The sequence below is a fragment of the Rhizobium sp. ERR 942 genome (assembly GCF_007828395.1).
In the GTDB taxonomy this organism is placed as follows: Bacteria; Pseudomonadota; Alphaproteobacteria; order Rhizobiales; family Rhizobiaceae; genus Rhizobium; species Rhizobium dioscoreae.
Genome location: NZ_VIUA01000010.1, coordinates 111,227 through 212,464 on the forward strand (window position 1 = coordinate 111,227; position 101,238 = coordinate 212,464).

Annotated in this window: 98 protein-coding genes, 1 tRNA gene and 1 pseudogene (1 of these 100 running past the window's edge); 51 read left to right on the forward strand and 49 right to left on the reverse strand. The window is 60.7% G+C overall.

What is annotated here, in order from left to right; translation table 11 throughout:
* From FBZ97_RS30655 to FBZ97_RS30685, 7 genes are all read left to right on the forward strand, one after another.
* Positions 1-44 carry the 3' end of a type II and III secretion system protein family protein gene (locus FBZ97_RS30655; protein WP_113391041.1) on the forward strand. 1,483 nt of this gene lie to the left of the window's left edge, so the window shows 44 of its 1,527 coding nt (coding positions 1,484-1,527); its start codon lies beyond the left edge, outside the window; the stop codon is at positions 42-44.
* Positions 45-97: 53 nt separating this feature from the next.
* Complete coding sequence (locus FBZ97_RS30660) at positions 98-829, forward strand: CpaD family pilus assembly protein (protein WP_145323355.1); 732 nt, start codon at positions 98-100, stop codon at positions 827-829.
* A 31-nt stretch (positions 830-860) separates the two neighbouring features.
* On the forward strand, positions 861-2,132 hold the full coding sequence (locus tag FBZ97_RS30665; protein WP_145323358.1) for a CpaE family protein: 1,272 nt from the start codon (positions 861-863) through the stop codon (positions 2,130-2,132).
* Positions 2,133-2,209: 77 nt separating this feature from the next.
* Positions 2,210-3,694, forward strand: coding sequence for a CpaF family protein (locus FBZ97_RS30670; protein ID WP_112722895.1), 1,485 nt, complete (start codon positions 2,210-2,212; stop codon positions 3,692-3,694).
* Positions 3,695-3,702: 8 nt separating this feature from the next.
* On the forward strand, positions 3,703-4,710 hold the full coding sequence (locus FBZ97_RS30675) for a type II secretion system F family protein (protein WP_145323360.1): 1,008 nt from the start codon (positions 3,703-3,705) through the stop codon (positions 4,708-4,710).
* A gap of 21 nt (positions 4,711-4,731) precedes the next feature.
* The gene (locus FBZ97_RS30680) at positions 4,732-5,709 is read left to right on the forward strand and encodes a type II secretion system F family protein (RefSeq protein WP_113395862.1); all 978 of its coding nucleotides are present in this window, start codon (positions 4,732-4,734) and stop codon (positions 5,707-5,709) included.
* Between the two features lie 72 nt (positions 5,710-5,781).
* On the forward strand, positions 5,782-6,426 hold the full coding sequence (locus FBZ97_RS30685) for a LysE family transporter (RefSeq protein WP_145323362.1): 645 nt from the start codon (positions 5,782-5,784) through the stop codon (positions 6,424-6,426).
* 92 nt (positions 6,427-6,518) lie between these two features.
* On the opposite strand, the gene FBZ97_RS30690 is transcribed toward FBZ97_RS30685, so the two are convergent.
* On the reverse strand, positions 6,519-7,349 hold the full coding sequence (locus FBZ97_RS30690) for a tetratricopeptide repeat protein (protein ID WP_113330643.1): 831 nt from the start codon (positions 7,347-7,349) through the stop codon (positions 6,519-6,521).
* Between the two features lie 148 nt (positions 7,350-7,497).
* Between FBZ97_RS30690 and FBZ97_RS30695 the strand changes: the two genes are divergently transcribed.
* The 4 genes from FBZ97_RS30695 to FBZ97_RS30710 all read left to right on the forward strand — a co-directional run bounded on the left by FBZ97_RS30695 (position 7,498) and on the right by FBZ97_RS30710 (position 10,881).
* Positions 7,498-8,889: a M17 family metallopeptidase gene (locus FBZ97_RS30695; protein WP_145323364.1), complete on the forward strand. Its 1,392-nt coding sequence runs from the start codon at positions 7,498-7,500 to the stop codon at positions 8,887-8,889.
* Between the two features lie 463 nt (positions 8,890-9,352).
* A complete protein-coding gene (locus FBZ97_RS30700; RefSeq protein ID WP_041677769.1) occupies positions 9,353-9,697 on the forward strand; it encodes a MarR family winged helix-turn-helix transcriptional regulator in 345 nt (114 codons plus the stop codon).
* 15 nt (positions 9,698-9,712) lie between these two features.
* On the forward strand, positions 9,713-10,567 hold the full coding sequence (locus tag FBZ97_RS30705; protein ID WP_113391029.1) for an NlpC/P60 family protein: 855 nt from the start codon (positions 9,713-9,715) through the stop codon (positions 10,565-10,567).
* Between the two features lie 74 nt (positions 10,568-10,641).
* Complete coding sequence (locus FBZ97_RS30710; RefSeq protein WP_092714676.1) at positions 10,642-10,881, forward strand: hypothetical protein; 240 nt, start codon at positions 10,642-10,644, stop codon at positions 10,879-10,881.
* A 32-nt stretch (positions 10,882-10,913) separates the two neighbouring features.
* Here the strand turns inward: FBZ97_RS30710 and FBZ97_RS30715 are convergent, their stop codons facing one another.
* Positions 10,914-11,840, reverse strand: coding sequence for a DMT family transporter (locus tag FBZ97_RS30715; protein ID WP_145323366.1), 927 nt, complete (start codon positions 11,838-11,840; stop codon positions 10,914-10,916).
* 124 nt (positions 11,841-11,964) lie between these two features.
* On the opposite strand from FBZ97_RS30715, the gene FBZ97_RS30720 reads away from it, so the two are divergent.
* Positions 11,965-12,444: an Lrp/AsnC family transcriptional regulator gene (locus tag FBZ97_RS30720; protein WP_113330459.1), complete on the forward strand. Its 480-nt coding sequence runs from the start codon at positions 11,965-11,967 to the stop codon at positions 12,442-12,444.
* A 21-nt stretch (positions 12,445-12,465) separates the two neighbouring features.
* Here FBZ97_RS30720 and FBZ97_RS30725 read toward each other — a convergent pair whose 3' ends face one another.
* The 12 genes from FBZ97_RS30725 to FBZ97_RS30780 form a co-directional block, all read right to left on the reverse strand.
* Complete coding sequence (locus FBZ97_RS30725; RefSeq protein ID WP_145323368.1) at positions 12,466-13,857, reverse strand: amidase; 1,392 nt, start codon at positions 13,855-13,857, stop codon at positions 12,466-12,468.
* A gap of 23 nt (positions 13,858-13,880) precedes the next feature.
* On the reverse strand, positions 13,881-14,747 hold the full coding sequence (locus FBZ97_RS30730; protein WP_113391034.1) for an ABC transporter permease: 867 nt from the start codon (positions 14,745-14,747) through the stop codon (positions 13,881-13,883).
* Complete coding sequence (locus FBZ97_RS30735; RefSeq protein ID WP_113330456.1) at positions 14,744-15,697, reverse strand: ABC transporter permease; 954 nt, start codon at positions 15,695-15,697, stop codon at positions 14,744-14,746. The genes FBZ97_RS30730 and FBZ97_RS30735 overlap by 4 nt, the downstream gene beginning before the upstream one ends.
* Positions 15,698-15,974: 277 nt before the next feature.
* Positions 15,975-17,504, reverse strand: coding sequence for an ABC transporter substrate-binding protein (locus FBZ97_RS30740; RefSeq protein ID WP_145323370.1), 1,530 nt, complete (start codon positions 17,502-17,504; stop codon positions 15,975-15,977).
* Between the two features lie 156 nt (positions 17,505-17,660).
* Positions 17,661-18,578 carry a LysR substrate-binding domain-containing protein gene (locus FBZ97_RS30745; RefSeq protein WP_145323372.1) on the reverse strand — a complete coding sequence of 306 codons (918 nt, stop codon included), beginning with the start codon at positions 18,576-18,578 and terminating at the stop codon, positions 17,661-17,663.
* 16 nt (positions 18,579-18,594) lie between these two features.
* Complete coding sequence (locus FBZ97_RS30750) at positions 18,595-19,593, reverse strand: P1 family peptidase (protein WP_145323374.1); 999 nt, start codon at positions 19,591-19,593, stop codon at positions 18,595-18,597.
* A gap of 262 nt (positions 19,594-19,855) precedes the next feature.
* Entirely contained in the window at positions 19,856-20,050 is a 195-nt protein-coding gene (locus FBZ97_RS30755; RefSeq protein ID WP_015338438.1) for a hypothetical protein, read from the reverse strand.
* A 510-nt stretch (positions 20,051-20,560) separates the two neighbouring features.
* Complete coding sequence (locus FBZ97_RS30760; protein ID WP_145323376.1) at positions 20,561-23,488, reverse strand: aminotransferase; 2,928 nt, start codon at positions 23,486-23,488, stop codon at positions 20,561-20,563.
* 245 nt (positions 23,489-23,733) lie between these two features.
* Positions 23,734-24,174, reverse strand: a complete 441-nt coding sequence (locus tag FBZ97_RS30765) for a hypothetical protein (protein ID WP_246661907.1) — start codon at positions 24,172-24,174, stop codon at positions 23,734-23,736.
* Positions 24,175-24,273: 99 nt separating this feature from the next.
* Complete coding sequence (gene purU, locus FBZ97_RS30770) at positions 24,274-25,158, reverse strand: formyltetrahydrofolate deformylase (RefSeq protein WP_145323378.1); 885 nt, start codon at positions 25,156-25,158, stop codon at positions 24,274-24,276.
* Between the two features lie 154 nt (positions 25,159-25,312).
* Entirely contained in the window at positions 25,313-26,548 is a 1,236-nt protein-coding gene (locus tag FBZ97_RS30775; protein WP_145323380.1) for a hypothetical protein, read from the reverse strand.
* 88 nt (positions 26,549-26,636) lie between these two features.
* The gene (locus FBZ97_RS30780; RefSeq protein ID WP_145323477.1) at positions 26,637-27,716 is read right to left on the reverse strand and encodes a glycoside hydrolase family 5 protein; all 1,080 of its coding nucleotides are present in this window, start codon (positions 27,714-27,716) and stop codon (positions 26,637-26,639) included.
* 194 nt (positions 27,717-27,910) lie between these two features.
* On the opposite strand from FBZ97_RS30780, the gene FBZ97_RS30785 reads away from it, so the two are divergent.
* A complete protein-coding gene (locus tag FBZ97_RS30785) occupies positions 27,911-29,587 on the forward strand; it encodes a GumC family protein (protein WP_145323381.1) in 1,677 nt (558 codons plus the stop codon).
* A 215-nt stretch (positions 29,588-29,802) separates the two neighbouring features.
* On the forward strand, positions 29,803-31,788 hold the full coding sequence (locus tag FBZ97_RS30790) for a nucleoside-diphosphate sugar epimerase/dehydratase (protein ID WP_113329832.1): 1,986 nt from the start codon (positions 29,803-29,805) through the stop codon (positions 31,786-31,788).
* A gap of 68 nt (positions 31,789-31,856) precedes the next feature.
* On the opposite strand, the gene FBZ97_RS30795 is transcribed toward FBZ97_RS30790, so the two are convergent.
* Positions 31,857-32,702, reverse strand: a complete 846-nt coding sequence (locus FBZ97_RS30795; RefSeq protein WP_246661908.1) for a glycosyltransferase family 25 protein — start codon at positions 32,700-32,702, stop codon at positions 31,857-31,859.
* 263 nt (positions 32,703-32,965) lie between these two features.
* Here FBZ97_RS30795 and FBZ97_RS30800 point away from each other — a divergent pair, with 263 nt between their 5' ends.
* From FBZ97_RS30800 to ugpC, 6 genes are all read left to right on the forward strand, one after another.
* Positions 32,966-33,298: a hypothetical protein gene (locus tag FBZ97_RS30800; protein ID WP_113329833.1), complete on the forward strand. Its 333-nt coding sequence runs from the start codon at positions 32,966-32,968 to the stop codon at positions 33,296-33,298.
* A gap of 192 nt (positions 33,299-33,490) precedes the next feature.
* The gene (locus FBZ97_RS30805) at positions 33,491-34,648 is read left to right on the forward strand and encodes a Gfo/Idh/MocA family oxidoreductase (RefSeq protein ID WP_113329834.1); all 1,158 of its coding nucleotides are present in this window, start codon (positions 33,491-33,493) and stop codon (positions 34,646-34,648) included.
* Positions 34,649-34,661: 13 nt separating this feature from the next.
* Positions 34,662-35,549 carry a sugar ABC transporter permease gene (locus FBZ97_RS30810; RefSeq protein ID WP_113329835.1) on the forward strand — a complete coding sequence of 296 codons (888 nt, stop codon included), beginning with the start codon at positions 34,662-34,664 and terminating at the stop codon, positions 35,547-35,549.
* Positions 35,546-36,403 carry a carbohydrate ABC transporter permease gene (locus FBZ97_RS30815; protein WP_145323383.1) on the forward strand — a complete coding sequence of 286 codons (858 nt, stop codon included), beginning with the start codon at positions 35,546-35,548 and terminating at the stop codon, positions 36,401-36,403. Before FBZ97_RS30810 ends, FBZ97_RS30815 begins: the two co-directional genes overlap by 4 nt.
* A gap of 36 nt (positions 36,404-36,439) precedes the next feature.
* Positions 36,440-37,669 carry an extracellular solute-binding protein gene (locus FBZ97_RS30820; protein ID WP_113329836.1) on the forward strand — a complete coding sequence of 410 codons (1,230 nt, stop codon included), beginning with the start codon at positions 36,440-36,442 and terminating at the stop codon, positions 37,667-37,669.
* A gap of 84 nt (positions 37,670-37,753) precedes the next feature.
* The gene (gene ugpC, locus FBZ97_RS30825) at positions 37,754-38,887 is read left to right on the forward strand and encodes a sn-glycerol-3-phosphate ABC transporter ATP-binding protein UgpC (RefSeq protein ID WP_145323385.1); all 1,134 of its coding nucleotides are present in this window, start codon (positions 37,754-37,756) and stop codon (positions 38,885-38,887) included.
* 173 nt (positions 38,888-39,060) lie between these two features.
* Here the strand turns inward: ugpC and FBZ97_RS30830 are convergent, their stop codons facing one another.
* From FBZ97_RS30830 to FBZ97_RS30840, 3 genes are read right to left on the reverse strand one after another with little or no spacing between them, the layout of a single operon-like run.
* Positions 39,061-40,176, reverse strand: coding sequence for a D-TA family PLP-dependent enzyme (locus FBZ97_RS30830; RefSeq protein ID WP_246661909.1), 1,116 nt, complete (start codon positions 40,174-40,176; stop codon positions 39,061-39,063).
* A 1-nt stretch (position 40,177) separates the two neighbouring features.
* Positions 40,178-41,653 carry a M81 family metallopeptidase gene (locus FBZ97_RS30835; RefSeq protein ID WP_145323387.1) on the reverse strand — a complete coding sequence of 492 codons (1,476 nt, stop codon included), beginning with the start codon at positions 41,651-41,653 and terminating at the stop codon, positions 40,178-40,180.
* 11 nt (positions 41,654-41,664) lie between these two features.
* Positions 41,665-42,150, reverse strand: coding sequence for a hypothetical protein (locus FBZ97_RS30840; protein WP_113330036.1), 486 nt, complete (start codon positions 42,148-42,150; stop codon positions 41,665-41,667).
* A gap of 274 nt (positions 42,151-42,424) precedes the next feature.
* On the opposite strand from FBZ97_RS30840, the gene FBZ97_RS30845 reads away from it, so the two are divergent.
* Both FBZ97_RS30845 and FBZ97_RS30850 read left to right on the forward strand, forming a co-directional pair.
* Positions 42,425-43,288, forward strand: coding sequence for a MurR/RpiR family transcriptional regulator (locus tag FBZ97_RS30845; protein WP_145323389.1), 864 nt, complete (start codon positions 42,425-42,427; stop codon positions 43,286-43,288).
* A 105-nt stretch (positions 43,289-43,393) separates the two neighbouring features.
* Positions 43,394-44,170 carry an SDR family oxidoreductase gene (locus FBZ97_RS30850; RefSeq protein WP_113390825.1) on the forward strand — a complete coding sequence of 259 codons (777 nt, stop codon included), beginning with the start codon at positions 43,394-43,396 and terminating at the stop codon, positions 44,168-44,170.
* A 225-nt stretch (positions 44,171-44,395) separates the two neighbouring features.
* Here FBZ97_RS30850 and FBZ97_RS30855 read toward each other — a convergent pair whose 3' ends face one another.
* The gene (locus FBZ97_RS30855) at positions 44,396-44,578 is read right to left on the reverse strand and encodes a hypothetical protein (protein WP_069611006.1); all 183 of its coding nucleotides are present in this window, start codon (positions 44,576-44,578) and stop codon (positions 44,396-44,398) included.
* Between the two features lie 259 nt (positions 44,579-44,837).
* Between FBZ97_RS30855 and FBZ97_RS34560 the strand changes: the two genes are divergently transcribed.
* Both FBZ97_RS34560 and FBZ97_RS30860 read left to right on the forward strand, forming a co-directional pair.
* Positions 44,838-44,975, forward strand: a complete 138-nt coding sequence (locus tag FBZ97_RS34560; RefSeq protein WP_156090775.1) for a hypothetical protein — start codon at positions 44,838-44,840, stop codon at positions 44,973-44,975.
* Positions 44,968-45,102: a DUF982 domain-containing protein gene (locus FBZ97_RS30860; RefSeq protein WP_145323391.1), complete on the forward strand. Its 135-nt coding sequence runs from the start codon at positions 44,968-44,970 to the stop codon at positions 45,100-45,102. The genes FBZ97_RS34560 and FBZ97_RS30860 overlap by 8 nt, the downstream gene beginning before the upstream one ends.
* 43 nt (positions 45,103-45,145) lie before the next feature.
* Here the strand turns inward: FBZ97_RS30860 and FBZ97_RS35090 are convergent, their stop codons facing one another.
* The 3 genes from FBZ97_RS35090 to FBZ97_RS30870 all read right to left on the reverse strand — a co-directional run bounded on the left by FBZ97_RS35090 (position 45,146) and on the right by FBZ97_RS30870 (position 47,154).
* Positions 45,146-45,274, reverse strand: coding sequence for a hypothetical protein (locus tag FBZ97_RS35090; protein ID WP_257714003.1), 129 nt, complete (start codon positions 45,272-45,274; stop codon positions 45,146-45,148).
* A gap of 281 nt (positions 45,275-45,555) precedes the next feature.
* Positions 45,556-45,640: transfer RNA gene (locus tag FBZ97_RS30865), tRNA-Leu, on the reverse strand.
* A 92-nt stretch (positions 45,641-45,732) separates the two neighbouring features.
* On the reverse strand, positions 45,733-47,154 hold the full coding sequence (locus FBZ97_RS30870) for a phosphomannomutase (protein WP_186449573.1): 1,422 nt from the start codon (positions 47,152-47,154) through the stop codon (positions 45,733-45,735).
* A gap of 189 nt (positions 47,155-47,343) precedes the next feature.
* Here FBZ97_RS30870 and FBZ97_RS30875 point away from each other — a divergent pair, with 189 nt between their 5' ends.
* Complete coding sequence (locus tag FBZ97_RS30875; RefSeq protein WP_113329855.1) at positions 47,344-47,772, forward strand: BA14K family protein; 429 nt, start codon at positions 47,344-47,346, stop codon at positions 47,770-47,772.
* A gap of 18 nt (positions 47,773-47,790) precedes the next feature.
* Here the strand turns inward: FBZ97_RS30875 and FBZ97_RS30880 are convergent, their stop codons facing one another.
* Entirely contained in the window at positions 47,791-48,084 is a 294-nt protein-coding gene (locus FBZ97_RS30880; protein ID WP_034514177.1) for a SelT/SelW/SelH family protein, read from the reverse strand.
* A 221-nt stretch (positions 48,085-48,305) separates the two neighbouring features.
* Between FBZ97_RS30880 and FBZ97_RS30885 the strand changes: the two genes are divergently transcribed.
* Positions 48,306-49,040: a type 1 glutamine amidotransferase gene (locus tag FBZ97_RS30885; protein WP_145323395.1), complete on the forward strand. Its 735-nt coding sequence runs from the start codon at positions 48,306-48,308 to the stop codon at positions 49,038-49,040.
* A gap of 85 nt (positions 49,041-49,125) precedes the next feature.
* Positions 49,126-49,581 carry a GFA family protein gene (locus FBZ97_RS30890; protein ID WP_145323397.1) on the forward strand — a complete coding sequence of 152 codons (456 nt, stop codon included), beginning with the start codon at positions 49,126-49,128 and terminating at the stop codon, positions 49,579-49,581.
* Between the two features lie 23 nt (positions 49,582-49,604).
* Here the strand turns inward: FBZ97_RS30890 and FBZ97_RS35095 are convergent.
* Both FBZ97_RS35095 and lepA read right to left on the reverse strand, forming a co-directional pair.
* Positions 49,605-49,739, reverse strand: a pseudogene (locus FBZ97_RS35095) (type II toxin-antitoxin system CcdA family antitoxin); the annotation flags it as partial.
* 32 nt (positions 49,740-49,771) lie between these two features.
* Positions 49,772-51,604 (reverse strand): translation elongation factor 4, encoded by a 1,833-nt coding sequence (gene lepA, locus FBZ97_RS30900; protein ID WP_069611013.1) that lies wholly within the window; start codon positions 51,602-51,604, stop codon positions 49,772-49,774.
* A 171-nt stretch (positions 51,605-51,775) separates the two neighbouring features.
* Between lepA and FBZ97_RS30905 the strand changes: the two genes are divergently transcribed.
* Together FBZ97_RS30905 and FBZ97_RS30910 are read left to right on the forward strand one after the other, a co-directional pair.
* Positions 51,776-52,348: an XRE family transcriptional regulator gene (locus FBZ97_RS30905; RefSeq protein ID WP_145323399.1), complete on the forward strand. Its 573-nt coding sequence runs from the start codon at positions 51,776-51,778 to the stop codon at positions 52,346-52,348.
* Positions 52,349-52,365: 17 nt separating this feature from the next.
* Positions 52,366-52,887: a GNAT family N-acetyltransferase gene (locus FBZ97_RS30910; protein WP_145323401.1), complete on the forward strand. Its 522-nt coding sequence runs from the start codon at positions 52,366-52,368 to the stop codon at positions 52,885-52,887.
* Between the two features lie 9 nt (positions 52,888-52,896).
* On the opposite strand, the gene FBZ97_RS30915 is transcribed toward FBZ97_RS30910, so the two are convergent.
* On the reverse strand, positions 52,897-53,502 hold the full coding sequence (locus FBZ97_RS30915) for an HAD-IA family hydrolase (protein ID WP_145323404.1): 606 nt from the start codon (positions 53,500-53,502) through the stop codon (positions 52,897-52,899).
* A gap of 148 nt (positions 53,503-53,650) precedes the next feature.
* Here FBZ97_RS30915 and FBZ97_RS30920 point away from each other — a divergent pair, with 148 nt between their 5' ends.
* Together FBZ97_RS30920 and FBZ97_RS30925 are read left to right on the forward strand one after the other, a co-directional pair.
* The gene (locus FBZ97_RS30920; protein ID WP_145323406.1) at positions 53,651-54,676 is read left to right on the forward strand and encodes a histone deacetylase family protein; all 1,026 of its coding nucleotides are present in this window, start codon (positions 53,651-53,653) and stop codon (positions 54,674-54,676) included.
* A 96-nt stretch (positions 54,677-54,772) separates the two neighbouring features.
* Positions 54,773-55,687, forward strand: a complete 915-nt coding sequence (locus FBZ97_RS30925) for an EamA family transporter (protein WP_186449571.1) — start codon at positions 54,773-54,775, stop codon at positions 55,685-55,687.
* Between the two features lie 53 nt (positions 55,688-55,740).
* On the opposite strand, the gene FBZ97_RS30930 is transcribed toward FBZ97_RS30925, so the two are convergent.
* Positions 55,741-56,325 carry a TetR/AcrR family transcriptional regulator gene (locus FBZ97_RS30930; RefSeq protein WP_145323408.1) on the reverse strand — a complete coding sequence of 195 codons (585 nt, stop codon included), beginning with the start codon at positions 56,323-56,325 and terminating at the stop codon, positions 55,741-55,743.
* A 139-nt stretch (positions 56,326-56,464) separates the two neighbouring features.
* On the opposite strand from FBZ97_RS30930, the gene FBZ97_RS30935 reads away from it, so the two are divergent.
* The gene (locus tag FBZ97_RS30935) at positions 56,465-57,022 is read left to right on the forward strand and encodes a DUF308 domain-containing protein (protein ID WP_145323409.1); all 558 of its coding nucleotides are present in this window, start codon (positions 56,465-56,467) and stop codon (positions 57,020-57,022) included.
* Positions 57,023-57,087: 65 nt separating this feature from the next.
* Here FBZ97_RS30935 and FBZ97_RS30940 read toward each other — a convergent pair whose 3' ends face one another.
* Positions 57,088-57,555 (reverse strand): truncated hemoglobin, encoded by a 468-nt coding sequence (locus FBZ97_RS30940; protein WP_145323411.1) that lies wholly within the window; start codon positions 57,553-57,555, stop codon positions 57,088-57,090.
* Positions 57,556-57,818: 263 nt separating this feature from the next.
* Here FBZ97_RS30940 and mbfA point away from each other — a divergent pair, with 263 nt between their 5' ends.
* Positions 57,819-58,802 carry an iron exporter MbfA gene (gene mbfA / locus FBZ97_RS30945; RefSeq protein ID WP_113329866.1) on the forward strand — a complete coding sequence of 328 codons (984 nt, stop codon included), beginning with the start codon at positions 57,819-57,821 and terminating at the stop codon, positions 58,800-58,802.
* Between the two features lie 244 nt (positions 58,803-59,046).
* Entirely contained in the window at positions 59,047-59,235 is a 189-nt protein-coding gene (locus FBZ97_RS30950) for a hypothetical protein (RefSeq protein WP_069611022.1), read from the forward strand.
* Positions 59,236-59,358: 123 nt separating this feature from the next.
* On the opposite strand, the gene FBZ97_RS30955 is transcribed toward FBZ97_RS30950, so the two are convergent.
* Both FBZ97_RS30955 and FBZ97_RS30960 read right to left on the reverse strand, forming a co-directional pair.
* Positions 59,359-59,958, reverse strand: coding sequence for a transglutaminase-like cysteine peptidase (locus FBZ97_RS30955; RefSeq protein ID WP_113329868.1), 600 nt, complete (start codon positions 59,956-59,958; stop codon positions 59,359-59,361).
* 235 nt (positions 59,959-60,193) lie between these two features.
* Positions 60,194-61,006 (reverse strand): alpha/beta hydrolase, encoded by an 813-nt coding sequence (locus FBZ97_RS30960; protein ID WP_113329869.1) that lies wholly within the window; start codon positions 61,004-61,006, stop codon positions 60,194-60,196.
* A 278-nt stretch (positions 61,007-61,284) separates the two neighbouring features.
* On the opposite strand from FBZ97_RS30960, the gene infC reads away from it, so the two are divergent.
* The 6 genes from infC to pheT all read left to right on the forward strand — a co-directional run bounded on the left by infC (position 61,285) and on the right by pheT (position 67,322).
* Positions 61,285-61,821 (forward strand): translation initiation factor IF-3, encoded by a 537-nt coding sequence (gene infC / locus FBZ97_RS30965; RefSeq protein ID WP_173002511.1) that lies wholly within the window; start codon positions 61,285-61,287, stop codon positions 61,819-61,821.
* A gap of 321 nt (positions 61,822-62,142) precedes the next feature.
* Positions 62,143-62,346: a 50S ribosomal protein L35 gene (gene rpmI, locus FBZ97_RS30970; protein ID WP_069611026.1), complete on the forward strand. Its 204-nt coding sequence runs from the start codon at positions 62,143-62,145 to the stop codon at positions 62,344-62,346.
* Between the two features lie 37 nt (positions 62,347-62,383).
* A complete protein-coding gene (rplT, locus tag FBZ97_RS30975; RefSeq protein ID WP_069611027.1) occupies positions 62,384-62,788 on the forward strand; it encodes a 50S ribosomal protein L20 in 405 nt (134 codons plus the stop codon).
* A gap of 138 nt (positions 62,789-62,926) precedes the next feature.
* Positions 62,927-63,763 (forward strand): serine/threonine protein phosphatase, encoded by an 837-nt coding sequence (locus FBZ97_RS30980; protein ID WP_246661910.1) that lies wholly within the window; start codon positions 62,927-62,929, stop codon positions 63,761-63,763.
* Between the two features lie 36 nt (positions 63,764-63,799).
* Entirely contained in the window at positions 63,800-64,882 is a 1,083-nt protein-coding gene (gene pheS / locus FBZ97_RS30985) for a phenylalanine--tRNA ligase subunit alpha (RefSeq protein WP_145323416.1), read from the forward strand.
* A gap of 16 nt (positions 64,883-64,898) precedes the next feature.
* The gene (gene pheT, locus FBZ97_RS30990; protein ID WP_145323419.1) at positions 64,899-67,322 is read left to right on the forward strand and encodes a phenylalanine--tRNA ligase subunit beta; all 2,424 of its coding nucleotides are present in this window, start codon (positions 64,899-64,901) and stop codon (positions 67,320-67,322) included.
* A gap of 263 nt (positions 67,323-67,585) precedes the next feature.
* Here the strand turns inward: pheT and FBZ97_RS30995 are convergent, their stop codons facing one another.
* The 4 genes from FBZ97_RS30995 to FBZ97_RS31010 form a co-directional block, all read right to left on the reverse strand.
* The gene (locus FBZ97_RS30995) at positions 67,586-67,945 is read right to left on the reverse strand and encodes a nuclear transport factor 2 family protein (RefSeq protein ID WP_113329872.1); all 360 of its coding nucleotides are present in this window, start codon (positions 67,943-67,945) and stop codon (positions 67,586-67,588) included.
* A gap of 93 nt (positions 67,946-68,038) precedes the next feature.
* Positions 68,039-70,126 (reverse strand): penicillin-binding protein 1C, encoded by a 2,088-nt coding sequence (gene pbpC, locus FBZ97_RS31000; protein WP_145323422.1) that lies wholly within the window; start codon positions 70,124-70,126, stop codon positions 68,039-68,041.
* Positions 70,127-70,128: 2 nt separating this feature from the next.
* On the reverse strand, positions 70,129-75,663 hold the full coding sequence (locus FBZ97_RS31005; RefSeq protein ID WP_145323424.1) for an alpha-2-macroglobulin family protein: 5,535 nt from the start codon (positions 75,661-75,663) through the stop codon (positions 70,129-70,131).
* Between the two features lie 255 nt (positions 75,664-75,918).
* A complete protein-coding gene (locus FBZ97_RS31010; protein ID WP_113351409.1) occupies positions 75,919-76,914 on the reverse strand; it encodes an aldo/keto reductase in 996 nt (331 codons plus the stop codon).
* 131 nt (positions 76,915-77,045) lie between these two features.
* On the opposite strand from FBZ97_RS31010, the gene FBZ97_RS31015 reads away from it, so the two are divergent.
* Together FBZ97_RS31015 and FBZ97_RS31020 are read left to right on the forward strand one after the other, a co-directional pair.
* The gene (locus tag FBZ97_RS31015; protein WP_145323426.1) at positions 77,046-77,939 is read left to right on the forward strand and encodes a LysR family transcriptional regulator; all 894 of its coding nucleotides are present in this window, start codon (positions 77,046-77,048) and stop codon (positions 77,937-77,939) included.
* Between the two features lie 83 nt (positions 77,940-78,022).
* Positions 78,023-78,640, forward strand: a complete 618-nt coding sequence (locus FBZ97_RS31020; protein ID WP_145323428.1) for a hypothetical protein — start codon at positions 78,023-78,025, stop codon at positions 78,638-78,640.
* Here the strand turns inward: FBZ97_RS31020 and FBZ97_RS31025 are convergent.
* The 4 genes from FBZ97_RS31025 to FBZ97_RS31040 all read right to left on the reverse strand — a co-directional run bounded on the left by FBZ97_RS31025 (position 78,630) and on the right by FBZ97_RS31040 (position 81,706).
* The gene (locus tag FBZ97_RS31025; protein WP_145323430.1) at positions 78,630-79,073 is read right to left on the reverse strand and encodes a GNAT family N-acetyltransferase; all 444 of its coding nucleotides are present in this window, start codon (positions 79,071-79,073) and stop codon (positions 78,630-78,632) included. The two genes, FBZ97_RS31020 and FBZ97_RS31025, sit on opposite strands and share 11 nt — an antisense overlap.
* Before the next feature lie 13 nt (positions 79,074-79,086).
* Positions 79,087-80,037, reverse strand: a complete 951-nt coding sequence (locus FBZ97_RS31030) for an aldo/keto reductase (RefSeq protein WP_145323432.1) — start codon at positions 80,035-80,037, stop codon at positions 79,087-79,089.
* A gap of 104 nt (positions 80,038-80,141) precedes the next feature.
* Entirely contained in the window at positions 80,142-81,140 is a 999-nt protein-coding gene (locus FBZ97_RS31035) for a helix-turn-helix domain-containing protein (RefSeq protein WP_145323434.1), read from the reverse strand.
* On the reverse strand, positions 81,137-81,706 hold the full coding sequence (locus FBZ97_RS31040; RefSeq protein ID WP_145323436.1) for an isochorismatase family protein: 570 nt from the start codon (positions 81,704-81,706) through the stop codon (positions 81,137-81,139). The genes FBZ97_RS31035 and FBZ97_RS31040 overlap by 4 nt, the downstream gene beginning before the upstream one ends.
* 316 nt (positions 81,707-82,022) lie before the next feature.
* Here FBZ97_RS31040 and FBZ97_RS31045 point away from each other — a divergent pair, with 316 nt between their 5' ends.
* Positions 82,023-83,009: a Gfo/Idh/MocA family oxidoreductase gene (locus FBZ97_RS31045; RefSeq protein WP_113351403.1), complete on the forward strand. Its 987-nt coding sequence runs from the start codon at positions 82,023-82,025 to the stop codon at positions 83,007-83,009.
* A gap of 63 nt (positions 83,010-83,072) precedes the next feature.
* Here the strand turns inward: FBZ97_RS31045 and FBZ97_RS31050 are convergent, their stop codons facing one another.
* Together FBZ97_RS31050 and FBZ97_RS31055 are read right to left on the reverse strand one after the other, a co-directional pair.
* On the reverse strand, positions 83,073-83,459 hold the full coding sequence (locus FBZ97_RS31050; RefSeq protein ID WP_113329884.1) for a GtrA family protein: 387 nt from the start codon (positions 83,457-83,459) through the stop codon (positions 83,073-83,075).
* Positions 83,456-84,469, reverse strand: a complete 1,014-nt coding sequence (locus tag FBZ97_RS31055; protein ID WP_145323438.1) for a glycosyltransferase — start codon at positions 84,467-84,469, stop codon at positions 83,456-83,458. The genes FBZ97_RS31050 and FBZ97_RS31055 overlap by 4 nt, the downstream gene beginning before the upstream one ends.
* A 239-nt stretch (positions 84,470-84,708) precedes the next feature.
* On the opposite strand from FBZ97_RS31055, the gene FBZ97_RS31060 reads away from it, so the two are divergent.
* On the forward strand, positions 84,709-86,547 hold the full coding sequence (locus tag FBZ97_RS31060; RefSeq protein ID WP_145323440.1) for a hypothetical protein: 1,839 nt from the start codon (positions 84,709-84,711) through the stop codon (positions 86,545-86,547).
* Positions 86,548-86,636: 89 nt separating this feature from the next.
* Here FBZ97_RS31060 and FBZ97_RS31065 read toward each other — a convergent pair whose 3' ends face one another.
* Positions 86,637-86,864 carry a homogentisate export protein gene (locus tag FBZ97_RS31065; RefSeq protein WP_069611044.1) on the reverse strand — a complete coding sequence of 76 codons (228 nt, stop codon included), beginning with the start codon at positions 86,862-86,864 and terminating at the stop codon, positions 86,637-86,639.
* Positions 86,865-87,101: 237 nt separating this feature from the next.
* On the opposite strand from FBZ97_RS31065, the gene xseA reads away from it, so the two are divergent.
* Together xseA and FBZ97_RS31075 are read left to right on the forward strand one after the other, a co-directional pair.
* The gene (gene xseA / locus FBZ97_RS31070) at positions 87,102-88,718 is read left to right on the forward strand and encodes an exodeoxyribonuclease VII large subunit (RefSeq protein ID WP_145323442.1); all 1,617 of its coding nucleotides are present in this window, start codon (positions 87,102-87,104) and stop codon (positions 88,716-88,718) included.
* Positions 88,718-89,308 carry an NAD(P)H-dependent oxidoreductase gene (locus tag FBZ97_RS31075; RefSeq protein ID WP_113329888.1) on the forward strand — a complete coding sequence of 197 codons (591 nt, stop codon included), beginning with the start codon at positions 88,718-88,720 and terminating at the stop codon, positions 89,306-89,308. Before xseA ends, FBZ97_RS31075 begins: the two co-directional genes overlap by 1 nt.
* A gap of 73 nt (positions 89,309-89,381) precedes the next feature.
* On the opposite strand, the gene FBZ97_RS31080 is transcribed toward FBZ97_RS31075, so the two are convergent.
* The 3 genes from FBZ97_RS31080 to FBZ97_RS31090 all read right to left on the reverse strand — a co-directional run bounded on the left by FBZ97_RS31080 (position 89,382) and on the right by FBZ97_RS31090 (position 91,569).
* Positions 89,382-90,635 carry an aminopeptidase gene (locus FBZ97_RS31080; RefSeq protein WP_113329889.1) on the reverse strand — a complete coding sequence of 418 codons (1,254 nt, stop codon included), beginning with the start codon at positions 90,633-90,635 and terminating at the stop codon, positions 89,382-89,384.
* A 94-nt stretch (positions 90,636-90,729) separates the two neighbouring features.
* Complete coding sequence (gene ybaK / locus FBZ97_RS31085) at positions 90,730-91,203, reverse strand: Cys-tRNA(Pro) deacylase (protein WP_145323444.1); 474 nt, start codon at positions 91,201-91,203, stop codon at positions 90,730-90,732.
* Positions 91,204-91,212: 9 nt separating this feature from the next.
* On the reverse strand, positions 91,213-91,569 hold the full coding sequence (locus FBZ97_RS31090) for an ArsC family reductase (RefSeq protein ID WP_145323446.1): 357 nt from the start codon (positions 91,567-91,569) through the stop codon (positions 91,213-91,215).
* 155 nt (positions 91,570-91,724) lie between these two features.
* Here FBZ97_RS31090 and FBZ97_RS31095 point away from each other — a divergent pair, with 155 nt between their 5' ends.
* Together FBZ97_RS31095 and FBZ97_RS34565 are read left to right on the forward strand one after the other, a co-directional pair.
* Positions 91,725-92,246: a MarR family transcriptional regulator gene (locus FBZ97_RS31095; RefSeq protein WP_145323448.1), complete on the forward strand. Its 522-nt coding sequence runs from the start codon at positions 91,725-91,727 to the stop codon at positions 92,244-92,246.
* Between the two features lie 130 nt (positions 92,247-92,376).
* Positions 92,377-92,529 (forward strand): hypothetical protein, encoded by a 153-nt coding sequence (locus FBZ97_RS34565; RefSeq protein ID WP_156090776.1) that lies wholly within the window; start codon positions 92,377-92,379, stop codon positions 92,527-92,529.
* Between the two features lie 6 nt (positions 92,530-92,535).
* On the opposite strand, the gene FBZ97_RS31100 is transcribed toward FBZ97_RS34565, so the two are convergent.
* The 3 genes from FBZ97_RS31100 to FBZ97_RS31110 all read right to left on the reverse strand — a co-directional run bounded on the left by FBZ97_RS31100 (position 92,536) and on the right by FBZ97_RS31110 (position 96,146).
* A complete protein-coding gene (locus FBZ97_RS31100; RefSeq protein ID WP_145323450.1) occupies positions 92,536-93,600 on the reverse strand; it encodes a succinylglutamate desuccinylase/aspartoacylase family protein in 1,065 nt (354 codons plus the stop codon).
* Between the two features lie 118 nt (positions 93,601-93,718).
* Complete coding sequence (locus tag FBZ97_RS31105; RefSeq protein WP_145323452.1) at positions 93,719-94,900, reverse strand: MFS transporter; 1,182 nt, start codon at positions 94,898-94,900, stop codon at positions 93,719-93,721.
* Positions 94,901-95,171: 271 nt separating this feature from the next.
* On the reverse strand, positions 95,172-96,146 hold the full coding sequence (locus tag FBZ97_RS31110) for a quinone oxidoreductase (RefSeq protein ID WP_145323455.1): 975 nt from the start codon (positions 96,144-96,146) through the stop codon (positions 95,172-95,174).
* A 91-nt stretch (positions 96,147-96,237) separates the two neighbouring features.
* Between FBZ97_RS31110 and FBZ97_RS31115 the strand changes: the two genes are divergently transcribed.
* Together FBZ97_RS31115 and FBZ97_RS31120 are read left to right on the forward strand one after the other, a co-directional pair.
* On the forward strand, positions 96,238-97,119 hold the full coding sequence (locus FBZ97_RS31115; RefSeq protein ID WP_145323457.1) for a LysR family transcriptional regulator: 882 nt from the start codon (positions 96,238-96,240) through the stop codon (positions 97,117-97,119).
* A 90-nt stretch (positions 97,120-97,209) separates the two neighbouring features.
* Positions 97,210-98,853 carry a SulP family inorganic anion transporter gene (locus tag FBZ97_RS31120; protein ID WP_145323459.1) on the forward strand — a complete coding sequence of 548 codons (1,644 nt, stop codon included), beginning with the start codon at positions 97,210-97,212 and terminating at the stop codon, positions 98,851-98,853.
* Positions 98,854-98,862: 9 nt separating this feature from the next.
* Here FBZ97_RS31120 and FBZ97_RS31125 read toward each other — a convergent pair whose 3' ends face one another.
* Positions 98,863-99,474 carry a 2'-5' RNA ligase family protein gene (locus tag FBZ97_RS31125; RefSeq protein ID WP_145323461.1) on the reverse strand — a complete coding sequence of 204 codons (612 nt, stop codon included), beginning with the start codon at positions 99,472-99,474 and terminating at the stop codon, positions 98,863-98,865.
* A gap of 501 nt (positions 99,475-99,975) precedes the next feature.
* Here FBZ97_RS31125 and FBZ97_RS31130 point away from each other — a divergent pair.
* Positions 99,976-100,539: a methylated-DNA--[protein]-cysteine S-methyltransferase gene (locus FBZ97_RS31130; protein ID WP_113329898.1), complete on the forward strand. Its 564-nt coding sequence runs from the start codon at positions 99,976-99,978 to the stop codon at positions 100,537-100,539.
* Between the two features lie 39 nt (positions 100,540-100,578).
* Here the strand turns inward: FBZ97_RS31130 and FBZ97_RS31135 are convergent, their stop codons facing one another.
* The gene (locus FBZ97_RS31135; protein WP_145323463.1) at positions 100,579-101,127 is read right to left on the reverse strand and encodes a GNAT family N-acetyltransferase; all 549 of its coding nucleotides are present in this window, start codon (positions 101,125-101,127) and stop codon (positions 100,579-100,581) included.
* Positions 101,128-101,238: the final 111 nt, after the last annotated feature.

Sequence of the window (101,238 nt, forward strand, 5' to 3'; positions counted from 1 at the left end):
CCGATGCCGATTTCCACGGCACAGTCGGTTTCATCTACAAGTGAGGAGCGGGACCATGACGCCAGCCTTTTCAACGAGGTCAACGAAAGAGCAAGAGATGGCCAGCCTCGAACGCAATACACTCGGCGGTGCCCGGCCTCGTTTTTCAAGATCGATGCTGATCCTCCCGACATTGGCGCTGATATCGGCCGTCAGCAGTTGCGCGGGCTCCCCAGATGGCATGACGACGAGCGCCATCAGGGATGACTATCGCCAACGGCATCCCATCGTGCTCACCGAAAAGGAGCATAGCGTTGATATACCGGTCGCGGCCAGTGACCGGCACCTGACAACAGGCATGCGCGATACGGTTCGCGGTTTCGTTCAGGATTATCGCGCCCATGCAAGCGGCACGGTGGAAATCCTGTCGCCGCGGCAATCGCCAAATGCCTTCGCCGCATCGGCGCTCAACTCACAAATCCGTCGGGAGCTGGTCACGAACGGTATTCCGTCGGCGCGAATCGTCAACAGCTATTACCCGACGGGCGGCCCGGGCGATGCTGCGCCGATCCGCCTGCGCTTTACCGCAACGACGGCGGCCACCAATGCGTGCGGCCAGTGGCCGGACGATCTTTCCGACAACGCATTCGACAATCAGAACTATTATAATTTCGGCTGTGCGACCCAGCACAATCTGGCAGCGCAGGTCGCCAATCCGACCGATCTGATTTCGCCGCGCGCGATGACGCCGATCGATGCCGATCAGCGCAGCAAGGTCATCAGCGATTATCGCAGCGGCTCAACCCCGACCAGCACGGCGACGGTCGGCGGCTTCGGTAGCGGAAATTGAACGCAAGAGGCTGGCGCAACGGGATAAAATCATGAACGCCATCGAATACGATATCGGCTCGACTGCCCCGGAAGCGGAGGAAGCTTCGCGCTCGGGCAATCTCGACAATTTACGGCCGCTGCCGCGTATTTCCATACATGCCTTCTGCGAAAGCGAGCAGCTGCAGCAGGTGATGGATCAGTGCGCCAACGATCGGCGCATGTCCAAGGTCAGCCTGCGGATCACCAGCGGCGGTGTGGCGGCTGCGGCGAACATGTTCGCCTCAGCGCCGACCCCAAACCTGATCATTCTGGAGACGCGCGCCAACCCACGCGGCCTCCTGGCGGAACTCGAACCGCTCGCTGCCGTCTGCGATCCGAGCACCAAGGTCATCATCGTCGGCTATCACAACGATATCGGTCTTTACCGCGAACTCATCCGCAACGGTATCTCAGAATATATCGTACAGCCGACCGATATGATCGATCTGATGACGGCGGTGGCATCGATCTTCATCGACCCCGATGCCGAACCGCTCGGCCGCAGCATTGCCTTCATCGGTGCCAAGGGTGGGGTGGGCGCATCCACCATCGCCCATAATTGCGCCTTCGGCATCTCCAGCCTCTTCTCGACCGAAACCATTCTCGCCGATCTCGATCTGCCCTACGGCACCGCCAATATCGATTTTGACCAGGACCCGGCTCAGGGGATAGCCGAGGCCGTCTATGCCCCGGAACGCCTCGACGAGGTCTTTCTCGACCGGCTCCTGACCAAATGCTCGCAGCATCTGTCGCTGCTCGCCGCGCCCTCGATGCTGGACCGCGCCTATGATTTCGAAGGGCAGGCATTCCTGCCGGTGCTCGACGTTCTCCAGCGCAGCGCGCCGGTGGCGGTTCTCGATGTGCCGCATGTCTGGACGGAATGGACGCGTTCGGTGCTTGGTGCGGTAGACGAGGTCGTCATCTGTGCCGCGCCTGATCTTGCCAATCTGCGCAACGCCAAGAACCTGATCGACGCTCTGCGCAAGCTGCGGCCGAACGATAAGGCACCGCACCTCATTCTCAATCAGGTCGGCATGCCGAAGCGCCCGGAGATCAATCCTTCGGAATTCTGCGCGCCGCTGGAGACCGACCCGATCGCCATCATACCCTTTGACATCAACCTGTTCGGTAATGCCGCCAACAGCGGGCAGATGATCTCCGAGACTGATCCCAAGTCGCCGATTGCGGAAACTTTCTCGCAGATATCGCACATCGTTACCGGGCGTGTTGCTTTGAAGAAGGCAAGAAAGGGCGGTTTGCTTGGCCTTTTAAAGCGGAAGTAACCCTATGATTTCGCATGGATTCCGAAAACCAATCTTTCGTGAAAGCCATGCAGCAGCAGTAGAATTGGATCGAAGACATGTTTGGCAAGCGCGGAAGTGAAGGTCCTGCAAAGAGCGGCGGCGCAATGCCTCCGCCGGCACCGGCGCGTGCACCCGCTCCCGCTGGCGGGCCAACGGCGCCGGCTGTGCTGATAGAGCCGTCCCGTGATGCCGCGCAGCCACGTCAGCAGGTCGCTCCGCCGCCGATGCAGACGCCTAGCCGGCGTCGCGTGGCGCGCACCGAAGAATATTACGATACGAAATCGCAGGTCTTCTCCGCGCTGATCGATACGATCGATCTCTCGCAGCTCTCCAAGCTCGGCAACGAGGCGGCGCGTGAGGAAATCCGCGATATCGTCAACGATATCATCACGATCAAGAATTTCGCGATGTCGATCTCCGAGCAGGAGGAATTGCTCGAGGACATCTGCAACGATGTACTCGGCTATGGCCCGCTGGAGCCGCTGCTCGCCCGCGACGACATCGCCGACATCATGGTCAACGGTGCCGGCCAGACTTTCATCGAAGTTGGCGGCAAGACCGTCGAATCCGAAATCCGCTTCCGCGACAATTCCCAGCTTCTATCCATTTGCCAGCGCATCGTCAGCCAGGTCGGCCGCCGCGTCGATGAATCGAGCCCCATCTGCGATGCGCGCCTGCCCGATGGTTCGCGCGTCAACGTCATCGCCCCACCGCTGGCGATCGACGGTCCTGCACTCACCATTCGTAAGTTCAAGAAGGACAAGCTGACGCTCGAGCAGCTCGTCCGCTTCGGCGCCATCACGCCGGAGGGCGCGACGCTTTTGCAGATCATCGGCCGCGTGCGCTGCAACGTCGTCATTTCAGGCGGTACGGGCTCGGGCAAGACGACGCTTCTGAATTGCCTGACCAACTATATCGATCGAGACGAACGCGTCATCACCTGCGAAGACACCGCCGAACTGCAATTGCAGCAGCCGCACGTGGTGCGCCTCGAAACCCGTCCGCCCAACATCGAGGGCGAGGGTGAGATCACCATGCGCGATCTCGTCAAGAACTGCCTGCGTATGCGCCCCGAACGCATCATCGTCGGCGAAGTGCGCGGACCCGAGGTCTTCGACCTGCTGCAGGCGATGAACACGGGTCACGACGGCTCCATGGGCACGATCCACGCCAATACGCCGCGCGAATGCCTGAGCCGCATGGAATCGATGATCGCCATGGGTGGTTTCAGCCTGCCGGCCAAGACCGTCCGTGAGATCATATCCAGCTCCGTCGACGTCGTCATCCAGGCTGCCCGCCTGCGTGACGGTTCGCGCCGCATCACCCAGATCACCGAGGTGATCGGCATGGAAGGCGATGTGATCATTACCCAGGATCTGATGCGCTACGAGATCGAGGGCGAAGATGCGAACGGCCGGATCATCGGGCGGCACGTCTCCACCGGCATCGGCAAACCGCATTTCTGGGATCGTGCTCGTTACTATAACGAGGAGCGGCGCCTGGCAGCCGCCCTCGATGAGATGGAACAAAAGGCGCAATAGGGCTCGCGATGTTTGGTATCGATCCGATAGTGCTGCTGATTGTCCTGCTGACGGCGGTCTCCGCCGCGGCGGTCTGCTACGGCGTTCTCTATTCACGGATCGAGACACAGAAAAAGGCCGATAGCCGGGTCAACCGGGTCAAGCAGGCCGAGACCGATCGCGCCAAGGTCAAGGCCGCGCGCGATCGCGTCCAGGAAATGTCCAAGCGGCGCAAGTCGGTGCAGGACACGCTTAAGGACCTTGAGCGGCGACAAAGCGAAAACACGAAGAAGAAGCAGTCGCTCAAGGCACGTCTGGCGCAGGCCGGCCTGTCGCTGACGCCGCCGCGCTTCTACATCTTCAGCGTGCTCTTCGGTCTTTTCATCATGCTGGTCTTTTTCATCGCCGGCGCGCCGCCCCTCGTCATTTTGGGAATGTTCTTTGCGTCTGCATTCGGCCTGCCGCGCTGGGTCATCGGCTTCCTCATCAAGCGCCGGCAAAGCAAGTTCCTGGAAGAATTTCCGAACTCGCTTGACCTCATCACGCGCTCGCTTCGCTCGGGCCTGCCGCTCAACGATGCAGTGCGGCTGGTGGCTGGCGAGGCGCGAGAGCCTGTCAAGACGGAGTTTCGGCGGGTGGTCGAGGCGCAGCAGGTCGGTCTTAGCATGTCGGACGCCTGCGCGCGCATCACAAACCATATGCCGCTGCAGGAAGTAAATTTCTTCTCGATCGTCATCGCCATTCAGGCCCAGGCGGGCGGCAACCTGTCGGAAGCCCTGGGCAACCTCTCGAAGGTGCTGCGCGAACGCAAGAAAATGAAGGCGAAGGTCAAGGCATTGTCGATGGAGGCCAAGGCATCCGCCGTCATCATCGGCGCTCTGCCCTTCATCGTGATGCTGCTCGTCTATCTGACGTCGCCGCAATACATGATGATCCTGTTCGCCGACCCGCGCGGCCATCTGATCTTGCTTGGAGCCGGCATCTGGATGTCGCTCGGCATCTTCATCATGCGCAACATGGTCAATTTCGAGATCTGAGCGGAAGGAGCCGCGTCGCCCATGTCCGATCTGGCAGCCAATTTGACCGATCCTGGCACCCTTCTTGCCGTTGTGGTTGCCATCGCCGTCTTCGCGACCTTCTACACGATCGCCATACCGCTGCTGGAGCGTGGCGATCTCAGCAAGCGCATGAAGGCCGTGTCAACAGAGCGCGAACAGATTCGCGCCCGTGAACGTGCACGGCTGAGCGCAGAGGGCGGCAAGGCGTCGCTGCGCAGCCACAATAATCGAAATGTCAGACAGATCGTCGAGCGGTTCAACCTGCGCAATGCGCTTGTCGATGCCAATACCGTCAATCGCTTGCGGTCTGCCGGCCTGCGTTCTGAAAATGCGCTCAACATGTTCCTGGTGGCGCGATTCCTGCTGCCCTTCCTTTTTCTGGCAATTGCGATCGTCATCGTCTTCGTTCTCGGCTGGTTTGCCGCAAAGCCCCTGCCGATCCGGCTGCTTGGCGTCATTGGCTTCGCCTATCTGGGCTTCTACGCGCCGAACATCTATATCTCCAATCTGGTGACCAAGCGCCAGAAATCGATCAAGCGCGCTTGGCCGGATGCGCTCGACCTGATGCTGATCTGTGTAGAGTCGGGCATTTCAATCGAAGCCGGCATGCATCGCGTGTCCGAAGAAATGGCCGAGCAGTCCCCGGCGCTCGCCGAGGAAATGGTGCTGACCACAGCCGAGCTTTCCTTCCTCCAGGATCGCCGCACCGCCTTCGACAATCTCGCCGCCCGCACCCAGATCGAACTCGTCAAATCGGTCACGCAGGCGCTCATCCAGGCGGAACGCTATGGTACGCCGCTCTCGCAGGCCTTGCGTGTCATGGCGCAGGAAGGCCGCGACGAGCGCATGAACGAGGCGGAAAAGAAAGCGGCCGCACTGCCGCCGAAGCTCACTGTACCGATGATCGTCTTCTTCCTGCCGGTCTTGATGGCGGTCATTCTCGGCCCGGCGATCATTCAGGCAATGGACAAATTCTGAGCCGCCGACTTGCTCGCGGCATGCGGGCATGGTTATCTTCCATGCAATGTCGCCCATATTGGGAGGTCTCGCATGTCATCCTTGGCAATATTTTTCAGCGTCGTCGCGGCAGTCTTCATCGGAGCGGTGAGCCCCGGCCCAAGCTTCGTGCTCGTTTCGCGCATCGCTGTTTCCCGCTCACGCAAGGCAGGTCTTGCCGCGGCCTTCGGCATGGGAACGGGCAGCGTCATTTTCGCGACCTTGGCCCTCTTCGGCTTGAGCGCATTGCTGATGAAAGTCGAATGGCTATATCTGGCGCTAAAAGTCGCCGGTGGCCTCTATCTGATTTATGTCGGCATCCGCATCTGGCGCAGCGCCGCGGACGATCTTCCCATCGATGCACCAACGACGCCGGCGGCAGGCGGTGTGATGCGCAATTTCCTCTTTGCGCTCGGCACGCAGCTCAGCAATCCGAAGACAGCCATTTTCTACGGCAGTATCTTTGCCGCACTTCTGCCGGCGGCTCCGGCTCCCTGGCTGCTGTTTACGGTTCCGCCCGCAGTCTTCCTGGTCGAAGTAGGCTGGTACACGGTGGTAACGCTGGCCTTTTCTTCGAACCGGCCGCGCGCCATCTATCTCGGGGCGAAGTTATGGATAGATCGGGTGGCCGGCGTTGTGATGGGCGCCCTCGGCGCGCGGCTTGTCGCCGAGGGGTTGCCGCGCCACATCTGGCGTTAAGGCCTACGGCTGCCGGGCGTGCGCCTCAACTGCTCCGCTAACGAGTGCCGTTTTCGAAAGTTGGGTAGGGAAGCTGTTGCGGCTCTCCCGCTCTATTGCTGGGCTACTTTCCTGTTATCGCCACTGGCAGCAAGCTTCTGCCAGGAGTTCTGCTGTGCCAGCATGCCGCGCAGATAGGCGACATTGGCGTTTGCCTGTTGCGGCGTCAGTTCCTGGCGAGCGATTTGCTCGGCTTCCGCAAAGCGGCCCTGCAGGCCGACGACGAGCGCCAGGTTCTGCCGCACGCGACTATCGGCGCCTGGCTGCGCGACGGCCGTGCGGAGATAGTTTTCCGCATTCTTGAGATCGCCGGTCAGCACGTAGGACATACCAAGATTGGAAAGGACCGTCGGCTCGTTGGGGGCGAGCACCAGCGCGTCCCGATATTTGGCCCGTGCATCGCTGGAACGTCCGAGCTGATCGAGAATGGCGCCCTGCGCTGAAACCAGCCGCCAGTCCGGCCGGTCCGGCAGCTGTGCGCGGTCAATGGTCGAGAGCGCTTCGTCGAGCTGCCCTGCCGCCGCCTGTGCCTTGCCGTAGGCGGCCAGCACGCCGCGGTCGGTCGGATTGGCGATTGCCACCTGCTGCATGACCGCAAGCGCCTGGTCGTTGCGGCCGCTCATGCGCAAGGCGTTGGCGTAGTTGACGCCTGCATCGCGATCTTTGGGATTGGCGTCGTAGGCCTTGCCGAACGTCGCGGTCGCCTGCGCGAGATCGGTGCTGTTCATCGTATCGAGGGGCTGCGACGTCTTCGGAATCGAGCCCGTCGTCATCCGGTCTTTTCCGGTCGTCGAGCAGCTTGCGAGCGCGAGCGCCAGAAGCGCTGCCGAAGCTCCGCGGAAAAGAAAGGTTCTGAATGAAGACGTAGCTGAGACGGCGGGCATGTCGCGTATCCCTGAATTCCTTATACTTGCGCCCGGCCTAGAATCGGAACAGGGAAAGGTTCGGCGCAATGTTCGCTCCAGCAATAATCTGTTAACCCTAACAGACAGTTAACTCTTGATTCTTCTCAGTCACCGCCAAAGGATAGTCATGGCCCCCTTTCAATTCATCGAGCGCGCGACGCCTTTCAATTCGAAGGGTGGCGCGACCCTGCCGATCTTTGCCGTTACCCCGGCGCATATCGAGACCGGCACCATCGATCCCATCGCGCTCGATTGGGCACGCAAGGCTGGTTACAAGGCAGAGAGCGGTTCGTTGCTGCTGATCCCGACCGCTGAAGGGCATCTGGGCGGCGCTCTCTTCGGCCTCGGCTCCAACCCGTCCGAACAACCCTTCCTCACGGGCAAGCTGGCGCGCAGCCTGCCGGCCGGCGACTGGCATATCGAGACGGCGCCGCTGACGGCGAACCGGCTCTCGCTTGGTTTCGGCCTCGGCAGCTATCGCTTCGACCGCTACAAGTCGGAAAAAGCCGCGATGCCGACGCTGATGATCCCGCGCGATGCCGATGCCGCCGATATCAAGCGCCAGCTCGCCGGTGTCTTCCTTGCCCGCGATCTCATCAACACGCCGACCAACGACATGGGTCCGGAACAGCTCGAAGCCGCCTTCCGGGCGCTTGCCGAGCACTACAAGGCAGACATGTCCGTCATCATCGGCGATGATCTCCTGAAGGAGAATTTCCCTCTCGTGCACACGGTCGGTCGCGCCAGCGCCGATGCACCACGCCTTCTGGAACTGCGCTGGGGCAAGAAGGGTCATCGCCGTATCACCCTGGTCGGCAAGGGCGTGTGCTTCGACACCGGTGGCCTCGATATCAAGCCGGCATCCTCCATGCTACTGATGAAGAAGGACATGGGCGGTGCCGCCAACGTCATGGGCCTGGCGCTGATGATCATGGACGCCAAGCTCAAGGTCGATCTTCGCGTCATCATTCCGGTCGTCGAGAACTCGATTTCATCCAACGCCTTCCGTCCTGGCGATATTTACAGGAGCCGCAAGGGCCTGACCGTGCAGATCGACAATACGGATGCCGAGGGCCGGCTGATCCTCGCCGATGCGCTGGCTTATGCCGACGAAGACGCGCCCGACCTGATGATCGATATGGCGACGCTGACAGGTGCAGCCCGCGTTGCGCTCGGCCCCGACCTGCCGCCTTTCTTTACCGACGATAGCGAACTTGCCAGCGATCTGACCGAGGCGAGCCTGGAGACGGATGACCCGCTGTGGCGGATGCCGCTCTATATGGGCTACGACAAGGATATCCGGACCAAATTCGCCGATATCACCAATGCTCCATCAGGCGGCATGGCCGGCTCCATTACGGCTGCCCTGTTCCTCAAGCGCTTCGTGACAAAGACGCCGAGCTGGGTGCATTTCGATATTTTCGGCTGGGCGCCGAGCGAACGCCCGCATTCCCCCGGCGGCGGCGAGGCCCAGGCAATCCGGGCTCTGTATCATCATATCAGGCAGAGCGTACGGTAGGTCATTGTTATTCCCTCTCCCCGCATTGCGGGGAGAGGGTTAGGGTGAGGGGCCAGGCACGTAAGCGCAACAAAGTCGGGCTCACCTGGCCAGCAGCTTAGGAAGGCAAGCGGGCTTTTAAGCCTGCCGCACGTTTGATACCCCCCTCTGTCACTTCGTGACATCTCCCCCACAAGGGGGGAGATCGTTGGGAGTCTGCTGCTTGTCGTTCGTAAAACAACGAACTGCAATTTCAACAGGCGCGATGTCAACTTGTGGCAGGTGTATGCAGCGAGTTACCAATCTCCCCCCTTGTGGGGGAGATGTCACGAAGTGACAGAGGGGGGTGCGCACCCTCCTTGAATTCTACGACTACTATTGGCGATGGTTCATCTTCGAAGGAGCTGGAACCAAAACACCCCTTGAAACCGCCATGATCTTGGCCGAGACTGGAACGGCAGCGTAACGAATTCCGGGGTTGCCCTTGCCGCTTGAACTCACCGCCTCACAGGCTCTCGGCCTCTGGCATGGCGTGACGCTCGCTCAGGTGCGCCGCGAGGATCATGACTTGACGCTGCGGCAGACGGCGATTCTGCTGCAGATCTATCTTGTGCCGCCTCCTCATACCGTGCGCGGTCTGGCCGCGACCCTCGGTGTTACCAAGCCGGTCATCACCCGGGCGCTTGATACCATGGGCGTGATGGGATTGGTCGACCGCGTGCGCGACGATCGCGATCGCCGCAACGTCATCATTAAGCGAACGGTCACCGGTGCACTCTATCTTGAAAAACTCGGCGATCTCATCATCGAGCATGGCCGAAAATTGTAACCGCAGGAATTCACCATGATGCTCGACCGCCGTCTCAATGCTTTCAGACCCGATCTCGCCGAGGCGTCTCTCAAGGGCAAGGTCGAGGCCGAGCGCTTCGTCGATGGTACTAGCGCGCGTATCGCCGTCCCGGTCGTTGCGCTTCGGCCGAAGCCGGATCTCGCCTCGGGCATCGATACCGAGCTACTGATGGGCGAAGAGGTGACTATATTCGAGCGCCGCGACGGCTGGTGCTGGATCAAGGCTCTGTCCGATGGTTACGTCGGCTATCTCCCGGAAACGGCGATCAAGGAGGGTGCGGCACCCCCGACCCACATCGTCGTCCCGCAGCGCACCTTCCTCTATCCGGAGCCGGAGCTGCGCAAGCCGCACGTGGCAATTCTCTCCATGGCTAGCCTCGTGCATGTGGCCGGCACGGCGGAGGCGCGCGGCAATCATTATGTCGTCCTGGAGGATGGCACTGCCATTTTCGCAAAGCATGTCGAGCCGATCGGCTACAATAAGGGCGGCGACTTCGTCGATGTCGCCGTACGCTTTCTGGAGACGCCCTATCTGTGGGGTGGCCGCTCAGGTCTCGGCATTGATTGCTCTGGCCTCGTCCAGCTGGCACTGTCGATGACGGGCCGCGCCGCGCCGCGCGATACCGACATGCAGGCTGCCAGCCTCGGCCAGCCGATCGAGCGCGAGGAGTTGAAGCGCGGCGATTTCGTCTTCTGGAAAGGTCATGTCGCGATCATGGAAGATCCGGACACCATCGTCCATGCCAACGGCCATACCATGACCGTCGCCCGCGAGAATTTTGCCGCAGCTATTGAGCGCATCGGCTGGCTTTATGAGCGGCCGACAGGTTACCGCCGTTTCATCGATTGATTGCGCTCCGGAACCGTCCTTTTTCTCACCCGTTATCTTCTTGATCGAGATATCCTATCGAGAGGAGAAAACTCATGCCCATTACGGCCATGGAAAAGACGGTGCGGGATATTCTGTTCGACAATCATCTGCGCAAGAGTGGCAAGATCGACAGGCTTCGCGAGCTGCGCAGTGAGGCTCGGGCTATCCAGCGCGCCGGCAGCGAAAGCTCGATGAGCGCCGACGACGGCCTCCAGGATGATTTGCGCGTAATTGAAAAGGCGCTGCACGATCTGGATGCCGATGTCTCGCACAAGGGTGCAGCGACCTTGTAGTGGCGACTTTCTGCACTCCCGATAGCGATAGTCTACGGAGTGCGAGGGCGCGCGATCCAGATGCCGGCGACGATGACTATGCCGCCGAGCGCCTGCAGCAGGGTGACGTTTTCGCCAAACAGGAACCAGGCGAAAAGGGCAGCCGCGATCGATTCCAGGAAAATGACGAGCGAGGAGAAAACGGTTGGCAATCGTCCGAGCGCCACCGAAAGCAGTCCCTGTCCGCCGGCGTGGCTGATGAGGCCGAGCGCGAGAAGCACGCACCATCCCGAGATCGACTGCGGCAGGATGCGCGGCTCGAAGAAGAAGGCGATCACGAACAGGATCGCCGAGGTTATGATACTTAATTCGAAGGTGACGCGCGCGGCATTGGTCCCCGGGCGTGCCGCGCCGACGGCCAGGAAATAAAGGCCGAAGAAGGCGCCAGTGATGATGGCGAGGGCATCGCCGACGGCCCGGTCCGGATTGAATGCCAGGCTTTGGACGACGAGCGCCGTGCCGCCGGCAAGGCAGACGAGAAGGCCGAGAAGCGTGGCGCGGCTGACGCGCTGTCTCAAAAGAAGCCAACCGAAGATGACGACCCACAGCGGCGCCATCGTCGCGAAGAAGGTGGCGTTGGCGATCGTCGTCCGCATGATGGAGAGATGCCAGAAGAACAGGTCGCCCGTGAAGGCAATGCCGGCAAGGATTGTCGGTATGGTAAAGCTGGCGCGAGGCGCATTGGGCTCCGCGACCTCCGCGTACCGCATCCATATCCAAAGGATCGGCAGCGCCAGAAAGACACGCCAGAAGGCGCTGGCGAAAGGCCCGACATCGGCAAGGCGTACGAGGCTTGGCGAGATACTCATGGCCAGCGCCGCAAGGATCATCGCGACAACGCCAAGAAGAAAGCCTTTCGTATCTTCGCTTTCCCCGAGGCTCGCGCTGCGCATATCGTATTCGGTGTCCGGCTGTGACATTCTCGTGCCTTTGCAAGTCAGGTGATTTGTGGCGCAAAGCTAGTACATAGGGGAAGAGGATTTGGCTCCATTTTGACGGCTTTCATGCAATTTTGTTTCCTCTCTGCGGTAAGGATGTATTGAAATGCGCAAACCCGCCGATCTCGATGAGTTCGATCTGGCAATTCTCGAGATTCTCCAAAAGGACAGTACGGTTCCGCAACGCGAGATCGGTGAACGGATCAACCTGTCGGCGCCGGCTGTGCAGAGGCGCATCAAGCGCATGCAGGAAAGCGGCGTCATCCAGGCCAATATCGCGGTCGTCGATCCGGCGGCAATAGGCCTGCCGATCACTATCGTCGTCGAGGTCCATATCGCCAACGAGCGGTACGACCTCATCAACGCGATCAAGCGCAGCTTCCTCGAAGCGCCGGAGGTGCAGCAATGCTACGGTGTCACCGGCGAGGCCGATTTCGTGCTCATCATCGTGGTCCCCAGCATGTCCGCCTATGAGGAGGTGGCCCGGCGTCTGTTCTACGACAATCCGAATGTCACGAAGTTCAAGTCGCTCGTGACCATGGACCGGGTCAAGGTCGGTCTTTCCCTGCCATTGTCGCTGGACTAGCTGGCTGTCTGAAAGTTCTGTTCACGCCGGTCGCTTCGGCCACTCTGTCACGCCGCCGGTCCAGTCCTCGAAGGCCTTCGAGAGACGAAGTACCAGCATGTCGTCGAAGCGCGGGCCGATGATCTGCATGCCGATCGGCATGCCGGAGCGGGAGAAGCCGCAATTGATCGATGCCGCCGGCTGCTCCGACATGTTCCACGGAACGGTGAAGGCGATGTGCTCGAACGGCCGCACAGGGTCGTTGGTGGGCGAAGCCCATTCGGCGGGATAGGAGACGATCGGATTGGTTGGCGAAAGCACGGCATCCACCTCCGCGAAGAGCTTGGCGCAGCTCCTGCGCATCTCGTAGGTCTGGTTGAAGCCGCGAACGGCATCTACGCCGCTGATACCGGCGCCGCCCTTCGCCCAGCTATAGATATAGGGCAGGATGCTGTTGCGGCGTTCCTCGCTCAAAGCCGTCATATCGCCCCAGAAGCGTGCACGCCAGAAAGCATCGAGTCCGTCAAGCATCTGCCTGGTCAGCACCGGCGAGACGTCGATGATGATGGCGCCTGCTTCCTCGAAGCGCTTGGCGGCAGCAGCGACCGCATCGCGTATCTCGTCCTCGACCGGCAGGCCGCAGCCAGCATCGAGCATCAGGCCGATCTTCATGCCTCGGATGTCGATGTCGAGATTCATCCAGTCGATCTCATTCGGCGGCAGGCTCGTGCTGTCGCGCCAGTCGGGTCGTGAGAGCGTAGCCATGGAAAAGGCCGCATCCTCGACCGTGCGGGTCATCGGTCCGGCGCATCGCCCGAGATAATAGGGATCGATCGGAATACGGCCATTGCTCGGCTTGAAGCCGAAAATGCCGGTCCATCCTGCCGGCAGGCGTATCGAGCCGCCGATATCGGTACCGATATGCAGCCGTCCATAACCGGCAGCGGCAGCGGCAGACGCACCGGCGCTGGAGCCGCCCGGATTTTGGCTGGGGTCCCAGGGATTGCGGCTGAGCTTGTGAAAGCTCGATAGGCCTGATGAGAGCATGCCGTAATCGGGGCAGGTGGTTTTCGCGAAAATCACCGCGCCATCCTCGCGCATCCGGGCGGCGATGGGCGCGTCTTCGGCAGCGGGAACGAGCTCGACCGCCGCCGTGCCGAGCGGCACCGGCTGACCTTTGGTGGCGATTAGCTCCTTCAACGTTACCGGAATGCCGTCCAGGGTTCCAAGCGGCGTACCCTTCGCCCAGCGCTCCGTGGAGGCCGCGGCTTGCCGGCGAGCATCCTCCGGATCATAGGCGTAAAGAGCGGCGATTGTCGGCTCCCATGCCTCGATATGCGTCTCGAGTGCCAGCCAGTATTCGCTGGGAGATAGGCTCTTGTTGGCAAATTGGCGCCGGAGGTCTCGGATGGAAAGATCGGTAGGTTCGGTCATGATCTATACTCTTCATGTCTCAATCAGCGCGTCGCCTCGCGGGGGTCGAGGAGATCACGCAGCCCGTCGCCGAGCAGGTTGAAGCCGAGCACGGAGAGCGCAATGGCAAGCCCCGGCAGCAGGGCGAGCCACGGCGCTACGTGGAAATAGGTCTGCGCATCGGCCAGCATCCGACCCCAGGTCGGCGCGGGCGGCGGTACGCTCAAACCCAGGAAAGCGAGCCCAGCCTCAGTCAGGATCGCAAGGCCGAGCTGGATGGTCGCCTGGACGATGATACTGCCCATGATGTTGGGCAGGACATGGCGCAGCGTGATGGAAAGCTGCGTATTGCCGATGGCGTGCGCCGCCAGCACATAGTCGCGGCTCCACGCCTGCAAGGCAGAGCCGAGCGCGACGCGGGCGAAGACCGGCACCATGAAAACCGCAATGGCGATGATTGCCGTGGAGCGCCCGGTCCCAAGAAATGCACCAAGGATCATGGCCGAAAGGATCGGTGGCAGGGCGAAGATCACGTCGCAGGCGCGCATAACCAGCGCCTCGAACAGGCCGCGTTGGGCGGCGGCGGAAACGCCGATGATCGTTCCGAGCGTCCCGCCGATCGCAACCGCCGATACGGAGATTGACAGCGAATTCCAGCAGCCCGCCATCAGCATCGACAGGACATCACGGCCGATCTGATCGGTGCCGAGAAGTCCGAAGCCGAAGGGTGGCTGCAGCTTGTGGAGGATCTGCATCTTCGCCGGCGGCACCGGTGTCCAGAACAAGGAGACGATGGCGACGCCGATAAGAGCGAGGATAATGAGGGCGCCGACGATCAGATTCATCCGCCGCAGCGCCCGAAAACGACGGCGGGAAGACGTCGCGGCGATTTTGGCCTCGACAGCAGTCATCGCGCACCTCCCGCTCGCAATCGCGGATCGATGACGAGATAGGAGAGATCGACCAGAAAATTCACGACGATGACGAGGCCGGCAAAGAACAGCACGACATCCTGCAGAACGATGACGTCGCGCTGGCTGAGTGCCTGATAGGCGAGGCGGCCAAGGCCGGGCAGGGTGAAGACATTTTCGATCAACACGGCGCCGGCGACGAGAAAGGTGAATTGCAGCCCGAGAATGGTCAGCACCGGTACCAGGGCGTTCGGCACCACATGTCCCCACAGCACGCGGCTGCGTGACAGGCCCTTGGCGATCGCCGTGCGGGCAAAATCCTCATGCAGCGTGTCGAGCACGGCCGAGCGCGTCACGCGGGTCAGCACTGCCGCCTGCGGCAGCGCAAGTGCGATCGCGGGTAACACCAAAGATTTCAGGGAGGGCCAGAATCCGCTTTCCCAACCGGGAAAACCGCCGGCCGGCATCCAGCCGAGCGAGGTGGCGAACAGAAGAACCAGCAACAGGCCGACCCAGAAGCCCGGCACGGCGATGCCCATCTGCGAAAACAGCGTGGCGATGATATCGAAGACGCCGCCGCGTCTTGCCGCTGCCGCAACGCCGAGCGGTACGGCGACAAGAACCGACAACAGGATGGCAAGCAGCGCAAGCGGCAGAGTAACGGCAAGCCGCTCGGCAATCAGGCCTGCGACCGGAACGCCATAGGTATAGGACGTGCCGAGATCCCCCGCCAGCGCGCCGGCGAGCCATTGGCCGTAGCGGACAATCAGCGGCTGATCGAGACCCATCTCATGCCGGAGCGCGGCGAGCGTTTCCGGCGCCGCCGATGTGCCGAGCGTGATCGCGGCCGGGTCGCCCGGCAGCAGTGCCATGACGGCAAAGACCAGCAGCGAGACGGCAATCAGCGTCAGCACAAGTCCGAAAATCCGGCGGGTGAGCAGTACGATCATAACAAGTCCATGGCCAGGCTAATTCGGCTAAGAATACGGAGTTGGTGTGGCCTCTGACTCCTCCTTCTCCCCATCGGGGAGAAGGTGCCCGATAGGGCGGTTGAGGTGGACGAGGGATGAAATCCCGAGTGCCTTGAGCGCAAGCAAAAGGCAGTTTTCGGCGTCGCAGCCCCCTCATCCGACCCTTTGGGCCACCTTCTCCCCGCTGGGGAGACGGAGTTGGTCGTCGTGCGCGAAAGAAATACCAAGATCATGCCCAATCAAACTGTTGGAGCGGTCAATCTTCCCAGGAGACGTTGGTCAGCACGTTGGACGGGATCGGTTCGTTCTCCCAAAGCCCCTTCAGCTTCTTGTCCCAGACGCCGAGCTTCGGCATGACGAAAAGAAAGAGCGCCGGCACGTCCTCGGCAAGAATGCTCTGCGCCTCGCCATAGAGCTTATTCTGCTCGGATACATCGGACGTGAGCTGGATCTTCTTCATCAGCTCGTTGAAGGCGGAATTCTTGTAGTTGAAGTAATAGGGGTCGCGCGAGTAGATATCGATATCCAGCGGCTCGGCATGGGCGACGATGGTCATGTCGTAGTTGCGGCCGGTGAAGACGTCCTGCACCCATTTCGCCGGGAATTCCGTCGGCTCGATGTTCATCGTCACGCCGATATCGGCAAACATCGCCTGCATCACCTGGGCGCTGCGCGGCGCATAAGCCATCTGCGGCGTCTTGATGGTAAAGGTGAAACCGTTCGGATAGCCGGCCTCTGCAAGCAGCGCCTTGGCCTTGGCGGTGTCGTAGGGCAGCGTGCCGGTCAGGTCCTTATAGCCGGGATCGTTCGGCGTGTAGTGACTGCCGATCGCGGTGCCTAAACCGGACCACGCGCCTTCGATGATCGTCTTCCGGTCGAGCGCCATCATCAGCGCCTGGCGCACGCGCTTGTCGTCGAAGGGCTTGCGGGTGTTGTTCATGCCGGCCACGACCTTGAGTTCGGTATTGCCGACCTTGGTCGTCAGCCTGGCGTCGCCCTCGAAGGAACTCATGAGCTCCGGCGCGGCAAATTCCGGAAAGGCATCGAGATCGCCGGCCTTCAACGCCGCCGCCTCCGCCTGCGGATCGGAAATGAAGCGGAAGGTTACCTTCTCGAGCTTCACGTCGACCGACTTGTTCCAGTAGTCCGGGTTCTTGACGAGGTCGACATGATCGCCCTTCGCCCAGGAGGAGAACTTGAACGGGCCGGTGCCGATGGGCGTCGTCTTGTCGTTGGCCGAGGATTTCGGCCCAACCATGACGGAGCTCGGCCAGCCTAGCCAATAGAGAAGGCTGCCGGTTGGCGAGGACAGATGCAGGACGAGCGTTTCCGCATCCGGCGTATCGATCGAGGCGATGGTCGAAAAGAAGCGCTTCTGCGGGTTGACGGAGTCGGCGCCACGAGCGCGATCGAGCGTGAACTTGGCGGCAGCCGAATCGAAGGCTTCGCCGTCATGGAATTTCACGTCGGTCTGCAGCTTGAATGTATAGGTGAGGCCGTCAGGCGAAATCTCCCAGCTCTTGGCGAGCTGCGGTACGATCTTGCCGTTCTGGTCGATCGCAACCAGGCCTTCGAAAATGTTTTGCCAGGTGACCTGGCCGATCGCGACAGGCGCGGCGATCGTCGGATCTAGACCTGTTGGCTCGACGCTCATGCCGAGATTGAGTGTCGTCTTCGCGGCTTCAGCCTGTGTCAGGCCCATCATCAGCAGGCCGGCAGAAACTGCGGCGCCATAGGCAAGCCGGCGCGCGACGTCGCCCAGGCTCGGGCGTGAAAACTTGGTCATGTCGGTTCCCTTGCTTTTGCCCGCATGTCCGGCTTCCCTTCCGGACTGCGGTCTTTTTCAGGATAGTGTCATCTCATCGGCGCACACACAATTCCGAAAATGTGTGCTCGGTGTAGCCGAAACCGCTACACTCTTTTCGTGGTTACAGCGTTTCGTTCAATCATGCCTCCTCCTGGTGGAAAGTTGGTGGCGCATGAAGCGCTCGATGAAATCGAGCAGCTTGCCGGCGGCGAAGGAGAGCTGGCGATCGGGCGCGACGCAGAGATCGACCGGCGTCCGCACCCCCATGCCGCCCGCAACGGGCCGTGCGACGAGCTGCCCCGCCTCGATCTCCCTTTGAACGGTGAGTGCCGGCAGCATGGTAATCGCCGCGCCGCGCAGCACCAGCTCCTTCTGCATTTCCAGTGAGCCGGTCTCAAAGACTGGATCGAGCCTCAGCCCCTCCTGCTCAAACAGTGCGTCGAAGGCCTGTCTTGCGCCGAAGGAGCGATCGGGGACGGCAAGCGCGTGGGCCGAGATTTCCGCAAGTGTGATCTCGCTGGCGGCAGCAAGCGGATGAGAGGCGGCAGCGATCACGTCATAGACGAGCTCGGAGCGCAGGCGCACCTTTGTGCCGGAAAGCGGCGGGGCAAACAGCGTCACCGCAATATCGGCCTCGGCATTGTTGACGGCTTCGATGGCGCCGCGAGCGCTGGTAATGGTCACTTCGAAGCGTAGGCCGGGATAGCGCAGACTGAATTCGGCCAGCGCCGGAGCAAGGATATTGGCGACGGACGCGCCATTGGCAAAGATACTGACGGTCCCGCGCTGCAGGCCTTTCAGGTCTTCGATCAACTGGTGAACATGGTCGAGCTCGCGCAGCGTCCGGCCGGCGCGTTCCGCCAGCAATTCGCCGGCAGCCGTCAATTTGATGCCGCGGGCACTGCGTTCGACCAGTTGCGTGCCGAAATGATATTCGAGATTCTCGATTTGGCGGCTGATGGCCGTCGGCGCCACGTTCAGGTTTTCAGCCGCCTGGCGCATCGAATTGGTGCGCACCAGCTCGTCGAAATAGATCAGCGCGCGGATCTGCATGCGGGGACCTCCGGCTTCAAGCGGTAGGCTTGGCGAAGCGATCGCGCCACGCCACTTGCCCGCCTTCGACCGGCAGCGCCGTCGCTTCGTAGACGCCGCGGGCGATGGCGCGCGCCATGATAATGGTGGCGAGGTGGCAGAGCTCCATGAAACCAGGCATATCGTCGCGCGCATGCCTGCCGGTGGAAGCGGCAAATACGGTATCACCGTCGAGCGGCAGATGCGTCGGTAAAAGCGCACGCGCAAAGCCGTCGTGAGCGCAGATGGAGAGGCGATGCGCCTCAGTCTTAGTCAGCTGAGCGTCGGTGACGACGACGCCGATGGTCGTGGCGGTGATGTTGGTGCCCTTCAGCCGCAGGCGTGAATCGACCACCTGCGGCATGCCGAGACCGCCAAATTCGCCATTCTGCTCGAAGGGAGCCGCCCAGAAATGCGGGCCGTCGCCGATGGTGGCGGAACCGAGCGCATTGACGGCGACGATGGCGGCGATTCTGTATCCCCTGCTGCTGACGACGCTTGCCGAGCCGAGGCCGCCCTTGACCGTTGCCGTCGTGGCACCGGTGCCGGCGCCGACGCTTCCAAGCGCAAACGGCCCTTTATTTGCAGCCTTGAAGGCGGCATATCCCATGTCGCGATAGGGCGAGTGCAGCCCCCAATCCTTGTTGCCGCCGTTGATGAGATCAAACAGGATCGCCTGCGGCACGATTGGCACCAGTGCACTTCCGACTGTCAGGCCCCGGCCGATCTCCCGCAAGCCTGCTTGCACCCCACCTGCCGCATCGAGCCCGAAGGCCGAGCCGCCTGAGAGCACGAGACCATCCACAGCACCGACCGTCATTGCAGGATCCAGCAATGCGGTATCCCGCCCACCCGGCGCGCCGCCGAGAATGGTGCAGGAGGCGATAGCCGGCTCATCGAAGACGATGGCAGTGACGCCGGAGCCGAGCGTAAGGTCGGTGGAGTGACCGACAGCGACGCCTTCGACATCGGTCAGGAGATTGAGGAGGTCAGCCAATGAAAAATCCTTCGCCGTTTACAACGCGAGGTCGCCATGGCGATAGGATCGTAAAGACGGGGAAAAGACAAGATGGGTTTGTTCAACCCGAGCGGTCCGGGACCGGAGGCTTTGGAGCTTCGGCGTTTCACGGGAGAGCCGGCGCAAGCTTCCTTCGCAGGAAGCGACACGATGGCCTCAAATAAAAAAGCCCCCACCCTGATTCTATCAAAGGGTGAGGGCTGGGGATGGGAATGAGTAAAAGCGCAGGTGATCCGACCCATCAAACATGGATCGGTTTTGCCTGCTGGCGGGAAAGAAGGTCGCGGATCGCAAGCTTCACTTCGTCCGCATTTCTGAAATGCTGCTCGTCCAGATCATGGACATGATATTTTACAGCGATGAACTTGAGCCGATCCTGATCGGGAACGACGATGCCGACGGGGACGCCGGCGTATTCGATGACTTGCTTCTTCATAAATAGACTCCCTCTGCGCACGCACGGCGCAGACATGGCGAATTGACTGTTTGATTCCGGGAAGGAGGACGAACGTCACATTCGACAGCACGGGCGGGAGAGCGCGCCCGAACGGTCATTGCCAAGCACGGGCCGCCCAAGGAACGAAGCAATGACTTTTCTATTCAGCATGTCACTTCCTCAATTGGCGTTGTACTTGTTAGGGGCCCCGTTAGGGGGCACCGCGATCGATGTACTATTATCTACTACATTAGTAGATAATAGCGATTGCATCCTCAGAAACATATTCCGAAAGATGTCAAAATGTCGACGATCGGGAAAATAAAATTCCGAGTCCTGCGGGTTGCAGGGAAGGTTGTCTTAAAACCTTCGGATTGCTACCCGTGTCGGTACGGCTCGCCGATCACCGAGCAACAGATAGGAACTGGCGCGAGATTCGACAATGCCCCGGCAGCATTAAAATTCACGCGCCGCTAAAACACCTCAATGGTTAATGGCGTGACGAGAACGTCAAAATCTATCCTCAAGCACCTTTTCCAGGGCCTTCACGAAGAAATCGGCGCTCTCGGCTGCGAGGCATAGCGGCGGCTTGATCTTCAACACATTCAAGTGATCGCCGGTCGGCTGCATGATGACCCCGAGATCGAGCAGGTGTTCGCAGATCGCAGCCGTTTCTTCGGTCGCCGGCGTCAGGCTTTCGCGGTCGCGCACGAATTCCACGCCAAGATAAAGCCCAGTGCCATGCACGGCGCCAATCAACGGGAATCGATCCATGAGAGCGATCAGCCCCGCCTTCAGCCTGTCACCGATGACGCGGGCATTTTCCTGCAGATTTTCATCCTTGAGGATATCGAGAACGGTGAGACCGGCGACGCAGCTGACAGGGCTGCCGCCGGCGGAGGAGAAGAAATAGCCTTCCTTTTCCAGCGATTCGGCGATCTCGCGGCGGGTGATGACGGCGCCGAGCGGATGGCCGTTCCCCATGCCCTTGGCGATGGTGATGATGTCGGGCGTAACGCCCTGCGTTTCGAAGCCCCAGAAATGCTCGCCGAGACGGCCGTAGCCCACCTGCACTTCATCGGCGATGCAAAGGCCGCCGCGTTGGCGCACTGCGTCGTAAACGCCTGCGAGATAGCCATGCGGCAGCGCGATGCCGCCGGCATTGCCATAGACCGGTTCGGCGATGAAGCCGGCAAGGCCGTCGCCCTTTTCGTCGATCGCCCGCAGTTTCGCCATGACGTCGCCGAGATAATGCGGAGCAGAATCCGGGCCGCGGAACGGCCCGCGATAGGTATTCGGTGAGAGGACGGGGTGCACCCAATCCGGCCGTGTCGTCAGCGCCTGCGGATTGTCGGCAATCGAGGTGGAGACGGCGTCACTCGCAACCGTCCAGCCGTGATAGGCCTCCAGCAGGCAGAGCATGTTTCTCTTGGCCGTGTGCGTCCAGGCAAGGCGGATCGCCAGATCGTTGGCTTCCGAGCCGCTATTGACGAGGAAGACGCTGTCCAGTCCCTCAGGTGCCAGCGTCGCCAGCCGCTCGGAGAATTCGGCAACGGCGGCATAATGGAAGCGGGAGTTGGTATTGAGGCGAGACCATTGCTGGGCGATCGCTGCCGTCAGGCGCGGATGGGCGTGGCCGAGCGTCGTGACGTTGTTGACCATATCGAGGTAGCAGCGCCCTTGCGTGTCGAACAGGAATTCGCGCCAGCCGCGCTCGATCTGTGGCGGGAATTCGTAATAGTGCTTCTGCGGCTTGGCGAAACGGGCATTGCGCAGTGACAGCAGCGCGGAAGCGTCCGGCCGCGGCGCCTCACAGGCCGGGTTCAAAAGAGCGGCGGGCGAGGGGGAGACGGCCGACCACCCCTCTGCCTGATCCGCCGTCGCAAAAAGCGGCGGCACAAGGCCGGGCACGCGGCAAAGCTGAATGCGCAATCCTCCAATTGCCGAACCCTCGCTGCCGATCGTTCCAATTGTCGCGCCTTGCTCGATAGCCGCTCCGTCCTCGAGAGCACTTTCGATACCGTCGAGATGCAGGCTGATTTCTTCACCGACCAGCACGAAATGCTGGCCCTGCCGTTGCAGAAGGCCAGGGAAGGGAGCCGCAACCGTCGCGCCAGCCGGCAGGCAGATATCGCAATGCAGGGCGAAATTCTGTGGCTGCCTCATGTTAAGCGGCGCAGCAAGGGAGAGGCGGAATTCGCCGTAGCGGGTCGCCGCAGCCCCGGAAGCGATTGCCGTCTGGGCAAGCAGCCGCCAGTCCATATCAGGCTTCTGCCAGTTGCCGTCCGTGAAGTCAGGCCCGGTGGCGGAAAGATCGATGGCGGCAATCTGCGAGGAGTCGATGTCGGGCAGCAGCGGCGACCAGCCGTCAGTCACGACCGGGGCGACATCAAAACCGATCGTCCGCAGGATCGCCGCTTCCATCACATCCGGCTGCGCCTCGGTTGCGACATCGAAGATTTCGCGCTCGAAATCGAGATTGCCGCGCACATAGTCGTTGTCGGGGTCGATAGCGAGCTGCTGTTCGGTGCTGGCGGTGAGGATGACGGCCCGCGCGACGATCAGCGGCCACAGGGCTTTGGCTTCGACTTCCTCCAGTGGATAGATCGCATGATAGGCACTGATTGCCGGAAGGATGTGGAAGGGGTTGCCGCCTGCATGATGTAGCAGCGACGCGCAGGTGACAGCAAGATCGCCGACCAGCCAGCCCTGGATGATATCGCCGAAGTCGATGACGCCATCGGGCACGAGCTGTCCGCGCGCATCGGGATGGCTGACGACATTGTCGTCGGTGACATCATGATGCACCGGCTGAACACGCAATTGGCTCGCGAGCGGCTGGATGCGCTTGACGGCGGCGACCATTGCCTTGGCGATGCGGTCGCGCGCCTCGTGATCGGTTATGGCCGACAGCAGCTGCACGGCAACGGGTCCTGCCCGTCGCAGGTCCCATTGCAGGCTGCGGTGCAGGCCGGGATGATCGAAATCGGCAAGATCGCGTGCAAGCCTAGCCGAAAGCGCGCCGAGCCCGGCCACGGAGGTCTGCGGCAGGTAGTTGCGCCGCGTCAGTGTCTGGCCGGGGAGAAAGCGGAGCAGCCGGACGAGGTAATCCTGCTCGCGGAGAGTGATGGCGAGGATATCGCGGCCATTCAGTGAGGGTATGACCTCGGGTACGCGCGGCGCATCCGGCTTGGCGTGCAGATGGCGGATCGCGGCATTCTGCGCCTCGAGCTCGACCAGCTCGTATTCGGCCCGGCAGATCTTCAGCACATAGGCGTTCTCGCCGGCATCGATGCGATAGTTGCGGTCCTGCTGGCTGCCAAGCTCGGTCAGTGTTCCACTCAGACCGTAATGCGTCTGCAGGATCTCGGCCGCCTCCTCCGGTGTAACGTCCGGTCTCGGCAGTTGCATACGGTTCACGAGCGTGGCGTCGGCCATGGCATCCCCCGGATGGTTCATTCGCATCGACACTAAACCATTCCATCCTAAAGAAAATTACCCAAAACAGATAGGGTAGTCGAGCAGCGAGGAGGAAGATAGGCCGAAGAATGCAGCCGGCTAGGCATAACAGCCTATTCGACCTCGATGGAATAGCTGCAACCGGCTAGCGTCTTGCCCGGATGGGTGTCGACAGTGGAGACGTTCAGCGAGATGCGCGTTTCCAGTACGGTGTCCGAATTTTCCTACTGGTCCTTGCGCGACAGGACGACCTTCTCGCCGAGAAACTTGTTCGGCTGGTCGACGGAAGCTGTGACGCCAAGCTGCTTGGCGAGCGGATGCGGATCCGCCTCGTCAAGCACGGCAAGCGGCCCGGTGGAGGCAAAGGCGATCCTGTTTGTCTGCCGCCCGAAAACGGTCATAGGCATCGAAAGCTGGAATTCGCGCAACAACGGATTATCCGACGGCAGCTCGCTGATGCCGAACTGTTTCATGGCCGTGGCGCGTTCCGGCCCGGTCAGCCATAGAGCGAAATTGTTGTAGCTCGGCACGTCATAGGTCGTGCATTCAATCAGCTTGGCAAGATCGATCTTGGAAGGGTCCTGTTCTGCCGTTTGGGCATGGGATGCCGGCGCAGACAGCAGGAGCGCCGCCAGCAGCAGCGCGCCGTTGCGGTAGAATGACATGTCCTCTCCTCGATCTCCGGGCGATTCGATACCGGTGATATCAAATCGCGTGTCGGAGCGAAAAGGGAAAGAAGCCAGCCGAAATCCCGCGCTTGCGCCTCACCCCATGCGCTCGGAGGCGTAGGAGCCCGGGCTTGCCGGGAAGACGACGGTGCGGTTGCCGTTCAAGAAGGTGCGATAGTGGATATGGGCATGGATGGCGCGCGCCAGCACCTGGCTTTCCACATCGCGGCCGATCGAGACATAATCCTCGGCCGACTGCGCATGCGTGATGCGCGCCGTGTCCTGCTCGATGATCGGACCTTCGTCGAGATCGGCCGTCACATAATGCGCCGTCGCTCCGATCAGCTTCACGCCGCGCTCATAGGCCTGCTTGTAGGGGTTCGCCCCCTTGAAGGACGGCAGGAAGGAATGGTGGATGTTGATGATGCGGCCCGACATCTTCCGGCAGAGCGCATCCGAGAGAACCTGCATGTAGCGGGCCAGCACCACCAGCTCGGTGCCGGTCTGCTCGACGATCTCGAGGAGCTGGGCTTCGGCCTGCGGCTTGTTGTCCTTCGTCACCTTGATGTGGTGGAAGGGGATGTCATGATTGACGACCACCTTCTGGTAATCGAAATGGTTGGAGACGACGCCGACGATGTCGATGGGCAATGCGCCGATCTTCCAGCGATAGAGCAGGTCGTTCAGGCAATGGCCGAAGCGCGAGACCATCAACAGCACCTTCATGCGCTTCTTCTCGTCATGGATCTCGGCATCCATGGCGAACTTTTCGGCGATCGGCTTGAAGCCTTCGACGAGCGCTGCCTGGCCCACCCCTTCTTCCGAGATGAAGGAGACGCGCATGAAGAACTTGCCGGTATCGAGATCGTCGAACTGGCTGGAATCGACGATGTTGCAGCCCTGCCCGGCCAGATAGTTCGAGATCGCCGCAACGATCCCACGCGTCGATTGGCACGTCACTGTCAATACATAGCTCGTCATGTCTTTATCTCTTCTATCCCGAGGATGTCCGCCTGCTTAGATGAAATCGGAGGTCTGGGAAATACCTCCCCCCAGCCATGTTTCGACGGATATTTAGGCAGGATGGCGGGCAAAAAGCCGTTCCCGTTGCGTCTTCGAACGGCGTATCCCCGCCTCAGCTGCTGGTTGCCAGCGAAAGCTCTTGCGGTGGTTTCGCCAGACTTCCCTCGTTGAATTTCAGGAATCCCACAAGAAGCCAGACCAGTCCGGCCGTCTTCATGGAGAAGATGGCTGTGGAGCCGATCATCAGATTGAGGAACAGGAAGAGGGAAAGCGCATGGCCGAGGCGTCGCTGATTGACCGTTTCGCCGCCCGGATAGAGCGAGGCGTAGAGCCAGAACAGGATCAGGCCGAAGATAGTGGCGCCGTAGATGATGTAGACATATCCGCTGTCGAAAAAGATGCCGACCTGATCGAGCTGCAGCCCGATCGTGCTCTGCAGGTCCATGCCGAGGAAGGCTTTGACCGTGCCATTGATGCGCCCGACGAAATTATCGCCCGTCACGCTCGGCTCGAGCGCGTGAATGACGAAGCCGACTACGATGATCCCGGGCATCGTCAGCAGGTCGAGCGTCTTCGGGAGCCAGGGATAGATGAAATAGCCCGCAACGCAGATGAGGCTGAAGATCAGCATCGTGCGTGTGTCGTTCGTCAGCAGGATCAGCACGACCGTCGAGAAAAACAGCAGCCGGTCCAGCAAACCGAGACGATTGGAGAAGCTGATCAGATACAGCACCATCACGCCGCAGAAATTGGCAAGCGAGACCTGCTCCAGGAAGATGGAGGACGATCGGTGGTCGATCAGGCCGAAAGAGAACCGGCCCTCGAATCCAAGCGCGCCGCGAAACAGGCCGATATCGCTATAGGTCGCCGGCGGCACGCCGCGCGTATTCTGAAAATATTCGGCCGGATGAAACAGCGCGACATATTCCTTGACCGACACGATTTCCAGGACAAGCACGGCAAGCACGATGAAGCATGAAATCTTGAAGGCAAGCTTGACGGTGCGCTCGTTGGCAAGCCGCCCCATGATCGAAAAAGCGAAGATGATCATCACGTTGCGGAGATGATCGATATAGGCCTGCTTGTTGATGGCGATGACGAAAACCGTCAGCACGATGGTCAGCAGCAGATAAAGGAGCGGCGCTATGTCCTCCTCATATATGCCTTTCGTCAGCAGGTAGGTGAAGGCGGCGACCTGCAACAGCACTTCGGACAGCACGACGGAGCTCGGCGTCAGCGGTGTGATATTGTGATTGATGAAGGCAAGGATGCAGTTATAGCAGACCGCCAGCAGCGAAATCGTGAGAATGACGAAATTGATCGGCTGCTTTTCGCCTGAACGTTGCATCAGATATCCGGAGTGGTGACGTCTTCACTGGCGGCGGCAGCATATCAGGCCGATGATTCGCGACAAAGAGCCGGCTGCCCGTCACTGATCATTTCGCCGGCTTGACCAACGCGCATGAGGCTGCCAGCGACACTTTTCGATTGAGCCCCTCGGTAAGAACCTTCATCTGCGGCTTGTCGCGGCCGTTGTGTGGCTGGACGTTGAGCGGCTCCTCCGGCGGCCACCAGTCGCCGGCGGCCCAATAGGTCCAGCCGAGCCACACGTCGCTGTTGGCGTTCATGATGTCGAGAACCTGTTTGAGACCGTCGAGGCAACCATCATTGGCGGCGACGCCGAATTCACCGAGGAATCCGCGCTTCCCGTTCTTGCGCAGCCAGTCGGTAACGTCGTTCATGCCCTTCACGGCTTTGTCGGTGCCGTCGCAGACCGGGTGCGTGCCCGAACTGTCCGAATCCAGATATTGGTGGAATTCGAAGGCGTAGAAATCGATCGGGTCCTTGACGCCGAGCATGACCGTGCCATTGGCGCCGCCGCCCAGAACGTCGGCCGACCAGCTATGCGCCCCCGTCCAGTTCGTTCCGGGTACGAGAATGAGATTGCGCGCGCCGATGGTTCGGATGCTGCGGATGGCGGTGTTGGCAAGTTCGAGCCAATCGGGAGCCTTGATATCGTGGGGCTCGTTCATCAGGCCGAAGGCGACGCCCTTTCGATTGGAGAACTCCACCGCAAGCCGCGCCCAGAAATCGCCGAAAGCAAGATCGGTCGCGGGAGCCTGCTTGAGCTGCGTCTTGTCGTAATAGGCGTAATTGTGGGGATCGAGAACGACTGTCATTCCATGCTTCTGGATGAGATCGACGGCATCCTTCAGCCGCTGCAGTTCGTCATCATCGAGAGGTGCTCCGAGCACGGGCTGCAGCCGTTCCCATCGGAAGGGAAGGCGGATTGTATTCATGCCTTTTTCCGCGAAATAGCGCACGGTCTGTTCGGACGGATATGTGTAATTTACATTCACGACCCCGCCGCGCTCGCCATATTCCGCACCGGACAGATTGACGCCGCGATAGCATAGTTGCTGCGCCGCAAGGGGGCTCTCCGCCTGCGCCGTGAAAGCGAGCATGATCGTGGCGGCCAGCAGGCGTCGCAGAGTTTTCGTCATCGATGCGGTCATTGCATGGCCCTGCCTTCCGTGCGCGTGTGGCTTTTCATAGGGATAATGGTGTTGAGCAATGATGAAGGGATGGATCATGCGCGCGCGTGCCACGCGATTTCCTGAGAGCGTCCTTAATGTTCCGTTAGCCAAACGTTTCTAAACTTCCGGCACCTGCTGCGTGGAATGCGTCTGCGGAGCATTGAAAGTCTGCCATGAGCTCAATGGAACGAAGCAAGAGATCGGACCGACTTGCGGGTTGGCGCGATACCGAGCCGTCTGACATACGGCGCGACGGTATGCGCTTGCGCAGTCCTGTCTTGCGCCCTCGGGATTTCGTCGCCGCTGCTGAGCCCATGGCACATTCCGAAGAGCTTGAGGCGCCCATTCCGGATGCCGCCGTTCCGCAAAGTCCGCCGAAGCGATCCGATGTTGAGGAGCCGGTGGCCCCCCGCTCCGTTTCCGAGCCGGTTGTCACCGCTGCGGTGCCTACTGTCGAGCAGGTTGCTGTTGTACCGGCATCTGTCGCTGCTCCGACGGCATCGATACCGGCGGCAAAATTGCCTTTGTTTGATCTTCGATCGGCCATCGCTTCGATCTGGGCGAAGAAGTTCGTTGTTCTTGCCCTGGCAGGCGCCGGCGCCGTTCTGGGCGGAGCGGTCATTCCCCTTATTCCGCAGAAATTCACCGCCGAGACCAGCCTCTATTTCGACCCTCGGCCGGTCGGAGGCTCCGATTCCGCCCAGCAGGCGCCGACGCCACCGGAATTGATCACGACGATGATCGACAGCCAGACGCAGATCCTGTCTTCCGGCAAGGTGCTAGGGCGCGTCGTCGATGCGCTGAAACTCGATCAGGATCCGAAATTCAATGGTGGCGCCACTGGCGAGGCGGCAAAATATGTGGCCACCGCCGCCTTGGCGAAAGCCGTGCAGATCGCCCGCGAATCCAGCACCTACGTCGTCAATGCCAAGGTGACGACGAGCGATCCTCAAAAATCGGCCGAGATCGCCAACCAGCTTGTGACCTCCTTCATGGAGGAAGAGAGCAAGGCGGCTGCGAGCACCTACAAGAACAGCAATACGGCGCTCGATTCCCGCCTGGAGGATCTGCGCCAGCAGGTACTGTCAGCCGAAAAGGCCGTCGAAACCTATCGCGCCGACAACGACATGGTGGCCGTCGAGGGCAATCTGATCTCCGACAAACGTCTGACCGCTCTGAACGACCTATTGGTAACGGCCCAGCAGAAAACGATCGAGGCAAGAGCCCGCGCGGACGCTGCCGGCAAGCTCAGCTTTGAAGATGTGGTCTCCAACAATCCGTCCGCAGGGGTGACATCGACGGCTTTGAGCAGCCTGCGGCAGCAATATGCGACGATGGCCGCCAATGTCGGCAGCCTTCAAAGCCAGCTCGGCGCCCGCCATCCGCGCCTGCTCGCCGCGAAATCGTCACTGGATAGCCTCGCCGCCGAAATCCGCGCGGAGCTGCAGCGGCAGATGACCTCGGCTCGCGCCGATTATGAGCAGGCACAGAAGGCCGAGCAGGATATCGCCAAGGAACTGGCAGTACAGAAGGCCTCGCAGGTCAACACCTCAGGCAAGCTTGTCGGTCTGAACGAGCTGCAGCGCAAGGCGACCGCGGCTCGCAATCTCTATGAATCACTGCTGAAACGGTCCGGTCAGGCGAGCGATGCCCAGGACCTCTCGCAAAGCAATATCCGCGTGATCTCGGAGGCGGAACCGCCACTGAAGGCGGATGGGCCGAGCCGCAAGGTGATGATGGTGGCCGGGCTGATCGCCGGCGCAATCTTTGGTGCCGGTCTTGGCATGGCGTTTGCCGTTCTCCTCGGCCTGTTTCGGCATCCCGTCATCCGCAGCTATTTCGGCAAGTGACCATCGTCTTACCCTTTCGCATCGACTGCCTTTTTCAGCATTGAGGATGCAATTGCGCGTCGACTGTTCTAAATGTAAATCGGCGCTGGGGATGATTGGGTCTTGCTAATGGAAGCGCGATACGGTCATTAAGCGTTGTGCGATACTTTGTGAGACAATCTATGCGAGAAAAGCGGTGCGTTGCTCCGATGACTGGCGCCAGGGAAAGCTGATCGATGGTGCCCGCGGATAAACTCGTTCTGCCGTTTCTGGCGTTGCCGCGCTCCACCAAGCGCGCGCTTGCGCTGCTGGTCGATGCCAGCTTGTGCGTGCTGACGGTCTGGTTTGCCTATTGTCTTCGCCTTGACGATTGGGTCATCCTCGAAGGCGTCGAGTGGCTGCCGGCGATCGTCTCCCTTCTGCTCGCCATTCCGATCTTCATCGTCCTCGGCCTTTACCGCGCCATCTTCCGCTATGCCGGCCTTTCGGCGTTCGTGACGGTCGTCAAGGCGGTGGCGATCTATGCGCTCGCCTTCATGACGATCTTTACCGCCATCAGCGTGCCGGGCGTGCCGCGCACCGTCGGCATATTGCAGCCCCTGCTGCTGCTGATCGCGATCGGCCTGTCGCGCATGTGGACACGCTACTGGCTTGGCAACGCCTATCAGCGTCTTCTCAATCGCAATCAGCTTGCCAAGGTGCTGGTCTACGGCGCCGGTGCTTCAGGGCGTCAGCTTGCGGGCGCGCTTGCCAACAGCGCGGAGCTGAACGTCGTCGGCTATCTCGACGACGATCGCAACCTGCATGGCAGCATTATGGGCGGGCTGCCGATCTACGATCCGGCCGATCTGCCGGCGCTCGTAGTCTCAGGCGAGATCAAGGGCGTCTTGCTCGCCCTGCCGAATGCCACGCGACAGCGGCGCAACGAAATCCTCGAAGACATGCGCAAAGCTCGCGTCACCGTACGGACCATGCCAGATCTGACGGCGCTCGCGCAGGGCCGCGTCGCGGTTTCGGATCTGCGCGAGCTTGATATCGAGGATCTGCTCGGCCGCAACGTGATCGCTCCCGATCGCGGTCTGATCGAGAAGAACATTCGCGGCAAGGTCGTCATGGTCACCGGTGCCGGCGGCTCGATCGGCAGCGAACTCTGCCGCCAGATCCTGAAGAACGGTCCGTCCTCTCTGTTGCTGATCGAACAGAGCGAGTTCGCCCTTTATGCCATTCATGGCGAACTGGAGAAGGCGGCCGCCTCCGCCGGCCACGCCGCCGATGTGCGCATCATTCCCTTCCTGGCTTCCGTCCGCGATGGTCAGCGGATCAGACAGATCATGCAGGCCTGGCGGCCGAAGACCGTCTATCATGCCGCTGCGTACAAGCATGTGCCGCTCGTCGAATACAATCCCGTCGAAGGCATTCGCAACAATGTGCAGGGAACGCGGATAGCGGCTGAAGCCGCGCGCGATCATGGTGTCGAAAATTTCGTCCTCATCAGCACCGACAAGGCTGTGCGTCCGACCAACATCATGGGCGCCAGCAAGCGGTTGGCGGAAATGGTGCTGCAGGCGATGGATGCAGATCGCAAGCCCGGCACCGACAGTACCAATTTCGCGATGGTGCGTTTCGGCAACGTGCTCGGCTCATCCGGTTCAGTCGTGCCGCTTTTTCGCCAGCAGATCCGCGACGGCGGCCCGATCACGCTGACGCATCCCGATATCACCCGCTATTTCATGACCATTCCCGAGGCGTCGCAGCTTGTGATCCAGGCGGGCGCGATGTCGGGCGGCGGCGATGTCTTCCTGCTCGACATGGGCGAACCGGTACGCATTGCCGATCTCGCGCGGCGAATGGTGGAATTGTCCGGTCTGACCGTGCGGGACCAGGACGAGCCGGATGGCGATATCGAGCTTGAAATCACCGGCCTTCGACCGGGCGAGAAGCTTTTTGAGGAACTGTTGATCGGCGACAACCCGCAGCCGACCAGCCATCCGCGCATCATGCAGGCCAAGGAGGATTTCCTGCCCTGGCCGGAGCTGTCGAGGCGGCTCGCCGCACTCGAGGCGGCACTGGATGAAAACGACATTCCCTTGGCGAAAGCCCTGCTGCAAAAGCTCGTTTCCGGCTATGCGCCGAGCAGCGAAGTGGTTGATCTGGTCTATCGCGAGCGCGAGACGGATCTGACGGTCGATCAGCCGAACCTTGATAACGTTGCACAGCTATAGGCGCGTGTCCTGTCACGACACCGGCGTCTTTTAATGCTTTCGGGCTTGGCCTCGCAGCTTTGCCGCAGCTACTGCTTCATCGCGACGGCGTAGTACCAGCGGCGCACTTGATCGCAGGTGCGGAACCAATGTGCCGTGAGCCGCAACAGCGGATGCCGCTTTACCGCGCGGTAATGCACGCGTTTGCCGATCGTGGTGTGGGCGCGGTGCGGGCTGAAATCGACCAGGTTTTCAAAGGTCGTGAATGTCTCGACGCCGGTTGACCAGCCGCGTTCCAAGGCGACGTCGTAGGGAAGAAGCATGGGCTTCAGCGTCGTCAGCAGCTTCTTGGCCGCCTTGCGGTTGACGATATAACAGGCAGCCGATCCCTGCGGACCATGCATGCAGCGGCCGACGACATCGTTTTCGCTGGTTTCGCAGATCGGCTTGAAGCCGACAAGGCGATGGTTGACGAGCTTGACGAGACGCGCCCCCTGGACGCTTTCCATCGCTGCGATTGCACGCGGGATAAGCTTCTCGTTGAGCTCGACGTCGTCTTCCATGATGATCGCCATCTTGTCGCCGCTTGCGACGAATTGCTCCAGCGCGATCAGATGGCTGCGGTAGCATCCGTACTCTCCCGGCAGGAGCTTGCGGCCGTTGTGATAGATGAACGAATGCGGATGAAAATCGACGCGGTCTGCCTCCGCGACGACACGTCCGTCGACGGCAGGAACGCGCGTGATATGCAGATCATATTCGACGGCCTGGTGGCACAGTCGTTCCCAGCGATCACGCGAGCGATCAAGATTGATGACATAAATGGAAACCTGCTGAGCAGCATCGTCAGCAATCTCCGGGTCAGCAAGGGGCGGGATACGATTAATCTGTTCGAGAATGACTGTTACTCCTTCAAACAGAAATCGCGCCGACAACAACCAGGATAACAATTTTCATACTATATAACATGCTTATGACTTGTCGCAAATCGCTTGCACACGCCTGCATTGTATTTGCGGATAAAAGCATTTTTTTTGGTGTAACGTAGCGTGAATGACCCGCGTCGGCGATGCGGAAACCATCCCTTGCGCATGATTTTGATCGGGGAACCCGTTGGCGCATGACCTCAGCCCCATTATATCTGTGATATGCGGTGTGTGGTCGTTGCGCTCGCATTTGTAAAGGAGCGTAGCAGTATATGTGGATCAAGTCGAAAATCGCCATTGCTGCTCTGTCCCTTGCGGTCTTGATGCCGGCGGCCGCACTTGCCGACAATCCGCTCCTCCCCAAGCCATATGTAGCTCCCGTCTATCCTTACAAGGACCTTCCGGGAGTTACTGCGCCGAAAATGGCTGATGACGAGAAGTTTCAATGTCGCACCGCCACCGTGTACGCCGATTATTTTCACGAAGGTCCGTTCTACCGCGGCTTGCCGCGCCTCGGTTACGTTTGCGATCAGAATGGCGTCATTTCCAGCAGCACCAGAAAGCCGAACTACCAATATTGGCAATATAACGGGCCGGATAGATAAGTCGTAGGCATTCTGCCGAATTAAGCAGCAGCGCAATCAAAGCGAGCGTGGCTTCATGTTCGCGTCGGTAGGTTTTGTTGGTGGTCTGAAAATAAATTTCATGTTTTTGGTTAAATGCGCGAACGTCGTTGACGAATGCGAAAATTTGCCCCAAGGTTACGAAAATAAATTACGTAATGGGAACATAAAAGCATGCGCGTTGGAATCATTGGGCTGGGATTCCGCCTAGGCTATCTGGGCTATGTCTTCAAGGCGATCGACGAGAGCTTCGAGATTGCAGGATATGTCGATCCGGAACCCGCGGGCCTGCCCGGTTTGCTCGAACGGGGCATCTCAGCCGGAAAGGCCTACGCGACACCCCAGGATCTGATCGCCAACGAAAAGATCGACCTCTTGATGATCGGTTCGCCGAACCACATGCATCTCGATCATATCCGCATCGGCCTCGAGGCCGGCCTCAAGATCTTCTGCGAAAAGCCGATCGTCACAACCATCAAGGACAGTATCGAACTTGCCCGCCTGATGGCGAAATTCGGTCATGAGCGCCTGAATGTCGGCCTCGTGCTGCGCTATTCGCCGATGTATCGCGATCTCCTGGCCGCCCAGGCCGAGGGGAAGCTCGGCCATGTCGTTTCCATCGAGGCTGCCGAGCATATCGAACCCTATCACGGCGCCTTCTTCATGCGCGACTGGCGCCGTTACGAACATTATTCCGGCAGCTTCATGCTGGAAAAATGCTGCCACGACCTCGATCTCTATAATGGCGTGGTTGGCGCGCGGCCGGAGCGGGTCGCAAGCTTTGGCGGCCGCAAGAGCTTCATTCCGGAAAACGATCCCGCGCGGGAAGGCATCAACGATCTCGAGCTCTTCCATCGCAAGCCGAGCGGTTGGATGGGGTCGGACAAGGTCTTCGACAGTGACGGCGACATCATAGACTATCAGGTCGCGATCATTGAGTATGCCAATGGTGTCGGCATGAACTTCCACACCAATCTCAACGTGCCTGACCAGTTCCGCCGTTTCGCCATCATGGGCTCGCGCGGCATGGCCGAGGGCGACTTCATCCGCGGTTATTTCAATGTCCATGAGATGCTGACCGGCAGGAAGGTGATCGAGAAGACCTACGCGGCCACCACGCTTTCGCAGCACTATGGCGCCGACGAACAGATGGCCGCCGATATTATCGCGCACGTCAAGACGGGCCTGCATCTGCCGGTGTCGACCCAGAATGCGCTGGAAGCCGGCATTCTCGCGCTCTCGATGGACGAGGCCCGCATGAAGAAGACCGTCGTCGATCTCCGGCCGATCTGGGACGAGTTCGACGAAGCGCTTCATTCAAGAGCCGCCTAGGGAGGGGCGCAGGATGGGTGTTCAACGCGGCACGGTCATCTTCGCCTGGCTCCTTCTTTTTCCGGCTCTCCTTTACGTCACCGTCATCGTCGCCTATCCACTGGTCGACACCATAATCCTGTCCTTCACCGATGCATCGTTGAAGAAGGTGACGAATTGGGTGGGTTTCGAGAACTACGCGAAGATCTTCAACGACACTTTCGCAGGCGTCATCGTCCGGACTTTCATCTGGACGTTCTTCTCCGTGTCGATCAAGATGATCATCGGCACGCTGGGCGCGGCGCTGTTGAATTCCGCCGTTCCGGGCCGCGCGCTTTTCCGCGTCTTGACCATGCCGCCCTGGGTTGTGCCGATGGCGATCGGCATCTTCATGTGGGGCTGGATGTACAATGGCCAGTTCGGCATGATTTCGGGCATGCTGCAGCGTTTCGGCATCGTCGACAGCCCGGTGGCGTTCCTCGCCTATGGCAGCACGGCCTTCTGGGCGACGATCATTACCGACGTCTGGATCGGCGTCCCGATGGTCACTCTTTATATGCTGGCGGCCATGCAGGCGATCCCGCATGATCTCTACGAAGCTGCCTGGACGGATGGCGCCGGCCGCTTCTATCGCTTCCGCCGCATCACTCTGCCGCTGCTGGTGCCGTCGCTGGTCACCATGTCGATGTTGTCGCTGATCGCCACTTTCAATTCCTTCGATATCATCTGGATCCTGACGCGCGGCGGCCCGAACGGCGAGACGACAACGATGATCATCGACACCTATCGCACTGCGATCGGATCTTACAAATATGGTGAAGGCGCCGCACGCGCGGTGCTGATCTGCATCTTCCTGTCGATCTTCTGCCTTGCCTATTTCCGCCTGACCAGCCGCTTTTCCACGGGAGCAAAGCAGCGATGAGCCAGCCCGCCATGATCAATCGCTACAAGTGGTACGAACTCATCAGCATCTATGCCGGGATCCTCCTGTTCCTGACCTTCGTGCTGGCGCCCTTCGTCGAGGGGTTCCTGGTCTCGCTGAAGCCGCTCAGCCAGCTTTTCTCGTCGCCCTATCGGTTCATTCCCGAAAATGGTTCCTTTGCAGCCTATCGCACGATGTGGACCAGCGTGCCCGGTTTCGGCTGGTATATCTTCAATTCCTTCCTGATTTCCGGTGTGAGCACTGTCATCGTGCTGATTCTCGTCGTGCCGGCCGCCTATGCCTTCGCTCGTTTCGAGTTCCGAGGTTCTGGCCTGCTGCTCGGCGCCTTCCTGGCAGTCAACATGTTTTCCGGTGCCGTACTGCTGATCCCGCTATTCCGGCTCATGCGCTCTTTCGGCTTTTTGAACACCTATCTTGCCATGATCGTACCGGGTGTCGCTTTCCTCATTCCCTCTGGGATTTGGTTGCTGCGCACCTATATGATGCGCATTCCGAAGGAACTCGACGAAGCGGCCTTTGTCGATGGAGCAAGCCATTTCTATACGCTGCGCCGCGTCATCCTGCCGATCGCCATGCCGGGCATCACCGTCGTCGCCATTACCACTTTCATCGGTTCCTACGCGCAGCAGTTCATCTATGCGCTCACCTTCAATTCGAAGACGGAATACATGCCGCTGCCAGTTGGGCTTTTTGCCTATTTTGGCCGGCAGGAGGTCGTCTGGAACGAACTCATGGCCGCAAGTTTCGTCGGCATCGCGCCGGCTCTGGTCGTGATCTTCTTCCTGCAACGGTATCTCGTCAGCGGTTTGACCGCTGGCGCGGTGAAGCAATAAAATCAATCAACCACCAGAGAGAACGGGAGCTTAAACGTGACATTCCATTTCAAGACGGGGCTTCTCGCCCTTGCTTTGCTCGGCTCCACCGTGCTTGGCGCCGTAAACGCCCAGGCCGCCGACAAGGAAATCAGCTGGATCTATTGCGGCGACAGCATCGATCCGATCCATGTGAAGTACATCAAGCAGTGGGAAGACAAGAATCCGGGCTGGGCCGTCAAGCCTGAGGTCGTCGGTTGGGAGCAGTGCCAGGACAAGGCAACCACGCTCGCCGCAGCCGGCACGCCGGTTGCCATGGCTTATGTCGGCTCGCGCACGCTGAAGCAGTTCGCTGACAACGACCTGATCGTTCCGATCCCGATGACGGACGAAGAGAAGAAGGCTTATTATCCGGGCATCGTTGGGACGGTTACCTTCGATGGGCAGCAGTGGGGCACACCGATCGCCTTCTCGACAAAGGCGCTCTACTGGAACAAGGATCTCTTCAAGAAGGCAGGTCTTGATCCGGAAAAGCCGCCGACCACCTGGGCTGAAGAAATCGCCGACGCCAAGGCGATCAAGGAAAAGACCGGCATTCCGGGCTATGGCCTCTCGGCCAAGACCTTCGATAACACCATGCACCAGTTCCTGCATTGGGTTTACACCAACAACGGCAAGGTCATCGACGGCGATAAGATCGTTCTCGATAGCCCCGAGGTTCTGGCAGCTCTCCAGGCCTACAAGGACATCACGCCCTACTCGGTCGAAGGGCCGACCGCTTACGAACAGAACGAAATGCGCGCCATCTTCCTCGATGGCAAGGTCGGCATGATCCAGGCCGGCTCCGGTGCCGCCGCTCGTCTGAAGGAAACAAAGATCAATTGGGGCGTGGCACCGCTGCCGCTCGGTCCTTCGGCCAAGGGTCAGGGCACGCTGCTCATCACCGACAGCCTTGCCGTCTTCAAGGGCAGCGGCGTTGAGGACAAGGCGATCGAATTCGCCAAGTTCATCACGTCTCCCGGCCCGCAGGGAGAATACGAACTCCAGGGCGGCGCAGGCCTCACACCACTGCGCCCGTCTCCGATGGTTGACGAGTTCGTCAAGAAGGATGCTTCCTGGAAGCCGTTCATCGACGGCATCGCCTATGGTGGTCCCGAGCCGCTCTTCAAGGACTACAAGGGCTTCCAGAACGTGATGATCTCCATGGTCCAGTCGGTCGTCACCGGTCAGGCTCAGCCGGCAGATGCGCTGAAGAAGGCCGCTGCCGATCTCGAGCAGTACAAGTAAGCCTGCAAGTCACCGGGCCGCGCGCAATGCGCGCGGCCTTTGGAGCCCTGCCCGCCCCATGGCGGCGCCGCGCGGAGACAGAGTTTGGGAAAGCTGCACCTTCATCAGGTCAAAAAATCTTACGGTCATTTTGAGGTCATCAAGGGCGTCGAGCTCGACGTTAATGACGGTGAATTCATCGTCTTTGTCGGTCCGTCCGGCTGTGGCAAATCGACCTTGCTGCGCATGATCGCCGGCCTCGACGATGTGACCGGCGGCGACATCAAGATCGATGGCGCCCGCGTCAATGATCTGCCGCCCGTCAAGCGCGGCATCGCCATGGTCTTCCAGTCCTATGCTCTCTATCCGCATATGTCGGTGTTCGAAAACATCGCCTTCCCGTTGCGGGTGGAGAAGATGGCGGAGGACAAGCTCAAGGCCAAGGTCGAGAATGCTGCGCGTATCCTGCACCTCGATAAACGCCTTCAGGAAAAGCCGGGTCAGCTGTCCGGCGGTCAGCGCCAGCGTGTCGCTATCGGCCGTGCGATCGTACGCGAACCGAAGATCTTCCTCTTTGACGAGCCGCTGTCCAACCTCGATGCTGCGTTGCGTGCCGATATGCGCATTGAGCTCGCCAAGCTGCATCGCCAGCTGCAGGCGACCATGATCTATGTGACGCATGATCAGGTTGAGGCTATGACCATGGCCGACCGCATCGTTGTGCTGAACGCCGGCGAGATATCGCAGGTCGGTGCGCCGCTGGAGCTTTATCACAAGCCGGCAAATACCTTCGTTGCCCGCTTCATCGGCAATCCGAAGATGAATTTTCTGCCCGTCATTTGCACAGGCGTCAGCGATGCGGGTGTGGAGGTGGAGTATAAGGGGCAGAAAGTGCTGCTGCCCGTAACGCCGCGTCCCGGCTTTGCCGGCAAGCCGCTGACGCTCGGCATCCGCCCGGAGCATGTCCAACTCGGAGACGGCGATCTGACGTTAACAATCGTGCCGACGGTCGTGGAGCGGCTCGGCGCCCAAACGGTCGCCTATGCCACGGCTGATGGCATCGACGAGAATTTCTGTGCGACACTGCCCGGCAGCGCCGCCATCCGCATGGACGCACCCCTGAAGACTGGTATCCGCCTCGGCGATTGCCATCTCTTCGATGAAAACGGCCAGGCTTTCGAGCGGCGGGTGGAACTGACTGAAATCGACATGGACTTGCTGAACCAGGCCGCTTCCTGACGGAGAGGTGGTTGCTGGCTATCCTCGCCCTTCGACCAGTTCAGGGTGAGGATGGGGTAAACCTGGTCCTCGATACGGTTTACCGTTCTTGGGCTACAGCGCGGAGAGTCTGCCCTCTTGGTGAGGAGGCCCAAAGGGCCGTCTCGAACTACGAAGGCGGGTGAGGGATCGCCCTACCAGACCAGACCGCGAGCTGCTACCTCTTCGACGCGGGTCACAATGCCATCGCGATGGAACACCATCTGGTCGAAGAGATTGGAAACGACGCAGGTGTGGTTCGGTATGATGCGGATCTTGTCGCCGATCTCAGGACGAGGGCCGGTGCAGTTCGACAGGTCGATGACGCCGTGTTCCTCCGAAAGACCCTTGATGACGGCGTCCGGGTAGCCGACCAACTGGCCGTAGTCGGCAAAGCCAAGAAGGTCTGAGGTCAGTGCCTTCGAGCCGGCATCGATGACGGCGCGATCCTCGGTCGGGCGAGAAACGACGGTGGCGAGGATGTGCATGGCGCAATCCTCTTCCCGGCAATGGCCCGCACGCACCATCGAGCGGTCATTATAGATATAGGTTCCGGCGCGATGCTCGGTGGCGGCCGTCACGAGGTGGGCCTCGAAAAGGCTTGGGGTACCGCCATTGCTGACGATCGGGCATTCGATGCCATCATTCTTCAGCAGCGCTATGGCTTCGACGAGGAAAGCCTGCGTCGCGGCGGCGTTGTTCGGCTTCGGATAGCTCATCAAGCCACCGAAGACGAGACCGGGCTTGTTGGCGATATGCTTGCCGAGAGCGGCCGCCTGCTCTGGCGATTGCACGCCGCAGCGCGCGCCGCCGGTATCGCATTCGACCAGCACGGTCAGCGGCTTGCGGGCGGCGAACCAGCCGGAAAGTCCATCAACCGTCACGGTGCTGTCCGCCACGACCTTGAGGCCGGATATACGGTCGTTCAAAGCCGAAAGCCGTGCGAGCTTCTCAGCCCCGATAATATTGAAGGTGATCAGGATATCCTCGAAGCCCGCATCCGCGAAGACTTCAGCCTCGGTGATCTTCTGACAGTTGATGCCCTTGGCACCGGCGGCGACCTGTGCGCGTGCGAGGGCCGGAATCTTGTGCGTCTTGATGTGCGGGCGAAAATTCAGACCATGCTCGCCCATGTAGGACTGCACGCGGGCAATGTTCGCAGCCAGCCGGTCTTCGTCGATGATCGGGCGCGGCGTGGAGAGGCTGTCGATCGTGTCGCCCGGCTTGGGGCTGATTTCCACAGCGATGTCGTGAGCGATACTCGGAGCCATGTCAGGCGTCTTTCCGTTCTTCTGCAAAGGGGTCTGCCACCATCGGCCAGATATCCTTTCGCGCGCGGCGGTAGGGCGTGCGCGCCGGATTGTTGGGATAAGGCGTTCCTGCGGAGCAGTAAAGGATCTGCGATGCGATCTTCGAGAAAGACGCATAGAAATGATTGGTCGATTTGATGACCAGGATTTTCTTCGTTGTCGGGTCGATGCCCATGACGGAAAACAGGCTCGGATCGAAGCTCTGGGCACGCGTCGAATTCAGGATGATGTCGATGCCATCGAGCTGAATATGCGCAGCATCGCCGAAGGGCGCGAAGCTCTCGCCGAAGCGCATCTCGGCATTGGGGACAAGGCGGATGATCTTGACGAGGCCGTCGATCGGATTGCCCGTGCCCGGTGCCGATTTGGCGCCAAAACGCAGGGGGATTTTCGCGCCTTCGCCGGCCGCCATGCAGATTTGTACGGCCATCGGGTCCCAGATCGTGCCGATCGCCGTGTCGGTAGCACCGCGATCGAGCAATTCCTGTAGGATGACCGTTGCGTCGCCTGCCGTGCCGCCGCCGGGATTGTCCCAGAGATCGGCTATGACGACCGGACCTGAAGCTGCGGCCATGGCCTCGCTTACCGCCTGCTTCTCGTCGATCTGCGGCATGATGAAGGTGCCGCGCCTGGAGAAGAGTTCCAGGCCGAGATCGCAGGCGATTGCGGAACCTTTATCCGGCTTATTATCTGTGACGACGAGCAGCTTCGTACCCATCTCCGGCACGTCGCCGGCCATGAAACCATGAATGACCGAAATCGAAAGAATATCGGCGTCAGTTTTTTCCATCGCCATGATCTTGTCGACGAAAGAGCGCATGGGGTCGCGCGAGGTCGGAAAAACATCGATCATGCGGCAGTCGAAGACCGACATGACCGGCTTCACGCGGCCTTCTAGCGTATCGATGGCGATGCGCCACAGGTCCTCGGCGCGATCGACGAAATCCGTATGCGGGAATTCCTTGAAATAGACGAAGAAATCGGCGGCCGCGAGGCGCTTTGTCGTCAGATGGCTGTGCGGATCGAGTTCGGCGCAGACCAGGATATCCGGCCCGACGATCCCGCGCACGCGCGATAGGAAATCACCTTCCGTATCCTCGTAACCATCCGCAACCATGGCGCCGTGCAGTCCGAGAACGACGGCATCGACAGGCATTGCCGCGCGCAATTGCTCAAGAATTTCGTCGCGCAGTTCCTCATAGGTACGGCGATTGACCAGACCGGCCGGATCGGCCCAGGTGGCGGTGCCCTCGATCACCTCCCAGCCCTTTTCCACCGCGATACGGCGTCCCACAGTGATCGGTGCGGAACATAGCGTCGGCGTTTCCGGATGTGTGCCCGGCGGCGCATAGAGAGAGGCTTCGAAGGCGCGCCGGTCGACGCAGATAGGGGAGAAGGTATTCGTCTCGGTCGCAAGGGCCGCCGTGAAAATGCGCAATGCTGTCGCCTCTATTCCATGGGGTTCGGCAGATAGCCGGTGAAGCCGCAGATCTTCCAGCGTCCTTCATGCAGGCGGCAGTAATAAAGTGTCTGCCACTTCATCACGTCGATGCCGCCATCCGACTTCTTCAGGCTGCCGTCGAACTTCTTGCGCACCAGTGCCATATCGCCTTCGATCTCGATGTCTTCGAGGGTCGTTGTCGTGAAGATGGCCGTGCGCGGATCTTCGGCGAAGGATTGCGTGGCGAAGTCGCGTGCCTGGCGCAGCCACTCGTCGCGATAGGCGGACAGCGTCGGGAAGGCGAGGCGCCATTTGTCCGGGCTGACCGCGCGCTTGCCATCGATGCCGATAAAGCCCTCTTCGACGAAATCGCCCGCGACCATCGACCAGTCGGCGGCAAGAAAAGCATCGATATCGCGCGGGACGAGCATCTCCCAGATCGAATGCCTGGCGGTATCGCTGGCAGGGAAGGGATTCTTGAAAGGATCACGCATAGCATCCGCCGTCATTTAAATTCTTTTCATAATTTGCGATTTTCACTGGCCAAATTCCGCTTTCTATGGTCATTTGTCAACGTATCAAGAAAATAATTTGCAGGAACCGCATGGTGGCCATCGCATGTCACGGTTCCGGCGAAACGGGAACGAATGACGAGCCGCTTCTGCGCACACGCCTGTCCACAGGCGCCGGCGGGATCGGGAAGATTGAGATGGATCGTGTCGCTGACTACGTGTCAAACGTGGGTGAAGCAGCGACGAAGGGGGGCTGATGGATATCTTCACGACCATGCAGGAAGAGAGAGGCCGGCTTTCGCAATCGGAAATCCGTATCGCCGACATCGTCCTCAATGATTTCGAATTCGCCGTCAATGCTTCCATTATCGAGCTTGCGGGCAAGGCGGATGTCTCGCCGCCGACGGTGACGCGTTTCTGCCGACGTCTGGGCTGCGAAAGCTTTTCCGATTTCAAGGTGCAGCTTGCGCGGACAGCCTATGTCGGCATGCGCTATCTGAAGCCCGAGCCGAAGAGCATCGCACCGGCCGACGTTGCCCAGGATATTATTACCAAGGCGCAGAACGCACTCTTCCTGCTGCATCGCGGGCTGGATGTTGCCGCCATCGAGCGGGCGGCGAACCGCCTCGCCAGTGCGGAGATGATCTATGCCTTCGGCTCCGGTGGCAATTCCTCTATGATCGCGACCGAGCTGCAGAACCGCCTGTTCCGGCTCGGCCTTCGCATTACCGCGAGCTCCGACCACAGCATGCAGCTGATGATGGCTGCCGCCGCCAAGCCGACGGACGTGCTGATCGGCTCTTCCTTCTCCGGCCGCAACGCCGAGCTGGTGCGCGCTTTTGCGCTGGTACGCGAAGCCAAGGTGCCGACCATCGCCCTGACGCAGAGTGAAAGCCCGGTGGCCCGCGCCGCCGAGATTACGGTGCCCGTCGACCTGCCGGAAGGAGACAATATCTATCGGCCGACATCGACCCGCATCGCCTATCTGGCCGTGGTGGACATTCTCGCTAGCCTGGTCGCCTATCGCATTCAGCCGCAGGCAACGGTGACGCTGCGCCGTATCAAGCAGCAGCTCGTCACCCATCGCGATGGCGACGACCGTCAGCTTCTTGGAGATTAGAGCAGTTTCGCGAAGTCGGCGACGCTCATCACATTGGGCTCCGCCGAAACAACAACATAGGGTGGCGGATCAAGCCGCTCGGGGAATCGATCGAAGGAATATGATATGAGCAAATCCGTCGCCATCGTCACGGGGGCTGCCGGCGATATCGGCCGTGCCATTGCAAAACGCCTGGCGGATGACCACGACATCATCCTGCTCGTCGATATCGACGAGGCGGCCATGCAGAAGGCTGTTGGAGAACTCGGCCCGGCGGAGCGTTTCGTCACGTTCAAGGCGGATATCACCAGCGATGCCGATGTTGCCGCCATGGCAAAGGCCGCATCGGATCTCGGCGGGGTGAAGACGCTCGTCAACAATGCCGGTGCCGCTCGCGCCGTCAGTCTTCATGATACCACGCCGGCCATCTGGCGTGCCGACAATGCCCTCAATCTCGAAGCGGCTTTTCTCTGCTTCCGCGCCGTCGAGGACATGCTGAAGGCGTCGAAGGGGTCGGTGATCAATATCGCCTCCGTCAACGGTATGGCCGTCTTCGGCCATCCGGCCTACAGCGCGGCCAAGGCCGGGCTTCTGCATTTCACCCGGCTGGTCGCGGTAGAATATGGCAAGTTCGGCATCCGCTCGAATGCAGTCGCGCCCGGCACGGTGCGCACGCAAGCCTGGGAAGTCCGCGCCGCTGCCAATCCCAACGTCTTTGAGGAGGCGAAGCGCTGGTATGCGCTACAACGCGTCGTCGATCCCGTCGACGTCGCCAATGCGGTCTCCTTCCTCGCAAGCCCGCTTGCTTCCGCGATAACAGGCGTTTGCCTGCCTGTCGATTGCGGCCTGACGGCGGGGCAGGCGGAGCTCGCCCATACTTTCTCCCAGTCCGAGCATTACTGACGGGCTACGCCGAAGGGGAATGGAACACAGCCGTCCCCTCTCATCCCCAAAACACCTGGTCTCGCGAGCACGGGAGTATGGTCGGCTGACATGGGTGCTTTGGAGCGCCGGCTGGACATTTATTCATGCTTCAGGCTGTCGAAATAGGTTTTCGGCGCCTTTTTCGTGCCTGACTGTTATCGAGCAAAGGTAGGCAGGATTGCATGGTTGTGGCGCCGGAGCGCGCTAACCGGCGCGCAGCGTCGCCATGTCGGTCGGGAAGAAACCCGCCCAGGCCATCACGGTCACCACGGTGATAACGAGCAGATACCACATGGCGACGTAATCACCGACGAGCCGCCGGTTCAACGCGGCAAAGAGAAGAGCGACACTGAAGGCGAGCCAGAGCAGGTTGCAGACGTGGTCCATTTTATTGTTCCCCTTATTCGTCTTTTTCCTCCCTTCGGCAAAAGTTAACGAGATAACGTTGCGCGAGGTAGCGCCATAACGGGATGGAGGTTTGCACACAGCGGGAAGCGCGGATCTCGGTCTCCATACAGAGCGTCTCGCCTCCGGTCACATCCGATGAGGCGCCGCAAGAAAATCTTAGCGCCCTGCGCAGAGCCCAGGAACATCTCGCCGCTGCTCCCCGTTATGAGCTTGTAGCGTAAAGGCGAGGAGGGCTGCCATGGAATATGGTGATTGGAACAATCCCGTCATAGTCGATCTCGACGGCATCGGCCATTTCGCGATCATCACCAACGCGCTGGACGCGGCAAACTGCATGAGCGGAGTGGCCGGTCAATGGCGGCCCGGCAATGGATGAGGCCGTGCTGGTCTGCCTCGATGCCGTTCTTGGCAAGGTTTCCGCCGAGCGGTCGCGAAAGGCTTTTCTGGAGGCGGTGCGTGAGGCCGGACTTAGCGTCAGGCCGGATTCGGGAAGCCTTCACTAGTCGACATAAGACAGTGGCGACGGCCTCCCTCGGCGAGAGGCGCTTAGATTGCCCAGAAGATAAGGCTGAGGATTATGATGACGGCGAGGATGAACCCTATCATCCTCCCTAGTCCTTCGTTGACATTGCCGTTGCCAACAATCAGGTCGTACCAGTCGCTCTTGTGGTCCATCAAACGTCCCTCAGGGTTTGCCCCATTAGGTCGATCTCTTCTTCGATAGTCAATGATTTAAAGACACTGGGCGGCAGCTGTTGACCAGGCATTCATCGCCTGCCAGCGGCGGGCATCAGGGATCCGTTCAAAGGACGATTATTCAGGGATGCCGAAAGGCCGGCTTTCATCCGGATAGCCGATTTCAAGACAAGTTCTTATGAACTCCCGGCGAACCGGAATTGTAAAAGCTCGCTAAATCTTGAAATCTTTGAGAAATCCATGTTTCTCAAGAAAGGAAATGGTGCCCAGAAGAGGACTCGAACCTCCACGCCTCGCGGCACAGGTACCTGAAACCTGCGCGTCTACCAATTCCGCCATCTGGGCGACGGACACGCATGTAAGGGGGTGGCCGTCCGGTGTCAACAGGGTTTTTGAAGTTTTCGTGGCAATCGTGAAAAAAGCGGGTGGAGCCCGGGTCAAACCCGGGCTGCGGCCCATGCGCTGATCAGGCCAAGTCCCTGTTCCAGCAGGGCCTTTGCCTCGCTTTCGCTCGATGCTTCCACGTAGCAGCGCATTTCCGGCGCGTTGCCGGAAGGGCGGAAATGGATGATTCGGCTATCCACAAGTGTCACCCGCAGGCCGTCGATATCGCTCTTGGAAGCGACCGTCGCGATCGGCTTCAGGAAATCCGAAAGATTGGCGTCGGAGGCGCGCAGATAGGCCATCAGCGCGGCACTGGTTTCCACGGGAAAATTCTCCAGACGGTCGGCGGCGGCAAAGGGCAGGCGGTAGCTGCTGGCAACCGCCGAAAGCGGTTTGCGTGCCTTGGCGGCGGCATAGAGCGTCGCGAGAATCGGCAGAAAGCTGTCGCGCGTCGGCAGCGGCTCGAAAGGTTCTCCCTCGACGGTGAAGCGGCTGGCAGTCAACGTGCCACCATTGGCCTCGAAGCCCATGACTTTGGCCTTGCCGGCCGCGATGGCCTCGTCCATGCCGGCGATCACATAGGGCGAGCCGACGCGGGTGCGGGTGACGGCATAGGAACCGGCAGCCTCGATGCCGGAATTGGAGGTAACCGGCGTCACCACAACATCGGCGCCGAGGAAATTTGCCGCGATGAGGCCAAGCAGATCGCCGCGCAGGGGCTCGCCGGTTTCGTCCGCGACCAGCGGCCGGTCACCGTCGCCATCGGCCGAGACAATGGCATCCAGGCCGTGCTCGGGCGCCCAAGCCTTCATGAGGCGGATGGTTTCGGCGGAGACCGCTTCGGTATCGACCGGAATGAAGCTGTCGGAGCGGCCGAGCGGCACGACGCGGGCGCCGTAATGGGTAAGCACCTGACCGAAGAGATCACGTGCCACCGTGCTGTGCTGATAGACGCCGATGGTGAGGCCGGCGAGGCTGCCTGGAGGCAGCAGGCCCTTGTTGCGCTCCAGGAACAGCGCCTCCGTCTCCGCCGTGCGGTTTTCCGCTTCGGCAGGGGTTTCGTCGAGCACTGAATCGCCAATCGCAAACGCCTCTTCGCTGATCGCCACTTCGTCGCGCTTGTCGATTTCGCCATCAGGGCGATAGAATTTGATGCCGTTGCGGTCGGCGGGGATATGCGAGCCGGTGATCATCAGCGAGGCGGCCTTCAGCTGCAGGCCGTAAAGCGCCAGCGCCGGCGTCGGCAATGTGCCGCAGTCGATCGGCTTCAGGCCGGCCCGCTTCAGCGCGCCGATGCAGGTGGCCGAGATCGCCGGGCTCGATTCGCGGAAATCGCGGCCGACGAGGATGAGGTCGCCCGGTTTGGCATGGCCGTTTTTCAGCAGATGACGGGCAAAGGCCGTCGCGTAGAGCGCCGATGCCCGTCCGGTAAGGTCTGCGGATAGGCCGCGAAGGCCGCTGGTGCCGAATTTCAAGCTGCTCACAGGCAATCTCCCTTGCAATGGTCGGGCTGTTATGGCGCAAGCGGTGGCGGCGATCAACTCATCGTGGATCGATAGGTTCCGGTTGCGGCAGCACTGGTTTTGCCGTCGTCATGACCCCAACTAAGATAAGAGGTGCGGCGGCCCGCCATAAGTTCGCAGCGTCCGGAACAGGAGTATGTCATGGCTGTTTTTCATAGGATCGCGTTTGGCTGCGTTCTCGCGCTTGCCTCGCTGTCGCAGGTGGATTTCGCGACAGCCGCCTCGGACTCCCGGAAGCTCATCACTCCGCCGCGCACCAATACAGTCATTTGCGATTCCCGCGGCTGCTTCGGTTTCGGCGAGCGGCAGTTCTACACCCGCCCAGGTCAGCCGCTTCCGATCACGCCGCCCTATAACGGGGGCCTCAATCGCTTTGGCAGCCCGCGAGTTCAGGTTCCTCCGCGCGAAACCTTTACGCCACCGCCGAGAACAGTCTATCCCTCGCCGGCCCAGCAGCTCAAGCGACATCAGACCTGGTGCGCCGAGCGCTACCGTACCTATAATCCCGGCACCGACAGCTATACGACGATCAACAACGGCACCAGGCCCTGCCGTTCGCCTTTCGACTGATGCCCCGCGCAGCGGGGCCTAGCTCTCCAGCGATGCCCGGTCGGTATGGCCGAGATCGCGTTCGGGGTCGATGACATCCCGCACCCGCTGCTTCAGCTCCTTCGGCCCGGGAAAGCCGCCATCCCGCTTGCGTTCCCAAAGCAGCTCGCCGTCGATGCGGATTTCGAAGACCCCGCCGGTGCCGGGGATCAGCGCCACTTCGCCAAGACTGTCGGTAAAGGTCTGCAGCAGCTCCTGCGCCATCCAGCCGGAGCGAAGCAGCCAGTTGCATTGCGTGCAGTAGAGAATGGTGATCCGCGGCTTGTCGCTCATTGTCCTGATCCTTCGTTGTTTGCTGAGATCTAGGCTCAACTTTAGTCCGCTGCAAGCCAAAGCAATTCCAGGAAAAGTGCCAGGCGGTTTCCGTCCGGAATTGCGCAAGGACGGCCGGAGTGGTTCGACATTTCCGTTGACTGTCGAAACGCTCTGGCCACTTGCCTCTCCCGCCGCCTCATGCTCATCTCCGGTGGTCACATTGCTCGGGAATCAACGGTATGCGCGTCGCCATCATCGAGAATATGAAGAACACCCCGCTTGGCGCTCTCGGTATCGCGCTGGAGGAGGCCGGAGCCGAACTTGACTGGTTTCGCCCCTGGAGCGGCGAGGCTTTGCCGAAGGACGCCTCATCCTGGGATGCGCTGGCCGTGCTCGGTGGCGAGCAGAGCGCCCGCGACGACAACACCCATCCCTATCTGCCGGAGCTGGCGCGGCTCATGCGCCGCTTCGAAAGCGAGGATAAGGCCGTGCTCGGCATCTGCCTCGGCAGCCAGATCCTGGCGCGCGCCTATGAGGCCGAAAATCTGCTCGGCACCGCCCATGAATTCGGCTGGAAGACGGTCGGCCTGACCGACGAGGGAAAGAAGGACCCGCTGCTCGCCGATCTCGGCGACGAATTCACCATCTTCGAATGGCATGGCGACACCTTTACCTTGCCTGCTGGCGCCACGCGCCTGGCCGCCAACGGCGTCACGCCGAACCAAGCCTTCCGCATCGGCCGCGCCACCTATGGCACGCAGTTTCACTTCGAAGCCAATGCCGCCGTGGTCGAGCGCTGGCGCGGCGAATTCAAGGAAACGATCGAACGTAAGGAGCCGGGATGGCTCGAGCGGTATCCGGAACTTGTGGCCAAGCATGCGGCAGCTGCCGAGACGGCCGGCCTTGCGATCGCCAGAGCCTGGGTGAGAACCATAAGAGTGCAGGTGGAGCGTCCTGAGGCGGCCGAGGCTTGAGGGTCGCTGATGATCGGACACGTCCGATCAATCCGATGGCGACATGCCGTACACCGACGATTTTGAAATAGGAGTAAATGACATCATGAGCACGCTGGAATTACCGAGCGAAGGCAGCTGCCGTTGCGGGCAGGTGCGGTTGAAGATCAGCGCCAAGCCACTGCTCACCATGGCCTGCCATTGCACCGGCTGCCAGCGCATGACGGCGGGCCCCTATTCGCTGAGCGCCGCCATCCCCACGCAGGGTTTCGAGGTAACGCAGGGCGAGCCTGTCATCGGCGGTCTGCACGGCGATGTCATCCATCACTATTTTTGCCCGCATTGCATGAGCTGGATGTTCACGAAGCTCGAAGGCGTCGATTGGTTCGTCAACGTGCGTGCCACCATGCTCGACGACACCAGCTGGTTCACGCCCTTCATCGAGACCTGGACGAGCGAAAAGCTGCCATGGGTGACGACGCCGGCCAGGCACAGCTATGCCGCTCTGCCGGCGATGGAGGAGTATGAGGGCCTGACGAAAGCATATATGGGGCAGGGGTGAGGCTGACGTGGTGAGACCCGCTGTCAGAACTGACGGTATTGTGCGAAAGGCAGACCATGTCTTTCGACATAGGCATTTGCCTTTACAATCGCTTCTGCATTTTCACTTAGCCAGAGACGCTCGCGCTCCATCTTACTGACGCGAGCGGCCTTATCTTCAATGGGAGGTGAGGTACTGTTCTTCGAGTCGCTCACTCATCCCCCATCTTCAGCGCGGCAATGAACGCTTCCTGCGGGATTTCGACCTTGCCGAACTGCCGCATGCGCTTCTTGCCTTCCTTCTGCTTGTCGAGCAGCTTGCGCTTGCGGGTGGCGTCGCCGCCGTAGCACTTGGCGGTCACGTCCTTGCGCAGCGCCTTCACCGTTTCGCGCGCAATGATGCGTCCGCCGATGGCGGCCTGGATCGGGATCTGGAACATGTGCTGCGGGATCAGGTCTTTCAGCTTCTCGCACATGACGCGGCCGCGCTTTTCAGCCGCCGAGCGGTGCACGAGCATGGAGAGCGCATCCACCGGCTCGGCATTGACGAGGATCGACATTTTGACGAGATCGCTCTCGCGATAGTCCGTCAGGCTGTAGTCGAAGGAGGCATAGCCCTTCGAAATCGACTTCAGGCGATCATAGAAGTCGAAGACGACTTCGTTAAGCGGCAGGTCGTAGGTGATCATGGCGCGGTTGCCGACATAGGTCAGCTCGGTCTGGATGCCGCGGCGGTCCTGGCAGAGCTTCAGGATCGAGCCGAGATAATCGTCCGGCGTCAGGATCGTCGCCTTGATCCACGGCTCACGGAATTCGGAAATCTTGACGACATCTGGCATATCGGCCGGGTTGTGCAGCTCGATCTCGGTGCCGTCGGTCATGGTGAGCTGATAGACGACCGAGGGAGCCGTCGCAATCAGGTCGAGATTGAATTCGCGCTCCAGGCGTTCCTGGATGATTTCCAGGTGCAGCAGGCCGAGGAAGCCGCAGCGGAAGCCGAAGCCGAGAGCGGCAGAAGATTCCATTTCAAAGGAGAAGCTGGCGTCGTTGAGGCGCAGCTTGCCCATGGCCGAGCGCAGATCTTCGAAATCGGCGGCATCGACCGGGAAGAGGCCGCAGAACACGACAGGCTGCGCCGGCTTGAAGCCCGGCAGCGGCTCGGCGGTCGGGCGCTTGTCTTCGGTGATGGTATCGCCGACGCGGGTATCGGCCACTTCCTTGATCGAAGCCGTGATGAAGCCGATCTCGCCGGGACCGAGGCTGTCGACGGCGACCATCTTCGGCGTGAGAACACCGACACGCTCGATCTGGTACTTCGCGTCCGTGCCCATCATGCGGATGGTCTGGCCCTTGGTCAGCGTGCCGTCGATGATGCGCACGAGAACCATGACGCCGAGATAGGTGTCGTACCAGCTGTCGACCAGCAGCGCCTTCAGCGGCGCCTTCTCGCCGCCCGCGCTCTTCGGCGCCGGCAGCTTGTGAACGATGGCTTCCAGCACGTCGGGAATGCCAAGGCCGGTCTTGGCCGAAATCAGCACGGCGTCGGAGGCGTCGATGCCGATCACTTCCTCGATCTGTTCCTTGATGCGGTCGGGTTCGGCGGCCGGCAGGTCGATCTTGTTGAGGACGGTGACGAGCTCGTGATTGTTGTCGATCGCCTGATAGACGTTGGCGAGTGTCTGCGCTTCCACACCCTGAGAGGCGTCGACGACAAGCAACGATCCCTCGCAGGCCGACAGCGAGCGCGAGACTTCATAGGCGAAGTCGACATGTCCGGGCGTGTCGATCAGGTTGAGGATATAGGTTTCGCCGTTCTTAGCCTTGTAGTGCAGGCGCACGGTCTGGGCCTTGATGGTGATGCCGCGCTCGCGCTCGATCTCCATATTATCAAGCACCTGCTCCGACATCTCGCGCTCGGCAAGGCCGCCCGTCGTCTGGATCAGGCGGTCGGCCAGCGTCGATTTGCCGTGGTCGATATGGGCCACGATCGAGAAGTTGCGGATATGCGAAAGCGGAGTGGTGGAATTGGTGCTCATGCGCGCCATATAGCAGCGCCGCCCCGCGCCGCAAAGCGGAAAAGCGGAGCTTTGGCTGGTATCTTCACGTTATGTTAGCCTTTTCTGGCTCGCCGCTGCCGAGTGTCACAATGCTCTTGATTCCATCATGCGATCATGTATTTCTCATATAGTAGAATCACGAAGCGTGAGACATGAGTCATGGCGGATGATGATCTGGAACTGGCGATCGGTGCGCGCATCAAGGAGCTGCGCATCACCCGCGGCCTGACGCTGGATGAGCTTGCCAATGCCTCGGCCGTCAGCCGTGCCATGATCTCGCGCATCGAGCGGGCCGAGGCGAGCCCGACGGCCTCGCTGCTGTCGCGGCTTTGCGCAGCGCTTGGACTTTCGCTTTCGGCCTTTTTTGCCGAGGAGGATAAGGAGGTGTCGCCGCTTGCCCGCCGCGATCAGCAGGCGATCTGGCGCGACCCGGGAACCGGCTATGTCAGACGCGCCGTCTCGCCGCCGGGAACCGACTCGAAGGTCGATGTCGTCGAAGTCATCTTCCCCGCCGGCGCGCGCGTCATCTTCCCGCCGAATTCGGCAAGTGCCGGCATGACCCAGCATGTCTGGCTGTTCGAGGGCGAAATGGAGGTGACGCACCGCGACATCGTGCACCGCCTCATGCCTGGCGATTGCCTCTTCATGGGCGTCGGCGATGGCCACGCCTTCCACAATCCCGGCGAGGTGCCGGCGCGCTACAGCGTCATCCTCGATCGCGGCCGTTCATAACACCCAAGGACCTTCTCATGCCTGATATTCGTCTTATCTCCGCCGCCGAGGCTCGCACTGTCCTGCGGGATCTCTGCGATGTGCTTGCCGATTGCGTCAATGGCGGCGCTTCCGTCGGCTTCATGCAGCCTTATATGCCTGCCGACGCATTGCCTTATTGGCAGAGCGTCGCTGACAGCATCGAAAGCGGCGGGACATTGCTTTTTGTCGCCGTGATCGAGGGCAGGGTCGTAGGCACGGTGCAGGTGGGCGTAGCTCAGATGCCGAACCAGCCGCATCGCGGCGATCTCAAGAAGTTGCTGGTGCACCGATCCGCGCGGGGTAAGGGACTTGCCCGCCTCTTGATGGAGGCGGCTGAGCGCGAGGCAGCCCGTATCGGCAAGACCCTGCTTGTGCTCGATACGGCAACCGGCAGCGATGCCGAGGCGATCTATCCGCGCCTCGGCTGGCAGCGCGTCGGCGTCGTGCCGGATTATGCGATGTGGCCGGAGGGCGGCCTTTGCGACACGACCATTTTCTATAAGCGCATTGCAGCCTGAGAAGGCTATTCAGGCTGAGAAGGCGGCAGTGGCGTCCTGCAATGTCGATCCCGCTGTCCATTGCATCGCCTTCCAGCCGAAGTGCCGCGCGGCCTCGATATTGGCCTCCACGTCATCAATGAAGCCGATCTCGCTTGCGGATATCCCGACACGTTCGGTTGCCAGCCGGAAGAATTCGGCTGCTGGCTTCTGATAGCCAAGGGCGGCGGAATAGAAGATGCCGTCGAAGCGGGAGGAGAGCCCGAGTTCGCCCATCAGATAGGCGGCGCGCATATGCTCCTGATTGGTCGCAAGGAACATCCTCGTTCCCCCGGCCCGCAGGGCGGCGAGATCGTCGAGCAGGACGTGGTCCAGGCGGGAATCATTCTCGAACCAGTAGTCGATCAGCGTTCGGGCACTGAGATGAGGAGCGATCCTGCCGAGAACTTCTGCAAGCTTCGGCTCCAGCGCATCGCGGCCGGTGACGATATCGACCCAGCAGGTTTTGAAGAACGCCTGTTGAAGCACATCCAGCCGCAAGCCTAGATCGCGCTCTAGATAGGTGAACAGCGGCAATCCGTCGCTTGGCCGGCCGTGCACCAACACGCCGTCGACATCGACCATCAGGAGTTTCATGCGGCCGCCTCCAATTCCTCAAACGCAGGCGGAAGGTGCAGTTGTTTGCAGTAGCATTCAAGATTGCATGTCATCCTTTTTTCTCGGACGCGATACATGTAAGCCTTCGTGTCATCAGCAGAACAAAGTGGGCGATGGGGAGGCGAACATGCGGGTCATCTATTCGGAGGATCACAAGCTCAGAGACGCGAAGACCGAGCTGCATGATGGCCAGCTCGTCACACCCTTCGAGGCGCCCTTCCGCGCCGAATGGATCCTTGCCGCCGTGAAGGAAGCCGGCTTTGCCGATGTGATTGCACCTCATGCCCACGGGCTGGAAACTGCGCGAAAGGTGCATGATCCGGCCTATCTCGATTTTCTCGGCGCGGTCTGGGAGCGCTGGGTCGCCGCCGGCCATAAGGGTGAGGCGATCGCCAATTCCTTTCCCGTCAGGCGCACCAGCCAGCGCGTGCCTGACAATATCGTCGGCATGATCGGCCATTATGCCAACGCGGCCGATACCTCGATCACGAAAGGGTCCTATGAGGCGGCGCTCGCTTCCATGCGCTGCGCTCTGACAGGCGCCGACTGGCTCAACGCCGGCAACCGCTTCGCCTTCGCGCTCTGCCGCCCGCCCGGCCATCATGCCGGCATCGATCTCTTCGGCGGTTATTGCTTCATCAACAATGCCGGCGTCGCGGCGCAGCGGCTGCGTGATCACGGCGCGGCCAAGGTGGCGGTGCTCGATGTCGATTTCCATCACGGCAACGGCACGCAGGACCTTTTCTACCGACGCGGCGATGTTTTCACAGCGTCGTTGCATGGTGATCCCATCCACGCCTTTCCCTATTTCCTTGGCCATGCTGATGAGGAAGGCGAGGGTGATGGCTTGGGCGCTAACCGCAATTACCCCATGCCGCGCGGCACGCTTTGGGAGGTCTGGTCGGCGGCGCTCGATGATGCGCTTGCCCGCATCAAGGCCTTCGGCGCGGAAGCGATTGTGCTCTCGCTCGGTGTCGATACGTTCGAGCGCGATCCGATCTCCTTCTTCAGGCTGACATCGCAGGACTTCATCCGCATGGGCGAGCGGGTTGCTGCTGCAGGCCTGCCCGTCCTCGTCTGCATGGAGGGTGGCTATGGCGTGCCCGAGATCGGGCTGAACGTCGCCAATGTGCTGAAGGGTCTCGAAGCCTGAGGCGCCTTGCATCAAAGTGCCTGATCGCAGGATGAAAAGTTTGAATTTGCCACTGCATGGCCACGCCTCTAAAACGCCGCCTAGTTGGGGGTGTTTATGGAACAGAAGCTTGTCGACAGTGGATCGGATGGCGGCGCGGGGCTGATGCCGCATCCGGATGTCGCGCCATCGACCGGCGGCATTGTCGCCGGCGTGCTGATGTGTGTGATGTCGATGTCGTCAATCCAGTTCGGCTCGGCCCTGTCGGCTCCGATCATCAACGCCTATGGGCCGGCGGGCGCAACGTGGCTGCGGCTCGTCTTCGCCTCCATCGCGTTGGCGATCATCGTCCGGCCTAAGATCACGAGCTACAGCCGCTCGCAATGGCTCGGCGTGCTGGCGCTCGGCACAGTCTCGGCGCTGATGACGACTTCTTTCTTTTCGGCAATCGCGCGCATTCCCCTAGGGCTTGCCGTCGCCATCGAATTTCTCGGGCCGCTGCTGGTTGCGACCCTCGGCTTCGGACTCAGCCGCCAACTTCTCTGGCCAATCCTTGCGGCAATCGGCGTTCTGCTCCTGGCCTATGATGGCGAAGAATGGGTCGGCAATCTCCCCGGCATTCTCTTTGCCATCGGCGCAGGCGCGGGCTGGGCCTGCTACATTCTTTTGACGAAGAAGGTCGGCAATGCCTTTCAGGGCCTCGAGGGGCTTTCCATGTCGCTGCTGGTTGCAGCGGTCGTTTCCACCCCCTTCGGCTTTGCCTCGGCCGTCCCGCATCTGACGGCCTTCGGCCTGCTCGAAATAGCCGGGCTTGCGCTGCTCGTTCCGCTGATGCCCTATGTGCTGGAAATGGTGGCGCTGCGGCGCATGCCCACCTCGTCCTTCGGCATCCTCATGAGCCTCGAGCCTGCCATCGGCGCCTTTGCCGGCTTCGTCATCCTGTCGCAGCCGATGACGCCGTCTCAGATGTTCGGCACCGCGCTTGTTGTTGCAGCCAGTATCGGGGCGACGATCTTCGCTGCGAAAGGCTAAGACTGGCGGGGGGTAAGCCGTCGTTGCTTTGAGTTTGGCCCGGCAACTCTCCGTCAATCCGCGGCTTGAAGCCTGGCGATCTGGGGTGCAACGATTGCGATGAACAGTTCTGGATCGCCGAAAGCTCTCGCCGAGAGCATTGCTCCATGAACCGAGGCCATCAGGATTTGCGCCTCTTCCTCGGGCCGTTTGTTCAGCCGGAAGAGGCCATTCTCGGTTCCCGCCTGCAGCACTGACGTAAGCCATCCGGCGAGGCTATGAAAATGGCCTCGCACCTGGGATGCGACCTCCTCCGGCAGCATCTGCATCTCGCTGGCGAGCATCGCACAGACGCAGAAGGGCAGCGAGGCGTCCCGAATGCATGAGTGCCAGTAGCTCACATAGGCCTGCAGCTGTTCCGCGGGGCTCGAGATGCCTTCGCGCAAAGACTTCAAACCCGCTTCCGTCTGCTGCCTGTAACGGTTCACCAGCACCGAAACCAGTTCGGCCTTTGTCGGAAAGTGATGGTGGATGCTTGCCTTCCGGATGCCGATCGCAGCGGAGATGTCGGCATAGCTGAAGCCGTTGTAGCCTCCGGCCACGATAAGAGCCTGTGCGATGTCGAGAATTTTTTCTGAAGTGGAAGTTATTGATTTCATATCGCTGCCTACCTTTTGGTAGGCTGGTTGTCAAGATCGCCGCACCACTTCTGGCTCTCACGAAACGGTGTTCGGGCCTGTGTTGACTCAGTGAGTGTGTCTTCCTACTAGTAGGTAGGCAAATACAAGGAGCCTCCCGATGCAAAGTCGCATTTCATCCCAGCCCAACTGGCTGCAGTCCTACTATTTTACACGTGCCCTGTTCTCGATCGTCTGGATTGCAGCCGCGATCTTCCTCAGCGCAAAACCCCCATCCGCCGCGTTTCTGCTGGTGATCTATCCTGTCTGGGATGCCCTCGCCAATCTGGTCGACGCCCGGGTTAACGGCGGCCTGAAGGTCAATCCGTCCCAGGCGTTGAATGTTGTCGTCAGCATCGCCACGGCGCTCGCCGTTGTCGTGGCCGCCTACAATAGCACCTATGCCGTCCTGGCCGTGTTTGGGGCTTGGGCGATCCTTTCGGGCTTGCTGCAACTCTACACCGGCGTAAGGCGCTGGCGTATCTATGGCGCTCAATGGGTAATGATCCTGAGCGGCGCGCAGTCGGCACTTGCCGGCGGTTTCATGCTCAGCCGATCCCTCGGCACGGTCGAGCCGACCATTCTGGATATCGTCCCCTACGCGGCGTTCGGAGCCTTCTATTTCCTGCTTTCCGCAATCTGGCTTGCGGTCGCGGCCTATCGCAAAGCACATGCATAGGCGCTACCCGATCTTGCGGCGGCGAGTTTGAAGTGACTTGCCGCCGTATTTTCGCGCGGCCTGCCTTAAGCCGTCGTTCTCGCGGGATCGTCCAGCGCTGGATTATAGAAGAGTGAGAGCGTCAGGCTCTTGGCGATGCGCTCGGCCGTCGCCATGAACCAGTCTCTTGCCTCTTTGGAAGGCGCGATATCGGCAAGGGTTTCGGAGAAAAGCGCCAGCCATTCTGGAAAGAGGTCGGCGGCCATGCCCTCGACGCCGAGATGCGCCTGGACCGGTTTGCCGCCATAGGCGCCGTTCTTGAAGGCAACGGAGGACCAGAAGCGCTTCATCTTTTCCATGTGGTCGGGCCAGCGCCCGGCAAGGCGCCCGTCGAAGACCGGTCCGAGCCGGGGATGCGCCTGAACGCGCCCATAGAACGTGTCGACCAGCCTGTCGATGAAGGCGGGATCGATGCCCATCCGCGCCATCTCCGCCTCGGCCCTTTCGCGGATGCCGGTAAGATGGGCGGCGCGAGCCTGTATCTCGTTTTCCATAATATTCTCCGAGTGCCGGCGCGTGGAGAACCGCTGCTCCGACGTCTTTCAGGTCCCTATGTATGCAATTTCTCAGCGCGACCAAGACGTCATGGAGATGTTGCGGCAATCTGTCAAAGTCGCGTTGCTATTTTCCGCAGCCTCGTTCGGCGGGTGACAAATTTTCCGGCACGATTTTCCCTCCGCAATGACGTCTCAGTGCTTGACCAGCGCAATTGTCGACTTTAGAATTAGAATAATTCTAAAGTTATGAGGTTGCCCCGATGCTGCTAGGCTTATTCCGCCCGTCGAAACGTCCCTTCACCTCTCTTTCTGAACAGGAGATTCTGGCGATTGCCATTGCGGCAGAGGAAGACGATTCACGCATTTATCTCGCCTATGCCGATACGCTCCGCCCGCATTATCCCGAGTCCGCCAAGGTTTTCGAGGACATGGCCGAGGTCGAGGATACGCATCGCAAGACATTGATCGACATGCACCGCCGCCGCTTCGGCGAGCGAATTCCGCTGATCAGGCGCGAGCATGTGCGCGGCTTTTACGAGCGCAAACCCGATTGGCTGCGCAAGAACCTCTCCCTCGATGCCATGCGCGACGAGGCCGAGGCGATGGAGCAGCAGGCCTATAATTTCTATGTCGAAGCGGCCAAGCAGGTATCCGATGCCTCGACGCGCCAGCTTCTCGGCGATCTTGCACTTGCCGAGCAGGGTCATGAAGATGTGGCCCGCCTGCTTGGCGAGAAGCATACGCCGGAAGAGGTCAAGCACGAGGAAGATGCGCAGGCGCGCCGCCAGTTCGTGCTGACCTATGTGCAGCCGGGTCTCGCCGGGCTGATGGATGGCTCCGTCTCCACGCTCGCGCCGATCTTTGCCGCCGCCTTCGCCACGCAGCAGACATGGCAGACCTTTCTCGTCGGCCTTTCGGCTTCGGTCGGCGCCGGCATCTCCATGGGTTTTACCGAGGCAGCCCATGACGACGGCAAGATCTCCGGTCGCGGTTCGCCGATCAAGCGCGGCCTAGCCTGCGGCATCATGACCGCGCTCGGCGGCCTTGGCCATGCGCTGCCCTACCTCATCCCGCATTTCTGGACCGCGACGATCACCGCCGCAATCGTCGTCTTCTTCGAGCTTTGGGCCATCGCCTTCATCCAGAACAAATATATGGAGACGCCGTTCCTGCGGGCTGCCTTCCAGGTTGTCCTCGGCGGCTCGCTGGTGCTGGGTGCCGGCATTCTGATCGGAAATGGGTGAGACGCGTTCGGCGTAGCCGACGAAACGATCCGGTGAATCGTTTCGCGCCGAACGCCCCTTCGGCAGGCTCAGGATGCCCAAGCGAAGGGCCGGCGGTGAGGGATGGGCAATGTTTTGTCGCATCCGGAAGGGCAAAGACACTACGAGATCACGAAATGTTAAATTTCGGAACGCCTTCTGCCCCCACCGGTTAGCAAAACGAGGCCGCTCTTGGCCTCGTCTGCAAACCAAAGGAGATGATCCAATGGCAAACCAAGGTGGAACCCACGAGCAGCATGTGAAGGCTGGCCAGCAAAGCCACAAGCGCATGGACAATGACAACACCAGGAATGCTTCGTCCACCGGCTCCCGTGAGCAGCACTCTGCCAGCTCACGCGGCGGCACCCACGAGCAGCACGTCAAGGCCGGCCAGCAGAGCCATAAGAACTCTTGACGCTCGTGGTGGTAGCAAATTCGTCCGCACCCAAGAGTGAGGACGGGTCTTATTACAAGACGAAAAAGCGAAAGGCCGGTCCGATGGGCCGGCCTTCTTGTGTAACGAGAAATTAGCTCGCGCTTACTTGACGGCACCAACCAGGACGTCGTTGCCGTTCTCGATGGTGACCCAGCGGCCGGCATTGAAGCTCGCCTGACGCTTCAGATAGGAATAGGGAGTTTTGGTCCAGACCTTGATCTCGTCCTCAAGGTTGTCGAGGATAAAATCGCCCTGCTTGGTGCGCAGCGTCAGCACCGCATGTCCTTCGCCATCAGGCTTGCGAACGACCGTCATCAACAGGTTGGAGGCGGAAATGCCGCTCTGGATGAGGAGTTTGCGCTTCAGCAGGGCAAAATCCTCGCAGTCGCCAGCGGTCTTCGGATATTCCCAATATTCCTCCTGGCCGTAGACTTCCATGTCGGTCGCTGGGCGGATCGTCTTGTTGACGCGCAGGTTGATCTGGTTGACGAGAGCCCAGGCGGCCGCGTTCATGTCGACGGGACCGACATTACGGGTCGGACCGCATTCGTCTGTATGTCTCTGACAGAAGTCGTAGTGTCCGATCGGCTGGGAGGTCACGTTGCCGACGGTCATCGAAACGCCCTGCTGAGGTGCCGGCATCGCCGCCGACGACATCGCAACTATAGCAGCGAAGGCAATCAACAAGCCCTTAATACGCACGCCCACTATCCTTGTATCGTCCCTGCATTTGTTAACAAATTGTTAATGTAGGGGGGTGCGCGAAGTCAATCGTTACTTAAGTGTTAACACCGGAACCGGCTCCTATGGTTAATTTCGGCACAATCAAGGAGATAGTTGCCATAATTTCCTGCTGCCTGCGATTACGCAAGCGCGCCCCCGAGGCGGTCGCAAAAGGAGCCAGCGCGCCGAGCATTTCGCAGATATCTATTTGTTTTTATGGCGCTTTATGTAGCGCCAACGTCTCGGCCACAGCGAGCATGCGCTCGATGTCCTGCGGCCGCGACAGGCGATGATCGCCGTCGCGCACAAGCGTTAACACGACATCGTCCGCCGGCAGATGCTCGACCAGCTTTAACGAATGCGAGAAAGGCACGTCTGCATCCTGCATACCCTGCAATATATGTACCGGGCAGCCAGTCTCGATGATGCCGGTCAGCACGCGATTGGCGCGGCCGTCCTCGATGAGGGCGCGCGTGAAGATGTTCGGCTCGGGGCTGTATTCCGAAGGCTCCTCGAAATAGCCGCGTTCCGCCAGCGAGCGCCGCTCGACATCGGAAAGGTTCGGCTCGATGAGATCGATGGTGAAATCGGGAGCAGGCGCGATAAGCACGAGGCCGGCGATGGCGGCTGTCTTTTTGCGTTTGCGCAGTTCCTGGATGACCCTGAGCGCGATCCAGCCGCCCATCGACGAGCCGACGAGAACGATCTTCTTCGGCTTTGTATGATCGATGACGGCAAGTGCCTCTTCCAGCCAGCGCGAAATCGTGCCGTTGGTGAACTTGCCGCCAGACTGCCCGTGGCCGGAATAGTCGAAGCGAATACAGCCGATACCAAGCCGCTCCGCCAGCGCATCCAGCTCCACGGCCTTGGTGCCGCTCATGTCGGATCGATAGCCGGACAACCAGACGAAGCTGACATTCCTGGCACCCTTGCCGGCGGTGCGCTCGATGATGGCGATCTGGCGCTCGCTCTCGCCCGTGCCAACGGGAAGGAAGGTCGGTTGGATGGATGTGGCGGTCTCGGACATGGAAAACTCCCGGATTTTCTGCCCTATAGAACAGATTCGCGTCCGCGTGACCTGAAAAATCCTCGATCTTTTCGCTGTAGTTTCTATATAAAGGGAGAAGGATACTGTGTCCTTCGCGCATCTCGCGCTTCCAGGACACTCCATTGACACGCGGGAGGTGCTTTTTTCCTGCTGTCATGCTATTGACTTCAACACAGCTTTTACGACATTTCCGTCAGTTGCGCCGACGGGGAGCGAGAGGCTGCAGCTATCCGAAACAATTCGTGGAGAATACGACCATTCGCAGACCTTTTAAAGCCGACGCGCCCGTAAAGGACGGGCCGCGTTCCAACAGGGAAATTCGCATTCCCAAAGTTCAGCTCATTACGGCTGACGGCCAGAATATGGGCATCGTCCCGACCGACCAGGCATTGAGAATGGCAGAGGAGGCCGGTCTCGATCTGGTAGAGATTTCCCCCAATGCTGAACCGCCTGTGTGCAAGATCCTCGATCTGGGCAAGCTGAAATACGCCAACCAGAAGAAGGCCGCCGAGGCGCGCAAGAAGCAGAAGATCGTCGAAGTCAAAGAAATCAAGATGCGTCCCAACATCGACACCCATGACTATGAGGTGAAGATGAAGGCCATCGGTCGTTTCTTTGAAGAAGGCGACAAGGTGAAGGTGACCTTGAAGTTCCGCGGCCGCGAAATGGCCCACCAGGAACTTGGCATGAAGCTGCTTCAGCAGGTCAAGGAAGATACGATCGAGATTGCCAAGGTGGAGGCCGAGCCCAAGCTCGAAGGCCGCCAGATGATGATGGTGCTTGCGCCGAAGTGAGGCGCAAGTCGGAGTAGAGAGGCCGGAGCCGTCCCTTGGACGGCTTTTTCCTTTTCTGCGGCATGGGTCGATGCCTGTCATCGATCTGCAAAGATTCCCGCATTCGCACCGTTGCACTTCGGGGCAAGTGCGGTTATAAGCGCGCGTCCGAACTGACCGGCAGGGCATGCCGTGGCAGTTCAGAATGCTGGTGGAGCGGTTCGTCACCGTATCCGCCGTTCAACAACAAACGCTCCGGCACCTTGTTGCAGCCCGGCCAGTCCGGATCTGTGGGAAGGGCTTTAAGCAAAGCGCGCCAGGAAGCATCGAAGGAGTAGCAAAATGCCCAAGATGAAGACGAAGTCCTCTGCCAAGAAGCGGTTCAAGATCACCGCATCCGGCAAGGTCAAGGCAGCCGCTGCTGGCAAGCGCCACGGCATGATCAAGCGTAGCAACAAGTTCATTCGCGATGCCCGCGGCACCATGGTTCTCGCAGAACCGGATGGCCGTAAGGTTGTCAAGAACTACTTGCCGAACGGTCTCTAAGACTATTCGTAACGCTATAGACTAAGGAGATCATGAAATGGCACGCGTAAAAAGAGGCGTTACCGCCCACGCCAAGCACAAGAAGGTTCTGAAGGCAGCCAAGGGCTTCTACGGCCGCCGCAAGAACACCATCCGTACCGCCAAGGCCGCCGTCGACCGTTCCAAGCAGTACGCTTACCGCGACCGCAAGGTCAACAAGCGCAACTTCCGCGCCCTCTGGATCCAGCGCATCAACGCTGCCGTCCGCGAATTCGGCCTGACCTACGGCCGCTTTATCGACGGTCTGAACAAGGCTGGCATCGAAGTCGACCGCAAGGTTCTCTCCGACATGGCAATCCATGAGCCGGAAGCTTTCGGCGCCCTCGTCGCTGCCTCCAAGAAGGCGCTTGAGTACCTCAAGGACGCTGGCACGAAGAACGAGTTCGAAGCCGCTGTTGGCTAAGAGCGTCTACTAGACAGTTTTTGTCATATTTATGAAACCCGCGCTTGTGTAACCAGCGCGGGTTTTGTATTTTTTGCAATACAATCAATTTGCGATAGTCACCTTGAGGATTCCCGGTATCGGGAATGGGTGAAATTGTTGAATGGCAAGACTGCGGAACTGAACTTCATACCCAATCTGAAGGGTAAGGACATAGAGGCCTTGCTGACGGTGCTGGTGAACGGTTCCAGCCGTGTCGAGCGAGTTGCCCTTTCTGCCTGTCAGGTCTGGATCAAGCGATACGGCACGAAGAAACCCTCTACCTGGCGTCATCTGCAGAGGATCTTTTCACGCATTGTCCCGCTCGCCTTCCTGCGCCCCTGCGCCTATCTGTCTGCGCGGCAGATGGCCGAGCGGGAGATGCAGCGCATCGGCTTGTTCAGGCAGCGGGGTGTAGCCGTTCCGGAGGTTCTCTACGCTTCGAATGGCGCGCTTGTTCTTGCGGACGCCGGAATCACGGTTCAGCGCCGCCTTGCGCAGCTGAAGGAGAGCGATCCCGCTGCTCACGATGAACTCATGGTCGCTTGCGCTGCCGAGCTCGGCCGGCTGCATGCCAAGGGGCTTTGTCATGGCAGGCCCTATCCGCGCGACATGTTCTTTGCCGGCGATCGGCTTGGCTTCATGGATTTCGAGGAGGACCCGCAGACAGTCATGCCGCTTGCGGTGGCGCAGGCCCGTGATATTTGGCTGCTCTTCCTGCAGATCGCAACCGGCGCTCGCCTCGGGCTTGCGACGCAGAACAGAGCCTATGAAGCCTGGTCGGAGCAGGCACCAGCGGCTGCGCGCGCCGAGCTTCAGCGCATGATTCGCTTTCTAGGCGGTTTTTTGTTCCTTGCCCGGTTGATTGGCCGCGTGCACATGGGTAGTGATCTCCAGCGCTTCATCGTTGCGACAAGCTTTCTGATGCATGCGTTCACCACTTATTCCGTGGACTGAGAGCCCGATGGCCCCTGGTCCGCAAGGCAGGACCAGATGACGGAACTCGTAACACTTGAAACCCAACTCATGGCCGAGGTGGCCGCGGCGAACGACGAGCAGGCGATCGAGGCGGTCAGGGTTGCTGCGCTCGGCAAGAAGGGCTCGGTTTCTGAACTGCTGAAGACGCTGGGCTCGATGTCGCCGGAAGAACGGCAGACACGCGGCGCGGCCATCAATGCTCTCAAGAATTCCGTCACCGATGCCATTAACGCCCGCAAGGGCGAGTTGCGCGATGCGGCGATCGAGGCGAAGCTGAAGGCGGAGACCGTCGATGTCAGCCTGCCGGTTCGCTCCTCGCCGGCCGAACGCGGCCGCATTCACCCGATCAGCCAGATCGTCGACGAAATCACCGCCATCTTCGGCGACATGGGCTTCTCGATCGCCGAAGGTCCCGATGTCGAGACCGATTATTATAACTTCACGGCGCTGAACTTCCCGGAAGGACATCCGGCTCGCGAAATGCACGACACTTTCTTCTTCCAGCCGGATGAAAAGGGTGAACGCAAGGTGCTGCGCACGCACACCTCGCCGGTGCAGGTGCGCACCATGGAAGCGCAGAGGCCGCCGATCCGCATCATCATCCCGGGAAAAACCTACCGCCAGGATTCGGACGCCACGCATTCACCGATGTTCCATCAGGTCGAAGGCCTCGTCATCGACAAGACGGCGAATGTCGCCAACATCCGCTGGGTGCTCGAAGAGTTCTGCAAGACCTTCTTCGAGGTCGACAATGTGACGATGCGCTTCCGCCCGTCCTTCTTCCCCTTCACGGAGCCGTCCTTCGAAGTGGATATCCAGTGCGACCGCTCCGGCCCGATCGTCAAGTTCGGCGAAGGCACCGATTGGATGGAAATCCTCGGCTGCGGCATGGTGCACCCGAACGTGCTGCGCTATGGCGGCCTCGATCCGGACGAATATCAGGGCTTTGCCTGGGGCATGGGCCTCGATCGCATTGCCATGCTGAAATACGGCATGCCCGACCTGCGCGACTTCTTCAACGCCGATGTCCGCTGGATGAACCACTATGGCTTCCGCCCGCTCGACATGCCGACGCTGTTCGGCGGCCTGAGCGCGTAAGGAAGGGATAAAGCACATGAAATTCACACTCTCCTGGCTGAAAGAGCATCTGGAAACCGACGCCACGCTCGACGAGATCTGCGCCCGCCTGACGATGATCGGGCTGGAAGTGGAAGAGGTCGACGACAAGGCGGCGTTCAAGCCCTTCGTCATCGCCAAGGTTCTCTCGGCCGAAAAGCATCCCCAGGCCGATCGCCTGAAGGTGCTGATGGTCGATACCGGCAGCGGTGCGCCCGTTCAGGTCGTCTGCGGCGCACCGAATGCGCGCGCCGGCCTCGTCGGTGCCTTCGCTGCCCCCGGCACCTATGTTCCTGGTATCGATGTGACGCTCGCCATTGGCAACATCCGCGGTGTCGAAAGCCGCGGCATGATGTGCTCGGAAAAGGAGCTGGAAATTTCGGACAGCCATGACGGCATTATCGACCTTCCGGAAGATGCGCCTGTTGGCACGAGCTTTGCCGCCTATGCCGGTCTTGACGATCCGGTCATCGAGATCAACCTGACGCCGAACCGTCCGGATTGTACCGGTGTCTATGGCATCGCCCGCGATCTTGCCGCCTCCGGCCTTGGCACCCTGAAGCCTCGCCTCACGCCAACCTTTCCTGTCCAGGGCGAAACGCCGACCGAGCTGAAGATCGAGCTGGATGATGCGCGCCTGTGCCCCGGCTTTTCGCTGCGCCTCGTGCGCGGCGTCAAGAACGGTCCGAGCCCGAAGTGGATGCAGCAGCGCCTGCTCGCCATCGGTCTCCGTCCGATCAGCGCGCTGGTCGATATCACCAACTACATGACCTTCGATCAGGGCCGGCCGATGCATGTCTTCGACGCCGCCAAGGTCAAGGGCAATCTGGTCGTGCGCCGCGCCAGGGACGGCGAAACCGTGCTGGCGCTCGATGAGCGCGAATACAAGCTCAACCCCAGTAACGTCGTCATCGCCGATGACAACGGCGTCGAATCGATCGGCGGCATCATGGGCGGCGAGCATTCCGGCTGTGACGAGAACACCACGGACGTGCTGATCGAATCGGCGCTCTGGGACCCGATGAACATCGCCAAGAGCGGCCGCAGCCTCGGCATCATCACCGATGCGCGCTATCGTTTCGAGCGCGGTGTCGATCCGGAATATATGGTGCCCGGCCTTGAGCGCACGACGGAACTGGTGCTTGCCTGCTGTGGTGGCACGGCTGCCAAGGCGCGTGTCGAGGGCTACAAGGGCTATGAGGCCAAGGTCGTCGATTTCCCGCTGTCGGAAGTCAAGCGCCTGACCGGCCTCGAAGTCTCGGCCGATGAGAGCAAGTCCATTCTGACCAAGCTTGGCTTCTCTGTTTCCGGTTCGGGCGAGCGCATCTCGGTCGCCGTTCCCTCCTGGCGTCCGGATGTCGACGGCAAGGCCGACCTCGTCGAGGAAATCATGCGCATCCATGGCGTCGACAATATCAAGCCGCAGCCGCTTAGCAGCCATGCCGCCGTCAACGGCAAGATCCTGACGACGCTGCAGATCCGTACACGTATCGCCAAACGGGCGCTCGCCTCCCGCGGCATGCTGGAAGCCGTCACTTGGTCCTTCATCTCGGAAGATCAGGCCAAGCTCTTCGGCGGCGGCTCCAACGCGCTGAAGCTTGCGAACCCGATCGCCGCTGATATGTCCGACATGCGACCCTCGCTGCTGCCAGGCTTGCTTTCGGCCGCGCAGCGCAATGCCGACAAAGGCTATGGCGACGTCGCGATCTTCGAAGTCTCTGGCACCTATGAGAACGATACGCCCGAAGGCCAGCGTCGCGTTGCCGGCGGCATCCGACGCGGCACGGCGACGCTTGCCGGCGCCGGCCGCATGTGGTCGAACGCCACCAAGGGCGGCGGCAAGCCGGTCGATGTCTTCGATGCCAAGGCCGATGCTCTCGCGGTGATCGAGGCTTGCGGCCTGCCGATGGGCAATATCCAGATCGAGCAGGGCGGCCCCGCCTGGTATCATCCCGGCCGCTCCGGCACCATCAAGATGGGTCCGAAGGTCGTGCTCGGCTATTTCGGTGAGTTCCATCCGAAGACGCTGGAAGCGCTCGACGTGTCGGGCGCTCTCGCCGGCTTCGAAGTCTATATCGATGCCATGCCCGAAGCGAAGAGGAAGGCGACCCGCACCAAGCCGGCGCTGGAGCTTTCCCCCTTCCAGGCCGTCAAGCGTGACTTCGCCTTCGTGGTCGACAAGTCGGTGGAAGCCGGAGCGATCATCCGCGCTGCGACCGGCGCCGACCGCAAACTGGTCACCGGTGTAAACGTCTTTGACATTTTCGAGGGCGCATCGCTTGGCGAGGGCAAGAAGTCCATCGCCATCGAGGTGCAGATCCAGCCGGCAGAGCGTACGCTGACTGATGAGGATTTCGAGGCACTGACCCAGAAGATCGTGGCGAACGTCACGAAGTCGACGGGTGGGGTGTTGAGAGGGTAATCGGCTGCTGCAGAGTTCGCGGAGGGTGAGTTACCCCCCTCTGTCGCTGTCGCGACATCTCCCCCACAAGGGGGGAGATTGGTAACTCGCGGCGCTCGCCTGCCTCAAGCTGACACCGCATCTGCTGAAATTGAAGTTGCTACTTCAACGAAGGTGAGCGGCAAACTCCCAACAATCTCCCCCCTTGTGGGGGAGATGTCACGAAGTGACAGAGGGGGGTATCAGACGCTCGGCATAGAAGGCGCACGGCTCGGAACGCCCACCTACCGATGCAGATGATAAACCTTGTTCACCACACTCCACCGCCCATCGATCTTCACCAGCGATAGATAATCCGAAAACCGCATGCCGGCGAATTCGTCGACGACCTTGACGGTTGCCGCATCGCCTTCGATGTCGATCAACTCGATCTCCATCAGCGGTATGGTGCCGGGCGGCGCGCTGCCTTCCTCGACGATCGCCGCGATAAATTCATCCCGCGTCATCCATTCCACCGCGCCCTGGTAATTGCCGATGATCGCTGCTCGCGGATGGAAGGCCTTGCGCAGTGCCGGCTCATTCGCGAATGCCATGCCATCGACATAGAGATGAACGACCGCACGGATTGCCTGCTCTTCCGACATCTCGTCATTCCTCGTTTGAGTTATGCCTAAGATATCATAGACGCCGGCAGCTGACAAAAATGCGAGGTCGTGAGCGCAATGATTTGACTTATATTATTCGACAAAAACCCGCACGCTTGCTGCGCGCCCTGCCGCATCGATGACCGTCAGCGTCGAATAGCCGGCGCCATCGGGCGTCCATTGGTTGGTGCGGCGGCGCGACATGTCGGGTAGCGGCTTGCCGTTGGCGAGCCAGCGGAACGGCGCCCTGCCACCCTGCAGCTTCAGCGCCAGCGGCATGATCTGGTCGTTGCCGCTGCTGGCGCCGAGATCGACGCGCGCGCCTTCCGGCGGATAGACGATCTGCGGGGCGGGTTCGCGGCTGAAGGCGGCCAGCAGCCCGGCGGCGGTCACGGAAAAGCGTCGCTGACTGATCGGCAGCTCGGTCGGCGCGATGCGCACGGCGCCCATAGGGGCGGCAGGGAAGGGGGTAATGGCGACGCCGGATTTCGCAAAGGCTTCGAACAGGATGGGCGCGGCGGAAACATAGCCCGCCAGCCCGGGCACGGCGCCATTGTCCGGACGGCCGACCCAGACGCCGAGTACATGCGCGCCGTCATAGCCGATCGACCACGCGTCGCGGTTGCCGTAGCTGGTGCCAGTCTTGTAGGCGATGCCGAGCTGCTTGCTGCCGCGCGGCGCGATGATGTCGGAGAGAATATCGGTGATGTTCCAGACCGCGATCGGCTCCATCAGCGGCTCACCCTCGATCGGTCCCGGCTCGTCCTGAACGCCGTCGCCGATCCGCATCGCCTTGCCGCGATTGGCAAGCCCGGCATAGAGCTGCACGAGGTCCTTCAGCGTCACGCCGACGCCGCCAAGGCCGATGGCAAGCCCGGGCGCTTCGTTCGGTGGCAGCTTCGGCTTCACCTCGGCCCGGCGGAAGCGCACCAGCAGCCGCGTGGGACCTACGGCATCGAGCAGCCGAACGGCCGGCACATTGAGCGACAATTGCAGCGCTTGGCGCACGCTGACGTCCCCCTGATAGCTCATGTCGAAATTGCGGGGACGATAGCCATAGAAATCGGCGGGGCGATCCTCGATGATCGTTTCCTGGGCCACATAGCCCTGCTCGAAGGCAAGGCCGTAGATGAAGGGCTTCAGCGTCGAGCCGGGCGAGCGCAGCACGCGGGTCATGTCGACCCAGCCGGCGCGGGAGGAATCGAAATAGTTGGCGGAGCCGACCTCGCCGATGATCTCGCCGGTCTTGGCATCGGCCATGATCATCGCGACGGATACTTTCGGTCCAAGCCGCTTTGCCGCCGCATCGGCAACGGCTTCGAGGCCCTGCTGCACATCGCGCCGCAGCGTCGTCTTGTGCTTGATAATGCCGGGCTGTTTGCGCAGTGCCAATTCGGCGACGTGCGCGGCATAGGCTGGGAGCTGCCGACGCTGAGCCGGAATGGGGGAGAGCGAGGCGCGCTCCGCTTCGCCTTCGCCGATAACAGTTGCCACCGCCGCGCGCTCGAGCACGCGATGGCGGGCAGCCTGCGCTGCGGCAAGATTGCGGTCCGGCCGGCGCTTTTCCGGCAGTTGCGGAAGCGCCACAAGCAAGCCTGCCTGTGCGACTGTCAGGTGTCGCGGCTCCTTGCCGAAATAGGCAAGGCTCGCCGCGCGCACGCCTTCCAGATTGCCGCCATAGGGAGCGTGCGTCAGATAGAGATCGAGGATCTGTTCCTTGGTCAGCCGCCGCTCGATCTGGATGGCACGAGCGACCTGCAGGAGCTTTGCCGTCATCGAGCGCTCGCTGCGCGGCTCGATCAGACGGGCGACCTGCATGGAGAGCGTCGAGCCGCCGGAGACGATGCGGCCATGGGTGAGGAGCTGCAGGAAGGCACGTCCGATCGCCATCGGGTCGACGCCGTGGTGGTCGTAGAATCGCCGGTCCTCATAGGCGACCAGCATGCGCAGATATTGCGGATCGACATCGGCAACGCCGGTCTTCAGCCGCCAGCGGCCCTCGGGAGTGGCAAAGGCGCGCAGGAGATCGCCATTGGCGTCGAGCACCTCGGCCGAAACCACGCGGGCATTGTCCAGCGGCGGCGGATAGGCACGGTCCGCAGCCTCCAGGCCGAAGACCAGAGCCGCCACTGTTGCGGCAGTGGCTCCAAAGCCTATCGCAATTTTCCACTGCGCCTTCATGTCTACTTCTTACTGCTGGGCGCCCCGCCCAGCACCTCCATGCGGCCCATCGCCGTGCGGGCCGAAAACTGCGGACGATACATGTCCTCGACGCTTGCGGCCGGATGATCGTAAACGCCCGGGGTTACGGCGCGCACGACATAGGCGAAGGTCATGTCACGGTCCGCGCCCGAACCCTGGTCGAAGGCGGCGACAAAGCGGTCGTTGCGGAATTCGACATGGGCCGGCTGAACTTCGCTAAGCCAGTCGAAGTTCGACAACTGGGCGCTGTTAACGATGCTCGGATTATCGATCTCGAAGCCTGCCGGCAGGAGATCGGTCACGAGGATGCGTTGCGGCCAGTCATTGTCCTCGGTCACGTGCAGCACGACCACGTAGCGTTCGTTCTGCTGTGCCTGGCTGACATTCGCCTCTTCGCCGTCGAGCGTATAGTACTTGCGCTCGATCTTGAAGCCGTTGCCGCCGGCCGGCAGCTGCGCGACGGGCGCGGCAACGGTGGTCACAGCAGCCGACAGCGGCTGGCGCGTCGTGTTGGTGACGGTCAGCGGATGGCCCATCAGCGCATCGCCCGACATTTGCGCCATATAGGTGCCGCTATGGGCGGCGCCATTGACATCGAGCGTCAGGCCGTCATCGCCGTTCTGCAGGGCGCGGGCGGCGAGCAGCATCCAGGTCTGTTCCTGGGTGCTGGTATATTTCCGGCTCTGCCAATCCTTGGCGACGACGCTGGCGAGTTCCGGAATGATCGGCGGCACCGGGCGGCTTTCGGCAGCCAACGCCAGCACGGCCGCACCGTCGCGCAGCGACGAGCCGTAATCCGAGCGGACGAAACTGACCTTTGTGACTGCCGCCTTCTGCGACATCTGCAGCGAGTCCACGAAAATGTTGCGAGAGCGCTGAGCATCCCCATAGAGCGCGAGAGCCGCAGCCAGATGCGCCTTGGAGAGCGGCGTCGGAAAGTCGTTCAGCATCGTGTCCGCATAATATCGCAGATCGCTGATCGAGGCCTTCTTGTTGCGCGCGAGCACATAGAGCGCATAGGCGATTTCGTTTCCGTTGTCCTTGACGTTGGTGTTGGCGCTCAGCGCATTCTGGAGGTTTTCGAGGCCCTGCACCATCGCCTGGTCCGGCACGTTGTACTTCTGCTCGCGGGCGCGGGTCAGGAAGTCCATGACGTAGGCATCAAGCCAGAGATCGCCCGAGCCCGGTCCCCAGAGACCAAAGCTGCCGGTCGAAGACTGGTAGGACAGTTCGCGATAGATCGAATCCTGCACGCGCTTCTGGATCTCGGCGTCATCGGCAAGGCCATTCTTGATGGCCATGTCGCTGAAGTAGAGCAGGGGCATGGCGCTGCTCGCCGTCTGTTCCGCGCAGCCATAGGGATAGCGGCTAAGGCTCATCAGCAGCGCCGGCACATCGAAGGCGCTGGAGCGGCTGACATTCACGCTGACAGAGGCGCCGGGTAGCACGCTATCGGCAAGAAGATCGGCATTGACGGTGAGGCTCTTGCCGGGGGCCAGCGCGATGACGCGCCGTTCGGTGACCGGCAGCTGCGACGGACGAACCGGGATATCGACCGATTGATCGAGCGACATGCCCGAAGCATTCGACAGCTTGATCGAAACCGTGCCGTCGCCCGGCTGTCCGCCGGTCAGCGGCAAGGTGATCGCGTATTTGCCGCCGGTTTCGAGGTTGATCTTCTGTTGGGTAGCGTTTGCATCCACCGTCACGGCGCTATTGCCTGTTACCGCGAGCGTGTACTCGCCGGCAGGCGCATCGGTGTTGGCGACGTCGAGACGCAGGTTGGCCTTGTCTCCGGGCGCCAGGAACTTCGGCAGGCTGGCGGTGACGACGACAGGATCGCGGATGATGACGTCCTGCGTCGCGTGACCGACGCCGGCCTTCGACCAGGCAACCGCCATCAGCCGCGCCGTGCCGTTGAATTGCGGAATGTCGAAGCTGACATTGGCCTTGCCATTGGCATCAAGCTTTATGGGACCGGAGAAGAAGGCGATCAGCTTTTCCTTCGGCGGGCTTGCCTGCAGGGCGGCCTGTCCGCCGTCGCCGCCGGTGCGCAGCTTGCCGGTGGCGCCGAGCGAACCGTCGATGAGGCGACCGTAGATGTCGCGGATTTCGAGGCCGAGCTGACGCTGGCCGTAATACCAGTCATCCGGTGCCGGCGGCTGATAACGCGTGAGATTGAGGATGCCGACATCGACGGCGGCGATCGTGACATAGGCGTCCTCGTTGGCGCCGGCGCCGGCGACCTGCAGGCCGATGTTCAGCGGCTGGCGCGGCAGTGTCTTTTGCGGCGCGTCGATCTTGATCTGCAGCTTGCGTTCGCCGGGATCCACGGGAGCCCATTTGATGCCGATGGCGCGCATCGGCATCCGGCTTTCCTGGGCTTCGCCCGGGCGGAACAGCGTGGCCGTCAAGTATGTACCCGCGCCCCAGTCGGCGGTCACGGGAACGTCCACTTCGCCGCCGTTGGCGCCGATATCGGCATTGGTGACCGAGATCAGCGTTTCCGAACCGGCCGTCACCATCAGCTGGCCAGCATAGCGCGAGGTGACCTTCAGCTTGGCCGTATCACCGACATGGTAGCTTTCCTTGTCGAGCGCGATTTCGAGCGCGTCAGGCGTTTCCGTCGAGGTGGAGGCGACATACCAGCCGGCATTGAACTCGACGCTCGATTCCGGGCCGTTCGCGTCGGCGGTAGAGACTTCGAGCCGGTAGCGGCCCCAGGTAACGGGCATGGAAATGGCCGCGCCGTCCGTCGTAGCATTGACCGTGCCGACTGCCACCTGCTTGGTGGACATGATCGGCTCGAACTTCCAGCTGCTGCCGTCGCGGTACCATTGATAATTGCGCTCGACGCTGAGCAGCTTCCAGGTCAGGCCCTGCATGGCCTGTTTCTGGCCATTGGCGTCGACAACGATGACATGGAAGTTGCCGACGGAGTTTTCCCCGAGATCGCCATCGAATTCCGGCTTGATGCCGATGCGCGGACCGTCCGCCTTGACGGGCAGCGTCAGCGAGCGCTCGACGGCGCGGCCGCCGGCTTCCTGCATGCGCACCGTGATATTGGCGTTCAGGAGCTGCGTGGTCGAAGGCGTATCGTTGATCGTGACGTTGAAGGTGGTCTTGCCGTTTTCATCCAGCGCTTGCAGGTCTTCGAGCGGCACCTGCGTGCTTTCCGCCTTGCTGTCGCCGCTGCTGCTGTCGTCGTCGTCATTGTTTGCGTCTGCCTTGCCGGCACCCTCGTCGGCGAGGCCGAACTGATAGCCCTTGTAGGCATCGCTCTGGCGCGTCGGCTTCAGCGTCACTTCGCCTTCCAGATTGAGGCCGGCGGCCGGCGCACCATAGAGGTAGCGTCCGTCGACGTTGACCGGTGTCGGCTGGCCGACTTCGATCTCCTTGGCGTCGCTCTTCATGTCGAATTCGATGCGATCCGGCACGAAATCGTCGACGAGGAAGGTCTGGGAGCCGATGGAGGAGCCCTTCGGATCGGTGTAGATGTTCATCGTCCAGGTGCCGCGCATCGAGGTCTGCTGCAGCGGCAGGTCGACATTGTAGCCGCCGAGCTTGCCGCCATCGGTGACGATGCGGCGATCCTCGACGCCATCCGGGCGGAGGAAGACGAAGGTGAGCGGCAGGTTTTCGACCGCCGTCGAGCTGACGTCGCGGGCAAGGGCGGAGGCATGCACCGTCTCGCCGGCACGGTAGATGCCGCGTTCCGTCCAGGTCAAAAGGTCGATCGCACCAGGCGCGGTTCGACCGGCAACGCCACGGTCGGAAAGATCGAAGCCGGCGCGCGTCATGTCGAGGAAGACATAATCCTGATCGCCGTTTTGGGCGGTAATCACGGCCGGCGTCATGCCCGCCGTGCCGCGCATCAGGCCGGCGCTGAAGACGGCGCGGCCGTTGTCGTCGGTCTTGGCCGTACCGAGGATTTCATTGTTCTTGGCGAGCAGCTGCAGCTGGATGCCGGCCAGCGGCTTGGCGCTGCCGAGCGAGCGGGCAAAGACATTCAACCCGTCGGTGCCGGCATAGGTGGTGATGCCGATGTCGGAAACGACGAACCACTGCGTCGCCTGCGGGTCCCATTCATGGCCGCCGCTCTCGGGCGCAACCGCCGTCAACACATAGACGCCGGGCTTGCGCTTCGGCAGTGCCTCGTCCACAGGGAAGCTGGTCGCGACTTCCTTGTTGAGTTCCTGCTTGATCTCGATGGAGCCCTGCCAGACCAGTTCGCCATTGGTATCCTGTATGGTCTGGGCGCTGTAGCTGTCCACCTGCGTCAGGAACTGCGAGTTATTCAGAAGCTGCGCGATATTGCGATCGCCGATGCGATAGAGCTTGAGATTGGCCGTGTTGGCGTTGACCGAAACGATCGGGATGCCGCGGCGAGCAGTCGACGGCAGGACGAAATTGTCGCCGGTGAAGCGTAGCGAAGCGGTGCGATCCTTGACGTAGATATCGACATTGACCTGCGAGGCGAGGTTTTCGTCCACCGAGGAGGGCAGGCCGGCGCGTAGCGAAATGCGGTAGTGCTGGCCGAATTCCAGACCTTCGACACAGATCTGGTTGTCCTTGGCGTCGACACCCTTCGGCGTGGCGCCGTTGAGGGTGACGAAAGGCGTGTAGTCGACGCCGCTCTTCACCAGCTTTTCGGAGAACTGCACGCAGGCGCGGGGCGAGGCATTGTCGTTGTCGAGCGTATTGCCCGTGACACGGAAGCCCTGGCGGGCCAGAAGATCGTTATAGGCTGCCTGGACGGCAGCGGAGCTGACGAGATTGAGGCTCGCCTTATAGGCATTGAGCGCCGGGCGGTAGTTCTGCGCATTCTTCAGCGCTTCGGCAAGCACTGCCAGCGCATCGGCGCGGCTGCTCGTCGTGCGGGTCAGCTGGTAGCCGTTGAGCGCGGCATAGGCGGCCCGCGTGGCGACAGATGTGTCGTTCGTGATCGTATTGGCGGCACGCGCCATCTCGACCCACAGATCGCCATTGTCGGGATTGATGGAAAGTGCGCCCTGGAAGGCATTCAGGGCATCGTTGACATTGCCCGAAGTTAGTTCGATGCGGCCGAGCGCGATCAGGCTTTCGACGCCCTGGCCCTTCAGCTCGTTGCCGAGCGTCAGCGTGTTCTTTGCATCGCGCGCGCTCTGGACGAAATTGTCGGAAAGGAAGGAAAGGGCAGGGGCAGCACCGATATCCGGCTCGCTGGTGGCGGCCGTCTCGACGATCTTGCCGGCGATCGCGCCGGGGAAACTGTTGAGCTGATTGAAGTCCGACTTCATGAAGCACCACTTCACCTTGGGATTGTAGGTGAAGGCCTTGCAGGACTTGTCGCCGATGCAGGAGGCGGAGCACTGATACAGCGTCACATTCTGCTCTGTGCGCAGATCGAAGCCGAAGTAGTCGCCATCCTTCGTGGTGACCACCTGGCGCTTGACGTCAGCGGCGACCGAAGGGGTCAGAGATGCGAAAGTGGCGAGAAGAAAAGCAGAGAAGCCGATAAACGCGCGCCTAGACATAAGTCCTCCCCACGCTGCCCGTTTTTGATGGCGGCAATCTTCAAATTTCGCACCCGTTTGTCAACCGAGCGTGGAGCTTTCGAACGAGCTTCGCGTCCATGACGATCAATCTAGGAATTTGAAAAAGCCTGCAATTCAGGCGATTCGCCTGTTCGGCCATCTTCTCTGCGATGCTTCACTTTTCTTTTCGCTCCCAAAAAGACACCGGCCTTTGCGGCCGATGTCTTTGTGTGGGCAGAAGGAGCAGCCCGTTTGTCATATATTCGTCATCGCCAGGGAGGCATCGGTGTATCGTTTGCCGGCGACCGTTTCGGGCGAGATGATGCCACCAAGTTCCTTCAACTCCTGCGGCGACAGCGCGATATCGGCAGCGGCGGCGTTCTGCTCGAGATGGTGCAGTTTGCGTGCGCCGGGGATCGGCACGATGTCGTCACCCTGATGCAGCACCCATGCGAGCGCCAGTTGTGCCGCCGTGACATTCTTTTCTTCGGCAAGAGCTTGAAGCCTTGCGACCAGGGCCGCGTTGGCATCGAAATTCTCGCTCTGGAAGCGTGGCAGCGAGCGGCGGAAATCGTCGTCGGCGAGATCCTCCGTCTTGTGGATCGCTCCGGTCAGGAAGCCGCGGCCAAGCGGGCTGTAGGGCACGAAGCCGATGCCGAGTTCGCGGCAGGTGGCGAGCACGTCTTCCTCGGGATCGCGGCTCCAGAGCGAGTATTCGCTCTGCACGGCAGCGATCGGATGTACCGCGTGAGCGCGACGGATGGTGGCAGAGCCGGCTTCGGATAGGCCGAGCGTGCGCACCTTGCCCTCTTTCACAAGCTCCGCCATGGCGCCGACCGTATCTTCGATCGGCACGTTCGGGTCGACGCGATGCTGGTAGAAGAGGTCGATGACATCCGTGCCAAGTCGCTTAAGGGAAGCTTCGGCGACTTCCTTGACATGCTCGGGCCGGCTGTCGACGCCGATCATCGCCGCCGGGCCACTTTTCGTGAGATCGAGCTTGAAACCGAATTTGGTGGCGATGACAACGCGGTCACGCACAGACTTCAGCGTGCGGCCGAGCAGCTCTTCATTGGTGAAGGGGCCGTAGACCTCGGCGGTGTCGAAAAAGGTGACGCCGAGATCGACGGCGCGATGGAGCGTCTTGACGGATTCGGTCTCGTCAGTGGCGCCATAGGCAAAGCTCATGCCCATGCAGCCCAGTCCAACGGCGGAAACGGTGAGATCCTTACCTAGCCTGCGGGTTTTCATGATGTATTCCTTCTTGAGACGTATGGGAGCGACAGGGGCTCGTGTCCGCTGCCTACGAGTTCAAGTTAGGGTTCCGGACAATGAATGAAAATCCATGCAAATTCTTACAGGTTGTTCTATAATTTAGATCAATGAACAGAACACAGCTCTCTCAGCTTGCGGTTTTTGCTGCCGTCGCCGCCCATCGCAGCTTTCGCGCTGCCGGCAAGGAATTGTCGATCGCGCCATCGGCAGTCAGCCACGCCGTCTCCAGCCTTGAGGAAAGCCTCGGCGTGCGGCTGCTTGCCCGCACCACACGCAGCGTGCTTCCGACCGAGGAGGGGCAGGCGCTTTTGCAACGGTTGGCGCCGGCTCTGGAGGAAATCGATATCGCGCTGGAGGATACGCTTGCGACCCGCGGCCGCCCGGCGGGGACACTGCGCATCACCGCGCCGCGTTTTGCCTCCGATCTGCTGATGGCGCCGCGCATCGGCGATTTCCTCAATACCTATCCCGATATCACCCTTGAAATCGCCAACGAGGACGGCTTCAGCAATATCGTCAAGGAAGGCTATGATGCTGGCATCCGGCTGGCGGAGAGCATCGAAGGCGACATGATCGCGGTGAAGATCTCTCCGGATATACGCACGGTCATCGCCGGGTCGCCTGCCTATTTCGAGAAGCATCCGAAGCCGCTGCATCCACGCGATCTCGTCCATCACCGCTGCATCAAGCGGCGATTTACCGATGGCTCGATCTATCGTTGGGAATTCGAGAAAGACGGCCGCGAGCTGGTCGTTGCCGTCGATGGCCCCCTGATCGTGATCGAGGATCGGCTCGGCGTTTTGGCCGCCCTCAATGGCGCCGGCCTCGCCTATCTTTTCGACATTCGCGTGCAGCAGGAATTGGCCGAGGGCAAGCTCATCCGCGTGCTCGAGGACTGGTGCCCGCCCTATCCCGGCTTCTGCATCTACTATCCGAGCCGCCGCCAGATGCGCCCGGCGCTCAGAGCCTTCATCGATTTCTTCAAATATACCGGACCCTGACATAGCTGCTGACAGAAATCGGGTGGCGGCAGTGCCATAACTCGTCTCGACTGATCGAATGGTTTCAGGAAGGGATTATAGCGATGAGGAAACCGGGATCGATGAAGGGGCTTGAGGAGCTCGGGCGCGTCAGGTTGTCGAAGAATTTCTTCTTTCGCGATTTCCTGCATTCGGAAATTGCGGATTTCTATCGCATTCCCAACATCCCGGAAGATCCCGATTTGGCGATCGAAACCGGCCGCCGGCTTTGCGAGGAATTGCTGGAACCGCTGGAGGCGACATTTGGCCGGCTACATATCCGTTCCGGCTATCGCTCACCCGAGGTCAATGCCTTCGGTAACAGGAATGGATTGAACTGCTCGACCAATCCCCATACCGCCGCGCACCACATCTGGGATATGCGCGATCTCGATGGCTGCATGGGCGCGGCCGTCTGCATCGTCGTGCCCTGGCTGATCGATCACCATAGTCACGAGGGCGATTGGCAGAGGCTCGCTTGGTGGATCCACGACCATCTGCCCTATGCCTCGCTCTGCTTTTTTCCGAAGCTATGGGCCTTCAACATCCAATGGCACGAGCGGCCCAGGCGGACCATTCAGAGCTTTGTCAGCCCGCGCGGCATGCTGACCAAACCGGGCATGGCCAACTGGGAGGGCGATCATTCCGCCCATTATGAGGGTTTTCCAAGACTTAGAAACTGATGCGATAGCGAATATGTCCGTCGCTCTTCACATAGGTGTCGTAGAGCTTGCGGGCGGTCGCATTGCTTTCCTCGGTGTGCCAGTAAAGCCTGGCCCAGCCATTCGTCTTGCAGAGCGCAACGAGATCATCCAGCAGCGCTCGGCCGACGCCGTGGCCTCTGGCACTTTCATCGACGAATAGATCTTCCAGATAGCAGTCGGGCGCGCGCACCCATGTGCCCTCATGCGTGAGACTAAGGCTAAAGCCCTTCACTTCGCCATCGACATCGGCCACGCGCATGAAGATCGCCGACGCCGGATCGAAGACCCGGCGCCATGTCGCATCGGTGATATCAGGCGCGACGGTGACGCCGTAGAAAGAGAGATAGCCGTCCCAAAGCGCGCGCCAACGGGCTTCGTCTTCGGGTCTGGCGTCGCGGATCGTCACGGTCATAGGCCTGCCTTTCCTATTCGCCGGCTGCGTCGAGCAGACGCATGGCGTCATCGGAAAGCGAGAGCTTCGCCGAATTGATGAGCGCGTCGAGCTGGCTGAGGCTGGTGGCGCTGGCGATCGGAGCGGTGACGCCGCGTTTGCGCAAGAGCCAGGCAAGCGCGATCTCGGCGGGCTTGGCGCCGGTTTCGGCTGAAACCTTGTCGAGGGCTGCGAGAATGCGCAGGCCCTTGTCGTCGAAATAGGCTGAAACCCGGTTCTCGCGCGCCCGTCCCTCGGTATCCGCCTTGGTGTGGTACTTACCGGTCAGGAAGCCGGCCGCGAGGCTGAAATAGGTAATGACGCCGATCTCTTCCTTGACGCAGAGATCCGCCAGCGGTCCTTCGAAGCTGTCGCGGGCGTAGAGGTTATATTCGGGCTGCAGCACGTCGTAGCGAGGCAGGCCGGCCTTGGCGGCGGCATCGAGCGAAGCCTGGAGCTGCGTCGCATCGAGGTTCGAGCAGCCGACATGGCGGATCTTGCCCTGTTCCTTCAGCTTGGCATAGGCGGCGAGCGATTCCTCATGCGGCGTCTCGGGGTCCGGCCAGTGCGAGAGATAGAGGTCGATGTGATCGGTCTGCAGCCGCTTCAGCGAGGCCTCGGCCGCCTCGATGATATAGCCGGCCTTGAGGCCTTTTTTGCCCGGCCCCATCTCCGATCCGACCTTGGTGATGATGATGGCCTTGTCGCGCGAAACGCGGCCCTGCTTCAGCCACTTGCCGATGATCTCCTCGGAATCGCCGCCCTTGTTGCCGGGGACCCAGCGGGAATAGACGTCGGCCGTGTCGATCGTGTTGAAGCCGGCGTCGAAGAAGGCGTCGAGCAGTGCGTAGGAGGTTTTCTCATCGGCCGTCCAGCCGAAGACGTTGCCGCCGAAAACGATGGGGGCGACAAACAGATCGGTTCGTCCAAGCTTGCGCGTGTCCATGCTATTTCTCCAGGTCATTTGAAAGGTAAACCGGCGAGCGGACGCCGGAGGAAGGGACAAGGCAGGCTATCGGCCTTTCGCGGCGAAAACCACACACAATTTCTTTATTCCGTCGTCGAGCGTCGATAGTGGCTGGGCGGCAGCGCGTTGTATTTCGACCAGACGCGCCGCATATGCCGCGGCGAGGCGAAGCCGGATTTTTCCGCCACGCGCTCCATATCCAGCCGCGAATTGGCAAGTACGTCGCGCGCCAGCGTCACGCGCATCAGATTGACATAGGCCGTCACCGACAGGCCAGCATGCTCCTGAAACAGCCGCGAAATATGCCGTGCGCTCATTGCGCCGATGCCGGCAAGCTCGGCAAGCGACCAGCCGTGGGCCGGATCGGCCATGATCGCATCCTGAACGCGATGGATGGCGGGGTGGATGTGGTTACGGCCGCTGAGCCATGGCGAGAGCTGCGGCTCGCTGCCGGTCCTGCGCATATAGACGACCATGTGCCGGGCAATGGTCAGAGCCGTCATCGGTGAAGTCAGCTTGGAGGCGAGATGCAGCATCAGATCGGTGCCTGTGGTGATGCCGGCGCTAGAATAGCGATCGCGGTCTTCGACGTAGAGCCGGTTGTCGAGAACCCTGGCCGTCGGAGCGAATTCCCTGACTTCGTCGAGACAGGCGGCATGTGTGGTGCAGGCATAGCCGTCCATCAGCCCGGCGCGGGCGGCGAGCACGGCTCCGGAGCAGATGGTGACGAGGGTAATGCCCGGACGGATCGCGCTTTTCAGCCACGCCGCGAGCGTGGCTAGCTCCGGCTCTATATCCTCGGCATCGTCGGGCGGCGTGACGCTGCCGGACAGGATGACATAGGCGCCATCAGGAATGTGATCCGGCAACGGCCTGAGATCGGCAAGTGTCAGCCCGACCGAAGTCGTCTGTGACGGCTGGGCAGCGATGAACTGATAGTCGAACAGGACGTCGTCCTGTTCGATATTGGCGCGGCGCAAAACCTCCACCGGCCCGGCCACGTCCATCAGCAGCGTATAGGGCGGCAGAAGCACGTAGACAGGAATGATCCGCCGATGGAGGCGCCGGTCGCTTTGGGTCATGCGGCATTCCGAATCGTTGCATCGGCGAGCGCCTCTTCGACCGTTGCGATACGGGCGAAACGGCCCGATAGCACCAGTTCGCTGCGCTTCTTGATATCGTCGACGCTGAAGACCGTGCCCGAGGCATGCGTCATCGGAAAGGTCAGCGTCGCCTCGGTGACATAGTCGACCTCATAGCCGAGATCGGAGGCGTGCCGGGTCGTCGTCTCGCAGCATTGCTCGGTGCGGATACCCGAGACGATCACCTTGCGGATGCCGTTTGCCACCAGCCAAACATCGAGACCGGAGCCGACGAGCGCCGAATGGCGGCGTTTGTGGAAGACGGCATCGGCCTCCAGCGAGATCTCATCGAGCTTGCGCACATAGCCGCTCTTCAGGCTGAAATGCGCGTCGCTGTCCTCGACATGAAAAATCTGGACGACGGGAATGCCTTTCGCCTTGGCGCCATTGATCAGCGCCTGCAGGCGGTCGGTAAAGACCGCCAGGTCGTCCGTTCTCCAGTAGGGACGCTGGCGAAAGGATTCCTGGACATCAATGACGAGCAGTGCGGTATCCGCATGGGACATTTTCGTATCTCCTGTGCTTGAAGGATAGCCGAGATTAGGTGTCGCTTGAAAGCTTCGAAAGCCATCTGGCAGACAGAAAAGGGACAAATACGGACATGGTGAGATGGTCCTTATGTCCTCGGGTTCGCGCCTGTGGGCCGTCTCGGGCGTTGCGCCTTCGGCAGGGGCCGAATAAGATTGGCGTCGATTTCGTTCAGAGCGGAATGCCCCGTTTCGCTTTACCCCACGTGTTCACAAAGGATCCCGCCGGAAAGCCCGTGTAGCGATCATCGCCATGCGGCCGTCTGCTTCGGGACAATGCTTCAGGAGAGAGATCATGCTGCGCTTCGGAATTCTGTCGACGGCCAAAATCGGCCGCGATCTGGTCGTGCCCGCCATTCAGGATGCGGAAAACTGCGTTGTGACGGCGATAGCCAGCCGTGATCTCGCCCGCGCCCGGCAGATGGCAGACCGCTTCTCCGTGCCGCATGCTTTCGGCTCCTATGAGGAGATGCTTGCCTCCGACACGATCGATGCCGTCTATATCCCGCTGCCGACCTCGCAGCATGTCGAATGGACGATCAAGGCTGCCGATGCCGGCAAACACGTGCTCTGCGAAAAGCCGATCGCCCTCAAGGCGGATGAGATCGACAGCCTGATCGCCGCGCGCGATCGCAACAAGGTGCTGGTGACGGAAGCCTATATGGTCACCTATGCGCCGGTCTGGCGGAAGGTTCGCTCGCTGCTGGTGGACGGTGCCATCGGCCGCCTGCGCCACATCCAGGGCGCCTTCACCTATTTCAACCGCGATGCCGGCAACATGCGCAACATTCCTGCGCTTGGCGGCGGTGGTCTGCCCGATATCGGGGTCTACCCGACGATCAGCACCCGCTTCGTCACGGGCCGCGAACCCCTGCGTATTCAGGCGGTGACGGAGCGCGACCCGGAATTCGGCACAGACATCTATTCCAGCGTCAAGGCAGATTTCGGCGATTTCGAACTGACCTTCTACATCTCGACGCAAATGGCCAATCGCCAGGTCATGGTCTTCCACGGCACGGAAGGCTTCATCGAGGTGAAGTCGCCTTTCAATGCCGACCGTTACGGCGCGGAAGAGCTGGAACTAACCAATCGCGGCCATTCGGAATCGCAGATTTTCCGTTTCCCAGACAGCCGCCAGTACAGGCGCGAGGCTGAGGCCTTCGCCTCTGCTGCGCTTGGTCAAGGCGCAGAGGTCGTGTCGCTGGAAAGTTCGAAACTCAACCAGAAGGTCATCGACGCCATCTACCGCGCCAGCGAGAAGGATGGCTGGGAGCCGGTCTGAGGGCGTTCCTTATTGTCTGACGCAATTCCCGGAAAACCGCTGCGCACTTTTCCGGGAATTGCTTCAGGAATTTTGTCGGTGGCGGAAGACGAAGCGTGAATAGCCGAAGAAGCTGAACGCCGTTGCCGCCGCTGATGCCAGCGTCAGCGCAATGATCGGTCTTAATGACGGCTCCGTCATCAGCAACGAGCTGAAAAGGGCGTAGTTCAGCAGGGCCGAGGTCAACCCGACCGAACCGTAGCGGAAGCCCTCCGCCGCAAGCGAGCGGTCGGACCGGCCGAAGGTGAAGTTGCGATTGAGCACCCAGGTGGCAAGCAGCGCGCTCGGGATAGATATGGCGCGGCCGACGAAGGGGCCGAAAGGCGTGAACCAAAGCAACAAATGCAGCACGCCCGCATCGACGATGAAGCCGACACCGCCGGCGATCAGGAAGCGAAAGAGCTTCTTCATGCAGCCTTGGCCCTTTTCTTCCGGCTTGCCGGCTTTTCGATCTCAGCCATGTAAACCGTCCTGTCATTGCCGCTTTCGCGCGAGGAAGGCTTCGGCAGGCTCATATAGTGGATGCGCAACTGTTCGGCGCGGGCGCGGGCGACCGAATCGAGGATCAGACCGGCCGTGAATAGCATGAAGGCGATCATTGTCAGTGCCAGGGAGAGCATCCAACTCGGCATGCGCAATACCTGTCCGGTTTCGAAATACTCGATGAAGACCGGGATGGAGAAGCCGATGCTGAGTTCCATCGCAATGGCGCTCAGGATGCCAAAGAAGGCAAAAGGCCGCGTTTCCTTCATCAGCATCGCGAACATCCAGAGGATCTTGCCACCGTCGCGGAAAGTGGAAAGCTTCGAATGCGAACCTTCCGGCCGCCGTCCGTAATCGAGTTCCAGCTCGCTCACAGGCAGCTTCAGCCTGGAGGCATGCACCGACATCTCGGTCTCGATTTCAAAGCCGCCCGAAACGGCCGGAAAACTTTTGACGAAGCGGCGCGAGAAGGCGCGGTAGCCGGAAAAGATATCCGTGAAATCGGCACCGAATATGGTGCGATAGAGCCAGTTGAAAATGCGGTTGCCGAAGGCGTGTCCCTGCCTGCCTGCATCATTATGCACGTTGCGCCGCGTACCGACCACCATATCCGATCCCTCGGTCAGCAGCGTGCGGATCAGCTCTTCTCCGTCCTCGGGCGCATAGGTTCCGTCGCCGTCGGCCATCAGATAGATGTCGGCTTCGATATCGGCGAACATGCGGCGCACCACATGTCCCTTGCCCTGCCGACGCTCGCGCACGACGGTTGCGCCGGCGAGCATGGCATGCAGCGCGGTGCCGTCGGTTGAATTATTGTCGTAGACATAGATCGCGGCCTGCGGCAGTGCCTTGCGGAAGCCGCGCACGACCTCGCCGATCGTTGCGGCTTCGTTGTAGCAGGGCAGGAGGACAGCGATGTTCAGCTTCTCATTCGACATGGTCTTGGCCGGTTGCTGCGTGTGAAGTCAAGTCGAGGCCCGATTGACGATCCGGACGAGAGCTTATCCCGCTGGCTGTTAATAAGACCCTATGGCTGCGAAATAAAAAAGGCGGGGTACCGGCGTTGTGAAAAACATTCTCGTGATGAAAGCGGCTGAAGGTAGCAGCTTTACTTTTTTTTGATCGGCAACCGTTAGCGTATCGCCCCGACTATCCTTTCAACATGGGGTTCACCGAGATGGAGCAAACGCTGGCAATGCCGCCCGAGGCAGCCGGAACGGCGGAGAAGAAGGCGCCCATGCGCTGGTCTCATCCTGCTTTCGCTGCGCTCGTCTATGCCGCCATTGTCATCGTCGCGCAGCTCATCATTCATCGCAACCTCACGGACTATGTCGGGCCGGATAATGACGACGCCATGCGCCTTGTCGAAGTGCGCGATTTTCTCGCCGGCCAGGGCTGGTTCGACATGATGCAGTACCGTCTCGGCCTTGCGGGCGGGACGCTGATGCACTGGTCGCGCTTCATCGATCTGCCGATCGCAAGCCTCATCCTCTTCTTCCGAATGTTCCTTTCACCGGAAAGCGCCGAGGCGGCGGCACTGACCGTCTGGCCGCTGATGCTCGTCCTGCCGCTGATGTTCTTCATGGGTCTTGCGGGCAGGCGCATCGCCGGTCTGCAGGGCATGCACTTCTCGCTGATCCTGACGGCACTCTTCGTCCTGCTCTCGCCGCGCTTCGTGCCGGGCTCCATCGATCACGATAATGTCCAGCTCGGCCTCGTCGCGCTCACTGTCGCAATGCTGGTCGACGAAAGTTACAGGCCTCGCAACTTTGCAATCGCTGCCATCGCCCTCGCCGCCCAGCTCGGTATCGGCGCAGAGACGACGCCCTTTGTCGCCATCGCCTGCATGTCTGTTGCCTGTTTGTGGGCTTGGAAAGGTGAGATATTCGCACCCGCTGCAAAAGCTTTTGCGCTGACGTTGACGGTTGCCGTCAGCGCCGCCTTCTTTTCGCTGGTGCCGCCGCGCCTTTATTCGATGGTCACATGCGACAATCTCTCGCTCGGCTTTTATGGCATTACCAGCGCCGGCTGCGTCGGGCTTCTCCTGTCGTCCCTTTTTACCAGCCATCTCTCCCGCCCCTGGCGCATTGCAATTCTCGCGGCCAACGGCGCATTCGTGTTGGCTACGACAGTAGCCCTCGCGCCGCAATGCCTGCGCAATCCACTTTCCGATCTGGATCCCATGCTGGTGGATTTCTGGCTCAGCAGGGTGACCGAGGCGCAGTCGATCTTTTCCGTCGCTCACAGGCAGCCCGATACGCTCGGCGCCTTCTATGCGACGGGTCTTCTGGCGATGCTCGTCTGCGGCTTTCGTATCCTGCGGGGCAACCGCGCGAGCCTCCATGCAATGCTGATGGCACTGATCGCGATCAATTGGGTGATCACGCTGGTGCAGGTGCGTGGCGCCGAATTTGCCAATCTCCTGGCCATTCCGCCATTGGCGTTGTTGGTTGCCGAATTGCGAAAAGACTACATGGCCGATCCCAGAAATCTGCGTTCGATCCTGCTCTATGCAGGGACGCTATTGGCCTCTGTCCCAGCCGTTTGGGCCGTCGGCGGCGCGCTTGCAAGCAAGGGGGTCGTCAATGGTTTTATGGTCGCAGCGCCGGTCAAGGCGGAGGAGACTGCCAATTGTGCCTCCAGGCAGGCCCTGGCACCGATTGCGGGTCTCGAGCCGGGCGTCGTCGCGGCGGCCTCCAATATGGGAGCGCCGCTTCTGCGCTTCACGCCGCACCGCACCCTTTCCGGTCCTTATCATCGCGATCCCGACGGAATGCTGGCCGAGCTGCATATCGGTCTTGCAGAGCCGCAACGGGCGGAAGCGCTTCTGCATGAGGCAAAGGTGACGATTGTCGCCTTCTGTAAGGGGGATCCGCAGGTGGAGTTAGTGAGTGAGCGGGCGCCGAAGGGGCTTTATGCGCAGCTGACTGCCGGGCATATCCCGGTCTATCTGGAGCCGATTGCGGCGCCGGCGGAATCGGATGTGCAGTTCTTCCGCGTCAAGCCGCAGGATTGATTTGGAGCGTTTCAGCTCCTCCTGGATTCTTTGAATCACTCCGCGACACTTAAATTGGCGAAATCGCCAGACACTTCCTGACATTGCTTTTAAGCGCGGCGATGCTCCACCATGTCGATGGTGACGAGGTAACCGATGAAGCCGAGATTGTAGCCGCCGAGCGCGATGAACAGCGTCGTCAGCGGCGGCGGAACGATCGATGTGGCGACGGCGGCCATGAAAGCGATGCTCACGAGTGCCACGCCGAGCAGCGCGCCGATCGTCGAGCGCTGCAGGCCGGCGGCAATTCCGATGATCGTGGCGGTCGCGAATATCATCGCTCCATATCCTCTTTACCAAGAATTAGTTTGCACAGGTTTACGCGCAGATGGCTAAGAAAGCCTTTGTCAGTAGGGTTAACGCTTGATGAAGCAATAGGCTCCACGCCCTTTGTGAGACATGCAAGGAGGCGGAAGCATCTCAAGTATGCGCACAATCCCGTCTTTCGATCGATTCAGACTTAAGCGGTATGAAGCAGGCTCCGCATTTACCGCGACATCGGGTAGAAGGGGGACATGAGCAGCTTTTTTGAGAATGATTCGCCTTCGAACCTGACGGAATACTCCGTCTCGGAACTATCCGGATCGATCAAGCGCACGGTCGAGAATGCGTTCGACCAGGTGCGTGTGCGCGGAGAAATCTCCGGCTATCGTGGACCGCATTCCTCGGGGCATGCCTACTTCTCGCTGAAGGATGATCGCGCGCGTATCGATGCGGTGATCTGGAAAGGCACATTCTCCAAGCTGAAATTCCGCCCTGAAGAGGGAATGGAGGTCATTGCAACAGGCAAGGTGACGACCTTCCCGGGCTCGTCGAAATATCAGATCGTCATCGAGACCCTGGAGCCCGCCGGCGCCGGTGCCCTGATGGCGCTTTTGGAGGAACGCAAGCGCAAGCTTGCTGCCGAAGGTCTGTTCGATCCCGAGCGCAAGCGTCGGCTGCCTTTCATGCCCAAGGTGATTGGGGTGGTCACCTCGCCGACCGGCGCGGTCATCCGCGACATCCTGCATCGCATTTCCGATCGCTTCCCCGTACATGTGCTGGTCTGGCCGGTGAAGGTACAGGGAGAGGGCTCCGGCGACGAAGTGGCGAACGCCATACGCGGCTTCAACGAATTTGCGCCCGGTGGCCCCATCCCGCGCCCCGATGTGCTGATCGTCGCGCGCGGCGGCGGCAGCCTCGAGGATCTCTGGAGTTTTAACGATGAGGCTGTGGTGCGCGCTGCTGCCGCAAGCGAGATTCCATTGATCTCGGCCGTCGGCCATGAGACAGACTGGACCTTGATCGACTACGCCGCCGACGTGCGCGCTCCGACGCCGACGGGTGCGGCGGAAATGGCCGTTCCGGTCAAAGCGGAACTTGAGGCGCAGCTTGCAAGCCTAGCAGCCCGGTTGCAGGGGGGAATGACGAGGCAGATGGATCAACGCCGGCAGGCTTTGCGTGCGCTGTTACGCGCTTTGCCTTCTCTCGACCAGATTCTGGCTCTGCCGCGCCGCCGCTTCGATGAAGCCGCCGCCGGCCTTGGCCGCGGATTGGAGCTGAACACGCTGAACAAGCGCCGCTCCTTCGAGCGTACGGCCTCGCACCTCCGCCCCGATATCCTGTCGAACAGGATCGCCGAGCGCCGCCAGCAATTGGGCGAACGGATGACCCGCGCGGAGCGGACCATTGAGCGCATGCTCGACCGGTCCCGCGCTCGCATCGAACGCGCCGATGCCGTCTTCGCTACGTTGCCATCGCGCCTTGAGGCACAGACGGGGAGGGCTCGCGATCGCCTCGGCAATCTCGTCCGTCATGCCGATACGGCTATCCGCCATCAGCTGACCCGAGCGCGCAGCGAACTCACGGCGCAGGAGCGTATTCTGCAGTCGCTTTCCTACAAGAATGTCTTGAAGCGCGGATACGCTGTCGTGCGCGATGAGGACGACCGCCCGGTTTCGCTGGCGGCAGCCCTTTCGACGGGTGCCGCGATTTCGATCGAGTTTGCGGACGGCCGCATCGGGGCAGTCACCGGCGATGATGTCCCCCCACCGTCTTCATCCACGCCGCCATCAGGCACTGCGCCTTCGAAGAAACGCGCTACCAAACCGGCCGAGCCTGCCGCGCCACCGAAGCAGGGAAGCCTCTTCTGATGCGCATCCTGCTGGTGCTGGCCCATCCGCTGGAGGATAGTTTTGCTGCCGCGGTGGCAAAGCTTGCGCAAGAGACGCTCGTTGCTCGCGGCCATCAGGTCGATCTGCTCGATCTTTACCGTGAAGGCTTCGACCCACGTCTTTCAGAGGCCGAGCGGCGCGGCTATTTCGACCAGCCTTACGATGCCTCAGGTGTCAGCGATATCGTCGCGCGACTGCGAGCGGCGGAGGGACTGATCCTCGTCTTTCCGCAATGGTGGTTCAATTTCCCGGCGATCCTCAAGGGTTTCTTCGATCGCGCCTTTGCGCCCGGCGTTGCCTTCACCCATGATCCCGCCGGCGGACGTATCGTGCCTGAACTGACCAATATCCGCCTGTTCTGGGCGCTGACGACGACAGGCTCGCCGTGGTGGATCGTGCATCTCTACATGGGCAATCCGGTGCGGCGCCTGCTAAAGCGCGGCATCGCCGCCTTCTGTGCCAAGCGGCTCAATTTCCGCATGCTGGCGCTGCATGACATGGACCGCGTGACCGAAACCGGGCGCAAGGCGCATCTCGAACGCGTCAGGAAAGCGCTGGCGACGATCTGATCTCACGATTTCCGAAAAATATGCCGCGATGGAGATACCGCGGCATGATCGCATTCGAACGTCTGAGCTTTGGTTATGCCCATTCGCCCTTGCGCATGATGGGTACGCGCGAGCCATCGGCATTGATGCCGTCGATATCGACCTTGTCGGAACCGATCATCCAGTCGATGTGGATCAGGCTGGAATTGCCGCCCTGAGCCTTGATCTGTTCCTGGCTGAGCTTGGCGCCGTCGATGAAGCACTTGGAATAGCACTGGCCGAGCGCGATGTGGCAGGAGGCGTTTTCGTCGAAGAGCGTGTTGTAGAACAGGATGCCGCTCGCCGAAATCGGCGAGGAATGCGGCACCAGCGCGACTTCGCCGAGCCGGCGCGCGCCTTCGTCGGTGTCGAGCACCTTGTTCAGCACTTCCTCACCACGCGTCGCCTTGGCCTCGATGATGCGGCCGCCCTCGAAACGCACCTGGATATTGTCGATCAGCGTGCCCTGATGCGACAGCGGCTTCGTCGACGAGACATGGCCTTCGACACGCAACGCATGCGGCGTGGTGAAGACCTCTTCGGTCGGGATGTTCGGATTGCAGGTGATGCCGTTCTTGGCGGTAGACGCGCCGCCATGCCATTCATGGCCATCCGCCAGACCGACGGTCAGGTCGGTGCCGGGTCCCTGGAAATGCAGGGCGGAAAAACGCTGGCCGTTCATCCAGGCCGAGCGCTTGTGCAGATTGGCATTGTGCTCCGTCCAAGCCGCGATCGGATCTTCGACATCGACGCGCGAGGCAGAGAAGATCGCCTTGGCAAGTTTTGCGACCGCGATCGCCTCCGGATCATTCGGGAAGACCAGCTTCGCCCAGGAGGGATTCGGGTAGGAGACGATGTTCCAGTTGGTATCGAAATTCGAGATCTTTTCCAGCGCCGGCTTATAGGCGGCCGAATTGGCGCGGTTGGCACGCGCCACCTTGTTCGGGTCCTGATTGGACAGCAGCATTGGGTTGTCGCCGGCAATGGCGAGGCGTGCCGTGTTGTTGGAGAAGGCCTTGGCCATGCCTTCGTAAAGCCATGTGGCGGCGCGGTCAAAGCTCGCATCCTGGCCGTATTCGTAGCGGGCGAGCGTCGTCTCTTCGTCGGAATAGAAGGTGGAGACGAGGCCTGCGCCGGCCTTGTAGGCTTCGCGCGTGATCAGCCGAACCAGCGGCATCGCCGCGACTGGCGCCGTTATCAGCAGATCCTGGCCTGCCTGCAGCTGCAACCCGACCCTTACGGCTACTTCCGCAAGCTTTTCCAGCTTGGCGTGATCGACGGGATGATGGTTGGGAATGGCTGATGTCATGGCAAAACCTGCGTGCTTGCTATCGAAAGATGGTCCAAAGACTTAGACCGGTTTGCGGCGAAATTGAAGGCGCTATGTCCGATCTTGAAGATCGTTAGGCAATCAGGGGTGCAGCCTTGGCTTTAAGAGCGCTCAAGGCATCCTGCGGACTGAGGCGCACCTGCAGCCCGCGCTGGCCGCCGTTGATATAGACGTAGGCTTCGGTCATCGCCTGCGCCTCGATTGCCGTCGGCACGATCTTCTTCTGGCCGAAGGGGCTGATGCCGCCGACATGATAGCCCGTCAGACGCTCGGCATCGGTGGGCTTCATCATGGCAGCCGATTTGCCGCCGAAGGCTGCGGCGAGCTTCTTCATGCTGACTTCGTGATCCGAGGGCACGACAGCGCAGACAGGCTTGCCATCCACCTCCGCCATTAGAGTCTTCAGCACGCGGTGCGGCTCTTCGCCCAGCGCCTCTGCCGCCTGCAGACCGACACGCTCCGCATTCGGATCGTAGTCATAGGCATGCACGGTAAAGACGACTTTCGCCTGGGTCAGGACTTGCGTGGCGCGGGTGGTTTTTGACATTGCTCGCCTCTAGGCCGCCTTGCCGAATGCAGCCGCATAAATATCCGGCTTGAAGCCGATGAGCAATTTGCCGTCCGCTTCCAGCACCGGACGCTTGATCATCGAGGGCTGTGCCAACATCAGCTGAATGGCCTTGTCCTTCGAAAGATCGGCGCGGTCCGTTTCCGGCAAGGCCTTGAAGGTGGTGCCGGCCCGGTTGAGCACGACTTCCCATCCCGCTTCCTTCGTCCAGCGCTCCAGATGTTCCCTGTCGATGCCGACGGCCTTGTAGTCGTGGAAGTCATAGGCAATGCCGTGGCTTTCGAGCCAGGTCCGGGCCTTCTTCATCGTGTCGCAGTTCTTGATGCCGTAAATGGTGATCGTCATGGCGAATCCGTCTTTTGCTGTCCGATAGCGCATAGCATGCGGATAAAGGCGGATGAAAGCCGCTCGGATGGGGAGGCGGTTCTCTCACCCGTTGCAGTTGCCAACGATATTCGCATAAATATGCAGCATGCATATTTATGGTGCGGGTTGAAAGCATGGCGACGAACAAGGAAATATTGCGGCTGGAAAACCTCTTTGGCGCCATGAGCCTTGCTCTGGTGGACAAGATGGAGAAGGCTTTCGCCGATGAAACCGGCCTTGGCCCGAGCGCCATTGCCGCACTCGTTCAAATCGGCACCGAGCCGGGCCTGACGATCGAGAGCCTGCGGCGGATGATCGCGCTCTCTCATTCCGCCACGGTGCGCCTGGTCGATCAGCTGGTGGCGTCCGGCCTCGTGCTGCGGGGCGGCGGCGTCGAGGGAGACAAGCGAGCCCGCGCGCTGCAGCTGACAGAAAAAGGCCACTTGCTCTTTGATAGAAGCCTTTCCGCCCGCCGGGCCGTCATCCATCGGGCTTTCGGCGTTCTCAGCCCGGAGGAGACGGCCGAGTTCGGCTGCTTGGTCGAAAAGCTGCTGCCCGCCTTGGTCGATCTCGGCGATGACCAGGATGTGGTCTGCCGCGTGTGCGACCAAGGCGTTTGCGATCAGGATCGCTGCCCGATTGCCTTCATGACATAAGCCCGGAACAGCGTCTTGACATTTTCATTATATATATGCACACTGCATACATATATTCGAAAGGCGATGAATTGTCGCCTTCGATGACCTGAACATTGCCTGCATCACCTCGATCGGAGGCATGATCGCGATGGAAAATCGTTCAATTCTTGCCCGGCTAAGGGGCAAAGCGCGTGCCGCGCTTGCCGGAATGCAGCATCATGTCAATCGTTTCGGTGTGCTTCTCCGCGAGGCAGCGGCGATCGCTTTCATCATGCGCTGCAAGGTGATCGATCGCCGCTAAAGGAAATCAATCCTCAAGTGTCCCCGGTTTGCGGGCGACGGAGCTTGGTCTGTCCGAACCGATCTTCATCAGATCGCCGCGTCGGCGCACCAGCCGGTCCGAAACACGGGTGACAATCAGACCTGCCTGCGGCGCGCGGATATCGATGGCGCCGTCCGGCATACCCGGCGCGGTGATGATCGTCGCCAGCAGATCACCTTCTTCAACGCGCTCGCCGATATTGCGATGGAAGAGCACCGTGCCGGCCTGTGGTGCGCGGATCATCTCGACATTATCGAGCGGCACGGCCGGTCCGCTAAAGGAGGTGCCGGGCGCGACGCTGTCGTCCTGTACCGCGCCGCGCGCGGCCAGGAAGCGCCAGAGCCCTTCGGCATCGTTCTTTGCCATTTCGGGATAGACATCGCGGGTGCCGCGCAATTCCACCGTGACTGAAAGCTTGCCCGGCAGCCTTGCCTTCTTCTCCCCCGGCACTTCGTATTTCCAGGCGAAGCTGACGGCCTCCTCGAAGGCCGAGCTTTCACCGTCCGACAGCAGCACCGCATCCATCTTGAGCGCCGCGGCAAGATCGGCGGCTTCAGGCCAGAATGCCTCGTCAATATAGGCATATTGCAGGGATTCGTCATCGCAATGAAGGTCGATCACCAGATCGGCACCAAGCGCCATATGGATCAGCTGACGTTTCAGCCGATCGACGGCGGGGTAGCGTTCCAGATTTTCGATCAGGAGATCGCGGTCGCGAAGCGAGATCAGCGGAAAGTCGCGGTTGAAGTTGGTGCGCGAGCCCAAGTCGAAGCGCCCTTGCATCTCGCCGAAATGCGATTGCGCCGCGCCGATCGGATTGGCATGCGGCACCACGATGATATCGCTTAGAATGGCGCCTTCGGCTTCCGCTTTCCGAAGCCGCTCGCAGAGGAAATGCACCAAGGCCGTGCCCGGCAGCTCGCCTGCATGCAACGCGGCCTGAATATAGATCTTCGGTGCGTCTGCCTTGCTGCCGGCAAAATGCAGGACCGGCAGCCGCCAGGCGATCCCCGGAGTATCGCCTTCGATGACGATTTCGGTGACGTTCATGGGCGGGCCTCCTGCTGATGATGATCAGAGACCCATATCAAGCCTTAAAGGGAGCCTGCAACCGTTTGTCGCCACATGCCAAAATCAGGACCGGGGACAAACAGCGCCAAAACAGCTTTCAGCGGCTGCCATTCCTGCGCAGGCAGAAGCTCAGGATCAGGCTGAGCAGCACCGCGCCGACACCGAAGGAGAACGGTGCAGCATAACCGAGATGATCCGCGAACAGGCCGGCGATAGGGCCGGTGCTCCCAAGCGACACGTCGAGGAAGATCGAATAGAGCCCGAGCGCGACGCCACGGTTCTGCGGTGGGATACGTTCCATGGCCTCATTGCCGAGCGCCGGGAAGACGGGCGCAAAGCCGGCGCCGGCGAGAGCCGCACCGATGATGGCGACTATCGGCGATGGCGCAAAGGCAAGCGCCGCCAGGCCGATGATCTCGATGACAAGCGAGATGCGCACCAGCGGCAGACCGCCGAAGCGGGCGACAGCTTGCGCAAGACCCAGGCGCACGCCCATGAAGGCAAGGCCAAAGGCGCTGAGTGCAAAGGAGGCGCCGTCCCAGCTGCGGCTATGGAAGAACAGCGCGACGAAGGCCATGACGACGCCGAAGCCGCTCGAGGCAAGCGCAAGCGCGACGCCGTACGGTGCGACGCGGCTCAGCACCTGGCCGGTGCCGATGCCCTTTTCCTTTACGCCCGGAACCGGCGGCCGCGTTTGCGCGAGCATAAAGCCGGCAACCGCAAGGATGATGGTGACGACGCCGATGGCGAAGAAGCCGTATTGGCCTTGCAGCCAGGCGCCGATCGGGGCGGCGAGCGCAATGCCGCCGTAAGTGGCGATGCCGTTCCAAGAGATGATGCGCACAGTTTCCCGCGATCCCATCAGGCCGATCGCCCAGGTGATCGCCGCCGTGCTCACCCAGCTCTCGCCAATGCCGAGCGCCAGCCGCCCCGCAAGCAGAAGGGCAAGACTTGCTGCCGGGACTTGGATCGTAAAGGTGGAAGCGATGGTGAGTGCACCCGACAGACCGTAGGCAAGGAAGCCTAGAAAGACCGAGCGGCGGGGTCCATATTGATCGCAGAGCCGGCCGACATGGGCGCGGCTGACGATGGTTGCGACATATTGCGTGCTGACGGCGATGCCGGCCCATACGACGCCGAAGCCGAGGCTGCTGTCGACATAGGTCGGCAACACCGCAAGCGGCAACCCGATGGCAAGGTAGCCGAAGAATGTCAGCGCGACGATCGATATGAGGGACAGGGTCGAAGTGTACCGGATGGTCTGGGAAGCAGTGTTCACGGGATATCGCCTGTGGGCACCGGCAGCGGTGTCCATGCTGTTTGCCACGAAGGATCGGGTTCGTATCGGATAGCGATGACGGCGGTGGCCTGAGAGCCGTGCGTCGCCATATGCAACCGGTATCAGGCAGGAGCAGGCATGGTCAACGAATTGCTGCCTTGCAGCAAAAACCATTGACGGGATGAATGGATTGTGCGTCGAAGCTAAAACACCCCATCGCCCCGCCGCCCCATCGCAATGAGCGGAGCCTGCCAGGAGGCTCCGCCGGGCGTCACATCGTCAGCACGACGCTGGCCGTCGTTCGGCCCGCTTCGAGGTCGGCATGAGCTTGGGCGGCATCCTTCAGCTTGTATTCGGCGCCGATCGGGTTGACGAGCCCGTCCTGCAGCGCCGCCATCAGCGCCGTTGTGCCCTGGCGGTAGAGATCCGGATCGCTGGCATAGGTCAATACGCTCGGGCGCGACAGGCCGATGGCGCGAGGCGCGGTCAGCTCTTCTATCTGGATCGGCGGAATGGGGCCGGCCGGCTGGCCGAGGCTTGCGACCATGCCGAAGGGGCGGACGACCGCAAGCGTTTGCGAGAGCATGGTGCCGCCGATCCCGTCGACGGCAAGATGTACGCCGCGGCGATCGGCAATGCGGCGTGTTTCCTGCCCCCAATCCTCGGATGTATGGAGGAGAACCACGTCGGCTCCGGCCTCACGGGCAAAGCCGGTCTTGGCTTCGGAGCCGACCGTGGCGATGACGTTTGCCCCGATCCGCTTGGCAAGGCGGATGACGAGCTGGCCGAGGCCGCCGGCGCCGGCATGCACCAGCACCCATTCGCCTGCTTTCACGGGATAGACCTTCTGCAGCACCATTTGCGCCGTCAGCCCGCGCAGCATCGTGCTGCCGGCAGCACGCTCGCTGACGCCGTCTGGCAATTTCACCAGCCGAGCGGCGGAAAGAGTGCGCACCTCGGCATAGCTGCCGAGGGGATGGCCGATATAGGCGACGCGGTCGCCGACCTTGAGCCCTTCGACTTCCGGGCCGATCGCCTCGACGACGCCGGCGCCTTCGAAGCCGAGCACGCTCTGGCCCGGCGGCAGTGGATAGAGCCCGGAACGGACATAGATATCGACGAAGTTGACGCCGGAGATGCTCTGGCGGATCCGCGCCTGGCCGGGGCCGGGTTCAGTGACTGGTAGATCGACGGCTTTCATGGCTTCGGGTCCGCCGGGACCGGTAATGGCAATCGCTAGGGGCATAGGCAAGTCTCCTTTCGGGAGATCTTTGATCATAAGCGTCGACCTGAATAAATTCGGTATGAACTCACCATATCTGTGCAATAATGCACCGATGATTGATTGGCAGGACCTTCACCATTTCGCCGCTCTCGCTCGAACCGGCTCCCTCTCTGCGGCGGCGCGCGAGTTGGGTGTCGACCATGCAACGGTCGGCAGGCGCATTGCGGCGCTGGAACGTGCGCTCGACCTGCGCCTCATCGACCGGCGGCCACGCACCTCGCCCTTGACGGTCGATGGCCGCGCCATCGCCGAACTGGTGGCGGGTATGGAGGAAAATGTCGAGGCGATCAGACGTTATTCGAAGAGCGCCGTCGCCGGCCTTTCCGCCGCGGTCAAGGTCAGTGCGCCGCCATCGATCGCTGCCCACCTTCTCGCTCCGAAGGCGACGCTTTTTCGTGAAGAGCACCCGGATATCACGCTGACCATTGCCGGTGTCACCCGTCGCGCCGCGCTGAATTACGGTGAAGCCGATATTGCCGTGCGCATGACGCGGCCGGAGGAAAGCGATTTGCTGGTGCGCCGCATCGGCGTCATGCGCTTCGGCCTCTACGCCATACCGAGCGTGGCGCAGATGCCGGAGAAGGATTGGGTGTTCATCGGTTACGATGCGGCGATGGAGCATCTGACGCAGCAGATCTGGCTGCGCAGCCTATTGGAAGGCCGCCCGATCGTGTTCCGCGCCACCGATGTCTTCGGCCAGCTGGAGGCTGCCCGAACCGGCCTCGGCGTCGTGGCGCTTCCCGCCTTTCTCGGCGATGGCGAGCCGGCATTGGTACGCCTGCCGGTGGCGGTGCCGTCGCCTGCGCGCGACCTCTGGCTCGTGACATATCCGGATCTGCGCCGCTCTCCGGCGATCCGCGCCGTCATGGATTTCGTAGCCGATACCATCGGGCGAAGCTGTCCGTTGCGCAACGGCAGCGATGCCGCAGCGTGACACACTGGTTTTGCTTATCATTTTCCTGTTGCAGACCAGACGCGAATCTCTATCCATAAACGGATGCGCCATCCCTATGGTCGGTGATTGATGACGAAGCTGAGCAGCTGGTTCGTGGTGGACAGGGCGGATCTGGTCGCGGGCATATCGGTTGCCGGACTGATGCTGCCGGAAGCGGTCGCTTACGCAGGCATTGCCGGCCTGCCGCCACATCGTGCAATCCTCGCCGGCATCGCCGGATGTCTCGTCTATGCCATATTCGGCCGCAGCCGCTTTGCCATCGTCTCTCCCACATCCTCGTCCGCAGCCATTCTCGCAGCCACCTTGGCGGTGGTGCCGGGCGATGCCACGATCAAGGCGGGGCTTGCCACGATCGCCGTGGCGCTCGCCGGCATTCTCTTCGTCATCGCCGGTGCCTTGCGCCTGGGCGGCATCACCGGTTTCATCTCGCGGCCGGTCCTGCGGGGCTTCGCGCTCGGGCTGGCGATCACCATCATCCTGCACCAACTGCCAATTCTGGTGGGCGCGCCCGTGCAGGGCTCGAATATCCTGACCTACGCGGCGGCACTCTTCGGCGCTATTCTGCAGTGGAATCCGATCAGTGTCATAGTCGGCATCGTCGCGTTGGCGGCATTGCTGCTCTTGAAGCGATTGCCGGGCATTCCCGGCGCTTTCCTCGTGCTTGTCGCCGGCATCTTCGCCTCCTATCTGTTCGGCTTGGAAGGCCATGGCGTCAAGCTGGTCGGCCCCATCGAGATCCTGCCGCAATGGCCGTCGCTGCCGGACGCCAACTGGACCGCCTATTCGCGGCTGGTGCAGTTCACCGTGCCCCTTGTCCTCATCCTCTTTGCTGAATCTTGGGGCACGATGCGTGCACTCGCCCTGCGTTACGGCGAGACGCTGGAGGTCAATCGCGAGCTTGGTGCGTTGGGTGCTGCCAATATCGCTAGCACCGTCGTTCAGGGCATGCCAGTCGGCGCCGGTTTTTCCGCTGGTTTTGCCAGTGAGGCGGCTGGCGCGAAGACGCGGGCGACGACCGTTTTCGCTGCAATCGGCCTGGCGATCCTGATTGCCTGTGCGGGACAGCTGGTGGCGCTTCTGCCGGAACCGGTGCTCGCCGCCGTCGTGATCGCGGCTCTGACCCATGCGCTCGATCCCAGCCCCATTCTGCGCCTGCGCCGTCTGCATCGCGATTTCTACGTGGCAGTGGGTGCCGCTGTCGGCGTGCTCGCCTTCGGCGTTCTCAATGGCATGCTGCTGGCGATCGCGCTCTCGCTTGCCGCCATGATGCATCGTCTGGCCTCGCCGCATGTCGCCCGTTTGGGGCGGCTCAACAACGGCCATGACTTCGTCGATGTCAGCAGGCATGACGATGCGTCCGAGATACCGGGCATTGCCATCTGGCGCCCCGGCGAAACCCTGTTTTTCGGCAATGCCGATACGATCTTCGGCGAGATATTGTCCGGCAGCCGCAACGAAGCCGGGTTGCAGGCAGCTATTCTCAGCCTGGAAGAAAGCTCCGATATCGACAGTACGGCGATGGACGCCTTGATGGAGTTCGACAGCGCGATGCAGCGAGCCGGCCTCCGCGTCCAGTTCGCCCGTGTGCATGACCGCGTTCGCGATCTCATGACGGTCGCGGGCATGGTCGACGTCGACAAGCGCTGCAGCTTCAGCGTCGATGATGCCGTGGCCGCGGTGATGGCGGCAGTTGAACCTGTTCCGAAACCGTAAGCGCCAGATTCAGAGCAATGGCCAGTGCCAGACATGGCCATGCTCGCCGTCGCCCTGAAAGCTGTTGACCAGCGTGAACGTTTTGACTGTCCAAGCAATCGGCTCTTCCAAAATCACTTCGGGAAGAATGTGGTTGCAATAAAACAGCGTCATGTGGGGTTGGAACGAAGTGGATATGCCGCTTTCAAAGCCCATACTTTGCATTGCAGTATCCAATTCCCGACGGAGTGTCGTTAGCCCCTCGTTTCCCTCCCTACACCAGAGTACATATTGACGGTTGTTGCCGTTGCCGAATGTGCCTGCCCGATCGAATGTCAGGGGAAACGATTTTAAGCAGATGGTTGACCCGGCCTCTAACGCAGCGAAGGTGGCTTCCTCCTGGGAGCGAGAGACAATGTCGATGGGATAGATGGTGGCATGGTAGAGATCATGCTTTCTGGCTGTGCGCATCAATCCATTTCGCCGACTTTGGTCGACGGTCATTTCTGCAGCCAATTTAGCGATTTCCGGGTCCGGCAACGCCGCAAAGTAGAGAGCTTGCCGACGTTTTGGCGGGCTTTTGCCCTTGCGATTAATTGGCGGTTTGCCGAGATCAAATGATAATTGATCGATGTGCTGCATGGCTTCATTCAAAACCGGCTTGGCTTTGCCTCCTTTTTCCCTGATCTCTAAAGCATATGACTCAACAACAAGGATTTCAAGAACAAAACGAGAACAAATGGCAGATTCATAAATCAGAATACCGACATCCTCGTTTCAAAAATGCGATCGAATAAAAGTCCTGTCTGATCTGTTCATTCCAAGCGAGGCTTGCTCTCCATTCTCTCCAACAAGGAATGACCGTCTATGTTTACCAGGGCCATCTTTTCAGCCGTATTTCTCGTCCTCATCGGGCTCAGCATTTCCGCTTGCTCTACGTCGGGAGATCACAATTCCGGCGGCGGCATGACGCTGAACGCGCCTCCGACTGGCGGCGGATATTGATCCGGTTCTGTCAATCGCCCTGAATCCGTTCGGCGGCCGTCAAAACGGTGGCAATTCCCGATCTTTGCAAGAATCGGGTTGAATTCGAGGCTCCCGAGGACGATTTTCATGACAAGTGGAAACACGGGAGCTTTCGTCATGAACGAGACAAGGCAAAATTATCTGATCTTCGAAACCGCTGGCGGCTTCTGCGGCATCGCCTGGAACGAGGTCGGCGTGCTGCGCTTTCAATTGCCGACGAAGGATGCGGGCGCGACCGAACGCCTGCTTCTGCGGCGTTTGCCGAACGCGCAGCCCGGCGCGCCGAGCACGGAAATTGCGGGAGTGGTCGCCAAGGTGAAACGCTATTTTGCCGGTGAGGAGATCGACTTTTCCGACGTCACGCTCGATCTCGGCGAGCAGGACGCCTTCTTCAGACAGATCTACGATGCCGCCCGTCAGGTCGCTTGGGGCCATACGACGACCTACGGCACATTGGCCAAGCAGCTTGGCGCAGGGCCGGAAGCCGCGCGCGATGTCGGGCAGGCCATGGCGAAGAACCCGGTGGCGCTGATCATTCCTTGCCATCGCGTTCTGGCGGCTGGCGGCAAGATCGGCGGCTTTTCCGCGCCGGGCGGCTCCAACTCCAAGGCTCGCATGCTGGAGCTGGAAGGCGTTCAGCTGGCGCCGCCGAAGCCGGTGCAGCAGTCGCTGGCGTTTTGAGCCAGTCGATCCGGGTGTGCGGCTAAAGCTGCCCGCCCCCTATTCCTTCGGCTGACGGGCGCGGGAGAACAACAGTGTCTGCTTGTCATTGAGGCGCATTGGCTTCGGATCGCCATAGCCGGCTTTTTCGGCAACACGGATCGAGGCCGCATTGTCGGGCGAGATCAGGCAGACGCTGCGATCAAATCGCGGCTGCTGGTCGAGCCAGGCGACGGCGGCCGCCAGGGCTTCCGTCGCAAAGCCTTTGCCATGCGCCCACGCGGCCAGTGCCCAGCCGGCCTCCGGAATACCCCTGATTGGCGGTTCCATCACCCTGTGAAAGTCGGCAAAGCCGAGATCGCCGACGTAGCGGCCGGAGGATTTTTCGCGGATTGCCCAATAGCCATGCCCGAGCAGCGGCCACAGACCATGATAGGACAGCATCCGCATCCACGACTCCCTGGAAGTGGAGACCACATTGCCGAAAATATGCCTCACGACCAGAGGATCGCTCCACATGCCTGCAAGCGGCTCGAAATCATCGAGCGTATGTCCCGTCAGGATAAGCCGTTCGGTTTCCAGTCGCGGCGGAGAAAGCGTTACTTCCATAAAGGCAGACCTTTGATTTAGATCCCATGAGGAGTGAACAGCGGCCGCCGCTCTGGCAGAGTGAGGTTGCATCAAAACACTCGCTCAGGAGGAGCAGTTTATGGAACCTGC

Excerpts from the sequence above, each read along its gene's own strand:
- FBZ97_RS30860 (WP_145323391.1), top strand. The coding sequence starts at position 44,968 with ATGGATGAGGCCGTGCTGGTCTGCCTCGATGCCGTTCTTGGCAAGGTT.
- FBZ97_RS30915 (WP_145323404.1), bottom strand. The coding sequence starts at position 53,502 with ATGAAACTCCTGATGGTCGATGTCGACGGCGTGTTGGTGCACGGCCGG.
- FBZ97_RS34560 (WP_156090775.1), top strand. The coding sequence starts at position 44,838 with ATGGAATATGGTGATTGGAACAATCCCGTCATAGTCGATCTCGACGGC.
- FBZ97_RS35090 (WP_257714003.1), bottom strand. The coding sequence starts at position 45,274 with ATGGACCACAAGAGCGACTGGTACGACCTGATTGTTGGCAACGGCAAT.
- FBZ97_RS31100 (WP_145323450.1), bottom strand. The coding sequence starts at position 93,600 with ATGAACGTCACCGAAATCGTCATCGAAGGCGATACTCCGGGGATCGCC.
- lepA (WP_069611013.1), bottom strand. The coding sequence starts at position 51,604 with ATGGCGCGCATGAGCACCAATTCCACCACTCCGCTTTCGCATATCCGC.
- FBZ97_RS31045 (WP_113351403.1), top strand. The coding sequence starts at position 82,023 with ATGCTGCGCTTCGGAATTCTGTCGACGGCCAAAATCGGCCGCGATCTG.
- FBZ97_RS30680 (WP_113395862.1), top strand. The coding sequence starts at position 4,732 with ATGTCCGATCTGGCAGCCAATTTGACCGATCCTGGCACCCTTCTTGCC.
- rplT (WP_069611027.1), top strand. The coding sequence starts at position 62,384 with ATGGCACGCGTAAAAAGAGGCGTTACCGCCCACGCCAAGCACAAGAAG.
- FBZ97_RS30810 (WP_113329835.1), top strand. The coding sequence starts at position 34,662 with ATGGGTGTTCAACGCGGCACGGTCATCTTCGCCTGGCTCCTTCTTTTT.
- FBZ97_RS31095 (WP_145323448.1), top strand. The coding sequence starts at position 91,725 with ATGGCGACGAACAAGGAAATATTGCGGCTGGAAAACCTCTTTGGCGCC.
- pheT (WP_145323419.1), top strand. The coding sequence starts at position 64,899 with ATGAAATTCACACTCTCCTGGCTGAAAGAGCATCTGGAAACCGACGCC.
- FBZ97_RS30855 (WP_069611006.1), bottom strand. The coding sequence starts at position 44,578 with ATGGACCACGTCTGCAACCTGCTCTGGCTCGCCTTCAGTGTCGCTCTT.
- FBZ97_RS30775 (WP_145323380.1), bottom strand. The coding sequence starts at position 26,548 with ATGCAACGTTCAGGCGAAAAGCAGCCGATCAATTTCGTCATTCTCACG.
- FBZ97_RS30755 (WP_015338438.1), bottom strand. The coding sequence starts at position 20,050 with ATGAAGAAGCAAGTCATCGAATACGCCGGCGTCCCCGTCGGCATCGTC.
- FBZ97_RS30665 (WP_145323358.1), top strand. The coding sequence starts at position 861 with ATGAACGCCATCGAATACGATATCGGCTCGACTGCCCCGGAAGCGGAG.
- FBZ97_RS30930 (WP_145323408.1), bottom strand. The coding sequence starts at position 56,325 with ATGAAATCAATAACTTCCACTTCAGAAAAAATTCTCGACATCGCACAG.
- pbpC (WP_145323422.1), bottom strand. The coding sequence starts at position 70,126 with ATGAAGGCGCAGTGGAAAATTGCGATAGGCTTTGGAGCCACTGCCGCA.
- FBZ97_RS30920 (WP_145323406.1), top strand. The coding sequence starts at position 53,651 with ATGCGGGTCATCTATTCGGAGGATCACAAGCTCAGAGACGCGAAGACC.
- FBZ97_RS31125 (WP_145323461.1), bottom strand. The coding sequence starts at position 99,474 with ATGCAGCACATCGATCAATTATCATTTGATCTCGGCAAACCGCCAATT.
- FBZ97_RS31065 (WP_069611044.1), bottom strand. The coding sequence starts at position 86,864 with ATGATATTCGCGACCGCCACGATCATCGGAATTGCCGCCGGCCTGCAG.
- FBZ97_RS30850 (WP_113390825.1), top strand. The coding sequence starts at position 43,394 with ATGAGCAAATCCGTCGCCATCGTCACGGGGGCTGCCGGCGATATCGGC.
- FBZ97_RS30760 (WP_145323376.1), bottom strand. The coding sequence starts at position 23,488 with ATGGCCGACGCCACGCTCGTGAACCGTATGCAACTGCCGAGACCGGAC.
- FBZ97_RS31010 (WP_113351409.1), bottom strand. The coding sequence starts at position 76,914 with ATGAAAACCCGCAGGCTAGGTAAGGATCTCACCGTTTCCGCCGTTGGA.
- FBZ97_RS30660 (WP_145323355.1), top strand. The coding sequence starts at position 98 with ATGGCCAGCCTCGAACGCAATACACTCGGCGGTGCCCGGCCTCGTTTT.
- FBZ97_RS30790 (WP_113329832.1), top strand. The coding sequence starts at position 29,803 with ATGGTGCCCGCGGATAAACTCGTTCTGCCGTTTCTGGCGTTGCCGCGC.
- FBZ97_RS30875 (WP_113329855.1), top strand. The coding sequence starts at position 47,344 with ATGGCTGTTTTTCATAGGATCGCGTTTGGCTGCGTTCTCGCGCTTGCC.
- FBZ97_RS30830 (WP_246661909.1), bottom strand. The coding sequence starts at position 40,176 with ATGGCTCCGAGTATCGCTCACGACATCGCTGTGGAAATCAGCCCCAAG.
- FBZ97_RS30880 (WP_034514177.1), bottom strand. The coding sequence starts at position 48,084 with ATGAGCGACAAGCCGCGGATCACCATTCTCTACTGCACGCAATGCAAC.
- FBZ97_RS31015 (WP_145323426.1), top strand. The coding sequence starts at position 77,046 with ATGAACAGAACACAGCTCTCTCAGCTTGCGGTTTTTGCTGCCGTCGCC.
- FBZ97_RS30925 (WP_186449571.1), top strand. The coding sequence starts at position 54,773 with ATGGAACAGAAGCTTGTCGACAGTGGATCGGATGGCGGCGCGGGGCTG.
- purU (WP_145323378.1), bottom strand. The coding sequence starts at position 25,158 with ATGACGAGCTATGTATTGACAGTGACGTGCCAATCGACGCGTGGGATC.
- FBZ97_RS31075 (WP_113329888.1), top strand. The coding sequence starts at position 88,718 with ATGCGCATCCTGCTGGTGCTGGCCCATCCGCTGGAGGATAGTTTTGCT.
- FBZ97_RS30670 (WP_112722895.1), top strand. The coding sequence starts at position 2,210 with ATGTTTGGCAAGCGCGGAAGTGAAGGTCCTGCAAAGAGCGGCGGCGCA.
- FBZ97_RS30730 (WP_113391034.1), bottom strand. The coding sequence starts at position 14,747 with ATGACTGCTGTCGAGGCCAAAATCGCCGCGACGTCTTCCCGCCGTCGT.
- FBZ97_RS30690 (WP_113330643.1), bottom strand. The coding sequence starts at position 7,349 with ATGCCCGCCGTCTCAGCTACGTCTTCATTCAGAACCTTTCTTTTCCGC.
- FBZ97_RS30675 (WP_145323360.1), top strand. The coding sequence starts at position 3,703 with ATGTTTGGTATCGATCCGATAGTGCTGCTGATTGTCCTGCTGACGGCG.
- FBZ97_RS31135 (WP_145323463.1), bottom strand. The coding sequence starts at position 101,127 with ATGGAAGTAACGCTTTCTCCGCCGCGACTGGAAACCGAACGGCTTATC.
- FBZ97_RS31035 (WP_145323434.1), bottom strand. The coding sequence starts at position 81,140 with ATGACCCAAAGCGACCGGCGCCTCCATCGGCGGATCATTCCTGTCTAC.
- FBZ97_RS30740 (WP_145323370.1), bottom strand. The coding sequence starts at position 17,504 with ATGACCAAGTTTTCACGCCCGAGCCTGGGCGACGTCGCGCGCCGGCTT.
- FBZ97_RS31090 (WP_145323446.1), bottom strand. The coding sequence starts at position 91,569 with ATGACGATCACCATTTACGGCATCAAGAACTGCGACACGATGAAGAAG.
- FBZ97_RS31130 (WP_113329898.1), top strand. The coding sequence starts at position 99,976 with ATGAACGAGACAAGGCAAAATTATCTGATCTTCGAAACCGCTGGCGGC.
- FBZ97_RS30720 (WP_113330459.1), top strand. The coding sequence starts at position 11,965 with ATGCGCAAACCCGCCGATCTCGATGAGTTCGATCTGGCAATTCTCGAG.
- FBZ97_RS30715 (WP_145323366.1), bottom strand. The coding sequence starts at position 11,840 with ATGTCACAGCCGGACACCGAATACGATATGCGCAGCGCGAGCCTCGGG.
- FBZ97_RS30695 (WP_145323364.1), top strand. The coding sequence starts at position 7,498 with ATGGCCCCCTTTCAATTCATCGAGCGCGCGACGCCTTTCAATTCGAAG.
- FBZ97_RS31110 (WP_145323455.1), bottom strand. The coding sequence starts at position 96,146 with ATGCCCCTAGCGATTGCCATTACCGGTCCCGGCGGACCCGAAGCCATG.
- FBZ97_RS30910 (WP_145323401.1), top strand. The coding sequence starts at position 52,366 with ATGCCTGATATTCGTCTTATCTCCGCCGCCGAGGCTCGCACTGTCCTG.
- FBZ97_RS30940 (WP_145323411.1), bottom strand. The coding sequence starts at position 57,555 with ATGGAAAACGAGATACAGGCTCGCGCCGCCCATCTTACCGGCATCCGC.
- mbfA (WP_113329866.1), top strand. The coding sequence starts at position 57,819 with ATGCTGCTAGGCTTATTCCGCCCGTCGAAACGTCCCTTCACCTCTCTT.
- FBZ97_RS34565 (WP_156090776.1), top strand. The coding sequence starts at position 92,377 with ATGGAAAATCGTTCAATTCTTGCCCGGCTAAGGGGCAAAGCGCGTGCC.
- FBZ97_RS30890 (WP_145323397.1), top strand. The coding sequence starts at position 49,126 with ATGAGCACGCTGGAATTACCGAGCGAAGGCAGCTGCCGTTGCGGGCAG.
- FBZ97_RS30725 (WP_145323368.1), bottom strand. The coding sequence starts at position 13,857 with ATGACCGAACCTACCGATCTTTCCATCCGAGACCTCCGGCGCCAATTT.
- FBZ97_RS30685 (WP_145323362.1), top strand. The coding sequence starts at position 5,782 with ATGTCATCCTTGGCAATATTTTTCAGCGTCGTCGCGGCAGTCTTCATC.
- FBZ97_RS31120 (WP_145323459.1), top strand. The coding sequence starts at position 97,210 with ATGACGAAGCTGAGCAGCTGGTTCGTGGTGGACAGGGCGGATCTGGTC.
- FBZ97_RS30765 (WP_246661907.1), bottom strand. The coding sequence starts at position 24,174 with ATGTCATTCTACCGCAACGGCGCGCTGCTGCTGGCGGCGCTCCTGCTG.
- FBZ97_RS30780 (WP_145323477.1), bottom strand. The coding sequence starts at position 27,716 with ATGACCGCATCGATGACGAAAACTCTGCGACGCCTGCTGGCCGCCACG.
- FBZ97_RS30960 (WP_113329869.1), bottom strand. The coding sequence starts at position 61,006 with ATGTCCGAGACCGCCACATCCATCCAACCGACCTTCCTTCCCGTTGGC.
- FBZ97_RS31115 (WP_145323457.1), top strand. The coding sequence starts at position 96,238 with ATGATTGATTGGCAGGACCTTCACCATTTCGCCGCTCTCGCTCGAACC.
- FBZ97_RS30935 (WP_145323409.1), top strand. The coding sequence starts at position 56,465 with ATGCAAAGTCGCATTTCATCCCAGCCCAACTGGCTGCAGTCCTACTAT.
- FBZ97_RS31060 (WP_145323440.1), top strand. The coding sequence starts at position 84,709 with ATGGAGCAAACGCTGGCAATGCCGCCCGAGGCAGCCGGAACGGCGGAG.
- FBZ97_RS30710 (WP_092714676.1), top strand. The coding sequence starts at position 10,642 with ATGCCCATTACGGCCATGGAAAAGACGGTGCGGGATATTCTGTTCGAC.
- FBZ97_RS30805 (WP_113329834.1), top strand. The coding sequence starts at position 33,491 with ATGCGCGTTGGAATCATTGGGCTGGGATTCCGCCTAGGCTATCTGGGC.
- FBZ97_RS30785 (WP_145323381.1), top strand. The coding sequence starts at position 27,911 with ATGAGCTCAATGGAACGAAGCAAGAGATCGGACCGACTTGCGGGTTGG.
- FBZ97_RS30840 (WP_113330036.1), bottom strand. The coding sequence starts at position 42,150 with ATGCGTGATCCTTTCAAGAATCCCTTCCCTGCCAGCGATACCGCCAGG.
- FBZ97_RS31050 (WP_113329884.1), bottom strand. The coding sequence starts at position 83,459 with ATGAAGAAGCTCTTTCGCTTCCTGATCGCCGGCGGTGTCGGCTTCATC.
- FBZ97_RS30950 (WP_069611022.1), top strand. The coding sequence starts at position 59,047 with ATGGCAAACCAAGGTGGAACCCACGAGCAGCATGTGAAGGCTGGCCAG.
- FBZ97_RS31030 (WP_145323432.1), bottom strand. The coding sequence starts at position 80,037 with ATGGACACGCGCAAGCTTGGACGAACCGATCTGTTTGTCGCCCCCATC.
- FBZ97_RS30745 (WP_145323372.1), bottom strand. The coding sequence starts at position 18,578 with ATGCAGATCCGCGCGCTGATCTATTTCGACGAGCTGGTGCGCACCAAT.
- FBZ97_RS30905 (WP_145323399.1), top strand. The coding sequence starts at position 51,776 with ATGGCGGATGATGATCTGGAACTGGCGATCGGTGCGCGCATCAAGGAG.
- FBZ97_RS30845 (WP_145323389.1), top strand. The coding sequence starts at position 42,425 with ATGGATATCTTCACGACCATGCAGGAAGAGAGAGGCCGGCTTTCGCAA.
- FBZ97_RS30705 (WP_113391029.1), top strand. The coding sequence starts at position 9,713 with ATGATGCTCGACCGCCGTCTCAATGCTTTCAGACCCGATCTCGCCGAG.
- pheS (WP_145323416.1), top strand. The coding sequence starts at position 63,800 with ATGACGGAACTCGTAACACTTGAAACCCAACTCATGGCCGAGGTGGCC.
- FBZ97_RS30735 (WP_113330456.1), bottom strand. The coding sequence starts at position 15,697 with ATGATCGTACTGCTCACCCGCCGGATTTTCGGACTTGTGCTGACGCTG.
- FBZ97_RS30885 (WP_145323395.1), top strand. The coding sequence starts at position 48,306 with ATGCGCGTCGCCATCATCGAGAATATGAAGAACACCCCGCTTGGCGCT.
- FBZ97_RS31080 (WP_113329889.1), bottom strand. The coding sequence starts at position 90,635 with ATGACATCAGCCATTCCCAACCATCATCCCGTCGATCACGCCAAGCTG.
- FBZ97_RS30800 (WP_113329833.1), top strand. The coding sequence starts at position 32,966 with ATGTGGATCAAGTCGAAAATCGCCATTGCTGCTCTGTCCCTTGCGGTC.
- rpmI (WP_069611026.1), top strand. The coding sequence starts at position 62,143 with ATGCCCAAGATGAAGACGAAGTCCTCTGCCAAGAAGCGGTTCAAGATC.
- xseA (WP_145323442.1), top strand. The coding sequence starts at position 87,102 with ATGAGCAGCTTTTTTGAGAATGATTCGCCTTCGAACCTGACGGAATAC.
- FBZ97_RS31040 (WP_145323436.1), bottom strand. The coding sequence starts at position 81,706 with ATGTCCCATGCGGATACCGCACTGCTCGTCATTGATGTCCAGGAATCC.
- FBZ97_RS31005 (WP_145323424.1), bottom strand. The coding sequence starts at position 75,663 with ATGTCTAGGCGCGCGTTTATCGGCTTCTCTGCTTTTCTTCTCGCCACT.
- FBZ97_RS31025 (WP_145323430.1), bottom strand. The coding sequence starts at position 79,073 with ATGACCGTGACGATCCGCGACGCCAGACCCGAAGACGAAGCCCGTTGG.
- FBZ97_RS31055 (WP_145323438.1), bottom strand. The coding sequence starts at position 84,469 with ATGTCGAATGAGAAGCTGAACATCGCTGTCCTCCTGCCCTGCTACAAC.
- FBZ97_RS30995 (WP_113329872.1), bottom strand. The coding sequence starts at position 67,945 with ATGTCGGAAGAGCAGGCAATCCGTGCGGTCGTTCATCTCTATGTCGAT.
- FBZ97_RS31020 (WP_145323428.1), top strand. The coding sequence starts at position 78,023 with ATGAGGAAACCGGGATCGATGAAGGGGCTTGAGGAGCTCGGGCGCGTC.
- ybaK (WP_145323444.1), bottom strand. The coding sequence starts at position 91,203 with ATGTCAAAAACCACCCGCGCCACGCAAGTCCTGACCCAGGCGAAAGTC.
- FBZ97_RS30815 (WP_145323383.1), top strand. The coding sequence starts at position 35,546 with ATGAGCCAGCCCGCCATGATCAATCGCTACAAGTGGTACGAACTCATC.